General features: G+C 57.9%; 122 protein-coding genes (2 of these 122 only partly in view). 60 read left to right on the top strand and 62 right to left on the bottom strand.

All coding sequences use genetic code 11. The features are described 5' to 3' along the window. The 4 genes from GOW16_RS23060 to GOW16_RS11940 form a co-directional block, all read left to right on the top strand. A protein-coding gene (locus tag GOW16_RS23060; protein ID WP_170415170.1) for a glycerophosphodiester phosphodiesterase crosses the window boundary here: on the top strand, positions 1–1,137 show its 3' portion. Its footprint begins 702 nt before the window's first position; the window shows 1,137 of its 1,839 coding nt (coding positions 703–1,839); its start codon lies beyond the left edge, outside the window; its stop codon occupies positions 1,135–1,137. Beyond that, positions 1,124–1,684, top strand: a complete 561-nt coding sequence (locus GOW16_RS11950; protein WP_170415167.1) for a hypothetical protein — start codon at positions 1,124–1,126, stop codon at positions 1,682–1,684. The genes GOW16_RS23060 and GOW16_RS11950 overlap by 14 nt, the downstream gene beginning before the upstream one ends. A 68-nt stretch (positions 1,685–1,752) precedes the next feature. Continuing rightward, on the top strand, positions 1,753–1,887 hold the full coding sequence (locus GOW16_RS11945; RefSeq protein ID WP_170415165.1) for an aa3-type cytochrome c oxidase subunit IV: 135 nt from the start codon (positions 1,753–1,755) through the stop codon (positions 1,885–1,887). An 18-nt stretch (positions 1,888–1,905) separates the two neighbouring features. Then, positions 1,906–2,538, top strand: coding sequence for a hypothetical protein (locus GOW16_RS11940; RefSeq protein ID WP_170415162.1), 633 nt, complete (start codon positions 1,906–1,908; stop codon positions 2,536–2,538). Here GOW16_RS11940 and GOW16_RS11935 read toward each other — a convergent pair. Then, the gene (locus GOW16_RS11935) at positions 2,527–2,859 is read right to left on the bottom strand and encodes an AzlD domain-containing protein (RefSeq protein ID WP_170415159.1); all 333 of its coding nucleotides are present in this window, start codon (positions 2,857–2,859) and stop codon (positions 2,527–2,529) included. The two genes, GOW16_RS11940 and GOW16_RS11935, sit on opposite strands and share 12 nt — an antisense overlap. After that, complete coding sequence (locus tag GOW16_RS11930) at positions 2,856–3,572, bottom strand: AzlC family ABC transporter permease (RefSeq protein WP_170415156.1); 717 nt, start codon at positions 3,570–3,572, stop codon at positions 2,856–2,858. The genes GOW16_RS11935 and GOW16_RS11930 overlap by 4 nt, the downstream gene beginning before the upstream one ends. On the opposite strand from GOW16_RS11930, the gene GOW16_RS11925 reads away from it, so the two are divergent. From GOW16_RS11925 to GOW16_RS11905, 5 genes are read left to right on the top strand one after another with little or no spacing between them, the layout of a single operon-like run. Continuing rightward, entirely contained in the window at positions 3,571–4,509 is a 939-nt protein-coding gene (locus tag GOW16_RS11925) for a formate dehydrogenase accessory sulfurtransferase FdhD (RefSeq protein ID WP_254429749.1), read from the top strand. The two genes, GOW16_RS11930 and GOW16_RS11925, sit on opposite strands and share 2 nt — an antisense overlap. After that, positions 4,506–4,865 carry a hypothetical protein gene (locus GOW16_RS11920; RefSeq protein WP_170415153.1) on the top strand — a complete coding sequence of 120 codons (360 nt, stop codon included), beginning with the start codon at positions 4,506–4,508 and terminating at the stop codon, positions 4,863–4,865. Before GOW16_RS11925 ends, GOW16_RS11920 begins: the two co-directional genes overlap by 4 nt. Further along, a complete protein-coding gene (gene mobA / locus GOW16_RS11915; protein ID WP_170415150.1) occupies positions 4,862–5,506 on the top strand; it encodes a molybdenum cofactor guanylyltransferase MobA in 645 nt (214 codons plus the stop codon). Before GOW16_RS11920 ends, mobA begins: the two co-directional genes overlap by 4 nt. Then, complete coding sequence (gene mobB / locus GOW16_RS11910; protein WP_170415147.1) at positions 5,503–5,994, top strand: molybdopterin-guanine dinucleotide biosynthesis protein B; 492 nt, start codon at positions 5,503–5,505, stop codon at positions 5,992–5,994. The genes mobA and mobB overlap by 4 nt, the downstream gene beginning before the upstream one ends. After that, positions 5,991–7,256 carry a molybdenum cofactor synthesis domain-containing protein gene (locus GOW16_RS11905; RefSeq protein ID WP_170415144.1) on the top strand — a complete coding sequence of 422 codons (1,266 nt, stop codon included), beginning with the start codon at positions 5,991–5,993 and terminating at the stop codon, positions 7,254–7,256. Before mobB ends, GOW16_RS11905 begins: the two co-directional genes overlap by 4 nt. Here GOW16_RS11905 and GOW16_RS11900 read toward each other — a convergent pair whose 3' ends face one another. The 3 genes from GOW16_RS11900 to GOW16_RS11890 form a co-directional block, all read right to left on the bottom strand. After that, positions 7,257–8,249: a hypothetical protein gene (locus GOW16_RS11900; protein WP_170415140.1), complete on the bottom strand. Its 993-nt coding sequence runs from the start codon at positions 8,247–8,249 to the stop codon at positions 7,257–7,259. Between the two features lie 14 nt (positions 8,250–8,263). Beyond that, positions 8,264–8,734, bottom strand: coding sequence for a transcription elongation factor GreA (greA, locus tag GOW16_RS11895; protein WP_058278909.1), 471 nt, complete (start codon positions 8,732–8,734; stop codon positions 8,264–8,266). A gap of 242 nt (positions 8,735–8,976) precedes the next feature. Next, positions 8,977–9,357 carry a VOC family protein gene (locus GOW16_RS11890; protein WP_170415137.1) on the bottom strand — a complete coding sequence of 127 codons (381 nt, stop codon included), beginning with the start codon at positions 9,355–9,357 and terminating at the stop codon, positions 8,977–8,979. Between the two features lie 86 nt (positions 9,358–9,443). Between GOW16_RS11890 and soxR the strand changes: the two genes are divergently transcribed. The 4 genes from soxR to GOW16_RS11870 all read left to right on the top strand — a co-directional run bounded on the left by soxR (position 9,444) and on the right by GOW16_RS11870 (position 14,309). Then, positions 9,444–9,899 carry a redox-sensitive transcriptional activator SoxR gene (soxR, locus tag GOW16_RS11885; RefSeq protein WP_170415134.1) on the top strand — a complete coding sequence of 152 codons (456 nt, stop codon included), beginning with the start codon at positions 9,444–9,446 and terminating at the stop codon, positions 9,897–9,899. A 135-nt stretch (positions 9,900–10,034) separates the two neighbouring features. Beyond that, entirely contained in the window at positions 10,035–11,681 is a 1,647-nt protein-coding gene (locus GOW16_RS11880; protein ID WP_170415131.1) for an electron transfer flavoprotein-ubiquinone oxidoreductase, read from the top strand. Positions 11,682–11,785: 104 nt separating this feature from the next. After that, positions 11,786–13,498 (top strand): tetratricopeptide repeat protein, encoded by a 1,713-nt coding sequence (locus tag GOW16_RS11875; protein WP_170415128.1) that lies wholly within the window; start codon positions 11,786–11,788, stop codon positions 13,496–13,498. Continuing rightward, positions 13,488–14,309, top strand: a complete 822-nt coding sequence (locus GOW16_RS11870) for a 4-(cytidine 5'-diphospho)-2-C-methyl-D-erythritol kinase (RefSeq protein ID WP_170415125.1) — start codon at positions 13,488–13,490, stop codon at positions 14,307–14,309. The genes GOW16_RS11875 and GOW16_RS11870 overlap by 11 nt, the downstream gene beginning before the upstream one ends. Here GOW16_RS11870 and GOW16_RS11865 read toward each other — a convergent pair. Then, positions 14,302–15,300 carry a polyprenyl synthetase family protein gene (locus GOW16_RS11865; RefSeq protein WP_170415122.1) on the bottom strand — a complete coding sequence of 333 codons (999 nt, stop codon included), beginning with the start codon at positions 15,298–15,300 and terminating at the stop codon, positions 14,302–14,304. The genes GOW16_RS11870 and GOW16_RS11865 overlap by 8 nt on opposite strands. A 56-nt stretch (positions 15,301–15,356) precedes the next feature. Between GOW16_RS11865 and GOW16_RS11860 the strand changes: the two genes are divergently transcribed. From GOW16_RS11860 to GOW16_RS11850, 3 genes are all read left to right on the top strand, one after another. Then, positions 15,357–15,572, top strand: a complete 216-nt coding sequence (locus GOW16_RS11860; RefSeq protein WP_037316655.1) for a putative signal transducing protein — start codon at positions 15,357–15,359, stop codon at positions 15,570–15,572. Then, positions 15,569–16,342: a tRNA1(Val) (adenine(37)-N6)-methyltransferase gene (locus GOW16_RS11855; protein ID WP_170415119.1), complete on the top strand. Its 774-nt coding sequence runs from the start codon at positions 15,569–15,571 to the stop codon at positions 16,340–16,342. Before GOW16_RS11860 ends, GOW16_RS11855 begins: the two co-directional genes overlap by 4 nt. A 121-nt stretch (positions 16,343–16,463) precedes the next feature. Then, positions 16,464–16,628, top strand: a complete 165-nt coding sequence (locus GOW16_RS11850; RefSeq protein WP_170350663.1) for a YdcH family protein — start codon at positions 16,464–16,466, stop codon at positions 16,626–16,628. On the opposite strand, the gene yddG is transcribed toward GOW16_RS11850, so the two are convergent. From yddG to GOW16_RS11795, 11 genes are all read right to left on the bottom strand, one after another. Beyond that, complete coding sequence (gene yddG, locus GOW16_RS11845; protein ID WP_170415115.1) at positions 16,625–17,491, bottom strand: aromatic amino acid exporter YddG; 867 nt, start codon at positions 17,489–17,491, stop codon at positions 16,625–16,627. The two genes, GOW16_RS11850 and yddG, sit on opposite strands and share 4 nt — an antisense overlap. Beyond that, positions 17,488–18,435, bottom strand: a complete 948-nt coding sequence (locus tag GOW16_RS11840) for a transcriptional regulator GcvA (protein ID WP_170415112.1) — start codon at positions 18,433–18,435, stop codon at positions 17,488–17,490. Before GOW16_RS11840 ends, yddG begins: the two co-directional genes overlap by 4 nt. A 302-nt stretch (positions 18,436–18,737) precedes the next feature. Further along, the gene (gene phbB, locus GOW16_RS11835) at positions 18,738–19,460 is read right to left on the bottom strand and encodes an acetoacetyl-CoA reductase (protein WP_155149791.1); all 723 of its coding nucleotides are present in this window, start codon (positions 19,458–19,460) and stop codon (positions 18,738–18,740) included. A 187-nt stretch (positions 19,461–19,647) separates the two neighbouring features. After that, complete coding sequence (locus tag GOW16_RS11830; protein WP_170415109.1) at positions 19,648–20,823, bottom strand: acetyl-CoA C-acetyltransferase; 1,176 nt, start codon at positions 20,821–20,823, stop codon at positions 19,648–19,650. 184 nt (positions 20,824–21,007) lie between these two features. Next, a complete protein-coding gene (locus GOW16_RS11825) occupies positions 21,008–21,841 on the bottom strand; it encodes an EAL domain-containing protein (RefSeq protein ID WP_170415106.1) in 834 nt (277 codons plus the stop codon). Positions 21,842–21,943: 102 nt separating this feature from the next. Further along, positions 21,944–22,132 (bottom strand): hypothetical protein, encoded by a 189-nt coding sequence (locus GOW16_RS11820; protein ID WP_170415103.1) that lies wholly within the window; start codon positions 22,130–22,132, stop codon positions 21,944–21,946. 91 nt (positions 22,133–22,223) lie between these two features. Beyond that, positions 22,224–23,195: a sterol desaturase family protein gene (locus tag GOW16_RS11815; protein ID WP_170415101.1), complete on the bottom strand. Its 972-nt coding sequence runs from the start codon at positions 23,193–23,195 to the stop codon at positions 22,224–22,226. Next, complete coding sequence (locus GOW16_RS11810; RefSeq protein ID WP_170415098.1) at positions 23,192–23,578, bottom strand: hypothetical protein; 387 nt, start codon at positions 23,576–23,578, stop codon at positions 23,192–23,194. Before GOW16_RS11810 ends, GOW16_RS11815 begins: the two co-directional genes overlap by 4 nt. A gap of 60 nt (positions 23,579–23,638) precedes the next feature. Next, positions 23,639–23,968, bottom strand: coding sequence for a hypothetical protein (locus GOW16_RS11805; RefSeq protein WP_170415095.1), 330 nt, complete (start codon positions 23,966–23,968; stop codon positions 23,639–23,641). A gap of 86 nt (positions 23,969–24,054) precedes the next feature. Next, complete coding sequence (locus GOW16_RS11800; RefSeq protein WP_170415092.1) at positions 24,055–24,423, bottom strand: hypothetical protein; 369 nt, start codon at positions 24,421–24,423, stop codon at positions 24,055–24,057. 61 nt (positions 24,424–24,484) lie between these two features. Beyond that, complete coding sequence (locus GOW16_RS11795) at positions 24,485–25,051, bottom strand: TlpA disulfide reductase family protein (protein WP_170415089.1); 567 nt, start codon at positions 25,049–25,051, stop codon at positions 24,485–24,487. Between the two features lie 21 nt (positions 25,052–25,072). Here GOW16_RS11795 and argH point away from each other — a divergent pair, with 21 nt between their 5' ends. The 5 genes from argH to GOW16_RS11770 all read left to right on the top strand — a co-directional run bounded on the left by argH (position 25,073) and on the right by GOW16_RS11770 (position 30,776). Next, entirely contained in the window at positions 25,073–26,461 is a 1,389-nt protein-coding gene (gene argH / locus GOW16_RS11790; protein WP_170415086.1) for an argininosuccinate lyase, read from the top strand. Next, complete coding sequence (locus GOW16_RS11785; protein WP_170415083.1) at positions 26,461–26,643, top strand: argininosuccinate lyase; 183 nt, start codon at positions 26,461–26,463, stop codon at positions 26,641–26,643. The genes argH and GOW16_RS11785 overlap by 1 nt, the downstream gene beginning before the upstream one ends. A gap of 81 nt (positions 26,644–26,724) precedes the next feature. Beyond that, the gene (locus GOW16_RS11780; protein ID WP_170415080.1) at positions 26,725–26,874 is read left to right on the top strand and encodes a hypothetical protein; all 150 of its coding nucleotides are present in this window, start codon (positions 26,725–26,727) and stop codon (positions 26,872–26,874) included. A gap of 53 nt (positions 26,875–26,927) precedes the next feature. Next, positions 26,928–28,193: a diaminopimelate decarboxylase gene (gene lysA / locus GOW16_RS11775; protein ID WP_170415077.1), complete on the top strand. Its 1,266-nt coding sequence runs from the start codon at positions 26,928–26,930 to the stop codon at positions 28,191–28,193. A gap of 36 nt (positions 28,194–28,229) precedes the next feature. Beyond that, the gene (locus GOW16_RS11770) at positions 28,230–30,776 is read left to right on the top strand and encodes a TIGR02302 family protein (protein WP_368039888.1); all 2,547 of its coding nucleotides are present in this window, start codon (positions 28,230–28,232) and stop codon (positions 30,774–30,776) included. A 7-nt stretch (positions 30,777–30,783) separates the two neighbouring features. Here the strand turns inward: GOW16_RS11770 and GOW16_RS11765 are convergent, their stop codons facing one another. Continuing rightward, positions 30,784–31,521, bottom strand: a complete 738-nt coding sequence (locus GOW16_RS11765) for a zinc-ribbon domain-containing protein (RefSeq protein WP_170415075.1) — start codon at positions 31,519–31,521, stop codon at positions 30,784–30,786. A gap of 184 nt (positions 31,522–31,705) precedes the next feature. Between GOW16_RS11765 and GOW16_RS11760 the strand changes: the two genes are divergently transcribed. From GOW16_RS11760 to GOW16_RS11745, 4 genes are read left to right on the top strand one after another with little or no spacing between them, the layout of a single operon-like run. Beyond that, positions 31,706–32,383, top strand: a complete 678-nt coding sequence (locus GOW16_RS11760; RefSeq protein WP_170415071.1) for a cell division ATP-binding protein FtsE — start codon at positions 31,706–31,708, stop codon at positions 32,381–32,383. Beyond that, positions 32,380–33,279 (top strand): cell division protein FtsX, encoded by a 900-nt coding sequence (locus GOW16_RS11755; protein ID WP_170415068.1) that lies wholly within the window; start codon positions 32,380–32,382, stop codon positions 33,277–33,279. Before GOW16_RS11760 ends, GOW16_RS11755 begins: the two co-directional genes overlap by 4 nt. Beyond that, positions 33,279–34,019, top strand: a complete 741-nt coding sequence (locus GOW16_RS11750) for a lysophospholipid acyltransferase family protein (protein ID WP_170415065.1) — start codon at positions 33,279–33,281, stop codon at positions 34,017–34,019. The genes GOW16_RS11755 and GOW16_RS11750 overlap by 1 nt, the downstream gene beginning before the upstream one ends. Further along, positions 34,006–34,611, top strand: a complete 606-nt coding sequence (locus GOW16_RS11745) for a pyridoxamine 5'-phosphate oxidase family protein (RefSeq protein ID WP_170415062.1) — start codon at positions 34,006–34,008, stop codon at positions 34,609–34,611. Before GOW16_RS11750 ends, GOW16_RS11745 begins: the two co-directional genes overlap by 14 nt. On the opposite strand, the gene GOW16_RS11740 is transcribed toward GOW16_RS11745, so the two are convergent. Beyond that, positions 34,612–35,205 carry an NAD(P)H-dependent oxidoreductase gene (locus GOW16_RS11740; protein ID WP_170415059.1) on the bottom strand — a complete coding sequence of 198 codons (594 nt, stop codon included), beginning with the start codon at positions 35,203–35,205 and terminating at the stop codon, positions 34,612–34,614. A 103-nt stretch (positions 35,206–35,308) separates the two neighbouring features. On the opposite strand from GOW16_RS11740, the gene GOW16_RS11735 reads away from it, so the two are divergent. Then, on the top strand, positions 35,309–35,887 hold the full coding sequence (locus GOW16_RS11735) for a TetR/AcrR family transcriptional regulator (RefSeq protein ID WP_170415344.1): 579 nt from the start codon (positions 35,309–35,311) through the stop codon (positions 35,885–35,887). 20 nt (positions 35,888–35,907) lie between these two features. Here GOW16_RS11735 and lpdA read toward each other — a convergent pair whose 3' ends face one another. The 11 genes from lpdA to mdh form a co-directional block, all read right to left on the bottom strand. Next, positions 35,908–37,296, bottom strand: a complete 1,389-nt coding sequence (gene lpdA / locus GOW16_RS11730; RefSeq protein ID WP_170415056.1) for a dihydrolipoyl dehydrogenase — start codon at positions 37,294–37,296, stop codon at positions 35,908–35,910. Positions 37,297–37,385: 89 nt separating this feature from the next. Then, the gene (locus GOW16_RS11725) at positions 37,386–37,775 is read right to left on the bottom strand and encodes an MAPEG family protein (protein WP_170415053.1); all 390 of its coding nucleotides are present in this window, start codon (positions 37,773–37,775) and stop codon (positions 37,386–37,388) included. A gap of 84 nt (positions 37,776–37,859) precedes the next feature. Further along, on the bottom strand, positions 37,860–38,129 hold the full coding sequence (locus tag GOW16_RS11720; RefSeq protein WP_170415050.1) for a hypothetical protein: 270 nt from the start codon (positions 38,127–38,129) through the stop codon (positions 37,860–37,862). Between the two features lie 2 nt (positions 38,130–38,131). After that, complete coding sequence (odhB, locus tag GOW16_RS11715; RefSeq protein WP_170415047.1) at positions 38,132–39,640, bottom strand: 2-oxoglutarate dehydrogenase complex dihydrolipoyllysine-residue succinyltransferase; 1,509 nt, start codon at positions 39,638–39,640, stop codon at positions 38,132–38,134. A gap of 3 nt (positions 39,641–39,643) precedes the next feature. Further along, positions 39,644–42,601 (bottom strand): 2-oxoglutarate dehydrogenase E1 component, encoded by a 2,958-nt coding sequence (locus GOW16_RS11710; RefSeq protein ID WP_170415044.1) that lies wholly within the window; start codon positions 42,599–42,601, stop codon positions 39,644–39,646. After that, on the bottom strand, positions 42,598–43,140 hold the full coding sequence (locus GOW16_RS11705) for a DUF805 domain-containing protein (RefSeq protein WP_170415041.1): 543 nt from the start codon (positions 43,138–43,140) through the stop codon (positions 42,598–42,600). The genes GOW16_RS11710 and GOW16_RS11705 overlap by 4 nt, the downstream gene beginning before the upstream one ends. Further along, positions 43,137–43,859 (bottom strand): hypothetical protein, encoded by a 723-nt coding sequence (locus tag GOW16_RS11700; RefSeq protein ID WP_170415037.1) that lies wholly within the window; start codon positions 43,857–43,859, stop codon positions 43,137–43,139. The genes GOW16_RS11705 and GOW16_RS11700 overlap by 4 nt, the downstream gene beginning before the upstream one ends. Positions 43,860–43,868: 9 nt before the next feature. Next, entirely contained in the window at positions 43,869–44,750 is an 882-nt protein-coding gene (sucD, locus tag GOW16_RS11695; RefSeq protein ID WP_170415034.1) for a succinate--CoA ligase subunit alpha, read from the bottom strand. A gap of 77 nt (positions 44,751–44,827) precedes the next feature. Next, the gene (locus GOW16_RS11690) at positions 44,828–45,211 is read right to left on the bottom strand and encodes a hypothetical protein (protein WP_170415031.1); all 384 of its coding nucleotides are present in this window, start codon (positions 45,209–45,211) and stop codon (positions 44,828–44,830) included. Positions 45,212–45,243: 32 nt separating this feature from the next. Continuing rightward, positions 45,244–46,437 (bottom strand): ADP-forming succinate--CoA ligase subunit beta, encoded by a 1,194-nt coding sequence (gene sucC / locus GOW16_RS11685; protein ID WP_170415028.1) that lies wholly within the window; start codon positions 46,435–46,437, stop codon positions 45,244–45,246. A 361-nt stretch (positions 46,438–46,798) separates the two neighbouring features. Beyond that, the gene (gene mdh / locus GOW16_RS11680) at positions 46,799–47,761 is read right to left on the bottom strand and encodes a malate dehydrogenase (RefSeq protein ID WP_058273532.1); all 963 of its coding nucleotides are present in this window, start codon (positions 47,759–47,761) and stop codon (positions 46,799–46,801) included. Positions 47,762–47,921: 160 nt separating this feature from the next. Here mdh and GOW16_RS11675 point away from each other — a divergent pair, with 160 nt between their 5' ends. Further along, the gene (locus GOW16_RS11675; protein WP_170415025.1) at positions 47,922–48,677 is read left to right on the top strand and encodes a sulfite exporter TauE/SafE family protein; all 756 of its coding nucleotides are present in this window, start codon (positions 47,922–47,924) and stop codon (positions 48,675–48,677) included. On the opposite strand, the gene GOW16_RS11670 is transcribed toward GOW16_RS11675, so the two are convergent. After that, positions 48,678–48,977, bottom strand: a complete 300-nt coding sequence (locus GOW16_RS11670) for a hypothetical protein (protein ID WP_170415023.1) — start codon at positions 48,975–48,977, stop codon at positions 48,678–48,680. 170 nt (positions 48,978–49,147) lie between these two features. On the opposite strand from GOW16_RS11670, the gene GOW16_RS11665 reads away from it, so the two are divergent. The 12 genes from GOW16_RS11665 to GOW16_RS11610 all read left to right on the top strand — a co-directional run bounded on the left by GOW16_RS11665 (position 49,148) and on the right by GOW16_RS11610 (position 57,889). After that, a complete protein-coding gene (locus GOW16_RS11665) occupies positions 49,148–50,005 on the top strand; it encodes an HpcH/HpaI aldolase/citrate lyase family protein (RefSeq protein ID WP_170415021.1) in 858 nt (285 codons plus the stop codon). Between the two features lie 6 nt (positions 50,006–50,011). Further along, positions 50,012–50,566, top strand: coding sequence for an NnrU family protein (locus tag GOW16_RS11660; protein ID WP_170415019.1), 555 nt, complete (start codon positions 50,012–50,014; stop codon positions 50,564–50,566). A gap of 12 nt (positions 50,567–50,578) precedes the next feature. Further along, positions 50,579–50,785: a DUF1737 domain-containing protein gene (locus GOW16_RS11655; protein WP_170332370.1), complete on the top strand. Its 207-nt coding sequence runs from the start codon at positions 50,579–50,581 to the stop codon at positions 50,783–50,785. Beyond that, positions 50,785–51,813 carry a MaoC family dehydratase gene (locus GOW16_RS11650; protein WP_170415017.1) on the top strand — a complete coding sequence of 343 codons (1,029 nt, stop codon included), beginning with the start codon at positions 50,785–50,787 and terminating at the stop codon, positions 51,811–51,813. The genes GOW16_RS11655 and GOW16_RS11650 overlap by 1 nt, the downstream gene beginning before the upstream one ends. A 57-nt stretch (positions 51,814–51,870) precedes the next feature. Next, positions 51,871–52,533, top strand: coding sequence for a DUF1194 domain-containing protein (locus tag GOW16_RS11645; RefSeq protein ID WP_170415015.1), 663 nt, complete (start codon positions 51,871–51,873; stop codon positions 52,531–52,533). Positions 52,534–52,733: 200 nt separating this feature from the next. Next, entirely contained in the window at positions 52,734–53,117 is a 384-nt protein-coding gene (sdhC, locus tag GOW16_RS11640) for a succinate dehydrogenase, cytochrome b556 subunit (RefSeq protein WP_170415342.1), read from the top strand. A gap of 11 nt (positions 53,118–53,128) precedes the next feature. Further along, entirely contained in the window at positions 53,129–53,500 is a 372-nt protein-coding gene (gene sdhD / locus GOW16_RS11635) for a succinate dehydrogenase, hydrophobic membrane anchor protein (RefSeq protein WP_170415013.1), read from the top strand. 25 nt (positions 53,501–53,525) lie between these two features. Then, entirely contained in the window at positions 53,526–55,334 is a 1,809-nt protein-coding gene (gene sdhA, locus GOW16_RS11630) for a succinate dehydrogenase flavoprotein subunit (protein ID WP_170415011.1), read from the top strand. Positions 55,335–55,448: 114 nt separating this feature from the next. Next, a complete protein-coding gene (locus GOW16_RS11625; RefSeq protein ID WP_170415008.1) occupies positions 55,449–56,060 on the top strand; it encodes a class I SAM-dependent methyltransferase in 612 nt (203 codons plus the stop codon). Between the two features lie 7 nt (positions 56,061–56,067). Next, on the top strand, positions 56,068–56,751 hold the full coding sequence (locus GOW16_RS11620; RefSeq protein WP_170415005.1) for a hypothetical protein: 684 nt from the start codon (positions 56,068–56,070) through the stop codon (positions 56,749–56,751). A gap of 73 nt (positions 56,752–56,824) precedes the next feature. Further along, the gene (locus tag GOW16_RS11615; RefSeq protein ID WP_170415001.1) at positions 56,825–57,604 is read left to right on the top strand and encodes a succinate dehydrogenase iron-sulfur subunit; all 780 of its coding nucleotides are present in this window, start codon (positions 56,825–56,827) and stop codon (positions 57,602–57,604) included. Positions 57,605–57,742: 138 nt separating this feature from the next. Then, on the top strand, positions 57,743–57,889 hold the full coding sequence (locus GOW16_RS11610) for a hypothetical protein (protein ID WP_170414998.1): 147 nt from the start codon (positions 57,743–57,745) through the stop codon (positions 57,887–57,889). A 277-nt stretch (positions 57,890–58,166) separates the two neighbouring features. Here the strand turns inward: GOW16_RS11610 and deoD are convergent, their stop codons facing one another. The 3 genes from deoD to GOW16_RS11595 form a co-directional block, all read right to left on the bottom strand. Next, positions 58,167–58,877: a purine-nucleoside phosphorylase gene (gene deoD / locus GOW16_RS11605; protein WP_170414995.1), complete on the bottom strand. Its 711-nt coding sequence runs from the start codon at positions 58,875–58,877 to the stop codon at positions 58,167–58,169. 22 nt (positions 58,878–58,899) lie between these two features. After that, complete coding sequence (locus GOW16_RS11600) at positions 58,900–59,214, bottom strand: H-NS histone family protein (protein WP_170414992.1); 315 nt, start codon at positions 59,212–59,214, stop codon at positions 58,900–58,902. Positions 59,215–59,338: 124 nt separating this feature from the next. Further along, positions 59,339–61,306 (bottom strand): protein meaA, encoded by a 1,968-nt coding sequence (locus GOW16_RS11595; protein WP_170414989.1) that lies wholly within the window; start codon positions 61,304–61,306, stop codon positions 59,339–59,341. A gap of 144 nt (positions 61,307–61,450) precedes the next feature. Between GOW16_RS11595 and GOW16_RS11590 the strand changes: the two genes are divergently transcribed. From GOW16_RS11590 to GOW16_RS11560, 7 genes are all read left to right on the top strand, one after another. Then, positions 61,451–62,839, top strand: a complete 1,389-nt coding sequence (locus GOW16_RS11590; protein WP_170414986.1) for a 1-acyl-sn-glycerol-3-phosphate acyltransferase — start codon at positions 61,451–61,453, stop codon at positions 62,837–62,839. A gap of 112 nt (positions 62,840–62,951) precedes the next feature. Further along, complete coding sequence (ccrA, locus tag GOW16_RS11585) at positions 62,952–64,238, top strand: crotonyl-CoA carboxylase/reductase (protein ID WP_170414983.1); 1,287 nt, start codon at positions 62,952–62,954, stop codon at positions 64,236–64,238. Positions 64,239–64,445: 207 nt separating this feature from the next. Continuing rightward, positions 64,446–64,664 (top strand): hypothetical protein, encoded by a 219-nt coding sequence (locus tag GOW16_RS11580; protein ID WP_170414681.1) that lies wholly within the window; start codon positions 64,446–64,448, stop codon positions 64,662–64,664. After that, positions 64,603–65,322, top strand: a complete 720-nt coding sequence (locus tag GOW16_RS11575) for a helix-turn-helix transcriptional regulator (RefSeq protein ID WP_170414979.1) — start codon at positions 64,603–64,605, stop codon at positions 65,320–65,322. Before GOW16_RS11580 ends, GOW16_RS11575 begins: the two co-directional genes overlap by 62 nt. 84 nt (positions 65,323–65,406) lie before the next feature. Next, positions 65,407–66,045, top strand: coding sequence for an acyl-homoserine-lactone synthase (locus tag GOW16_RS11570; protein ID WP_170414976.1), 639 nt, complete (start codon positions 65,407–65,409; stop codon positions 66,043–66,045). Positions 66,046–66,105: 60 nt separating this feature from the next. After that, positions 66,106–67,638, top strand: a complete 1,533-nt coding sequence (locus GOW16_RS11565; protein ID WP_170414972.1) for an ATP-dependent DNA helicase — start codon at positions 66,106–66,108, stop codon at positions 67,636–67,638. After that, on the top strand, positions 67,635–68,363 hold the full coding sequence (locus GOW16_RS11560; protein ID WP_170414969.1) for an SDR family oxidoreductase: 729 nt from the start codon (positions 67,635–67,637) through the stop codon (positions 68,361–68,363). Before GOW16_RS11565 ends, GOW16_RS11560 begins: the two co-directional genes overlap by 4 nt. Positions 68,364–68,370: 7 nt before the next feature. Here GOW16_RS11560 and GOW16_RS11555 read toward each other — a convergent pair whose 3' ends face one another. The 13 genes from GOW16_RS11555 to trpS all read right to left on the bottom strand — a co-directional run bounded on the left by GOW16_RS11555 (position 68,371) and on the right by trpS (position 79,923). After that, positions 68,371–69,135, bottom strand: a complete 765-nt coding sequence (locus tag GOW16_RS11555) for a TIGR02186 family protein (protein WP_170414966.1) — start codon at positions 69,133–69,135, stop codon at positions 68,371–68,373. A 2-nt stretch (positions 69,136–69,137) separates the two neighbouring features. Then, the gene (locus GOW16_RS11550) at positions 69,138–70,058 is read right to left on the bottom strand and encodes a sulfite exporter TauE/SafE family protein (protein ID WP_170414962.1); all 921 of its coding nucleotides are present in this window, start codon (positions 70,056–70,058) and stop codon (positions 69,138–69,140) included. Between the two features lie 328 nt (positions 70,059–70,386). Beyond that, on the bottom strand, positions 70,387–71,355 hold the full coding sequence (locus GOW16_RS11545) for an ABC transporter permease (protein ID WP_170414959.1): 969 nt from the start codon (positions 71,353–71,355) through the stop codon (positions 70,387–70,389). Further along, the gene (locus tag GOW16_RS11540; RefSeq protein ID WP_170414956.1) at positions 71,355–72,449 is read right to left on the bottom strand and encodes an ABC transporter permease; all 1,095 of its coding nucleotides are present in this window, start codon (positions 72,447–72,449) and stop codon (positions 71,355–71,357) included. Before GOW16_RS11540 ends, GOW16_RS11545 begins: the two co-directional genes overlap by 1 nt. A gap of 1 nt (position 72,450) precedes the next feature. Continuing rightward, entirely contained in the window at positions 72,451–73,980 is a 1,530-nt protein-coding gene (locus GOW16_RS11535; protein WP_170414953.1) for an ABC transporter ATP-binding protein, read from the bottom strand. 88 nt (positions 73,981–74,068) lie between these two features. After that, positions 74,069–75,067 (bottom strand): BMP family lipoprotein, encoded by a 999-nt coding sequence (locus GOW16_RS11530; RefSeq protein WP_170414949.1) that lies wholly within the window; start codon positions 75,065–75,067, stop codon positions 74,069–74,071. A 160-nt stretch (positions 75,068–75,227) separates the two neighbouring features. Beyond that, positions 75,228–75,641: a GNAT family N-acetyltransferase gene (locus tag GOW16_RS11525; protein ID WP_170414946.1), complete on the bottom strand. Its 414-nt coding sequence runs from the start codon at positions 75,639–75,641 to the stop codon at positions 75,228–75,230. Then, positions 75,641–76,225: a tRNA (adenosine(37)-N6)-threonylcarbamoyltransferase complex dimerization subunit type 1 TsaB gene (tsaB, locus tag GOW16_RS11520; RefSeq protein WP_170414943.1), complete on the bottom strand. Its 585-nt coding sequence runs from the start codon at positions 76,223–76,225 to the stop codon at positions 75,641–75,643. Before tsaB ends, GOW16_RS11525 begins: the two co-directional genes overlap by 1 nt. After that, on the bottom strand, positions 76,215–76,778 hold the full coding sequence (locus tag GOW16_RS11515) for a NifU family protein (RefSeq protein ID WP_170414938.1): 564 nt from the start codon (positions 76,776–76,778) through the stop codon (positions 76,215–76,217). Before GOW16_RS11515 ends, tsaB begins: the two co-directional genes overlap by 11 nt. 69 nt (positions 76,779–76,847) lie before the next feature. After that, the gene (locus GOW16_RS11510; RefSeq protein ID WP_170414935.1) at positions 76,848–77,441 is read right to left on the bottom strand and encodes a 2-hydroxychromene-2-carboxylate isomerase; all 594 of its coding nucleotides are present in this window, start codon (positions 77,439–77,441) and stop codon (positions 76,848–76,850) included. Positions 77,442–77,450: 9 nt separating this feature from the next. Beyond that, a complete protein-coding gene (locus GOW16_RS11505) occupies positions 77,451–77,906 on the bottom strand; it encodes a universal stress protein (protein ID WP_170414931.1) in 456 nt (151 codons plus the stop codon). A 65-nt stretch (positions 77,907–77,971) separates the two neighbouring features. Then, on the bottom strand, positions 77,972–78,835 hold the full coding sequence (locus GOW16_RS11500) for a branched-chain amino acid aminotransferase (RefSeq protein ID WP_170414928.1): 864 nt from the start codon (positions 78,833–78,835) through the stop codon (positions 77,972–77,974). Between the two features lie 59 nt (positions 78,836–78,894). Further along, complete coding sequence (trpS, locus tag GOW16_RS11495; protein WP_170414925.1) at positions 78,895–79,923, bottom strand: tryptophan--tRNA ligase; 1,029 nt, start codon at positions 79,921–79,923, stop codon at positions 78,895–78,897. An 86-nt stretch (positions 79,924–80,009) separates the two neighbouring features. Between trpS and GOW16_RS11490 the strand changes: the two genes are divergently transcribed. Next, the gene (locus GOW16_RS11490) at positions 80,010–80,696 is read left to right on the top strand and encodes a rhomboid family intramembrane serine protease (RefSeq protein WP_170414922.1); all 687 of its coding nucleotides are present in this window, start codon (positions 80,010–80,012) and stop codon (positions 80,694–80,696) included. Here GOW16_RS11490 and murJ read toward each other — a convergent pair whose 3' ends face one another. The 3 genes from murJ to GOW16_RS11475 are packed head-to-tail and all read right to left on the bottom strand — an operon-like array spanning position 80,697 to position 86,186. Continuing rightward, positions 80,697–82,238, bottom strand: a complete 1,542-nt coding sequence (gene murJ, locus GOW16_RS11485; protein ID WP_170414919.1) for a murein biosynthesis integral membrane protein MurJ — start codon at positions 82,236–82,238, stop codon at positions 80,697–80,699. Then, the gene (locus GOW16_RS11480; RefSeq protein ID WP_170414916.1) at positions 82,235–85,054 is read right to left on the bottom strand and encodes a [protein-PII] uridylyltransferase; all 2,820 of its coding nucleotides are present in this window, start codon (positions 85,052–85,054) and stop codon (positions 82,235–82,237) included. The genes murJ and GOW16_RS11480 overlap by 4 nt, the downstream gene beginning before the upstream one ends. Next, positions 85,014–86,186, bottom strand: coding sequence for a penicillin-binding protein activator (locus GOW16_RS11475; protein ID WP_170414913.1), 1,173 nt, complete (start codon positions 86,184–86,186; stop codon positions 85,014–85,016). The genes GOW16_RS11480 and GOW16_RS11475 overlap by 41 nt, the downstream gene beginning before the upstream one ends. 88 nt (positions 86,187–86,274) lie before the next feature. Between GOW16_RS11475 and rsmI the strand changes: the two genes are divergently transcribed. The 3 genes from rsmI to gshB all read left to right on the top strand — a co-directional run bounded on the left by rsmI (position 86,275) and on the right by gshB (position 88,499). Next, entirely contained in the window at positions 86,275–87,132 is an 858-nt protein-coding gene (gene rsmI, locus GOW16_RS11470) for a 16S rRNA (cytidine(1402)-2'-O)-methyltransferase (protein WP_170414910.1), read from the top strand. Between the two features lies 1 nt (position 87,133). Beyond that, positions 87,134–87,505 carry a YraN family protein gene (locus GOW16_RS11465; protein ID WP_170414907.1) on the top strand — a complete coding sequence of 124 codons (372 nt, stop codon included), beginning with the start codon at positions 87,134–87,136 and terminating at the stop codon, positions 87,503–87,505. Positions 87,506–87,566: 61 nt separating this feature from the next. Then, positions 87,567–88,499, top strand: a complete 933-nt coding sequence (gene gshB, locus GOW16_RS11460) for a glutathione synthase (protein WP_170414904.1) — start codon at positions 87,567–87,569, stop codon at positions 88,497–88,499. Here gshB and GOW16_RS11455 read toward each other — a convergent pair. From GOW16_RS11455 to cobU, 4 genes are read right to left on the bottom strand one after another with little or no spacing between them, the layout of a single operon-like run. Continuing rightward, positions 88,496–90,010, bottom strand: a complete 1,515-nt coding sequence (locus GOW16_RS11455) for a YifB family Mg chelatase-like AAA ATPase (protein WP_170414901.1) — start codon at positions 90,008–90,010, stop codon at positions 88,496–88,498. The genes gshB and GOW16_RS11455 overlap by 4 nt on opposite strands. Before the next feature lie 45 nt (positions 90,011–90,055). Then, the gene (locus tag GOW16_RS11450) at positions 90,056–90,937 is read right to left on the bottom strand and encodes a glutathione S-transferase (RefSeq protein ID WP_170414898.1); all 882 of its coding nucleotides are present in this window, start codon (positions 90,935–90,937) and stop codon (positions 90,056–90,058) included. Positions 90,938–90,995: 58 nt separating this feature from the next. After that, a complete protein-coding gene (locus GOW16_RS11445; protein ID WP_170414892.1) occupies positions 90,996–91,574 on the bottom strand; it encodes a histidine phosphatase family protein in 579 nt (192 codons plus the stop codon). Next, positions 91,571–92,098 carry a bifunctional adenosylcobinamide kinase/adenosylcobinamide-phosphate guanylyltransferase gene (gene cobU, locus GOW16_RS11440; RefSeq protein ID WP_254429748.1) on the bottom strand — a complete coding sequence of 176 codons (528 nt, stop codon included), beginning with the start codon at positions 92,096–92,098 and terminating at the stop codon, positions 91,571–91,573. The genes GOW16_RS11445 and cobU overlap by 4 nt, the downstream gene beginning before the upstream one ends. 94 nt (positions 92,099–92,192) lie before the next feature. On the opposite strand from cobU, the gene GOW16_RS11435 reads away from it, so the two are divergent. The 6 genes from GOW16_RS11435 to GOW16_RS11410 all read left to right on the top strand — a co-directional run bounded on the left by GOW16_RS11435 (position 92,193) and on the right by GOW16_RS11410 (position 98,835). Next, positions 92,193–93,071 carry an RNA polymerase factor sigma-32 gene (locus GOW16_RS11435; RefSeq protein WP_170414884.1) on the top strand — a complete coding sequence of 293 codons (879 nt, stop codon included), beginning with the start codon at positions 92,193–92,195 and terminating at the stop codon, positions 93,069–93,071. Beyond that, on the top strand, positions 93,068–93,883 hold the full coding sequence (locus GOW16_RS11430; protein ID WP_170414882.1) for a ChaN family lipoprotein: 816 nt from the start codon (positions 93,068–93,070) through the stop codon (positions 93,881–93,883). Before GOW16_RS11435 ends, GOW16_RS11430 begins: the two co-directional genes overlap by 4 nt. A 62-nt stretch (positions 93,884–93,945) precedes the next feature. Beyond that, positions 93,946–95,142 (top strand): bifunctional phosphopantothenoylcysteine decarboxylase/phosphopantothenate--cysteine ligase CoaBC, encoded by a 1,197-nt coding sequence (coaBC, locus tag GOW16_RS11425; protein ID WP_170414879.1) that lies wholly within the window; start codon positions 93,946–93,948, stop codon positions 95,140–95,142. A gap of 15 nt (positions 95,143–95,157) precedes the next feature. Next, positions 95,158–95,613 carry a dUTP diphosphatase gene (gene dut / locus GOW16_RS11420; protein WP_170414877.1) on the top strand — a complete coding sequence of 152 codons (456 nt, stop codon included), beginning with the start codon at positions 95,158–95,160 and terminating at the stop codon, positions 95,611–95,613. Then, a complete protein-coding gene (locus GOW16_RS11415) occupies positions 95,613–96,662 on the top strand; it encodes a HesA/MoeB/ThiF family protein (protein WP_170414873.1) in 1,050 nt (349 codons plus the stop codon). Before dut ends, GOW16_RS11415 begins: the two co-directional genes overlap by 1 nt. Before the next feature lie 157 nt (positions 96,663–96,819). Next, on the top strand, positions 96,820–98,835 hold the full coding sequence (locus GOW16_RS11410) for a M3 family metallopeptidase (protein WP_170414870.1): 2,016 nt from the start codon (positions 96,820–96,822) through the stop codon (positions 98,833–98,835). Positions 98,836–98,839: 4 nt separating this feature from the next. Here GOW16_RS11410 and GOW16_RS11405 read toward each other — a convergent pair whose 3' ends face one another. The 6 genes from GOW16_RS11405 to GOW16_RS11380 are packed head-to-tail and all read right to left on the bottom strand — an operon-like array spanning position 98,840 to position 105,407. Beyond that, a complete protein-coding gene (locus GOW16_RS11405; protein WP_170414867.1) occupies positions 98,840–99,772 on the bottom strand; it encodes a 2-hydroxyacid dehydrogenase in 933 nt (310 codons plus the stop codon). Positions 99,773–99,787: 15 nt separating this feature from the next. Beyond that, a complete protein-coding gene (rodA, locus tag GOW16_RS11400) occupies positions 99,788–100,927 on the bottom strand; it encodes a rod shape-determining protein RodA (protein ID WP_170414864.1) in 1,140 nt (379 codons plus the stop codon). After that, entirely contained in the window at positions 100,924–102,873 is a 1,950-nt protein-coding gene (mrdA, locus tag GOW16_RS11395) for a penicillin-binding protein 2 (protein ID WP_170414861.1), read from the bottom strand. The genes rodA and mrdA overlap by 4 nt, the downstream gene beginning before the upstream one ends. Then, positions 102,870–103,406, bottom strand: coding sequence for a rod shape-determining protein MreD (locus tag GOW16_RS11390; protein ID WP_170414858.1), 537 nt, complete (start codon positions 103,404–103,406; stop codon positions 102,870–102,872). Before GOW16_RS11390 ends, mrdA begins: the two co-directional genes overlap by 4 nt. Then, positions 103,399–104,301, bottom strand: a complete 903-nt coding sequence (mreC, locus tag GOW16_RS11385) for a rod shape-determining protein MreC (protein WP_170414856.1) — start codon at positions 104,299–104,301, stop codon at positions 103,399–103,401. Before mreC ends, GOW16_RS11390 begins: the two co-directional genes overlap by 8 nt. A gap of 59 nt (positions 104,302–104,360) precedes the next feature. Continuing rightward, positions 104,361–105,407, bottom strand: a complete 1,047-nt coding sequence (locus tag GOW16_RS11380) for a rod shape-determining protein (protein WP_039523195.1) — start codon at positions 105,405–105,407, stop codon at positions 104,361–104,363. A gap of 156 nt (positions 105,408–105,563) precedes the next feature. Between GOW16_RS11380 and GOW16_RS11375 the strand changes: the two genes are divergently transcribed. The 3 genes from GOW16_RS11375 to GOW16_RS11365 all read left to right on the top strand — a co-directional run bounded on the left by GOW16_RS11375 (position 105,564) and on the right by GOW16_RS11365 (position 107,949). Then, positions 105,564–106,352 (top strand): 23S rRNA (adenine(2030)-N(6))-methyltransferase RlmJ, encoded by a 789-nt coding sequence (locus tag GOW16_RS11375; protein WP_170414854.1) that lies wholly within the window; start codon positions 105,564–105,566, stop codon positions 106,350–106,352. A 182-nt stretch (positions 106,353–106,534) separates the two neighbouring features. Beyond that, positions 106,535–107,434: a sterol desaturase family protein gene (locus GOW16_RS11370; RefSeq protein ID WP_170414852.1), complete on the top strand. Its 900-nt coding sequence runs from the start codon at positions 106,535–106,537 to the stop codon at positions 107,432–107,434. A 17-nt stretch (positions 107,435–107,451) separates the two neighbouring features. Beyond that, positions 107,452–107,949 carry a DUF2141 domain-containing protein gene (locus GOW16_RS11365; RefSeq protein ID WP_170414850.1) on the top strand — a complete coding sequence of 166 codons (498 nt, stop codon included), beginning with the start codon at positions 107,452–107,454 and terminating at the stop codon, positions 107,947–107,949. A 56-nt stretch (positions 107,950–108,005) separates the two neighbouring features. Here the strand turns inward: GOW16_RS11365 and GOW16_RS11360 are convergent, their stop codons facing one another. Beyond that, positions 108,006–109,580 carry a 2-isopropylmalate synthase gene (locus GOW16_RS11360; protein ID WP_170414848.1) on the bottom strand — a complete coding sequence of 525 codons (1,575 nt, stop codon included), beginning with the start codon at positions 109,578–109,580 and terminating at the stop codon, positions 108,006–108,008. 285 nt (positions 109,581–109,865) lie between these two features. Here GOW16_RS11360 and GOW16_RS11355 point away from each other — a divergent pair, with 285 nt between their 5' ends. Continuing rightward, the gene (locus GOW16_RS11355; protein ID WP_170415339.1) at positions 109,866–110,531 is read left to right on the top strand and encodes an SDR family NAD(P)-dependent oxidoreductase; all 666 of its coding nucleotides are present in this window, start codon (positions 109,866–109,868) and stop codon (positions 110,529–110,531) included. Between the two features lie 5 nt (positions 110,532–110,536). Here the strand turns inward: GOW16_RS11355 and GOW16_RS11350 are convergent, their stop codons facing one another. Then, positions 110,537–111,034, bottom strand: partial view of an MORN repeat-containing protein gene (locus GOW16_RS11350; protein ID WP_170414846.1) — the 3' end only. Its footprint extends 960 nt past the window's final position; 498 of the gene's 1,458 nt are visible here — the last part of the coding sequence; its start codon lies beyond the right edge, outside the window; its stop codon occupies positions 110,537–110,539.

The following is a 111,034-nucleotide window of genomic DNA, read 5'->3' as shown; positions in this document are numbered from 1 at the left end:
CGCATTGTTATCGCCGCATTGATTGCCTGGGTTGCTGGGCTTTTGTTCGCACTGGTGCCGCTGCAAGGTGTTACCGACCTGAGACTGGCCCTGATTTACAGCCTTGGCGTTGCCGGGATCTGGTCACTGGCCGGATTGGTTCTGGCCGCCACGGCGCTAGGTGCTTTGGCGATCTTGCTCGACGGGTTTTTTGATATCCAAACGTCTGAACCAGCGCGCCCTGAGCCGCGCAACCTGCGCACAGCATTGCTTGTGGCGGTCGGCGTGGCGGTCGTTTCCGTTCTGGCTGGGATATGGTTCGGGCAACATCTTTTGGAAAGGATACAATCTCCGGACCGTGCCGAGGTCATCGGCCATCGCGGTGCTGCGGCGCTACGGCCCGAAAACACGATGGCTTCGGTTCTCAAGGCGATCGAAGATGGTGCCGACTGGGTCGAAATAGACGTTCAGGAAACGGCGGATGACGTTGTCATCGTCGCCCATGACAGCGATTTCATGAAACTGGCAGGCGTGAACCTCAAGGTCTGGGATGCGACTATGGAGGATGTGGCGGAGATTGATATCGGCAGTTGGTTTGGTCCCGAATATGCGGATGAACGCACGCCGACACTGCGTGATGTTCTGGAGGCCACCAAAGGCAAGGCAAAAGTGATCATCGAGCTCAAATACTATGGTCACGACGTCGATCTGGAAAACCGCGTTGTCGCCATCGTTGAAGAGTTGGACATGCAGGATGACATTGCCACGATGTCCTTGAAATACCCCGCAGTGCAAAAGATGAAGGCGATCCGCCCCGACTGGCGGGCCGGGGTTCTGGCCGCAACGGCCGTGGGTGATCTGTCGGGGCTTGATGGCGATTTCGTTGCGGTGAATGCGGCGATGGCAACACCGGGATTGGTGAACTCAGTTCAGGCGGCAGGCAAGGATATCTATGTCTGGACTGTAAATGATCCGCTGCAAATGTCGGCTATGGCGTCGATGGGCGTAGATGGCCTGATCACCGACCGGCCAGCGATGGCGAACGAAGTGCTGCGTTTGCGCGCGGAAATGGGTCCGGCTGAGCGGTTGTTGCTGTGGCTGGCAACAACCTTCGGCATGTCCCTTGATACTCAGGCGATGCGCGATGAAAGCCCTTGATCTGGCGGCAATCCTTGCGCTGTGTGCCACGCCAGCCTTTGCGCAGGACGTCATGCGAAGTTTCGAATTGCCCGCCCATCGCGCCTTGATGGCAGGGCGCGCCAGCGCAGAGTTGACCCCGTTCGAATCCGATGGCTGTTCAGGCGGTCTGTCGGCCAGCTGGCGCTTTGTAGCGAATACGTTCCCCAGCTTTCGGGTTCTGTATGAGGCGCACCCCCCGTGGGAATATTGTTGTGTGACCCATGATCGCGCCTATCACCATGCGGGCGGGGCTTTGCGGGCCGAAGATAGCTATGAGGCGCGCCTTTCAGCAGACGACACCTTGCGTGCCTGCGTCAAACAGCATGGGGCAGATCATGCCGAGGAGTATGCCAAACGTTACGATATGACGGCCGAGCAGATTCGCACCGCCCATTCCGTCACAGCTGAGGCGATGTATGCGGCGGTCCGGTTCGGTGGTGGCCCTTGTTCTGGTCTGCCCTGGCGCTGGGGTTTTGGGTATCCGGCGTGTTCGGTGTTTCCACCTTTGGCCCCTGCGCGCGAATGACGTGGTGACAGGCCCTGGATTTTCGATTATCCAACCTTTCAAACACGCGAATTAGGATTCTGAGACTCATGGCTGAACACAAGCACGGCGAAATGGACATCACTGTTCAAACCAAAACCTTTGATGGTTTCATCAAGGCTACCACCTGGTGCGTGGTTGCTATCGCCTTCCTTTGCCTGTTCCTGGCAGTCTTCGCCGCTTAATCCAAAACGGGGTTGACCGTGATCCGGATTTTGATTGCCTGCCTGTTGGCAGCAACTGTTGCTGGCTGCACAGGCTCGCAGCGCCCGCAGGCTGATCAGGCCGAGGTCGTTGCCCGCTCCTATCGTGATCCGGGACCTTCGACCCTGACGCTTTATACGATGATCAACACGCGTACCGGTTCTGGTGCGCATACCTCGTTGATGATCAGCGGCAGCGAACGGGTGATCTTTGACCCCGCCGGATCGTTCCGCGCGGATGTTGTTCCGATCAAGGACGACGTGCTGTACGGCATCACCCCAAATGTTGAGCGTGCCTATCGCAGCTCGCACGCCCGCGAAACGCATTACGCGCGTATCCAGACCATTCAGGTGAGCCCGCAACAGGCCGAGATTGCCTTGCAATTGGCCAAGCAATCGGGGCCGGTCGCAAGCGCCTATTGTGCGAATTCCACCGCCTCTTTGTTGAAGCAGGTTCCGGGGTTCGAACAGATCGACGTGACCTTTTTTCCGGTCAAGCTGTCGGATCAGTTCGGTCAGCTTCCGGGTGTCGTGACCACCGAATACCGTGAAAACGATGATGCCGATCTGCAAAAAGGTCTGGCTGCCAACAATGCGCAATTGAACCAGTTGGAAGCGGTCTCAGCCCAATAGGTACAGCAACCCGTACAGGGTTCCGGCGCCGCTGAAGATGGCTGCCAGCACGTTCTTGGTGATCAGTCCAATTGTCAGCGCGACAGATGCGGCCGCCATGCGGGGAATGTCTGGCTGGCCCTCGGTTGCTGTCGGCCACACAACCAGCGGCGCGATCAGGGCGGGCAGGATGGCAACGGCGGTATACCGCAAATGGCGCAACAACCACGGTGGCATCGGGCGATCCCCAACCAGACCGATAAAGACAAAGCGCAAGGCATAACTGCCGATGGCCAGCCCGATGACTATGGCCCAGATCGTGACGGGATCGACCGGGGTCATACCGCAGCCTTTCTGCGCTCGACGAACAATTCCGCCTGCGCGCCAGCCATCATCCCGGCGCATCCGGCAATCAGCAGGCCCAGATTGTATGGGATTCCAACGGTCAGCAACGACACGACAATGGCGACCAATGCCGCGACCACATGGGGCAGGGTCCGCATCATCGGACCGATCATGGCCAGAAACGTGATCGGCAGCGCAAAATCCAGCGCCCAACTTTCGGGAATGCGCGTGCCAAGGACCGCACCCAGATAGGTCGCCAATATCCAAAGCGGAGTGATGGGCGTGACCGAGCCCACAAAATAGGCCATGCGCTGAGGCACGGTCATCTGCGGTTCTTTTTCGAACTGCACGATTGAGCAGGCATAGGATTGGTCGACAGTCACGTAGGCTGCGCAGGCGCGCTGCCACAGCGGGGCCGCGCCCAGATAGGGGGTCAGCGATGCCGAATACATCGCCATCCGCAAATTCACCGCCAGCGCAGAGACCAGAATAATGGCTGTCGGCGTCTGATCCTGCAGCAATTGCAGGGCGGCGAACTGAGCGGCACCCGCAAAAACGGTGGACGTAAACGCCATCGTTTGCACGATGTTCAGCCCGGCCTCGGTCGCGAATACGCCAAACAGGGTGCCAAATGGGATCGCCACAAAGATGAATGGGGTCCCGTCGCGAAAACCCTTCCAGAAGTATGACTTGGATGTGGTGTCTGCCATGGCTAAATCCTATGGTGATCCCCGCAGCAGTAGCGGTCTTGGGAAGGGGTTGCAATTGGCCACCGAACAGAAACTGTCAGGCTATATCATCGCCCCTGATCCCGGCGCGGAGAGGTTGACGCGAGCGGTTGAGGGCGTGGATCAGAATGGCGAGGTCAGCCAGATTTCGGTGGTCGAGGAACGCCCGTTGACAATTTTCCTGAACTCACAGGAAATCGTGACCGCTATGACCATCGGCGATTACCCCGAGTATCTGGCGCTGGGTTTTCTGCGCAATCAGGGGATGCTGCTGGCCGATGACGAGATAACGCGCGTCGACTACGATGACGATCTGGAAACCGTGATCGTGCGCACCGCGCGTGAAACCTCGTATGAGGACAAGCTGAAGAAAAAGACCCGTACCAGCGGCTGCGCTGTGGGCACCGTGTTCGGTGACATGATGGAAGGGCTGGAAGACGTGCGCCTGCCGCAGGTTCAGGTTCGCACCTCGTGGCTGTATGATCTGGCCGCCAAGATCAACCGCACCCCGTCGCTGTATCTTGAGGCCGGGGCGATTCACGGCACGATTCTATGCTGCAAGAACCGTCCGATGGTCTACATGGAGGACGTCGGTCGCCACAACGCGGTCGACAAGATCGCGGGTTGGATGCTGTCCGAGGGTGAGGGGGCAGAGGACAAGATCCTCTACACCACCGGTCGTTTGACCTCCGAGATGGTGATCAAGACGGCGATGATGGGAATCCCGGTGCTGGCCTCCCGCTCCGGATTCACCGCTTGGGGGGTTGAGATCGCCCGCGAGGTCGGCCTAACTCTGATCGGCCGCATGCGCGGCCAGCGTTTTGTGTGCCTGTCGGGCGAGGATCGCTTGGTGCGCGACGTGGACCCGGCGACCGTGGCGGTTGAAGACAAGAAACATCGCAGGAAGAGCGCGGGATGACGTTTTTTGATGTCCTCTTCTTTATTTTATTGCTCCTGATTCCATTGATTGTCATTGGAATGTCAGGCTTGTTTTTTGCCAAGCAGCTGTGGCGACCGCTTTTAGTCAGGCACAATCTCGAAGGCATCAATCGCGGCGCATCGCGCAATCTCTTGTTCGCCGGTTGCATGAACGGTTCGGCAGATTTCTCAGCGCAGTTAAACCGTTGTAGGCGCGCCTTTGCCTGTCTCATTGCCTTCTTTTTGATTTATGTGTTTTTCTTCATGGGCTTTGTGGCTTTAGCTTTCTTTTTGTGCGTTATTGTTCTGAATTTTGTTACGGCTCGCCCCTATGAAATAACGGAGGAGATTAAATGACCCTCCCCCTTGGCATCATCCTCGCAGGCGGCCTTGCCACCCGAATGGGCGGCGGAGACAAGGGCTTGCTGACGCTCGGCGGGCAGAGCCTGCTTTCTCATGTCATCGACCGGCTATCTCCCCAGGTTGACGGACTTGCGCTGAATGCGAATGGCGATCCCCAGCGGTTCGCCGACCTGAATCTGTCCGTCTTGCCGGATACGATAGACGGTTTTGCGGGTCCTCTGGCCGGAGTTCTGGCCGGGCTCGATTGGGCGGCCTCGCAAGGGGCCGATAGCATTGTAACAGCCGCCGCCGATACGCCGTTTTTCCCGCGCGATCTGGTGGCGCAGCTGTCCGAAGCCGCCCAAGGGCAAACCCACCCTCTGGTTCTGGCCACGACGCCGCGCACCGGGGATGAGGCATTGAAATCCGGTGGCGGCAAGCGGGTCAACAGGCACCCCACTTTTGGCCTCTGGCCTGTCGCGCTGCGAGATGACCTGCGGGATGCCCTGAACGACGGGCTGCGCAAAGTCGTGCTGTGGACGGACAAGCATGGCGGGCGTGAAGCGCTGTTCCCGGCGAAACCATTTGATCCCTTCTTCAATGTTAACACGCCCGACGATTTGGCACGGGCGCAAAAGCTGTTGGAACAGGCATGAGGGTTTATGGAGTCACCGGCCGGAAAAACGCGGGAAAGACCGGCTTGATGGAGCGTTTGGTGGCCGAGATCACCAGGCGCGGTTTCACGGTTTCCACGGTCAAACATGCCCATCACGCGGTCGATGTCGACCAGCCCGGGACCGACAGTTTCCGCCATCGAGACGCCGGTGCATCCGAGGTGCTGCTGGCATCGGGTAGGCGCATTGCGGTGATGCAGGAATTGCGCGAGGCACCCGAACCACCTCTGGCAGATCTTCTGGCGCGGCTTCTCCCGGTCGATCTTGTGTTGATCGAAGGATTCAAACGGGAAAACCATCCCAAGATCGAGGCGTTTCGGGCAGAAGCCGGGAACGCGCTGATGGCCGGGGAAAACACTACGATCCGCGCCGTCGCCAGCGATGCACCGCTGCAGGTGGAGGTTCCGGTGTTTGATCTGAACGACACTGCGGCAATCGCGAATTTCATCTTGAAAGAGGTCGGATTATGACGCCGCCGAACATCACTCCTCCGCCGCTGCGAAACGATTGTTTTGCTTTGCCGGCGGGAGTCAACTGGACACCTGTGGACGACGCGCTGGCCCTGTTGAGGGATCGACTGACGGTTGTCACCTCGACCGAAACCGTTCCGATCAGCCGGGTTGCAGGACGGATACTGGCAGAAGACGTCATTGCGAAACGTTCAAACCCGCCGCAGCCAAATACGGCCGTGGACGGCTATGGGTTTTCCGGGGCTGCACCAGAAGGTCCTCAGGTGATGCCACTGCAGGATGGGCGCGCGGCGGCGGGTATTCCGTTTGATGGCGTGGTGGCACATGGCAAAGCGCTGCGCGTGCTGACTGGTGCGGCGCTGCCCGACGGCGTGGACACAGTGATACTAGAGGAAGATGTGACCGTTCAGGACGGTCACATCGCCTTTCATGGCCCATTGAAACTGGGCGCAAACACCCGAAAGGCTGGCGAGGATGTGGCCGAAGGCGACATGGTCCTGCCTGCGGGGCGCAGGCTGACCCCTGCTGATGTGGCGCTTCTATCAGCGACCGGGATTGCCGGGGTTTCTGTGCGTAAAACGCTGCGCGTTGCGGTGCTGTCGACTGGCGACGAACTGGTCGAACCCGGGAACCCCGCCGGACCCGGCCAGATATTCGACGCCAACCGTCCGATGCTGTTGTCGATCATTGAAAGGCTGGGGTTTCAGCCAGTCGACATGGGGCGCGTGTCTGACGACAGGGAAGATTTGCGCGACAGGTTGGACAAGGCGGCAGAACAGGCGGACGTCATTCTGACCAGCGGTGGCGCGTCCGCGGGGGATGAGGATCACGTCTCGGCCCTGTTGCAAGAGGCCGGAGCGCTGCAACAGTGGCGCATCGCGCTGAAACCGGGCCGCCCGTTGGCCCTGGGATTGTGGAATGCAACGCCCGTGTTTGGCCTGCCGGGGAATCCTGTTGCCGCCAAGGTCTGTACATTGATCTTTGCATGCCCTGCGCTTGGTCTGATGGCGGGCGCAGGCTGGTCAGAGCCGCAGGGCTTTGAGCTGCCTGCCAATTTCGAAAAACGCAAAAAACCGGGGCGGCGCGAGTATCTGCGCGCCCGTGTCCGCGATGGGCGGGTCGAGGTTTTTGCGTCAGAAGGATCGGGTCGTATCAGCGGCCTTAGTTGGGCCGAGGGGTTGGTCGAAATTCAGGATGGTGCCTGTCATATCAAACCGGGCGATCCGGTGCGGTTCATACCGTATGGCAGCTTTGGCCTGTGATCAGTCGAAGGTACCGGCAACACGCCCCAACAGCATAAATGCACGGGCTGTCCGTGTGTCACCCAAAGCCGTCAGATCTGCGTCGCTGGCATTCGGTTCAAACTCAACGATCATGTGATCAAAGCGACGCAGGAAATGATGTACGGCGTCCCTGAATATCGGGTCTTGTTTCATGCGGGCTGCGGTCAGTGCCAGCGACGACCGGTCCCTGATCCCGCCCAGGGCTGCAACGGCACGGCCGCGCGCGCCTTGTGCGAACTGCCGCCAGACTTCAGGTCTGGCCATGTCCGGACGCAGGTCATCCATATAGATGCCTTCCTGACTGAGCAGAGTCAGAACATCCTGCGAAGCCTGTACCAACTGAGCGGTTTTGCGATCCTGCAGCGCGAGCCTGAGGGCGTCGAACCCTTCGGTATCATCCTGCGTTTCCGGAAAATTGAGCGCGCGGATGAAAATATCGGTCGTCAGTGGCGGGGCGATATCCTCGGCTGGGGTGCCCAGTTCCAAAGACGTCTGGTCTCCTGTTTCGACAGAGGCCTCGTCCCGAACCGGCTCGGTCCGTTTCGATGAAAACGTCGCCAGCGCGGTTTCCGCTTTTTTGGCGGCCTCAGCGATTTCGTCCAGCTTTTTGCTGACACCCGGCTCTTGTAGGCTGGCGGCGCGCTGTTGCTGAATCACATAGGCCTGACGGATCGCGTCGATCGCGGTCTGCAGCCGCGCGCTTTCCTCGCGCATGACGCGGCTGGCGCGCATGGCCGTAGCGGCGACCCAGATCATGGCAACCGGCATGAAAACGGCCAGTAGGGTCACGACAAAGCCGCCGCCATCGACCTTGTCGGGAAGCACCAGAAACACAATCGACACGATCAGCCAGACCACGCTAAGCGCAATGGCGACGATCTCGATCTCGGTCACCGAAGGATGCGAAGGCTTGTCATAGATACCCAATGGGGTTGGCCGTTCTGGATCCTGTTCGGGGTTGGGCTCTGACATGGTCAAGGCTCCGGTCAGGCGTACTCGATACTCAGAACTTCATAGGACCGCACACCGCCGGGCGTGCGTACCTCGACACTGTCGCCTTCTTCCTTGCCAATCAACGCCCGCGCGATGGGCGATTTGATGTTTAGAAGACCGTTTTCGATGTTGGCCTCGTACTCGCCCACAATCTGCCAGGTCTTCTCCTCGTCGGTGTCTTCATCCACCAGCGTGACCTTGGCGCCAAACTTGATCGCACCGTTCAGTTTGGCTGGGTCGATCACATCGGCCAGCGACAGGATGCCTTCCAGCTCTTTGATACGACCTTCGATGAAGCCCTGCTTTTCGCGCGCCGAGTGATACTCGGCGTTTTCCTTCAGGTCGCCCAGCTCGCGCGCTGTAGCGATGGCTTCGATGATCGCCGGGCGCTCGACGGACTTGAGGTTTTTGAGCTCCGCCCCAAGCGCGGCATTACCCGCAGGCGTCATTGGAATTTTTTCCATGTTCTTGTCGTCCACGCATAAATTGGTTCGCCCCGCCGCATGAGACACGCGTCGGGGCGATTGGATGGGTCGTCAATTAACTGACCCAAATGAGGCGTGAATTGCAAGGGGGCTTGGTCGCGCAACGCGCGGATTACGGCCTATGGTGTTCGGGAGAAAGTCTGAATCGCCAATACCCTGCCGCGCTTCGCGCCCTCGGGACATTGGCGATAAAGAATCTGTCGGGTGTTTCCCGGAACACCTTATTCGTAGCTAATCACTTCAAATTCGATGTCATTGTCGTCATTAAAATAGAACCGTCGGCCCGGTTCGTAGTCAGCGTGGGATTTGGGGGTAAACCCGGCGTCGATTACTTTTTTCTCAGTCGCGTCGATGTCTTCGACCAGAACGCCCACGTGATTCAGCCCGCCGACGATGTCATAGCTGCTTTCCCCGGAGGGCTGTGGATCGCTGGGCGCGTAAAGTGCCAGGTAGGTGTGCTTGGTGCCCACGTGAACCGTGTAGCCGCCCGCAATTGCCGGACCTTCCCACCGTGTTTTCCAACCGAACACCTTGTGCATCCATGCAGCCGAAGCCTGCGGATCACGGACAGTGAAATTGGTGTGTTCAAGCGTCGCCATCATGAGATCTCCTTTGTGTTTTTTGCTTGTTCCGACTCACTGTAATTTCTAAACCTAACTTTAGATCAAGGTATTTTTTGGAGAGTGACATGGCGGTTTCGGAAGGGTTGGCAATCGGCGCATTGGCCCGGCGCACAGGATTGGCTGTTTCGGCCATTAGGTATTACGAGGCGCAGGGGCTGATCTCGCCCTGGCGCAATGCGGGCGGGCAGCGGCGGTATCAGCGTGCAGACATCCGGCGTCTGAGTTTTGTGATGATCGCCCAGCAATTCGGTCTGACCCTGCCCGAGATTCGAGAGGTCCTGTCCGGTCTGCCCGGAAACCGCACGCCAACACCGCAGGATTGGCAGGACATCAGCAAAGGGCTGAGGGCACATCTGGATCAGCGAATCGATACCCTTACGCGTTTGCGCGACAATCTGGACGGTTGCATCGGGTGCGGGTGCCTTAGCCTGCCGAAGTGCGCTCTCTACAACCCGGATGACCGTGCAAAATCCAATGGTAGCGGTCCCAGATACCTGATGGGGGACTCTCCCGAGGCATAACTGCCGCATTGCAGCAAAGTTACGCCGTGTTTTAATTGACCAAGGTGTTTACGACCATGTAATCAGCCGTGAAACAATATTGCGCAGACCACGCAGTGAAAGCGCCAATTCGGAAAGTTAGCTAAGGAGCCCGCGATGGCCGAGATTGAACGCGAAGCGATGGAATACGATGTGGTAATCGTGGGTGCAGGCCCCGCGGGCCTGTCGGCGGCCATCCGTCTGAAACAGCTGGATGCCGACCTGAATGTCGTGGTTCTGGAAAAGGGCTCGGAAGTGGGCGCGCATATTCTGTCGGGCGCTGTTCTGGACCCCTGCGGGCTGGACGCTCTGATCCCGGATTGGAAGGAAAAGGGCGCACCGCTGAACGTGCCGGTGCATGAAGATAACTTCTACATGCTGGGTGAGGCGGGCAAGATCCGCATTCCCAACTTCCCGATGCCGCCGCTGATGAACAACCACGGCAATTACATCGTGTCGATGGGCAATGTCTGCCGCTGGATGGCCGAGCAAGCCGAAGAGCTGGGTGTGGAAATCTTCCCCGGCATGGCGTGTTCCGAGCTGGTTTATGGCGACAATGGCGAAGTCAAAGGCGTCGTCGCCGGTGTCTTCGGACTGGAGCCTGATGGGTCCTATGGTCCGGGCACCGAGCCGGGCATGGAGCTGCACGGTAAGTACGTGTTCCTGTCGGAAGGTGTCCGTGGCTCGCTGTCCAAGGAAGTCATCGCCAAATACGACCTGTCTGCGGGTAAAGAGCCGCAGAAATACGGCGTTGGCATGAAAGAGATCTGGGAGATCGACCCGGCCAAGCACAAGGAAGGCTCGGTCACGCACACCATGGGGTGGCCGCTTGGCAGCAACGCAGGTGGCGGGTCGTTCATCTATCACCTTGAAAACAATCAGGTCTATGTTGGTTTCGTGGTTCACCTGAATTACAAGAACCCGCACCTGTACCCCTACATGGAATTCCAGCGCTTCAAGCATCACCCGGTGGTTGCCGATCTTTTGAAAGGCGGCAAGCGCGTGGCCTATGGCGCACGTGCAATCACCGAAGGCGGCTGGCAGTCGATGCCGAAACTGGTGGCTCCGGGTGTGGCGCTGCTGGGTTGTTCGGCGGGCATGGTCAACGTTCCGCGCATCAAGGGCAACCACAATGCAATGTTGTCGGGCAAGGCTGCGGCCGAAGCGGCATTCGACGCGATCAAGGCCGAACGTTCGGGCGACGAACTGACCGCTTATGAGACCGACGTGCGCGAAGGCGCAATCGGTGCGGACTTGAAGAAAGTGCGTAACGTCAAACCGCTGTGGTCGAAATACGGCCTGACCGCCAGCCTGATGCTGGGTGGTATGGACATGTGGACCAACACGCTGGGCTTTTCGCTGCTGGGCACGCTGGGTCACGGCAAGAACGATGCCGAGGCGACTGAAGAGGCCAGCAAGCACAAGCCTATCGATTATCCGAAGCCTGATGGCACGCTGTCCTTTGATCGCCTGACCAACGTGTCCTTCGCAGCCACTAACCACGAAGAGGCCCAGCCCTGCCACCTGAAGCTGGCCGACCCGGAAATCCCGGTAAAGGTCAACCTGCCCAAGTTCGATGAACCGGCGCAGCGCTATTGCCCGGCGGGCGTGTACGAGATGGTCGAGGATGAAGATGGCCCGCGATTCGTCATCAACTTCCAGAACTGCGTCCACTGCAAAACCTGCGACATCAAGGATCCCAGCCAGAACATCACCTGGACCACGCCGCAGGGCGGGGATGGACCGAACTATCCCAACATGTAAGCGAAAACATGGGCAATGGCAGGGTCGTGAAGGCTCTGCCATTGCCTCTTCCTGACCAAAGCCCTAGCTTGTTGCGCAGTCAACGATAGCAAGGCAGGATTTTGGTGGCTTCCCTCGTTCGTCGCACGGCATTGGCTGTGCTGTTAACTTCGACATTTGCATTCCCGGCGCTGTCGGACTCTGGCTCTGGGTCGTATCTGGCCGGACGTCAGGCGATTTATCAAAGCGACTATACCTCTGCCGAGAAATATTATGCGCAGGCCCTGCGCGCTGACCCTGAAAACGGCAAACTTCTGGAAAACGTTGTCGTAGCACGCCTTGCATTGGGCGAGGTTGAGCGCGCGCTTCCAATCGCCCAGTCCATCGAGGCGCTCGACCTTCCAAGCCAGGCGGCAAAGATGGTCATCATGGCAAATCTGATCGCTGACAAAAAACTGGATGAGCTGCTCGCGCGCGATCCTGAAACCCAAGGTGTCGGACCCCTGGTGGATGGTCTGGTTCTGGGCTGGGTCTATGTGGCACAGGGTGCCATGACCAAAGCGATGGAGCAGTTCGAAAAAGTTGGCACCCAGGAAGGGCTTCGGGAATTCGCCCGATACCACGAAGCATTAGCGCTGGCTTCGATCGGTGATTTCGAACGTGCCGAAGAGATCTTTGCGGAAAACAACGGGGCGGTTTCGCGGTTCTCACGTCGTGCAGCATTGGCCCGGACTGAAGTTCTGTCGCAACTGGACCGCAACGAAGACGCTGTTCAGTACCTGGGTGAAGTGTTTGCGGCAGGAAGCGACCCGTCCATCGAAGGGTACGTGGCGCGCCTTACGGCTGGCGAAACGCTTCCTTTTACTCATGTGCAATCCGCCCAGGATGGTATGGCAGAAGTCTTCTTCTCCGTAGGTGCCGCGCTCAGCGCTGAGGCGTCGCAGGATTACGTGCTTCTTTACGCCCGGATTGCGGCGTTTCTGCGTCCGGACCACGTGGATGCAATCCTTCTGAGTGCTGAATTACTGGACGCACTGGAACAATACGATCTGGCCGTCGAAGCCTATCGCATGGTCCCTTCAACCAGCAGCGATTACCACGCCGCCGAATTGGGCCGGGCCGAAGTTCTGGGTCGGTCGGGGAAAACAGATGCAGCTGCCGAAGTTCTCCAAAATCTAGCGGCACAAAGCCCCGGTTTGCCCAGTGTTCACGTGGCCTTGGCAGATCTGCAAAGGCGGCAGGAAAACTATGCTGACGCGGTTGGGACCTATGACACAGCAATCGAATTGACCGAGCAGGGTGTCAGCGGCAACTGGTTTCTGTATTACGCGCGCGGTATCTCGCATGAGCGCCTCAAGAACTGGGAACTGGCCGAGGCCGACTTCCGTCGTGCGCTGGAACTGAACCCAGATCAGCCGCAGGTTCTGAACTATTTGGGCTACTCGCTGGTCGAACGGCAGGAAAAGCTGGACGAAGCGCTGGACATGATCGAGCGCGCTGTCGCGGCGCGTCCCGACAGCGGCTATATTGTCGACAGTCTTGGGTGGGTTTTGTTCCGTCTTGGTCGCTATGATGAAGCCGTGGCGCATATGGAGCGCGCGGTTGAGCTGATGCCCGTCGACCCTGTAGTGAATGATCATCTGGGTGACGTCTATTGGGCCGTCGGCCGGGCGCGCGAGGCTGAATTTCAGTGGAAACGCGCCCTGTCCTTTATCGATCCAGAAGATACGGACGGAGAGGCCGATCCGGAACGCATCCGCCGCAAGATCGAAGTCGGCCTGGATGCGGTTTTGGTAGAAGAGGGTGCCGATCCCCTTAAGGTGGCCAATGAAGGTTGAGGCCTTCGCGCCCGCCAAGATCAACCTGACTCTGCATGTGACCGGATGCCGCGCGGATGGCTATCATCTTCTCGATTCGCTGGTGGTTTTTGCAGATGTCGGCGATACGCTGGAATTCACGCCGGGACCCGAGCTGTCGATGTCCGTCACGGGTGAACACGCTGAGGGGGTGCCAGCGGATGATCGAAATCTGGTCTGGAAAGCGGCTGCCGCCGCTGGATGGACTGGCCATATCAACCTGAACAAAGTGCTGCCGCATGGCGGGGGGATTGGTGGCGGGTCGTCTGATGCGGCGGCAACGCTGCGCATGGTTGCGGATCAGGATCTGGCGATACCTGACGAAACCGCCCTGACACTTGGCGCAGATGTGCCGGTTTGCGTGGCGGCCTCGGCCACTCGGATGCGAGGTGTCGGCGAACGGTTACAGCCGGTTATTTTACCGCCAATGCCGGCCCTTTTGGTCAATCCCGGTGTTGAAGTCCCGACTGGCTCCGTGTTTTCTGCCCTGCAGAGCCGAGACAACCTGCCAATGCCCGGTGACATTCCGGTCTTTGAAACACCTGAGACATGTGCAGACTGGCTGCAGCGTCAGCGCAATGACCTGGAACTACCGACAAAAAGCCTCGCACCCGAGGTTGCCCGGGTCCTGGATGATCTGTCGGGTACGAAAGATGCTCTGTTGTCGCGGATGTCGGGCTCAGGTTCGACCTGTTTCGCCCTTTATCCAACGATGAAGGCCGCTCATTTTGCCGCCTATGAGATCGGCGCGGCGCATCCCGATTGGTGGTGCCGCGCAACCCAGCTTAATTGAGGCGCGAGACCACGTAGTCGGCCAAATCACGCAGCAGGGTGCGAATCTCGTGATCGGGTAGGGCGTCCAATGCGGTCTTGGCTTTGGTGGCCCACCCAAACGCGTCAGAACGCGTGGCGTCCAGCGTGCCGTACTTGCTCATCAGGCTCAGCGCATGGTCCAGATCGCCGTCTTCCTGACGGCCGCGACCAATTGTTCGCTCCCAAAATGCGTGCTCTTCCTCTGTGGCCTGCGCGATGGCCTTGATGACGGGAAGGGTGAGTTTACGCTCGCGGAAGTCGTCCCCGACATTCTTGCCGGTGGCCTTGCTGTCACCCTGATAATCCAACAGGTCATCGGCAATCTGGAACGCGATACCAAGCGCATCGCCGTATTCGTACAGCGCCTTGACCTGATCCTCGGCCGCGTCGGCGATCACACCGCCCACCTCTGTTGCAGCCGAAAACAGAGCGGCGGTCTTACCGCGCACGACCTGCAGGTAAATGGCCTCGGTGGTGCCCAGATCGGTGGCTGCTGTCATCTGCAGCACTTCGCCCTCGGCGATCGTGGCCGAGGCATTGGCCAGAATATCCAGCACCCGTAGCGACCCGGTTTCAACCATCAGCTGGAAGCTGCGGGAAAACAGGTAATCGCCCACCAGAACGCTGGATTTGTTGTCCCACAAAAGGTTCGCCGTGGGTCGACCACGCCGCTGTGCGCTTTCGTCAACGACATCGTCATGTAGCAGGGTCGCTGTGTGAATGAACTCGACCGTCGCGGCCAGACGCACGTGGTGATCCCCTGCGTAATCAAACAACCGGGCGGCCGCCAGCGTCAACATAGGGCGCAGGCGCTTGCCACCAGCTTCGACAAGATGTGCCGTCACTTCCGGGATACGGGGTGCGTGTTCCGATGCCATGCGCGTGCGGATCAACTGGTTCACGGCATTCATTTCGCTGTCCAGAATCTCGGCCAGTCGCTCATGCGGTTTCGAGATCGTGTCGATGTTCATCACTCTCCTGATACAAGGCTCGACTTCCGCCTTGCCTTGCCCTTACATCAATCCCCATGAAAGAACTACTGCGCAGCACCGATCCAACGATTCTGGCTTTTGCTTCCGCCCTTCTTGAGGGCGAGGATATAGACTGCTTTCAGATGGACGTAAATATGAGCATCCTCGAAGGCGGCATAGGAATCTTCCCACGCCGCCTGATGGTACGAGCCGATGACCTGACCCGCGCAGAACGGGTCATGCGTGACAATGAAATTCCGTTGGGCAGATGAGCCTGTTTTCCGATAGCGAACTGACCCGAAATGACTTTTTGGGCGGGCGAGTGCGCCTGTTACAGCCGCGTTCGGGATATCGCGCTGGTGTGGATCCGGTTCTGTTGGCGGCGGTGGTCCCGGCGACACGTGGTCACACCGTGCTGGAACTGGGATGCGGTGCGGGTGCGGCGATCCTGTGTCTGATGGCACGCGTATCAGGATTGCAGGCTGTTGGGGTTGAGTTGCAGGCTAGCTATGCCGGTCTGGCGCGTCGAAATGCTGCCGAAAACAATGCACCGCTAGAGATGGTCGAGGCCGATCTCAACGACTTGCCGGCCGCGCTTAAGCAGCGGCAATTTGACCATGTGATCGCCAACCCGCCCTATTATCGCACCGGGGCTCATAGCCCGGCAGAGGACGCGGGGCGCAGTATCGCATTGGGCGAGCAAACGCCCCTGGAACGTTGGTTCGACTGTGCAGCCAAGCGTCTCGCGCCCCGGGGCTATTTGCACATGATTCAGAAAGCCAACCGCCTTCCGGATATGCTTGTTGCATGTGAGGGGCGGCTGGGATCGGTTGAAGTCCTGCCTCTGGCTGCCAGAACCGGTCGCAAGGCTGAATTGGTGATATTACGGGCCAGAAAGGGTGGTCGCGCTGATTTTCAGCTGCGTGCTCCGGTGATTTTGCATGACGGCAATCGGCACGAACGTGACGGTGAGAGCTATAACCAGCAGATCTCTGACGTGTTGCGCAAAGGGTCTTCGCTGCCTGGATTTTCTGGCCAATAGGCATTAACCAGCCGAATTTGTCGGATTTATTACAGATTCTGTGCGTCTGCGGCGTGACAGGCTGGAAACGATGTGGTCAACTTCTTACGTGAACCTGAGACACCAACGAAGGAGTATCGCCATGAGCGTGAGCGCACATCTGACCGAACTGAAGAAAAAGCACGAAACTCTCGGTCTTGAAGTCGAACAAGCCCAACGCTCGCCAGGCATCGATGATCTCCATATCGCTCAACTCAAAAAACAAAAACTGAAGCTAAAGGAAGAGATCGAGCGCCTGTCAGCCTAGCGTTTAACACTCGCCCGTGCGGCAATGCCCGCGCCGCCAGTTATTAACAGGGCCGCGATCGCCAAACCCCAGGACAGGGCGGCGATCCCGGCCACAACCAAAGCAAGTGTCGACAATAAGGGGGCTGCGTAAGATGCGGTGCCCAAAACCTGAATGTCACCTTGTTTGACCCCAATATCCCAGACATAGAACGCCAATCCCACAGGCCCAAGACCCAGGGCGATGACGGACGCCCAGCCAAAAGTGGTGGCTGGCCAAACGGTTTCTTCCACGGCGAGGTGCAGTGCGCCGGACGCAATGGCCGTGGCAATGCAGAAAACGGCAACGGAACTGGTTGGGGTATCGCCCAATCGACGGGACAAGACCGAGTAGCCGGACCATGTCAGCGCGCATAATAAAGCCAGCGCATAGCCGGGCAGGTGGTCGCTCTGAAACCCCATGCTGCCGCCCCCGGCGATGATCACGGCGGCCCCAGCGAAGCCCAGGCATGCGCCGATCAAATGCCCGATACGCAGATGCTCACCCGGTAGAAGCCCGGAAAACAAAACGATGAGCAATGGCCAGAGATAGGCGATCAGCCCGGCTTCGGCCGCAGGGGCTATGCGTAGTGCCGAGAAATACAGCGCGTGATAGCCAAAAAGTCCAATTGTACCAAATAGATAAGTGGTCCATGGAATGTTGCGCAGTTGCCCGAGTTGGCCGTTGCGCCAAGTCCAGATCAGGCCCAGAGTTCCCCCGATTGAAAAGCAAATGGTATTCAGCAACAGCGGCGGTGTAGGCGAAGACCCGACTGTGAACAGGGCCAGCAAGGACCACAACAGAACTGCAATAAACCCGATTGCCGTCGCGCGCGTTCTTTTCATTGGGCGGGGGCCTCTTCTATCGGGATGATGTCGAACTCATCCGAGATATGTGCGGTTTTTTCGATCTCAGCAATGAACCAGTCACGAAAGGCCGCGATCTGGGGTCTGCTTTCCGCACCAGGCAGGCACAGGAACCGAAAGCGGCCCCGCGTTTCGATAGCTGTCTTGAACGGCGCGACAAGCCGGCCTTCGGTCAAATCCTTGATGATCATTGCGCGGCGACCCAGGGCCACGCCGACGCCTGCGACCGCGGCATCAATCGCGTGGTCCGCATTTGAAAAATGCGCGCCATGTGAAGGCACGAAATCCACGCCCACAACCCGGAACCATGTTGGCCAATCGCTGGGCGGCTGCAGAAACGCAATCGAGTCGTCAAAGATCAGAGGCGCATCCCGCAGGCTGTCGGGTGTGGGGAATTGCCCGGCCAGTTCCGGAGTCATTACCGGTGTTAACCACTCTTTGCGCACCGGAAGCGAATACAACCCCTCATCTCCGCCATAGCCGAACCGAATGGCGACATCTACGTCATCGCGTTCAAGATCCATGATCCGCAATGTTGCCGAGAATTTCAGGTCAATCTCGGGATGGGCGCGGGCAAATTCATACAGGCGTGGTGCCAACCATTTGGCTGTCAGCGCCGGTCCCGCGGTGACCGTCAAACTAGTGTCGTTACCCTGCCGCCGGGCGGCTTGCCAGGCCGTCTGCAGAGCAGCGAACCCCTCGGCCGCACCCGGGGCCAGGGCGCGCCCGGCTTCAGTCAGTTCCACAGCGCGATTCAGGCGGTGAAACAAGGGGCGGCCCAGATGCGCCTCCAGCGATTTGATCTGAAAAGACAAGGCCGCCGGCGTGACGTGCAGCTCTGCTGCGGCTTTGGCAAATGACATGTGGCGCGCGGCAGCGTCGAATGCGCGCAAGGCGGTAAGGGGGGGAAGGTTATCGCTCATACGTACACAAGAAATTCTTAACCGAAATCCAAAGAAAGCTCGTTTGTCACCTAGATTGATAAGGTGCATATTGAACACAAGTCAAACAAAGCTGAACTGAAAGGATGACGGTCATGATCGAAATGACGACCAACCCCGCAGCTGCCCGCGCCTTTCAGCGGGCGCACGCCGAACGCGGCAAGATGATCAAACACATCATTAACTGGCTATTCGGTTCCCGCTGAGCGCAGCGCGCGCGTTCTTACGGGATAAAAAAGGGCCGGTCCGCAAGGACCGGCCCGTTGTCTTTTTTGCGCCTTGGATCAGACGAAGAACTGTGCGCCGTTGGCCGAGATTGTCGAGCCGTTGATGAACTGAGAATCGTCTGAGGCCAGAAATGCCACACAGCGGGCGATTTCTTCGGGCTCACCCAGACGGCCTGCCGGGATCTGACCGATGATGGATTCGCGGACTTTTTCCGGAACCGCCATCACCATCTCGGTCGCGATGTAGCCGGGGCAGATCGCGTTTGCGGTGATGCCTGCGCGCGCGCCTTCCTGTGCCAGCGATTTCACGATGCCCAAGTCGCCCGCTTTGGTTGCGGCATAGTTCACTTGCGCGAACTGGCCTTTTTGACCGTTGATCGAGCTGATGACGATGACGCGGCCGAACTTACGCTCGCGCATACCATTCCAGACGGGGTGTACGGTATTGAACACGCCGGTCAAGTTGGTGTCGATTACCTGATGCCACTGCTCGGGCGTCATCTTGTGGAACGGAGCGTCGCGGGTGATACCTGCGTTGGCGACAACGATGTCGATAGGGCCAACCTCGGCCTCAACTTTTTCGATGCCCGCTTTGGATTCGTCGTAATCGGCGACGTTCCACTTGTAAGTGGCGATGCCTGTCTCTTCGGTGAACTTCGCTGCGGCTTCGTCATTCCCCGCATAGGTGGCCGCAACGTTATACCCTTCGGCCTTAAGCGCCTTGGAAATTGCTGCGCCGATGCCGCGGGAGCCGCCGGTAACGAGTGCTGTACGTGCCATTTAGGAATCCTCCAATTTAAGTCGTCTTGGTAATGCTGTTACTTTGAGAGGTGATCGTGCGCAATATTGTTTCGTCATGAATTTCAAAATTCCGGGTGGCAATATCGTCGCATCTAAGGGGTAAGACCCCAATGTAACAAAAAAGGGCGCCCAGCGGACGCCCTTTTCTATTTGGTTATCAACGCAATTAATCGCGCTCCACGCACAGGGCAACGCCCATGCCGCCACCGATGCAGAGGGTCGCGAGACCTTTCTTCGCATCGCGGCGCTTCATTTCGAACAGAAGCGTGTTCAGAACGCGGCAGCCGGACGCACCGATCGGGTGACCGATGGCAATGGCGCCACCGTTAACGTTCACGATCGCCGGATCCCAGCCCATGTCCTTGTTCACGGCGCAGGCCTGCGCGGCAAAGGCTTCGTTGGCTTCAACCAGATCCAGGTCGTCTACCGACCAGCCTGCTTTCTCCAGCGCTTTGCGCGAGGCGTAGATCGGGCCAACACCCATGATCGACGGGTCCAGACCGGCAGTAGCGTAGGAAGCGATGCGCGCCAGAGGTTCAATCCCGCGCTTTTCGGCATTCTCGGCCGACATCAGAAGGGTTGCCGCTGCGCCGTCGTTCAGACCGGAGGCGTTGGCGGCGGTTACGGAGCCGTCCTTGGTGAAAGCGGGGCGCAGTTTGCCCATGGCTTCCATTGTCGCGCCGTGGCGGATGTATTCGTCGCTGTCCATCACGATGTCGCCCTTGCGGGTTTTGATGGTGAATGGCGTGATTTCGTCGGCGAACTTACCAGCCTTCTGCGCGGCCTCAGCCTTGTTCTGCGAGGCGACAGCAAATTCGTCCTGCATGTCACGGCTGATCTGCCACTTTTCGGCGACGTTCTCAGCGGTCTGACCCATGTGATAGCCGTTGAACGCATCCCACAGACCGTCGCGGATCATCGTGTCGATGTACTTCATGTCGCCCATCTTTTGACCAGCCCGCAGAGCGGCGGCATGGGGCGACAGTGTCATGTTTTCCTGACCACCGGCGGCAACGATCTCGGCGTCACCCAATTGGATGTGCTGTGCACCCAGCGCCACTGCCCGCAGACCCGAGCCGCAAACCTGGTTGATGCCCCAGGCTGCGCTTTCCTGCGGTAGGCCGGCGTTGATATGCGCCTGACGGGCGGGGTTCTGACCCTGAGCGGCCGTCAGCACCTGTCCCAGAATGGTTTCGCTGACTTCGCCCTTTTCCACGCCCGCACGTTCTACTACGGCCTCCAGCACGGCCGCCCCAAGATCATGCGCGGGGGTGTTTGCAAACGAGCCACCAAAGCTGCCCACTCCGGTACGCGCGGCAGATGCGATTACTACGTTGGTCATTTAGACAATCCTTTACCGTCAAGGTCCTGCGGGATATTCGACGGCGCGGATCGCACAGAGAGAACCCTGTGGTAGTCAAGAGCGCCTCATGTTCCCCGCTCCAACTCCTCATGGCATAGCGCAACGCTGCAGTTGCAGCAACGGTCAGCTTGCCTCAGGCGTGTTGTGGACAGGGCAATTCACGCTAACTGGCTGTACGGGCGCGCTTTTCCATCTTCCATGGGGCGGAAACGGTCGGGGCACCGAACAGGAACCCCTGCAGGCAATCCACACCGTTGGCGATAAGGAATTCGGCGTCCTTTTGCGTTTCGACTGATTCGGCGGTCACCAGAATCTCGAATTCCCGTGCCACTGCGATCAAGGCCCGCACCAGCGCCTGATTGTCCCGATTTTCGCTGATGCCATGGATGAACTGGCCGTCAATCTTGGCGGCATCAAAGAAAAACTCGCGGAAATTGCGAAAGCTGAAATTGCTGGCTCCAAAATCATCAAGCGCAAAGGCGACGCCGCGCGGCTGCAACCTGTCCATGAAATCAATCACGAGCTCAGGCACTGTCATTGCTGAGCTTTCCGAGATTTCCAAAATCAGCCGTTCACCGATACTGGTGTCCTTTTTTAGGAACCGCTCCAGCACTCGTGACCATCGTGCATAGCCGATCGAACGGGCGGACATATTGATAGAGAGGCGAATTTCGGGGTTTTTGGTCAATGTCCGCAGACCCATTTCCAGCGCGACACAGTCCAATTCCCGCCCGATTGGGGTGTTTTCCAATTGTGGCATGAATTCGCGCGCGGGGATGACCCGCCCGGTTTCGTCCAGAACCCTGATGAACCCTTCGTAAAAGGCGACGCCGCCAGGCTCATTCGCTTGCATCACGGGTTGAAAAGCCAGCTTGCACTGTTTGTGTTTCACCGCCTCAGTGGCCATTTCAATTGTGGAGGCATCGCGGGATTTCACGGCCGCGTTCAGGGGGCTGTCCCCGCCTTCGGGCAAATCTGCCAGTTCCTTTTTCCGCATGTGCAACCCGTTTCCCTTTGCGTCGCCGGTCTGGTGACGATTTCAGGGGAAAGGTATGAATCCGCGGTTAAGAAGAACGCGATTGATCGAGATCAGGCTGGGTCAGCGCGTCGTTTCCCAGATGCGTCCCAGTGCGGCAAAGCCGCCGACCACCGCACCCATGAAGCCCAAAAGCATCATGCCAAAGCCCAACGCGACGAATTCAACCGCACCACCAGCAAGGGCGGTTAGCATTGCCAAAATTACACCGGAAAGACCCATTACGGTGGACAGGGTTGTCAGTCTGCTCATGGTGGCCTCCGGTTACTCGCACTGCGCACATCGGTTGGATATGGGACGCGAGGACCGGATTTCAAGAATCAGGTCGAATGGGTCGGCGGGTTCAGGCCTGTTTTGCCTGCGTATTGGGCTGTTTGGCGTCGAACTGCTCGAATCCAGGCGTTCCGCGATCTTCCGGGTGACGGGCCAGATGCTTGGCTTTGATCTGCTCGGAATTGTCCCGGCTGCCATCATGACTGTAGCCCGGGGGCGCAAAGCAATAGGCCAGACGCTGACGCAGTGTCAGTCCCGGTTGCGTCGCGTCGCGCCAAATTCCAACCCATTCGTGAAAGGCCACGCGCAGCGGGTTGAACGTACCGATATTGTGCACCAGCCCATAATCGACGCGGTCGTCTTCCTGTTCCGGCACAAAGGTCCCAAAAAGCTTGTCCCAGATGATGAACACACCGGCATAGTTGCAATCCAGATAGCGCGCATTGCGACCGTGATGCGCGCGGTGGTGGCTGGGGGTGTTCATGACGGCCTCGAACCAGCGGGGCATTTTGCCAATAGCTTCGGTGTGGATCCAGAACTGATAGATCAGGTTCAGCCCACCCACGAACAGCACCATTGCGGGATGGAAACCCAGCAGGATCAGCGGCGCACGCACCACCATCATGAAGGTAAACGTATAGGTCCAGGTCTGACGCAGCGCGGTGGTCAGGTTGTAGTGTTGCGAGCTGTGATGGTTCACGTGGCTGGCCCAGACCCAGCGGATGCGGTGACCAAAACGGTGCACCCAGTAATAGCGGAAATCATCCAGCACAAAACACAGGATAATAACGGGGATGGACGTACCCAAGTTCAGCGGCGTGATCTGCCACAGCCACATGAAGAACGCATAGGCAATGAACCCCAAAAGAAAGCCGGACGCGATATTGCCTGCCCCCATGATCAGCGATGTGACGGCGTCGCGCGTTTCATAGCGCCCGCCGCGCCCTTTGACGGCGATCCATAGGAACTCGGCCAGAATTGCGGCTATGAAAAAGGGGACAGCCCACTGCACGGCGTCCGGGAAAGTCACGTGGTCGGTCATGCGGGCTCCATCAGGTGCTGCCAGTGGTGGCGTTCTGTTTCGTCAAGGTGGAGGATGGCCCTGGGTGTTCCGAAGTCGTGGAACTGAACCTCGAACCCTTGCGGGTGATCCAGCAGATCAAAGTCCAGCAAATGCCGGGCCACGGTGTCTGCGCCGAATGACCACAGCAGGCCATTGCCTGCCTCGGTTCGGATCAAGGCTGAGTGCCCGTCATGTGCAACAGTGACATCTACGATCGCATCATCCGGCGCATGGCGCAGCCACTCTGACCGCGCCAACTCGGGCGATAGCACGCGCAAACGGGATTTACCTGTCAGGTGCAGCAACAGGGTTATCCCGGCGATGCCTCCGACCACCAGAACCAGTAGAATTTCAAGCGGCATTCCGTCCTCCCGCCCGGCAGAGTGCAAAGCGACAGGCGGGCTGTCAAAGGTGGCGTGGCGTCAGCTATGTTCCAGACTGTCCAGAATTTCATACTGAACGACCCTTTGCACAAAAGGCACCAACCCTTCGGGGCCGGACGCGCGATCCTTGAGGTGGATGCAGATATCCGGCCGACGCGCCGCAATGATGCCCACCATCTCGCCGCGTATCCTGTCATCAAGACCCGCCCCCATGATCGCACAAGTGATGCGCGGTTCTTCGTCCAGCTGCCGTTTGACTTCTTCCTGATCATGCGCGCCAAGCCATTGGATCGGAAGGTGATCAAGTTGCCGCGCAACATCTCCGATCACATTTGGCAAGCGTCCAATCAGTAACACCACTGGTCTCATCGTCGCCTCCATTCCAAGCGTACAGATTGTCCTGCCCAAAGTAGGGCAGGAATAGTGTATCACGAGATAGAGTGTATGGGGGGAAGCTAGTTTGAAACCTTGTAAACGGTTGTTTTGCCCTTGCCCTTTTCCCGGGTCATACGCGCCGAGTTTCCGTCAATTTCCCAAACCTGGCAGTCGGTTCCAAGCGCCTTGCCGTCCAGCACGCCGTTGCGGCACCAGAATTTCTTGTTCCAAACCCAACTGCCGCTGAATTTCTTGCCGCTTGTCAACTTAGCTGAAACCGTGCCGTCGGCGTTGGCAATAAATACGTTTCCTTGCTCATCGGTCAGTTTTTTGCCGACCAACTGAGTGTTGAACTGATCTGCATTTTTGATGCGCTTATAATCTGCCTGAGCGACTCCCGCAGCTGTAATAGAAACAGCAATGATAGAAAACAAAATTAGATGATTCATAACTAGTCTCCCTGATTAAACACCAGAGAGACTACCACGATTCGGTATTACTCTTGTTCGGTTAACTTTCCGCCCCGACCAGAGTTGAAACGATCGCCTTGGCGCTATCGGAATTCCACTCGGCATCTCCGATCAGGCGGGCGATTTCATTGCCGTCAGGGTCCAGAATGACGGTGATCGGCAAAGCGATTACGCCCATTTTGCGGGCAACTGCCGATTGGGGGTCCTGATGACGGGGCAGGTTATCGATGCCGTTTTCCTCGAAGAACTTCTTGATCCCGGCCGGTGAATTGCGCCCGGTGGCCAGCGTCAGGACCTCGAACTTGTCGCCTCCGAACTCTTCTTGAAGCTCGGCAATCTGAGGCATTTCCTTGCGGCAGGGGGCACACCAGGTGGCCCAGAAGTTTAGCAGAACGTATTTGCCCTTGTAGTCCTCAAGCGTTGCTACGCCACCGTCATCCTCAAGCTGAAATTCAACGGCCTCTACGGGCTTTGGCTCTTTGTGCAGGATCAACCGTTTAAGGGTGTCTTCCCGCAGCGGCGCCAGAGTTTCGGCATCCGTGGCCAAAGCCGCGTTTGCACCCAGGGCAAGGGCCATATAAAGGGGGATCAGACGAAATAGGCGCATATCAACTCCGGGTTTTCTTACATGACCGATCAATCTTCGAACCAGATGTGGGGCGGCCGCTTTGCCGCCGGTCCAGACGCGATCATGGAGGCGATCAATGCCTCGATCGGGTTCGATCAGCGGATGGCAGCCCAGGACATCGCAGGCTCGCGCGCCCATGCCGCCATGTTGGCTGCCACAGGCGTTATAAGTGATAGTGATGCCGAAGCTATTCGGGAAGGGCTGCTCACCGTTTTGTCAGAAATCCAGAACGGCGAGTTTCAATTCTCGACCGCGCTGGAAGACATCCACATGAACGTCGAGGCCCGCCTGAAAGAGATCATTGGTGAGCCCGCGGGCCGTTTGCATACAGGCCGTAGCCGTAATGACCAAGTCGCGACCGATTTTAAGCTCTGGGTCCGCGATCAATTTGATGCGGCTGAATCGGGCCTTTTGGCCCTGATCCGCGCCCTTTTGGCGCAGGCCGAGGCCGGGGCCGATTGGGTCATGCCCGGCTTTACCCACCTGCAAACCGCTCAGCCCGTCACTTGGGGCCACCACATGATGGCCTATGTCGAGATGTTTGGCCGCGACCTGTCTCGCGTTCGCGATGCCCGCGCTCGGATGAACGAATCCCCCTTGGGTGCCGCCGCGCTGGCTGGAACGTCCTTCCCCATCGATCGTCAGATGACGGCTGAGGCGCTGGGCTTTGACCGCCCCGCCGCGAACTCGCTGGATGCCGTCAGCGACCGCGATTTCGCGCTGGAATTCCTGTCGGCCGCCTCGATCTGTGCGGTCCACCTGTCGCGCTTTGCCGAGGAGTTGGTGATCTGGTCTTCGGCCCAGTTCCGGTTTGTTACGCTGTCTGACCGGTTCTCGACCGGATCGTCAATCATGCCGCAGAAAAAGAACCCTGATGCCGCGGAACTGATCCGTGCCAAGGTGGGGCGGATTTACGGCGCGAATACTGCGCTGATGATGGTTATGAAGGGATTGCCGCTGGCGTATTCCAAGGACATGCAGGAAGACAAGGAGCAGGTCTTTGATGCCGCCGACAACTGGATGCTGGCATTGGCGGCGATGGAAGGCATGGTCAAGGATATGACCGCCAACCGGGACAGTCTTGCCGCCGCTGCCGGATCCGGTTTCTCGACCGCGACCGATCTGGCCGATTGGCTGGTCCGAGTGCTGGGACTGCCGTTCCGCGATGCGCATCACGTCACCGGTTCGCTGGTTGCAATGGCTGAAAGCAAGGGCTGTGATCTGCCTGATCTGACACTGGAAGACATGCAGTCTGTCCACGCAGATATCACCGATGATGTCTATTCTGTCCTTACAGTCGAAAATTCAGTAAACTCGCGCCAATCCTATGGCGGCACGGCGCCTGACCAGGTCCGCGCCCAGATCAAGCGATGGAAGGCGCTGGTGTGATGCAGATACTACGTGTGGTCATTCTGATCACGGCCGGGTTTGCCCTGGCCGGGTGCGGAGCGGATGGTGAACCCATCCAACCGTCAATGAGCGCCAATATTGGCGTCGGCAGCAGCGGCACCTATGGCGGTGTCGGTGTTGGCTTGCAACGCGGTGGGCTCGGCGTCTTTTTGGGGCTGTAATCGCGTATAGAAAACTAGCAAAACCATGCCTATCTGTATGGCAGAATAGCCCTGCGCCAAATCCAAAAAGAAGCTGAGACAATGAAAACCATCGGCCTGATCTTGTCCTTCGTTGTTCTGGCGGCATGTGATCCCTCGTACAAACCTCGGCCCAAAGCCGAGGCGAATTCGGGTGGTTCCGGGGTCTCGATTTCGGGCTATGGCCAGGTCGGCATTTCCACATCGAACTGATCTTGCGCGGAATCCATTGATCCGCGAGGCCGTTTCGGTCTAAGCGCGCAGGTATGGATCACTTTCTCTACCGCGACGGCGCGCTTTACGCCGAGGATGTCCCTATCTCCGAAATCGCTGCTGCGGTCGGAACCCCGTTCTACGTCTATTCCACCGCGACTCTGCTACGGCATTTCCAACTGTTCGATGACGCGTTGGACGGAACGGATCATCTGGTCTGCTATGCGATGAAAGCCGCCAGTAATCAGGCGATTCTAAAGACGTTGGCGCAGGCGGGGGCCGGGATGGATGTGGTCTCGGGCGGAGAATATCTGCGCGCCAAGGCCGCCGGAGTGCCCGGTGACAAGATCGTGTTCTCAGGAGTTGGCAAAACCGCGGATGAGATACGGACTGCGCTGAGTGGCGGCATCCGCCAGTTCAACGTGGAATCCGAGCCCGAGATGGAAGTGATCAACACCATCGCGTTGGAGCTGGGAGTGGTCGCGCCAATCACCGTTCGGGTGAACCCGGATGTGGACGCCAAAACCCACGCCAAGATCGCGACTGGCAAGTCCGAGAACAAGTTTGGGATCCCAATCGCGCGCGCCTCCGAGGTCTATGCACATGCGGCCAGCCTTCCGGGGCTGGAGGTGATCGGTATCGACGTCCATATCGGCTCGCAACTGACTGAGTTAGAGCCGTTCGAGATGGCCTACACTAAGGTCGCCGAACTCACGGAAAAGCTGCGGTCTGAAGGTCACAATATCCGCCGTCTGGATTTGGGCGGGGGCTTGGGCATTCCATACACCCGCGCGAATGACGCACCACCGTTGCCAGTGGAATATGGTGCGTTGATCAAGAAAACGCTGGGCCATCTGGGCTGTGAGATCGAGATCGAACCCGGCCGGCTGATTGCCGGAAACGCCGGTCTGATGGTCAGCAAGGTAATTTACGTGAAATCTGGCGAAGGTCGTGACTTCCTGATCCTCGACGGCGCGATGAACGACCTGATCCGTCCGGCGATGTACGAGGCACATCATGACATCGTGGCCGTAAATGAACCTGCTCCAGGCGTCGAACAGCAGCCCTATGATATCGTTGGTCCGGTCTGCGAAACCGGTGATACATTCGCCAAACAGCGCAACATGCCACCGCTGGCACCGGGTGATCTGGTCGTCTTCCGCAGTGCCGGTGCCTATGGTGCGGTGATGTCCAGCGAATATAACACCCGGCCCCTGATCCCAGAGGTTCTTGTGCATGGGGATCAATTTGCAGTTATTCGTGAACGCCCAAGCTTTGACGAAATCATAAACCGCGATACCATACCTGAGTGGCTTTGACGCGATAGGCGCGCGGGCCCGATCAGGAGGCCCGCTTTGCGCGCAAAACACAACCTGCCGATCCCAAGACTGTCCCTGTGGCTGACGCACGCAGGAATGCTGGCCGAGCAGTTTTTGCGCGCGTTTTGGCCATTTTTCTCGGTTTTGATGGCCATTCTGGCGGCTTTGATGCTGGGCTTGCATGACGAGGTCCGCGTCGAAATTGTCTGGGGCGTTGGCGCGGTGGCGCTGTTGGGTTTGGCCGCGACGCTGTTTATTGGCGCAAGGCGATTCCATTTCCCGATGCGGGCCGAGGCGTTGATGCGGCTGGATGAGGCGCTGCCGGGGCGGCCAATTCAAGCTTTGATAGATGATCAGGCAATTGGTTCCCAGGATGCGGATTCGGTTGCCCTGTGGCGCGCGCACCAGAATCGGATGGCACGACGCGTCGCGCAGGCAGAGCCCGTCAAACCCGATCTTCGGCTGGCCGACCGTGACCCTTTTGCGTTGCGCTATTCAGCGCTGTTGGCGCTAGTGATTGCGGCGCTGTTCGGTTCGTTCTGGCGGATCGGCTCTGTGGCCGAGATGACGCCGGGTGCTGCAGTGGCCGGGCAGGGGCCCAGCTGGGAAGGCTGGGTCGAGCCGCCGCGTTATACAGGGCTTCCGACACTCTATTTGGCCGATCAATCCGATCCGACATTATCTGTCCCGCAGGGCAGCCGCATCACTCTGCGCTTTTACGGAGAAGTTGGCGCGCACAGCCTGACCGAAAACACCACGCCCTTGGGTACCGAGGCGGCAACCGAACCGGAACAGGATTTTGTTGTCGACCGCTCGGGGCAGTTGAAGATCGACGGCCCATCGGGCCGGGACTGGACGCTGAACGTCATCGCAGATGCTCCCCCTCAAGTGGCCGTAGCCGGTTCAGCCGAGTCAGAGGCTGGTGGTCAGATGAAACTGCCATTTGCTGCAAGCGACGATTATGGGGTCATTTCCGGCTCGGCGGTGATCGAACTGGATCTAACCTCTGTCGACCGCCGGTATGGCCTGTCCGCCGCGCCTGAGCCGCGCGAAGTCATATCGGTTGAGCTGCCCATGCCAATCACCGGCGACCGGGCGGATTTCACCGAGGACCTGATTGAGGATTTCTCGCAGCACCCTTGGGCGCATTTGCCAGTAAAAATTACTCTGATGGCCCGTGATGCGGCCGAGCAGGAAACGCAATCCGAGCCACACCTGACTGCGCTGCCCGCACGCCGGTTCTTTGACCCGTTGGCGGCAGCAGTGATCGAACAGCGCCGCGACCTGCTGTGGACACGTGAAAACGCAACCCGGGTTTCGCAGATGTTGCGGGCAGTATCGCACCTGCCCGAAGAACTTTTCCGTTCCGACACCGCCTATCTGCGCCTGCGCGTGATTCTGCGCCGGTTAGAGATGTTCAACGAGTACGGGCTGAAGCCGGAACAGCAGGCAGAAATTGCTGAAGCGCTTTGGGAGCTTGGGGTGCTAATCGAAGAGGGCACCCTTGCTGATGCGCTGGAACGGATGCGCCGTGCGCAGGAACGCCTGACCGAGGCAATGAAAAACGGGGCCACCGACGAAGAGATCGCCGAACTTATGCAGGAACTGCGTGAAGCGACGCAGGACTATCTGCGCCAGTTGCAGCGGCTGGCACAGGAGAACGGCGAGTTCGACGAAAACCAGCAAGGCCAGAACGGCGAGACCATGCAGATGACGCAGGACGACCTGCAGCGCATGATGGACCGCATTCAGGAACTGATGGAGCAAGGCCGCATGGCCGAGGCGCAACAGGCCTTGGAAGAGTTCCAGCAGATGATGGAGAATATGCGCGTCACCCAGGGCCAGGGACAGGGGCAGCAGTCCGAAGGCCAGCAGGCGATGGAAGGGCTGGCAGAAACTCTGCGCGAACAGCAGGGTCTAAGTGATCAGGCCTTCCGAGATCTGCAGGAACAGTTCAACCCCGGCGCGCAATCTGGTGAAAGCCAGGGCAACGAAGGCCGCTCGGGCGGGCAGGGACGCGGTCAGAGTCACGAAGGACAGGGTGGCCAAGGACGGGGGACCGATGAGCAGGGCGGCGGCGGCCAGCAAAGCCAAGGGTCACTTGCGGATCGTCAACAGGCTTTGCGCGATGAACTGAACCGCCAGCAGCAGGGATTGCCCGGTGCTGGAACCCCCGAGGGCGATGCTGCCCGCGATGCGCTGGACCGTGCCGGGCGTGCGATGGAAGGTGCCGAAGAAGCTCTGCGTGGCGACGATCTGGCCGAAGCCATCGACCAGCAGTCTGAGGCGATGGAGGCCCTTCGCGAAGGTATGCGCTCTTTAGGCGAAGCTTTGGCGCAAAATCAGCAGAACCAACCGGGACAGGGTTCGCAGGAAGGCGACATGCAAGCCAACAACCGTGACCCATTGGGTCGCAGCCCCGGGGCCAACGGCACAATCTCGACCGACGAAAACTTGCTGCAGGGTGAAGACGTCTATCGCCGCGCGCGCGAGTTGCTGGACGAAATCCGCCGCCGGACTGGGGAATCGGATCGCCCCCAGATCGAACTGGAATATCTCAAACGTTTGTTAGAGAGATTCTGATGTGAGGTCAGTTCTGAGACGTGCCTGAGCCGGCCTGTGTCTCAATCCACAAACGTGCCTGATCGACCAGCGAGACATAGCTGCTGAGAACCGGATCGGCCTGCGGGACCGCTTCGGAAATCTTCTGCGAGTTGCTGTAAATCAGCAGCAGGATCACCCCGATGATCAGAATCAGCAGAAACCCGCGCCGGAATCCGCCGGATTTTCGTGGCGGGGGCACATCCTCGTCCAACTTTGGCAGGGGATCGTCACTGCGCAGGCTGGAATTGATTGCCTCGACATCGGGCAGTGCGTCTTTCTGACCGGAATCCTTCGCGGTTTCCGTTGCGATCAGGTCCTTGGCGGCCTTTTCCACTTCGGGAGGTGCGTCTAGCGCCAAATCGGTCTGCGTCTCAAGGCTGCCGCCTTCCTGCGCGCGTAGGTCCGCTTCCCGTTCTGCCTCTTCCTTGAGGATATTGGCAACAGCCGGATCGACATTCCCGGTTGAGGATGCCTCGGCGGGCTCTGGCGCTGATTTGGGCTCTTCGACAGGCTTCGCGACAATCTCTGTGCTTGCTGCCTTTGCCGCAGGTTCGACCACGGGCGTAGCGGGTTCCGGCTTTACCGGTTCAGCCGCGGTTTCGGGGTGCTTGGCCTGAAACCATGTCTTTTCGCAGTTGGAACACTGCACATCGCGGCCTTCCTCAGGGATGACCTCGTCTGGTACTTCGTACTGAGCACCACAATTCGGACAAGTAAGACGCATGCTGCCTCCCGGTCGGGGCGCCGACCTGATAATAGTTTTTTCAGGAATGATATTCCGTTAAGACCTGACAGCAAAGGGTGTTTTCGGTTTCCAACGTCAAGTGTCACCAAATCGACCCGGTGCAGGCATTGAAACCACAACCGCGCTCGGGCAAGAAGAGCGGCAACAATAAACGGGGGCCCTTGTGATCGAGCTGGAAAACGTCAGCTACACCTATGGCGATGGTGAATTGCTGAGCGATGTTTCGCTTCAGTTGCAGCCGGGGTCGTTCCATTTTCTGACAGGTCCGTCGGGTGCGGGCAAGACGACATTGCTCAAGCTGTGTTATGGCGCGTTGCTGCCCACGTCGGGCCGGCTGAACGCTTTTGAGCAGGACATAGCACGTCTGGACCGGGATCAGATGGCACTGTTGCGTCGCCGGGTCGGAGTCGTGCATCAGGATTGCCGGTTTCTGGACCATATGACCTTGGCTGAAAACGTCGCGTTACCATTGATGGTGTCTGGCAAGGGCGAGAACGCTCAGAAAGAAGACCTGTTGGAATTGCTGAACTGGGTCGGGCTGGGCACACGTCTTGATGCGCTTCCGCCCGAGCTTTCGGGGGGTGAACGTCAGCGTGCAGCGTTGGCGAGGGCGGTGATCCTGTCGCCAGACGTTGTGTTGGCCGATGAACCGACCGGCAACGTGGATTGGGAAATGTCCCAACGGTTGCTGCGCCTGTTGGTCGAGTTGAACAAGATGGGCAAAACCGTGCTGATCGCGACCCATGACCTGAGCCTGATACGCGCCGCCAAAAGCCAGGTTCAGGCCCGCGTCTTGCGCATTTCCCAGCGTCAGATTCAACTGGCCGGAGCGGATCTATGAGCAAAGATACCATCCGCAGCCTTTTGGCGCGCGACAAACGCGCGGACCGGGTTGTTCCTCCGTCCGGCTACACGGCGCAGCTGACCCTGTTCGTTTCCGGCGCGATGGCCTTTTTGGCCGTATTCGCACTTGCATTATCGCTGGCCTCGGGCCGACTGGCCGACCGTTGGGCATCGGAACTTGCCGGAGCCGCCACCTTGCGCATCAACGCGCCTGCCGAGCAGCTTGCCGCCCAGACCGAAGCTGCGCTGACCGTGCTGTCGCAAACCCCCGGCGTTGCGTCTGCCCGTGCCTTGAGCGCGGAGGAACAGGTTGCACTGTTGTCCCCGTGGTTCGGTCCGGATTTGCCGCTGGACACGCTGCCGGTGCCACAACTGATCGAAATCATCGAGGGCGAACCGGGGCTTGATGCGGCGGGATTGCGCTTGCGGCTTGGTGCCGAAGTGCCCGGAGCCGTGCTGGACGACCACTCGCGATGGCGCGAGCCGCTGGTCGAGGCGGCACGCTCGTTGCGGCGGTTGGGCTGGGTGTCTATCCTGCTGATTGGCGGTGCAACGGCGGCGATGATTACGCTGGCAGCCAATGCCTCGCTGGCGGCCAACGCACAGATCATCGAAGTGCTGCGCCTGATTGGTGCCCGTGATCGTTTCATCGCAAGAGCATTTGTACGGCGGTTCACTTATCGCGCATTCTTTGGCGCGCTGGTCGGTATGCTGGTTGGCATGACGGGCGTTCTACTGTTGCCCGAAGCCTCGCAAGAGGGCGGTTTTCTAACTGGATTGGGTTTTCAGGGGGTTGGCTGGCTGTTGCCTGCGCTGATACCTCTGCTGGGGGCTGCGGTGGCGTTCTTGGCCACCTGGACAGCCGCCGTACGTAAATTGAAGGAGCTTTCCTGATGGCCACAGCGATTCAATGGGTGCGCTCTTTGATCTTCATGATCGTGATTTATGTGTGGATGCTGATCCTTGGCATTGTATTCGCGCCCTACGCGCTGTTTGCCAAACGCGGCGCTTTGCAAGCTTGCAAAACCTATGCGCGTTCGACGATGTGGTTGGCCGGTTGGATGGTGGGTATTCGCTGTGAGGTTCGCGGAGACGTTCCCGTGGACGAGGTCGTGATCGGTGCCAAGCACCAGTCCTTCCTCGATATCATCATGATCTTCGCCGCCATTCCGCATGGTAAGTTCATCATGAAGAGGGAACTGCTGTATACCCCGGTTATCGGCCTTTACGCCCGTCGCCTTGGGTGCATTCCAGTCGATCGGGGCAAAAAGGGCGCGGCGGTTGCCAAGATGGTCAAGGACGTGTCCAAAGAGTTTTCCGAGCCCGGCCAGCTTGTGATTTATCCGCAGGGCACGCGGGTCGCACCGGGGGTTCAGAAACCCTACAAGGTCGGCACGGCAGTTCTGTATGAAGGGCTGGGTTTTCCTTGTGTGCCTGTCGCAACAAATGCGGGCGTATTCTGGCCGCGTACCGGAGTCATGCGAAAACCCGGTCTGGCGATCGTCGATTTTCTTGATCCGATTGAACCGGGCGTCGCACGGGATGTCTTTCTGGGACGCCTCGAAGACGTTATTGAGACGCGATCCAACGCGTTGATGCGAGAAGTGGGGTTTGATCCGGATGGAGTACGTTAACGACATCGAAGCGCTCGAAGCGCTGTACGGCAAGGCTGGTGCGGCGTCACTGCGCAAAGTCGCGCGGCATCTGACGCCGCTGTACCGCAAATGGATCATGGCTTCGCGCTTGTGTATCCTCAGCACTGTCGGCCCCGATGGCGTCGACGGCAGCCCGCGTGGTGACGACGGCCCGGTCGTGTTGGAGCTTGACCCGCACACGCTGGCGATGCCGGATTGGCGCGGCAACAACCGTCTGGACAGTTTGCGAAACATTGTGCGCGATCCGCGTGTGTCTTTGATGTTCATGGTTCCGGGATCTGACAATGTGGTCCGGCTGAACGGAACGGCCAAAGTGACCTCGGATGAGTCGTTGAGGGACCGTTTCGAAAAACAGGGTAAGCGTCCTGCTACAGTTATCGTCATCGAAATTGCCGAGGTTTACACGCAATGCGCCCGTGCCCTGATGCGCGCGCGCACATGGCGCAGTGGTGACGAGGCGGTCCATTTGCCTACAGTCGGCGAAATTCTGGCTGAAGCATCCGATGGTGAGGAATGGGGCGCGCGCTATGATAGGGAATGGGGCGCGCGCGCCGAGAAAACCATGTGGTGATTATGCCGCCGCGGCACCAATTCTGGCGACCTTGTTTATCCAGCGGTCCACGCTGCCGGGTTTGGGATAGCTGGCACCAGCGAAATAGGTAAATCGGGTCGGTTTGAACCCGACAAATCCCAGAATCTGTGCACGGACCTGACGGATCAAGGCCTGGCGATAGATCAGGCGCATGAACCAGCCGGGGGTGTCTGACGTCAGGATGACACGTGCCGTCCGTCCGGTCAGCATAGGGGCCGGAAATCCGATTCTGGTCGTATTGCGTGTATCGAACGTGCGTCCGGGGATAAAAGTCCGGTCAATCAGACCTTTCAGTTTTGCAGGCAATCCACCCCACCACATTGGCGTTGTCAAAACCAGATGCTCGCTCCACTCGAAGTCCTGCAGGACCTTTTCAAGTACCGGCTCTAACGGTTTGAAGTCTTCATAATTGCCCTGACCAAAATCGTGGTCGAACTGCAATTCACTAAGGTGAATCATTCGAACGTCGTGCCCCTGTTTCCGGGCCGCATCGGCATAGGTTTCGGCAAAGGTGCGCGACAGGCTGGTGTCGCCTGGGTGTCCGTCGAGGATGAGAATTTTCTTGGGTTTCATTGGGAATCTCCAAAAAATGACCATGGTCAGTTTTTAGAATTATAAAGTGACCATGGTCAATATTAAAATTTGACCGCGGTCAAAAAACATGCAAACAGGGCTTATGCAGAAGACAGTTCAAAAAAGAACACTCAAAACCCGCGCACGATTAATCGTGGCCGCCGAGGACGTTATCGAGCGAAACGGCTATCAGGCTTTGCGAGTAGAGGATGTTGTTCAGGCCGCCGGCGTCGCCAAGGGGACCTTTTTCGCGCATTTCCGGGACAAAGACGCACTAATGGAAATGCTTATCGGTGAAAGGCTGGTTGCCTGTTTCGATCAGGTCGAACAGGGTTCGGTTCCCCGCACGGCCCCCGAAATCGCCGATGCCCTGCAACCGATCCACGCGTTCATGACGTCCGAGCGTTATGTGTTTGATCTGATCATTCGATATTCAGGCGCTACGGCGATCACCGAAATTGGGCCCATCGCGCGCTGCTTTGAACGCTATGTCCGGCTGGTTGCTGGCTGGTTGGAAACCGCAAAAGTACGCCATGACATTTCCCCCGATCTGCTGGCCGAAGGTGTTCAGGCTTTTGCTATTCAGTCGATGTCGCTGAAGTTTTGCGCTCTGCACGAGGCGCAGAGCTTTTCAGACAGGTTGGAAATCTATCTGGATGCGTGGTTGACCCCGGCCACCTGAGGGCCGCCGGGGTCGTTGTATCAGCTGTGGATTGGTCCGTCGCCGCAAGCCAAGGCAGCTTCACGGACGGCTTCGGAATATGTCGGGTGGGCGTGGCAAGTCAGGGCCAGATCCTCGGCCGAGGCACCGAATTCCATTGCGACACAGACCTCGTGGATCAGGTCGCCAGCGCCCGGACCGATGATATGGCATCCCAGAATGCGATCAGTCTCTTTGTCAGCGAGAATTTTGACGAAACCGTCTGTCATCAAGTTCGCCTTGGCGCGGCCGTTGCCCATGAACATGAATTTTCCGACCTTATAAGCGCGGCCCTGTTCTTTCAGAGTCTCTTCGGTTTCGCCCACATTGGCAACCTCGGGCCATGTGTAGATCACACCGGGGATAACGCCGTAGTTCACGTGGCCATGCTTGCCCGCAACCTGCTCGGCGGCGGCCATACCTTCGTCTTCAGCCTTATGAGCCAGCATCGGGCCTTCGGTCACGTCACCGATGGCGTAAACACCCGGCACATTTGTCTGCCAGTCGGCACCCACCTTGATCTGACCGCGCGGTGTCATTTCAACGCCCAAAGCTTCAAGACCCAATCCATCTGAGTACGGTTTGCGGCCGGTTGCGACCAGCACGGTATCCGCCTCGATCACATGCTCGCTGTCATCCTTGCGCAGCTTGTAGGTCACCTTGGCTTTGGTCTTGGTGGCTTCGGTTTTTTGGACCGCAGCGCCCATGACAAATTTCAGGCCCTGTTTCTTGAGGATGCGCTGGAATGTTTTCTGAACTTCAGGGTCCATGCCGGGGGTGATCGCGTCTAGGAATTCGATCACAGTCACCTCAGCGCCCAGACGCTGATAGACCGAGCCCAGCTCAAGCCCGATTACACCTGCGCCGATCACAACCATCTTTTTCGGAACCTTGCCCAGCGATAGCGCACCGGTTGAGGTCACGACAACCTTTTCGTCCACCTCGACACCAGGCAGCGAGGACGGCTCGGACCCCGATGCGATGATGATGTTCTTGGCGGTGTGGAGCTCGTCACCCACTTTGACCTGACCGGCTGCAGGGATCGAGCCCCAGCCTTTCAGCCAGTCGATCTTATTCTTTTTGAACAGGAACTCGATGCCCTTGGTGTTACCGTCGATGGTTTCCTGCTTGTAGCTTTGCATTTGTTTCCAATCGACCGAGGGGCTTTTGCCCTTCAGACCCATCTTGGCAAAGTTGTGCTCGGCCTCGTGAAGCTGATGACTGGCATGCAGCAGCGCCTTCGAGGGGATGCATCCCACGTTCAGGCACGTGCCACCCAGAGTATCGCGCCCTTCGACACATGCGGTTTTCAGGCCCAGCTGAGCGCAGCGGATGGCGCAAACATAGCCGCCGGGGCCCGATCCGATTACGATAACGTCATAATTTGCCATGTGTCATGTCCTTGTCGTTTACGGGGATGGCGGCAATTGTCTGCACACCGGGACGTCTCCCCATTACTTTATCCACGCCGGCGTCTGAATCAAAAGACAGCAGCCAGCAACATTACAGTGTTGGCCGACAGGCCAACGAGCCAGATCACGGTTCGCCAAGGCGTCCAACCCAAAGCGTAGGCCGGGACATAGAGGATACGGGCGACCAGATAGATCCAGCTACAGGCGGCTGTGAAACCGTTCGATTGGCCCGAAACCGTCACAACAAGCGCTGCGATTGCGAACAAGACCAACCCTTCGGTGTGGTTGCTGAGCGCGCGATGCAGGCGTCCCGAAACGCCAGGCTTGTCAAATGGGGTATCACGTGGACCAACTGCATGGCCAAGGTCAATCTTACCGTGTCCCGCAGCCAGATAGGCCACGAATTGTACGACCCACAGTAGCGCGGCAAGGGTCAGGACGGTTAGTTCAGTGGTCATCCGTTGGTTCTCTTTGATCCGTCGAAAGTCATCGCCTTACCCATTCGTGCTGCGCCCCCGACGCGGAGGCGCAGTCGCATGCCTTCAGACAGGTTCCAGAACCTTGACCTGAATATGTGCCACACCACCGCGTTCGTGATGCATCGCCAGTTCTTCAGAGTCGAAGAAGTTCTGCGCTTTTTCCAGATCGGTCACTTCGAACATGGCAACCGCATGATCTTTCTGATCCGGGTCTTTCCAGATATGGAGGTCGCGGATGCCCGCGGCCTCCCTCATCGGTTTGTCTTCCTGAAACACCTTTAGCCAGGCATCGAAATCGGCCACGTCAGCTTGCCAGAGTACATGTGTTGCCATGATTACAGATCCATCAGCAGGCGGCGCGGATCTTCCAGCGCCTCTTTCACACGTACAAGGAACGTCACTGCGCCCTTGCCGTCGACAATCCGGTGGTCATAAGACAGAGCCAGATACATCATCGGGCGGATCTTGATCTCACCATTTATGACCATCGGACGGTCCTGGATCTTGTGCATGCCCAGAATGCCCGATTGCGGCGGGTTCAGGATCGGAGAAGACATGAGCGAGCCATAGACGCCGCCGTTCGAGATGGTGAAGGTTCCGCCCTGCATCTCGGCCATCGAAAGTTTGCCGTCGCGTGCGCGCTTGCCTTTTTCGGCAATGGCTTTTTCGATGGCGGCAAAGGACATGCTGTCTGCATCACGGATGACCGGAACAACCAGGCCCTGCGGCGTGCCGGCGGCAACGCCCATGTGGACGAAGTTTTTGTAGACGATGTCGGTGCCATCAATTTCGGCGTTGACTTCGGGAACTTCTTTCAGCGCGTGGCAGCAAGCCTTGGTGAAGAAGGACATGAAGCCCAGTTTCACGCCGTGCTTCTTTTGGAACAGCTCTTTGTACTCATTGCGCAGGGCCATCACCTCGGTCATGTCCACCTCGTTGAAGGTGGTCAGGATTGCCGCGGTGTTTTGCGCATCTTTCAAACGCTTGGCGATGGTCTGGCGAAGGCGGGTCATGCGCACGCGCTCTTCACGGGCGGCGTCCTGCGCCGCAACCGGCGCCCGAGGCGCTTGTGCCGGGGCAGGAGCGGCCGCTGTAGGAGCCGGGGCTGCAGCTGTTGCTGCCGCGCGGGCGACATCCTCTTTCATGATCCGGCCATCGCGACCGGTGCCGGTGACTTGATCTGTGGACAGGCCAGCTTCGGCCATCGCCTTTTCAGCCGACGGCGCATTGGCCACATCTTTGCCGGTACTTGTGGTTGTAGCCGGGGCTGCCGCCGCTTGTGCCGGAGCCGCTGCTGCACCTCCTGCCGCGCCTGAGATAACCGCCAGTTTGGCTGTCGCGTCTACAGTTGCGCCTTCGGGTGCTACGATTTCAGCAAGAACACCCGCAGCCGGGGCCGGAACCTCGACCGAGACTTTGTCGGTTTCCAACTCGCACAGCATTTCGTCCTGCGCGACGCTGTCGCCGACCTGCTTGAACCAGGTCGAAACAGTTGCTTCGGTCACGGATTCACCCAAGGTCGGCACCATGACGTCAACACTGCCGCTGGACGCCGCCGGAGCTGCCGCTGCCGCAGGGGCTGGTGCAGCGGCCGGGGCTGCGCCTTCACCGGCGGCGATGGTGGCCAGCAGAGCGTCAACACCAACGGTTTCGCCTTCGGCGGCGACAATTTCGCCCATCACGCCAGCGACAGGAGAGGGGACTTCGACCGTGACCTTGTCGGTCTCCAACTCACACAGCATTTCATCAACGGCTACAGCGTCACCGGGTTTCTTGAACCATGTCGCAACCGTGGCTTCGGTAACCGACTCGCCAAGCGTGGGAACACGAACTTCAATCGTCATCGTTTACTTTCCTTCAATGCTCAGCGCTTCGTTCACCAGCGCTTCTTGTTGGGCTTTGTGTTGGCTGGCCAGACCCGTTGCGGGCGAAGCCGATGTGGCGCGGCCGACGTAACGCGGCCTTGTGTGCTTGGCGCCGATGCGGGTCAGAACCCACTCAATATTCGGTTCGATAAAGGTCCAGGCACCCTGGTTCTTGGGTTCTTCCTGGCACCAGATCATTTCGGCCCCCTTAAAGCGCTCAAGCTCGTTAATCAGCGAATGCGCCGGGAAGGGATAGAACTGTTCGATCCGCATGAGGTACACGTCGTCGATGCCGCGCGCGTCGCGTTCTTCCAGCAGGTCGTAGTAGACCTTGCCGGAACACATCACCACGCGTTTGACCTTGTCGTCCTTGACCAATTTGGTGTCTGAGTTGCCATGTTGCGCATCATCCCACAACACGCGGTGGAAGCTTGAACCGGTGGTGAATTCTTCGGCCTTGCTGACCGCCAGCTTGTGACGCAGCAGCGATTTGGGTGTCACCAGAATTAGCGGCTTGCGGAAGGTGCGGTGTAACTGACGGCGTAGGATGTGGAAATAGTTCGCCGGTGTCGTGCAGTTGGCCACGATCCAGTTGTCCTGGCCACACATCTGCAGGAACCGTTCCAGGCGCGCCGATGAGTGTTCGGGCCCTTGACCCTCGAAGCCATGAGGCAACAGGCAAACCAGACCGGACATGCGCAGCCACTTGCTTTCGCCCGAGCTGATGAACTGGTCGAACATGATCTGTGCGCCGTTGGCGAAGTCACCAAACTGCGCTTCCCAAAGGGTTAGCGCATTCGGTTCTGCCAGCGAAAACCCGTATTCGAAACCCAGAACCGCATATTCGCTGAGCATCGAGTCGATCACTTCATACTTCGACTGCCCTTCGCGAATGTTGTTCAGCGGATAAAACCGTTCTTCGGTTTCCTGATGCACGAACCCCGAGTGGCGTTGGCTGAACGTCCCGCGCGTTGCGTCCTGACCAGACAAACGTACCGGATAGCCTTCGGTCAGCAACGAGCCAAATGCCAGAGCCTCACCCGTCGCCCAGTCGAAACCTTTGCCGCTTTCGAACATCTGTTTTTTGTGGTCCAGCAGACGCGCGACTGTCTTATGTACCGCAATATCGTCGGGCGCGTGGGTTAACGCGTTGCCAATCTCAGCTAAAGTTTCCGGCTTTATCGCAGTGTCGCCGCGGACATATTCATCTTTGTTCTTGTCCAGATGCGACCAGCGCCCGTCCAGCCAGTCGGCCTTGTTGGGCTTATAGTCCTTCCCGGCCTCAAACTCATCATTCAGATGTGCCTGGAAGGCGGCTTTCATGTCCTCGATTTCGCCTTCGGGGATCAGACCGTCTTTGACCAGACGTTCCGTGTACAGCGACAAAGTGGTCTTATGCGTCTTGATCTTCTTGTACATGATCGGATTGGTGAACATGGGCTCATCGCCCTCGTTGTGACCAAACCGGCGATAGCAAAAGATGTCGATAACCACGTCCTTGTGGAACTTCTGACGAAATTCGGTCGCTACCTTGGCGGCATGTGTCACAGCTTCGGGATCGTCTCCATTCACGTGGAAGATCGGTGCCTCAACCATCAGGGCGATATCCGTGGGGTAGGGGCTCGAGCGGCTGAAATGCGGCGCAGTTGTAAAACCGATCTGGTTGTTCACCACGATATGCATTGTGCCGCCGGTTTTATGACCCTTTAGGCCCGACAGGCCGAACCCTTCGGCCACAACACCCTGACCCGCAAAGGCCGCATCGCCGTGCAACAGGATGCCCATCACCTTGGTGCGGTCTTCGTCACCCAACTGATCCTGTTTGGCGCGGACCTTGCCCAAAACAACCGGGTTCACCGCCTCAAGGTGCGAGGGGTTGGCAGTCAGCGACAGATGGACGCTGTTGCCGTCAAACTCTCGGTCGCTGGACGCGCCGAGGTGGTATTTCACGTCGCCGGAACCGTCGACATCTTCGGGTTTGAAGCTGCCGCCCTGGAACTCGTTGAAGATGGCGCGATAGGGTTTGCGCATCACATTCGCCAGAATGTTCAGACGGCCCCGGTGCGGCATACCGATGACGATATCGCTGACACCCAGCGCGCCGCCGCGCTTGATGATCTGCTCCATCGCGGGGATCAGCGCCTCACCGCCGTCCAAACCAAAGCGCTTGGTGCCCATGTATTTCACATGCAGGAACTTCTCGAACCCTTCGGCCTCGACCATCTTGTTCAGGATTGCCTTGCGGCCTTCCTTGGTGAACTGGATTTCCTTGCCGTACCCTTCGATCCGCTCTTTCAGCCACGCGGCTTCTTCCGGATTTGAGATATGCATGTACTGCAGCGCGAACGTGCCGCAATAGGTGCGTTTCACGATTTCGACGATCTGGCGCATGCTGGCCATCTGCAGCCCAAGCACGTTGTCGATAAAGATCGGGCGATCCATGTCGCCCTCGGTGAAGCCGTAAGTCTTGGGGTCCAACTCAGGGTGGGTGCTGGCCGCGCGCATGCCCAGCGGGTCCAGATCGGCGGCCAGATGGCCCCGGATGCGATAGGCCCGGATCAGCATCAGCGCCCGCAAACTGTCCAGCACCGCACGCTTTATCTGATCTTCACTGACCTGAACGCCCTTGGCTTCGGCCTTGTCCTTGATCTTGTCGCCCGCTGCCTTAGCATCGATTTCGGCCCATTCGCCCGTCAATGCACCGGTCAGATCATCCGTCGGCATCGGCGGCCAGTCGGTCCGTGCCCAGGACGGCCCTTCGGCCTCGCGCTGGACGTCCGGGGTGGCGTCGCCCATCTGCCGGAAGAACTCGACCCAGGCAGCATCCACCGCGTTCGGGTCCTTGGTGTACTGGGCATAAAGCTGCTCCAGATATTCGGCATTATGCCCCTGCATAAAGCTAGAGGCATGAAAGGCAGAGTTGGGCGTATGTTCGGTCATTGGGCTACCTCATGTGGGTTGGGACCGTATTGATTGGTGCCTGGCTGGCTGGGGCGGGTCAGCCACCACAGAACCAGGAGGGGCGACACAAACAAAACAAGCAGTGTCGGGATAACGACCAGCAACGTGGCGCGGGTGAACAGGATGTCCAGATTGCCGCCATGCTGGAAACTGGAGGCAAGGCCGATGCCGAAGAACAGAACCGCCCCGGCACCGAGGATCAGCAGGATCGGTAGCAAGGCAAAAAGCCCGCTGCGCCCGGTGTCATGCATCCGTCGCCACGCGACGGCCAGATGCGGGACAAACACGATCAGGCCGACGATGCTTTGCACCGGCGCAGAGGACGTCGCAGTTACGGCTTTGACCTCGTCAGTCTGGCTGACCGAGACCTGAGTGAAGAACTGCCAGTCGATGATGCCAGCGATGAAGTTCCAGATCACGATGAACAGGAAAAAGAACCAGTATTCGGGCCGCGAGGCACGACCCGAGAAGGTGAAGAACTTGGAGAAACAGGTGCGGATGGCGTCAGAGAAGGTCATGAATCCCCCGCTTGGTACGTGTAGGAGTATCCGGTTCCAAAACCTGTTACATAGTTAAGCCATTCCAAGTCCTTGACCTCAAGTATGTGTGGATAAGGTGCATGAATGGAAGTGCGGTACGTGACTCGGGGGTCGGGCCAATCAAGTTTCGGATTTCTGGTGCGTTCCGAGATCACCTGCGATGTGCCGGAAGGGTTTCTTTTCAATTCCGGTCGGCTGAAGGCGTTTCCGAGTTCACGAGAGGCTTTGCCTTGCCCAAATATTGCTGTGCAAGAGCTTTTGTACTCTACAAAGTCTTTTTCAGATTTTTGATCCGAACCCCCGAAGTCAACGAATATCAGAAGCGCGGAATTGTGTGCGGAAAAAGCCACGTAGTGAGCTTGATCGTTCAAGCGTGCTTGGCCAATCTCAGGGCGGCTGCAATCCATTGGGAGTTGGCCAAGGCAAAATGTTCCATTTGTATTTTCGGGGTCAATCTCGTCCGACTTGAGAGAGGGCAATGCGATCCAAACGGTTCGGTCAACAACTTCTTCAGCCTCCGCGCCTTTGACTTGCTGCCAACCCAAACCTTCTGCTCGCTCTACGAGGTCTGTAATGGAAGAGTAGCGAGCCTCGCACATATCAATAGTCGCAATGGCGGATACTTCTTCTTCTGCCGCAATTGGTGCTGCCAAAAGAAAAGACGCTAGTGCGAGAATTGAAACTCTAGCGAGGCTCATCAACGTCACTTACCCAATCGCTTCCAGCACAGCCTCACCCAGCTGCGCCGGGCTTTCGGCCACGACGATGCCGGCCGAGCGCATGGCTTCGATCTTGTCCTCGGCACCGCCCTTGCCGCCGGCGACGATAGCGCCCGCGTGACCCATGCGGCGGCCCGGAGGGGCTGTGCGGCCTGCGATGAAACCGGCGGTCGGTTTCCTGCGGCCTTTCTTGGCCTCATCCGCCAGGAACTGCGCGGCTTCTTCTTCGGCTGAACCACCGATCTCACCGATCATGATGATCGACTCAGTTTCATCGTCGGCCAGGAACCATTCCAGCACGTCGATATGCTCGGTGCCTTTGATCGGGTCGCCGCCGATGCCCACGCAGGTGGATTGGCCCAGACCCACATCGGTGGTCTGCTTGACGGCCTCATAAGTCAGAGTGCCCGAACGCGACACAACGCCGACCGAGCCGCGCTTGTGGATGTGGCCGGGCATGATGCCGATCTTGCAGGCGTCGGGCGTGATGACACCGGGGCAGTTCGGGCCGATCAGGCGAGATTTCGAACCTTCCAGCGCGCGCTTCACCTTCATCATGTCCAGAACCGGGATGCCTTCGGTGATGCAAACGATCACTTCCATCTCGGCATCAATCGCCTCAAGGATCGAGTCCGCCGCGAACGGCGGCGGAACATAAATCACCGAGGCGTTCGCTTCGGTCACCGCCTTGGCCTCGTGGACCGAGTTGAATACGGGCAGGTCGAGATGGGTCATCCCACCTTTGCCAGGGGTCACGCCGCCGACCATCTTGGTGCCATATGCGATGGCCTGTTCAGAGTGGAATGTGCCCTGCGAGCCGGTAAAGCCCTGACAGATCACTTTGGTATTTTCGTCGATGAGGACTGCCATTTTGTGGCTCCTTTAGAAAATTGTCTGTTCGGCGACTGTGTCGCGCGGGTAGAGATGAGAACGGACAGAGCGCATAATCACGAAGTCACTCCGATCTGGAATGTCCCTTCTCCTGCACCGTTACCAATTCCGGGGATGTAGATTAGGGGCCCGTTCGGATAGCCCGTAAACTGCTGCAAAATACTGCCCGGAATGCGAGTGGCATTTCCGTAGCGTTGTTGCAGCACCGTATAGGCGTCAGTTCCGGGTGCTGGACGTGCACGCATCGAGCAAAGCATTTTGCCGTTGCTCAGCGTCTGACGTTCGAATGAAACGGCTCCACCGGTTGGGTCGCCGCCGCCATTCTCGCAGACCTGCTTAAATGCATTCAGTGCTGTATCCATTGTAACTGCCGGAAGAGCACGTACCTGGTCGGCCCTGGAGGGCGGCGCGTCGCAACCCGCCAGACCGATCAGAGCCATTACTGCTCCGACTATCGCGAAACGTGACGCCATTAACCCTTAACCGCCTTCACGATCTTCTCGGCACCGTCTTTCAGGTTGTCCGCCGCGATCACGTCCAGGCCAGAGGTGTTGATGATCTCTTTGCCTTTCTCAACGTTCGTGCCTTCCAGACGCACGACCAGCGGAACCTTAAGGCCGACCTCTTTCACTGCCGCCACAACGCCCTCAGCGATCACATCACAGCGCATGATGCCGCCGAAGATGTTGACCAGAATGCCTTTGACCTGCGGGTCTGAGGTGATGATCTTGAACGCCTCGGTCACTTTCTCTTTGGTGGCACCGCCGCCCACGTCGAGGAAGTTGGCAGGCTCAGCCCCGTAAAGCTTGATGATATCCATCGTCGCCATTGCAAGCCCCGCACCGTTCACCATGCAGCCGATTTCACCGTCCAGCGCGATGTAGTTCAGGTCGTATTTCGACGCTTCCAGTTCCTTGGGGTCCTCCTCGGTCGTATCACGCAGTTCGGCGATATCAGGGTGGCGGTAAACCGCGTTGCCGTCAAAGCCGACCTTGGCGTCCAGAACTTTCAGGTCGCCGCTGTCCGACACGATCAGCGGGTTGATCTCCAGCATCTCCATGTCTTTCTCAACGAAGGCGGAATACAGCTGGCTCATCAGCTTGACGCATTGCTTGACTTGCGCACCTTCCAGGCCCAGCGAGAACGCGATGCGGCGTCCGTGGTAGGGCTGATAGCCGGTTGCCGGGTCGACCGAGAAGGACAGGATTTTCTCGGGCGTCGCTGCGGCCACCTCTTCAATGTCCATGCCACCTTCGGTCGAGCAAACGAACGAGATGCGGCTGGTCTGGCGATCCACAAGCAGCGCCAGGTACAGCTCACGCTCGATACCGGAACCAGCTTCGATATAGATGCGGTTAACCTGCTTGCCTGCGGGGCCGGTTTGATGTGTGACCAGTGTGCGGCCCAGCATCTTTTTGGCCTCTTCAGCGGCTTCTTCAACGGATTTGGTCAGACGGACACCGCCCTTTTCGCCGGCGTCGGACTCTTTGAAACTGCCCTTGCCGCGGCCACCCGCGTGGATTTGCGCCTTAACGACCCAAAGGGGGCCATCCAGTTCACCGGCTGCGGTTTTGGCTTCCTCGGCGCGCAGAACCGCGCGACCTTCGGAGACCGGAGCGCCATAGCTGCGAAGAAGCGCCTTGGCCTGATATTCGTGAATGTTCATCGAAACTGTCCTGTCTGACTACGATTAAACCGTTATAGGGGTGTCTAGGGCACAAGGTTAAAGGGTTTTTTGACAGGAAAGCGGTTTTTCACGAAGATTTTCATTATTTGTGATCACAGTATTTTTGCGTGTGATCACAAAAGGTGGAAAAGGCCGTCCTATTGATTCGTCGACGACGACGGCCTTTAGAATAAAGAGAGAATTCAGCTAGCGCTAAACCTAGCCGTCAGGCCGTAGTGGCGGTTTCAAACGATTGAGCACCACCGGCCGTGATGCATCAATTCGGTGGCGAGACTACTTTTAAAAACAAAACCCGGCTCGCCAAAGACGAACCGGGTTCCAGTTTATCGTTCTGGACGGATCAGGCCAGCGAGCTGTCAATGCCCTTGCAAGCTTCGATCAGGCCTTTGACTGCGTTGACCGAGTTGTCGAAACCGGCCTGCTCGTCTTCGTTCAGCTTGATGTCCACGATCCGTTCGACGCCACCGGCACCGATCACGGTAGGTACGCCAACATACAGGCCGTCTACGCCCAGCTCACCGCTGCAATAGGCGGCGCAGGGAAGAACGCGCTTCTGGTCTTTCAGGTACGCTTCTGCCATTTCGATCGCCGAGGTGGCGGGCGCGTAGTAGGCCGAACCGGTTTTCAGCAGGCCAACGATCTCGGCGCCGCCATCACGGGTGCGCTGAACGATCGCGTCCAGCTTGTCCTGTGTGGTCCAGCCCATCTCGACCAGATCGGGCAGCGGGATACCGGCAACGGTCGAGTAACGCACCGACGGCACCATGGTGTCGCCGTGGCCGCCCAGAACGAATGCGGTGACGTCGCGCATCGAGACGTTGAACTCTTCCGACAGGAAGTGTGCGAAACGAGCCGAGTCCAGAACGCCTGCCATGCCACAGACCTTGTTGTGGGGCAGGCCCGAGAACTCACGCAGAGCCCAGACCATCGCATCCAGCGGGTTGGTGATGCAGATCACGAACGCGTCGGGTGCGTGGGCTGCGATGCCTTCGCCAACCGACTTCATGACTTTCAGGTTGATGCCCAGCAGGTCATCGCGGCTCATACCGGGTTTGCGGGCAACGCCAGCGGTGACGATGCAGACGTCCGCGCCTGCGATGTCGGCATAGTCGCTGGTGCCGGACATCGCTGCGTCGAACCCTTCCGAAGGGCCGGATTCAGCGATGTCGAGCGCTTTGCCCTGCGGCAACCCGTCTGCGATGTCGAACAGGACAACGTCACCCAGTTCTTTGACAGCTGCAAGGTGTGCAAGCGTGCCGCCGATGTTCCCCGCGCCGATCAGCGCAATCTTGGGTCTGGCCATTTGGAAAATCTCCGGTCGGAATTGAAATCGCGGCTGTGCTAGTCGCTAAATGGCTTTCGCGCAAGTGTTCAGCGGCGCGGCATGCAACCGCATACAGTTTGCGCTGCCCTGTCTGATTGCGCTAAAGGGCCAGTGACACAAGCCTAAACCGGGACGCGACATGTTCGAATTGAACCTGATGTTTTTTGTTGTGGCGATCCCGGCTGTGATCTTTGCGGGTATTTCCAAGGGTGGCTTTGGCTCGGGTGTGGCCTTTGCATCTTCGTCGATTCTGGCGCTGATATTGGAACCGGGGCAGGCTCTGGCCCTGATGCTGCCGATCCTGATGGTGATCGATGTCGCGACTTTAGGACCCTATTGGAAACGCTGGAACTGGCCGGATTCACGCTTGTTGATCCTGGGCGCCGTGCCGGGCGTGGCTTTGGGGGCATGGCTGTTTCGTGCCACCGACGATGATCTGTTGCGTCTGTTGATCGGGGCAATCTCAATTGGATTTGTCGTCTGGCACCTCAGCCAGGCCAAAGGCTGGGTGCGCGGGTTTATCAATCGCCTGCCACCACCTGCCGGTTTGCTTGCAGGGCTGGTCGCCGGGTTTACCAGTTTTGTCAGTCATGCAGGCGGTCCGCCCGCCGCTGTGTACCTGCTGTCGCAACGTTTGACGAAAACCGAGTTTCAGGCCAGCACGGTTCTGGTCTTTTGGGTCATAAATATCACGAAATTCGTGCCCTACGCCTATCTGGGTATGTTCACATGGAACACCGCATGGGCCGATCTGCTATTGACCCCTTTTGCAATTCTTGGGGCATGGCTGGGCGTCCGGGCGCATTTCATGCTGTCCGAACGCCTTTTTTTTGGCATTGCCTACGTGCTGCTTACGCTCACCGGCAGCAAACTGATCTGGGACGCACTGACCTGATCAGACATTCGGCGGCAGGGCTTCGGCCGTCATTTCATAAGCCTGCCCCGAGGCGACAAGGCAGGTTATACCGTCTGGCAGCGTCACCGTGATGGTCCAGCTGCCGCTTTGTTCCGACGCATAAAGCTCCATCACGGCGCCTTGGCGCGCGATGCCGAGCCCTTGGCGCGTTTCCCCATAGGATTCGGTCAGTCGTTTGATCACCTCGTCACGGGGCGCACAGTTGCGAGCGTGCACCTGCTGTGCCGCAAGAACCATCATCCCAAGGCCCATTGTCATATTCAGAAGTGTCTTTTGCATGTCCGACCCTTTTCAATTTCATTTGCCGGTCAGGGTGCCGTTGCGGGACCGAAATTCGGTAAAGGGAACGCGCGTTGCGTCGCAAATGCTGCGATGCGGCGATTTTGCGCTTGAACTTTCCGGCAAAAAATGCCCCATTCCGCGCAACTTTATTTCTTCGGGAGAAGCCAATGGATCCGCGCCAGCGCCCCTATCGCTCTGTTCTTTACATCCCCGGTTCAAAAGACCGGGCGCTGGACAAGGCGCGCACCCTACCTGTGGATGCGATCATTTTTGACCTCGAAGATGCGGTGGCTGCGGATGAAAAGGAAAATGCGCGCGCAACGCTCAAGACGGCTCTGGCTGCGGGCGGGTATGGCGAGCGGGTCAAGATCGTGCGCATCAACGGGCTGGACACAGAATGGGGCCGGGCTGACGCCGAAGCGGTGCGCGAGATGGATGCAGACGTTGTACTGTTGCCCAAGGTGAACTCTGCTGCGGATGTGGATACGCTGGCCGCAATCACAGGCGATTTGCCGATCTGGGCGATGATGGAGACACCGCGCGGAATGCTGAACGCAGCCGAGATCGCCGCCCATCCGCTGATGGCGGGCTTCGTCATGGGTACCAATGATCTGGCGAAAGAACTGCAAACCCGCTTCCGCCCGGACCGCCTGCCGCTGATGACTTCGCTGGGTCTGTGTCTGCTGGCCGCCAAGGCCGAGGGCCTGATCATCGTCGATGGTGTCTATAACGCATTCAAAGACGCCGAAGGTCTGGCTGCCGAATGTGCGCAGGGCCGCGACATGGGCTTTGACGGCAAGACATTGATCCATCCTGCGCAGGTCGACGTGACCAACGCAGCCTATGCGCCATCAGAGACCGAGATTGATTTGGCCCGCCGACAGATCTCCGCGTTTGAAGAGGTCGAGGCACAAGGTCAGGGCGTTGCCGTAGTTGACGGCAAGATCGTGGAAAACCTGCACGTTGTAACTGCCCGCGAAATTCTGGCAAAAGCGGAGGCAATTACGGCTTTGCAAGCGGGGTAAGCCAGCATGGGCTTTGTTCTTCTGATTCTCGGCGTGGCACTATGGTGGGCCGCGCACCTTTTCAAACGTGTGATGCCGGCGCAGCGAGCCGCGATGGGCAATGCGGGCAAAGGCGTGGTCGCGCTGGCGCTGGTGGCGTCGATCCTGCTGATGATCTTCGGCTATCGCATGACCGACTTCATCTATGTCTGGGCGCCGCCGTCCTTCATGATCCACATCAACAACCTGCTGGTGCTGATCGCCATATACATGATGAGCCCCGCCGGAACCAAAGGACGTTTGCTGAACAAGTTCCGCCATCCGATGCTGGGCGGATTCAAGCTGTGGGCTTTTGCGCATTTGTTGGTGAACGGCGATCTGGCTTCGGTCATCTTGTTCGGTGGATTGTTGGGCTGGGCCGTGGTCGAAGTGATCGTGATCAACAAATCCGAACCTGACTGGACCCCCGGCGAACCCGGAACCTATGGCAAGGATGCGATGTTCTTTGTGGCCTCGATCGTGCTGCTGGGCATTATCGGCTATATTCACGGGCTGGTTGGCCCGTCACCGTTCCCCTCGTAAGGATTCGACATCATGGCAAAACTTTATCGTCTGCTGACCGAGGAAGACACATCCGCTTTCTGCCACAAAGTGTCAGATGCGCTGGCAAAAGGGTGGGAGCTGTATGGCGACCCGTCCTATGCCTATGACGAAAACAGCCGCATGATGCGCTGCGCGCAGGCCGTGACCAAAGAGGTCGAGGCCGACTATTCACCTGACATGAAACTGGGACAGCAATAATGGCAAAAACCAATCCGGGCCGCTTTTTCGAGGACTATTCCATTGGTCAGGTGTTGCACCACGCTGTGCCGCGCACAGTGACCAACGGTGAGCGGGCGCTGTACCATGCTCTCTATCCTGCGCGGCATGCGCTGTATTCCTCGGACGAATTCGCCCGGAATTGCGGCTTGCCGCAAAGCCCGATTGACGACTTGGGAGCATTCCATGTGGTGTTCGGCAAGACCGTCCCGGATGTTTCACTGAACGCAGTTGCCAATCTGGGCTATGCCGAGGGGCGCTGGCTTAAGCCGGTCTATCCCGGTGACACGCTGCGTTCGGAATCCGAGGTGATCGGCCTCAAACAGAACTCGAACGGCAAAACAGGCGTTGTCTGGGTGCGTACGCGGGGTCTGAACCAGCGCGACGAAGTTGTCATTGAATATGTGCGCTGGGTCATGGTGCGGAAATCGGATCTGGATGCGCCCGCGCCCGAGACTGTGGTGCCCAAGCTTAAAAAAGCGCTGGAGCCACAGGACTTGGTGGTGCCCGCAGGGCTTGATTTTTCCCGCTACGATTTTGCCCAAGCTGGTGAAGCACATCGCTGGGGCGACTATGAAGTGGGCGAAATCATTGACCACGTCGATGGCGTTACGGTTGAAGAGGCTGAACACATGCTGGCCACCCGCCTGTGGCAGAACACGGCCAAGGTGCATTTCGACCTGACCTTCCGTCCTGACGGGCGGCTAATCTATGGCGGACACGTGATTTCCATGGCACGGACCCTGTCGTTCAATGGGCTGGCAAATGCGCAAATGATCGTCGGCCTGAACGGTGGCGCGCATGCCAACCCCTGCTTTGCAGGTGACACGATCAAGGCGTGGTCCGAGGTTCTGGACAAAGCAGAAACCGCCGTTCCGGGCGTCGGTGCCGTGCGCCTGCGGTTGGTCGCCACCAAAGGCGGCGCGCCGTTTGAGTTGAAAAATGAAGAAGGCCGGTATTTGCCAAATGTTCTTCTGGACCTCGACTATTGGGCGTTGATGCCGATCTGACACAAGTAGTGACATTCATTTGATCGCAGCCAGCGCCAATCGTGTTAGGCTGTGGTCATGACCTTGCTTCGCACGATAGCTGCCTGCGTCTGTTTGGCGCCCCCTGCTTATGCTTGCGATCTGGCATTGGCGCTTGCCGTGGACGTCTCGGGATCGGTCGATTCGACCGAATATCGTATCCAGATGGATGGTCTTGCTGCCGGCCTGCGTGACCCTATCGTGTCCGAGGCGTTGGTGCGCGGGAAAGCTAGGGTAATGCTGGTACAGTGGACAGGATCCTCTCGTCAGATGGTCACTGTTCCTTGGACACATATCGACAGTTTTGAGGCAATTGATCAATTTGCGCTCAGGGTTGCCGATGATCCGAGGGTCTGGCGCAACTTTTCCACCGCAATTGGCGAAGCGCTGGAAACGACGATGTCCTATTTCGATGAGGTGTCGGATTGCAAACGCCACCTGATCGATATCTCTGGCGATGGCGTGTCCAACGAAGGAGTTGAACCTTCGGAAGTGCATCGAATTCTGCGGACCCGAGGCGTGACTGTGAATGCAATCGCAATCGAGGAAAGCGAACCGGACCTGACCGCCTATTTCTTCGAAAACGTCATCGTCGGCGAGGGCGCATTTGTCGTCTCAGCCTCTGGGTTTGCTGATTACCCCGAGCGTATTCGAAAGAAACTGCTGCGCGAAGTGACCCAGCAAACGGCTGAATTGAAGTAGTCGCGCAACAGATTCGGGCTTGCAGGCGCTAACATCTCGAATGATGGAAAACATTTTGTGATCACGAGCTTATTTTGTGTGATCACATAGTGCAAATATCCGTCATTTTGCGTCAATTATCAGCTTTTTTGCATCTGCAGCACGTGACAGAACCGCAAAAAACGGTAAAACCTTCGGAAGCCAATCGTAAAGGAGCCAACATGGCCGATGTAAATCGGGGCAATCGCCCTCTTTCACCTCACCTCACGATCTACCGTCCCCAGTTGACTTCAATGACATCGATCCTTGTGCGCATCACGGGTATTGCGTCGCTGTTGATCGCATTCTTTGTCGTCTGGTGGTTTTTGGCAGCGGCAACATCTGAATCGTCGTTCAATGTCATCGACGGGCTGATGAGAAGCTGGCTGGGTGATCTGGTGATGTTTGGGGCGACCTGGGCGATTTTCTATCACATGCTCGGCCGCCTGCGTCACGTGATCTGGGATCTGGGCTATTGTGTGGATGTCGGTATCTCCGAAAAGCTGGGGATCGGCATGCTGGTGCTGGCCACCATCCTCGCATTCATCACAGCAATTGCGGTTTAAGGAGTCTGGCCATGAATTACCTCACTGACCGCAAACGCGCGCAGGGTACCGGTGCTGGCGGCGAAGGCACACATCATCACTGGCAGATGATGGTCAGCTCGGCCGCTCTTGTCATTCTGGTGCCGCTTTTCGTTTTCGTCTTCGCAAGCGGCTTGGGCAGATCCTACGAAGAGGTTCTGGCCTATTACAGCCGCCCATTCCCGGCGATTGTAACCGGGCTTACTTTGGTCGTCGTCATCATCCATCTGGTACGTGAGACGCAGGTTGCGATCGAAGACTACGTCCATGGTGTCGCAGAAAAGCTGAGCCTCATGGCCGTCGCGGCGTTTGGCTACACATTGATAGCTGCCGGGCTGTTTGCCCTGATCAAGCTGGCTCTGTGAAACGCGCGGTAAGGAAAAAAATCAAATGACAGCTGCATACGAATACGAAACACACGAATATGACGTGGTTGTTGTCGGCGCTGGCGGCGCTGGTCTGCGCGCCACGCTGGGCATGGCTGAACAGGGTCTGCGCACGGCTTGTGTGACCAAGGTGTTCCCGACACGCTCACACACGGTTGCCGCACAGGGCGGTATCGCCGCGTCGCTGTCCAACATGGGCCCCGACCACTGGCAGTGGCACATGTATGACACCGTCAAGGGCTCGGACTGGCTGGGTGACACCGACGCGATGGAATACCTTGCGCGTGAAGCGCCTAAGGCCGTGTACGAGCTGGAACACTACGGTGTGCCGTTCAGCCGCACTGAAGAAGGCAAGATCTATCAACGCCCGTTCGGTGGTCACACCACCGAATTCGGCGAAGGTCCTGCCGTGCAGCGGACCTGTGCTGCTGCGGACCGGACCGGTCACGCGATTCTGCACACTCTCTATGGTCAAAGCCTCAAGAACAACGCCGAGTTCTATATCGAATACTTCGCCATCGACCTGATCATGTCCGAAGACGGGCAGTGTCAGGGTGTCGTCTGCTGGAAGCTGGACGACGGTACGATGCATGTCTTCAACGCTAAGATGGTGGTGCTGGCAACCGGCGGTTATGGCCGCGCCTATTTCAGCGCAACATCGGCCCATACCTGCACCGGTGATGGTGGCGGTATGGTGGCCCGCGCGGGTCTGGCCCTGCAGGATATGGAGTTCGTGCAGTTCCACCCGACCGGCATTTACGGCTCGGGTTGCCTGATTACCGAGGGCGCGCGCGGCGAGGGTGGCTACCTGACCAACTCGGAAGGCGAACGGTTCATGGAGCGCTATGCGCCCCAGTACAAGGACCTCGCGCCCCGCGATTATGTCTCGCGTTCGATGACAATGGAGATCCGCGAAGGCCGCGGCCATGGTGATGGTGGTGACCACATTCACCTGAACCTCAGCCACTTGCCTGCAGAGGCACTGGCCGAGCGCCTGCCGGGCATTTCGGAATCGGCGCGCGTCTTCGCGGGCGTCGACGTCACCAAGGAGCCGATCCCGGTTCTGCCAACCGTTCACTATAACATGGGCGGTATACCGACGAACTACTGGGGTGAGGTTCTGAACCCGACAGCCGACAACCCGACCGCGGTTGTACCCGGCCTGATGGCCGTAGGCGAAGCGGGCTGTGCCTCGGTTCATGGCGCGAATCGTCTAGGCTCAAACTCACTGATCGATCTGGTGGTCTTTGGCCGGGCAGCTGCGATCAAAGCAGGCAAGGTTGTTAATCCCGAGGCACCGAACCCGGTTTTGAATCAGGCATCGGTCGATAAGGCGTTTGACCGCTTCGACGCGGTGCGCAACGCCAGTGGTGAGATCGCGACCGCAGATCTGCGTCTTGAGATGCAGAAAACCATGCAAGAAGATGCCGCCGTCTTCCGTACAGCTAAAACCATGGCCGAAGGCGTCGAAAAGATGACGGCGATCGCCGCCAAGATGGATGACCTGAAAGTCAGCGACCGTTCGCTGGTCTGGAATAGCGATCTGATGGAGACGTTGGAGCTGACCAACCTGATGCCAAGCGCTCTGGCCACGATTGTCGGAGCCGAGGCCCGCAAAGAGTCCCGCGGTGCGCACGCGCATGAGGATTTCACCGAGCGTGACGATGAAAACTGGCGCGTTCACACAGTGTCCCGGGTGGATGGCAACAAGGTCGAACTCAGCTATCGTCCGGTCATTGTCGATCCGCTGACAACCGAAGATGAAGGCGGCATCAGCCTCAAGAAAATCGCGCCCAAGGCGCGGACTTTCTAAGGGAGGATATCCGAAAGGCGCTGCAATGATTCAATTCGCTGAGGAAATAGGACAAGACACTTTCGGGGACGACAGACATTGTATCTGTGGTTCCAGAAAGGTTGTTGTGCACAAATGAGCCGATTTTCCTCAACTGAATATTGGATCGACCGATACGCGCAGGGAAAAAACTCTGGCGCAGGGTCTTATGGCCGTCTGTCTGTGTACAAAGCCAACTTCATAAACACCTTTGTCGAAGCCGAAGGCATCCATTCGGTTGTCGAACTTGGTAGTGGCGACGGAAATCAGGCCAGTCTTTTTGATATCGCACAATTCACAGGCCTGGATGTATCGGAAGACTGTGTGCGCAATTGCAGTGCTCGGTTTGCAAACCGCCCGGGCTGGACTTTTTTGAAAGCAGATGCGGAAGTCGAAGCGCATGATGCAGCTTTGTCCCTGGATGTCGTTTATCACTTGGTAGAAGACGATGTATTCGAAGCGTACATGCACCGACTGTTTTCTCTGGCAAAGCGGTATGTGGTGATTTACGCGTCTGATTTCGATCTCACGCCGTCAGCCCGGCATGTGCGTCACCGTGCCTTTTCCAAGTGGATCGCGGATCGGATGCCGAATTGGAAATTGTATTGCGAAGAAACCAACCCGTTCAATCGGGATGGCCACGGAAATTCGCGAAGACATAGCTTCGCGTCGTTCAAGGTTTTCGAAAAGGTGAAAGATGGTGATTAGAGCGCATATGGCATCGTACCCGTTGCGGGAAAAAATGCTGCCGTTGGCGGTGGAGTCAATCGTTGATCAGGTGGATGCGCTCTACCTGTGTCTGAACGAATGGCGGGACGTTCCGGCTGAGTATCGTGACCACCCGAAAATTCATGCCTTTGTGCCGGAAACCGACCAAAAAGACGTGGGTAAGTTTTTTACGACACCCGAAAAGGACGACATCGTTTTCTTCGTTGATGATGATCTGATTTACAGCGATGCTTTTGTGGGCCACATGATCCGGCGTCTCGAAGAAAAGGGACCTGATAAAGTTGTTTTTGGTACCCACGCGTCCACTTACACCGAAAAATCCCCGACAAGTCACCGGCAAAGAGATGTGGTAAAGGTTGGCCAACGGCTGCGTCAAATTCAGCGGGTCGATCAGCTTGCAACCTGCGGCATGGTTTCGTTGGGCAAGAACGTTGCCCCCTATGAATACATGAAAGACAGTCAGAAATTCGTTGATGTACGCTATGCGCGTTGGCTTTACGAAAACGGCGTCGAAAGCTGGGCAATTGATCGGCGACGGGGATTTGTGAGCCGTATCCCTGCAGAACGAGATCACGAGACGATCTTCAAAACGTTCACCAAACGAACACCTCCAGCCGTGCTTGAAGAAATATCTGTTTTTGCATCACGTGCCAATGAAGCGGCGGAATGACTATGCGCTTACCTTCTCTTGGAACGTCAAAGCACACAGTGTTGTCTAAGCTACACGCCAAAGGACTTGATTGATGGTACAATTGACCCTCCCTAAAAACTCCCGGATTACCACTGGGAAAACATGGCCAAAGCCCGAAGGTGTGAAGAACGTTCGCAAGTTCCAGATCTATCGATGGAACCCGGACGATGGGCAGAACCCGCGCGTCGACACGTATTTCGTCGATATGGACAGCTGTGGCCCAATGGTTCTGGACGCGCTGATCAAGATCAAGAATGAAATCGACCCGACCCTTACCTTCCGCCGGTCCTGCCGCGAAGGCATCTGCGGGTCCTGCGCGATGAACATCGACGGGATTAACACGCTGGCCTGTATCTATGGCATGGATGAAATTAAGGGCGACGTGAAGATCTATCCGCTGCCGCATATGCCGGTTGTCAAGGATCTGATTCCTGATCTGACTCATTTCTACGCGCAGCATGCCAGTATCATGCCGTGGCTGGAAACCAAAACCAATCGCCCCGCGAAAGAGTGGAAGCAATCCATTGAGGATCGCAAGAAGCTGGACGGTCTTTATGAATGCGTCATGTGCGCCAGTTGCTCGACGTCGTGCCCCAGCTATTGGTGGAACGGCGACCGCTACCTTGGACCCGCCGCGCTTTTGCACGCGTATCGCTGGATCATCGACAGCCGTGATGAAGCTACCGGTGAGCGTCTGGATGAGTTGGAAGATCCTTTCAAGCTGTATCGCTGTCACACAATCATGAATTGCGCCAAGACCTGCCCGAAGGGGCTGAACCCGGCCAAGGCGATCGCTGAAATCAAAAAGATGATGGTTGATCGCGCAGTTTAAAGCGTATGAAAATCATGCACTTGCCGCTTTGCGGCAGGTGCATGTCGAGATTGCAGATTTGTGCAATGTGTCGACTCTTGTTCCAGACTATCTTTGTGAACAGGGAGGAGTGATGTAACCGAAAACGGGATCGCTCCGATGCAAAACCAATTACTGCAATCCAAGACAAGCGCCGTCGAAGCCTTGGAGCTTCTGGATCAAGCTTGGGCCTACTATTCGCCCAAGCCAGCAAAGGTGGACGCTAAGCGAGAGCCGGAACTTTTCGAATACGCAAACGCGGCTTGAGTCGACATCAGGCTTGCAGCAGACGTTCAAAATGGGTCATGCATGAGCATGCCTATTTTGCTTCTCATCCTGGCGGGCGGAGTTTTCGCCTATTTCCTGTGGCGCTCGCGCACCTCGTCGCTGAGCCGCGACTGCCGCTGGAGGCAGCACCGCAAAGAAGGCGTGTGGGTGTGTGCGTTCTGTGGCGCGCAGCAGAAAGGCAGCGACGCGCCAATTCAATGCCTTAAGGGTCAGTAGCGCCATAGGCAGGGCGGTTTCCCACCCTGCTTGTCAGCATTTATGCCGTCGGAAATGCCGCCTTCAGTGCGATTTCAACCATATCGCCAAAGCTACGCTCGCGATCGGCCGAGGGCAGAGCCTCACCAGTCAGCAAGTGGTCGGAAACGGTTAAAACTGCCAATGCGCGGCACTTGTGGCGGGCCGCGAGAATGTACAATTCCGCAGCTTCCATCTCGACCCCAAGGATGCCGTGCCGAACCATCTGTTCGTTCAGATCGGGACGTTCATCATAGAACACATCCGACGAGTAGATGCTGCCGACATGGGTTGGTGTGCCTTTGTCAGCTGCCGCCCGAGCCGCCGACTGAAGCAGGCCCCAGTCGGCGCATGGCGCGAAATTCAGCTCTTTCATGATGCCGCGCGACGGTGTGCTCAGCGTGGTCGACGTCATCGCAAGAATCACATCGCGGACATTCACGCTGTCCTGCATCCCCCCGCAAGAACCGATGCGGATTAACGTTTTGGCGCCGTAGTCCCGGATCAGTTCGTTGACGTAAATCGACAAGGACGGCATGCCCATACCGCTGCCCTGGATTGTGACAGGATTGCCTTTCCAGCTTCCGGTGAACCCCAGCATGCCGCGCACGTTGTTGACTTGCTTTACATCGTCCAAAAACGTTTCCGCCGCCCATTTTGCACGATAAGGATCGCCGGGCAAAAGAACAGTTTCTGCGATGTCGCCTTTTTCGGCTCCGATATGAATTGTCATTTGGATCAGTTCCAATCAGATATTAGATTTCGAGATCCGAGATATCTGCTCCGGATTTCAATGCGTCATGAATCCATTGAGGTTTTCGGCCGCGACCCGACCAGGTTTGTTTTGGATCTGCAGGGTTTCTATATTTTGCTTTTGTAGTTTTTCCGGATGAAGAATTGTCTTTTGCCAATTCTGACAAAGAAAACCCAAATTCCGCTGCTGCTTTTTCCGCGGCTTTTAGCGCCTCTTTTCGTTCACGCTTTTCAGCGTCGATTAGCGCTTTTTCGACTTTATCGCGCAATTCAAGTAGTTCTTTACGCGACATCTTTTCAAGATTTGCTCCCGCCATTCACCCTCTCCCTGGATTTGGCTATTACCGGTATCCCCGATGGCACACCGTAATTCCAAAGAAAAGGATTATCTATCCCCTTTCATTGAGGGGATATAATAAGGACCGTCGATAACGCTCAGTATTACTCGGCGGCGAGGTTTTGCGGATCTACCAGTGTGACAATATCGCCCATGATTGCATTCAGTTCAAAATTCTTGGGCGTATAGATTTTTGCGACACCCATTGCAGTGAGCTTTGCGGCATCGTCATCAGGGATGATACCACCGACAATCACCGGAATATGATCCAGCCCGGCTTCCCGCAGCCGGTTCATGACATCCTGCACAAGTGGAATGTGGCTGCCGGACAGAATTGACAGACCGATCACATGCGCGTCGTCTTCACCAGCGGCGGTTACGATTTCCTCGGGCGTCAGGCGAATACCTTCGTAACTGATGTCCATACCGCAATCACGCGCGCGGAACGCGATCTGCTCGGCCCCGTTCGAATGGCCGTCAAGACCCGGTTTGCCAACCAGGAATTTCAGGCGACGGCCCAACTTGTCGCTGACCGCATCCACCGCCGCCCGTAGATCTTCCAGGCCTTCGGTCTTGTTCGAAACTGAGCCCGAAACACCGGTTGGCCCGCGGTACGTGCCGTAGACCTTACGCATTTCTTCGGCCCATTCGCCCGTAGTCACGCCCGCCTTCGCAGCAGCGATTGACGGCTCCATAACGTTGGTTCCGTTTTGCGCCGCCGCGCGTAGCGCCGCCAAGGCGGATGCAACAGCGGCGTCATCGCGCTCTTGCCGCCATTCATTCAGGCGCGCGATCTGTTCTTGTTCGACAGCGGGGTCAACGACCATGATGCCGCCATCTTCGGTCTGCAGGGGCGACGGTTCGCCTTCGATCCACTTATTCACACCGACAACGACAGTTTCGTTCCGTTCGATGCGGTTCAGGCGCTCAGCGTTTGAATCAACAAGTCGTGATTTCATGTATTCGATCGATGCAACCGCGCCACCCATCGAATCCAGATTGGCCAGTTCGGCGCGTGCGCCCTCTTTCAACTCTTCGACTTTTGCGTCTACGGCGGGGTTACCGTCGAACAGGTCGCCATATTCCAGAAGATCAGTCTCATAGGCTAGAATCTGTTGCATCCGCATGGACCATTGCTGATCCCAGGGGCGGGGCAGGCCCAGTGCTTCGTTCCATGCAGGCAATTGCACAGCGCGTGCGCGTGCTTTTTTCGACAGTGTCACGGCCAGCATCTCGATCAGGATGCGGTAGACGTTGTTTTCTGGCTGCTGCTCGGTCAGCCCCAACGAGTTGACCTGAACGCCATAGCGGAACCGGCGGAATTTCGGGTTTTCTACGCCGTAGCGTTCGAGCAGGATTTCGTCCCAAAGATCGACGAATGCGCGCATTTTGCACATTTCGGTGACAAACCGGATACCAGCATTCACAAAAAACGAAATCCGTCCACAAAGGGCTGGAAAATCCTCGGTGGGAACACGAGGGCGCAGTTCGTCCAGAACGGCGATGGCTGTGGCCAGTGCATAGGCCAGCTCTTGTTCCGGTGTCGCGCCGGCCTCTTGCAGGTGATAGGAACACACGTTCATCGGGTTCCATTTTGGCACGTTGGTATAGCAATACTCTGCCACGTCCGCGATCATCTTGAGCGACGGTTTGGGTGGGCAAACATAGGTACCGCGGCTCAGGTATTCCTTGATCAGATCGTTCTGTACCGTGCCTTGCAGCTGCGAGACATCTGCCCCCTGTTCTTCGGCCACGGCGATGTAAAGTGCAAGCAGCCATGGTGCTGTCGCATTGATTGTCATTGAGGTGTTCATCTGTTCCAACGGAATCTGGTCGAACAGAACCCGCATGTCGCCCAGATGGCAGACAGGCACGCCAACTTTGCCGACTTCGCCGCGCGCAAGAGTGTGGTCGCTGTCATATCCGGTCTGAGTTGGCAGATCGAAGGCAACTGACAGACCCGTCTGGCCTTTTGCCAGGTTCCCGCGATACAACGCGTTCGACGCTTTGGCGGTGGAATGACCGGCATAGGTTCGGATGAGCCAGGGGCGATCTTTCTGCGTCTGCGTCATTGCTGGACCTCGTGTCTCGGTTGGGCAAGAAAATTACGTTCCCGGCTTCTAAAGCGCAATTTTCGGGATATGTCAATTCGCTGCGTCGCGGCATATCAGGTTCTTCAGATTGTAGGACGCAGCGTTTGGTGGCAGGGTGCGCGCATGACTCAGACCGTGGAACTTCCGCTTTGGCTATTTTTGCTGATCCTGCTGTTTGCCGCGGTCACATTGGCGTCGCATTTTTTGTTCCCATCAGTGCGGTGGTTTTTCAGACGCCGCCTTGAACGAGCTGTGAAACGGTTGAACACGCGCCTGAAGCGGCCGATCCAACCGTTCAAACTGGCACACCGTCACGACATGATTCAGCGCCTGATCTATGACCCGCAGGTTGGTCAGGCCGTTCAGAATCATGCGCGCGAAACTGGTGTGCCAGAGGCCGTGGCGTTCGAACAAGCGCGGCGCTACGCGCGCGAGATCGTTCCCTCGTTTTCTGCTGTTGCCTACTTCAGCATTGCAATCCGTCTGACCCGTTTGCTGAGCAATGCGTTTTATCATGTGCGCCTCAGCTATCAGGACGAAGATGCTGTCGAGAACATTGATCCCGACGCCACGGTGGTATTCGTTATGAACCATCGCAGCAATATGGACTATGTGTTGGTTACCTACCTCGCGTCACAGCATTCAGCGCTTTCCTATGCTGTCGGCGAGTGGGCCCGTGTCTGGCCGCTCAGCCGCTTGATCCGCGCAATGGGGGCATATTTTATCCGGCGAAAATCCGGAAACGATCTCTACCGTCAGGTACTGTCCTGTTACGTGCGGCATGCGACCGAGGCAGGAGTGACACAGGCGATGTTCCCCGAGGGCGGACTAAGCCTGAGCGGTGCTTTGGGACGCCCAAAGCTGGGTTTGCTCAAGTACATTATCGACGGGACCTCGGAAGACGGGCGCGATGTCGTATTTGTCCCGGTGGCGCTGAACTATGATCGTGTGCTCGAAGATACGGTTCTGACGCGGGCTGCACTGGGCAACGAACGACGGTTTCGCGCGCGAATCGGGGTGATCACCAGATGGATCCTCAAACAGCTCTGGCGGCGCGTGATCGGGCGTTACAAACGATTTGGGTTGGCTTCGGTCAGGTATGGCCAGCCTGTTTCCCTGCAGGCGTTTCGGGCAAATCATCGGCGTGATCTCATAACCGATTTGGCGCGTGAACTGATGGCGCGGCTGCGCGACGCTATTCCGCTGGTCCCTGTTCCTGCTGCGTGTTGGCTGCTGCAAAAGCAAAAAGAGATGCCCGAGGCGGATGCCGTACAGGTGCTTGTTGAGCTCATGCACCGCAATGGCGTGACTGACCAGGAAAACCGGACTTCGGTTGAGGCCGCGATTGATCAGTTGGTCGAACGCCGGATTCTCAAGCGAAGTGATGGAAAAATATGCCTGTCTGGTCAAAGGGTTGATCTGCTGGATTACTACGCAGCCTCGGTTCCGATGCGTTCGAGTCAGGAAGATGCTGCGAATGCAAAGGAAGTTTCTGCGCCCGCTGGGTCATAAAATTACAAAATAGAACTGAATTCGGTTGCATTATTGCCCGAAGGCCAATATTCCATCGGTTAATGCACGCGATTCTGCATCGCGGCAAAGGTTTAGAACAAAGGAGGCCAACATGGCTCTGGACACCGATAGCGGCATCGCGTCGTACGAGGCACCGGAAAAAGACCTCTATGAGATGGGTGAAATCCCTCCGATGGGTTTTGTGCCCAAGAAAATGTATGCATGGGCAATCCGTAAGGAACGTCACGGCGAGCCGGATACCGCGATGATCCAGGAAGTTGTGGACGTCCCCGAGCTGGACAGTCACGAAGTGCTGGTTTTGGTCATGGCAGCCGGCGTCAACTACAATGGCGTCTGGGCGTCGCTGGGCAAGCCGATCTCGCCTTTTGATGGCCACAAGGCCCCTTACCACATTGCCGGTTCTGATGCGTCGGGCATCGTTTGGGCCGTTGGTTCAAAAGTGACCCGCTGGAAAGTTGGTGACGAGGTCGTCATCCACTGCAACCAGGATGATGGCGACGACGAGCATTGCAACGGTGGCGATCCGATGTATTCGGACAGCCAGCGGATCTGGGGTTATGAAACGCCTGATGGGTCGTTCGCGCAATTCACCAATGTACAAGCTCAACAGCTGATGCCGCGCCCCAAGCACCTGACTTGGGAGGAAAGCGCCTGCTACACGCTGACACTGGCGACAGCGTATCGCATGCTGTTTGGCCACGAGCCTCATGATCTGAAACCGGGCCAGAACGTTCTGGTTTGGGGTGCATCTGGTGGCCTGGGTTCTTACGCGATCCAGCTGATTAACACCGCAGGTGCAAACGCGATTGGTGTGATCTCGGATGAAAGCAAACGTGAATTTGTCATGGGTCTGGGTGCCAAGGGCGTTCTGAACCGCAAGGACTTCAATTGCTGGGGTCAGTTGCCGACGGTTAACACACCCGAGTATGCCGAGTGGTTCAAAGAGGCCCGCAAATTCGGCAAGGCCATTTGGGACATCACCGGCAAAGGCAACAACGTCGACATGGTGTTCGAACATCCCGGCGAAAGCACGTTCCCTGTTTCGACCTTTGTCGTAAAAAAAGGCGGTATGGTTGTAATCTGCGCCGGTACCACCGGCTACAACCTGACCTTCGACGTGCGCTACATGTGGATGCACCAGAAGCGTTTGCAGGGATCGCACTTTGCCCACTTGAAACAGGCTGCTGCGGCAAACCAGCTGATGGTTGAGCGTCGCCTGGATCCGTGCATGTCCGAAGTCTTTACCTGGGCCGATCTGCCCGAGGCGCATATGAAAATGATGCGCAACGAACATAAGCCCGGCAACATGTCGGTTCTGGTTCAGGCACCGCAGACCGGAATGCGTACTCTGGAAGAGGTTCTGGCCGCGCGCGACTAAACTCGTATCAGAAAAACCTGAGACACCCGCGAATCGGTTTTCCGGCTCGCGGGTGCTTCATTTTTGAAGGGTGACAGAAATCTTTTCAAAGGCTTAGCGGAAAGTGACCCGCTGTTTTTGGGGAGTAGAATTCAGTGAATAGGCCAAAAAAACCGCTTCATGCTATGGTTGTGTTAACCCTTCGTTAACCGTTTCGGAGAGACCCTTATGGCGCAAAATGAGTGGATACTGGACGTACTGTCGGACCTCAGCGCCTTTGCTGTTGAAAACGGTTTGACCGCGCTTGCGGAGCAGTTGGATGACACCAAACTAATCGCCGCAGCCGAAATCTCGTCCAGAAAGAATGAGGTTCGGGCGCCTGCCGATGGCAACAAAACTCGATATGAGCCGGGTTCTGGAGGACTTGGAAAACACCAACACGCTTGATGAATTAGGCGATGTTGCCGTTCGATTGCGGGACAGGCTGCAAATCGAACATCTTATTTATCATTGGGTCGACGGGGCCGGCGATCAATACGGTTACACCACCTATCCCGATGCCTGGGCCGAACAATACCGAGAGCGCAATTATCACAGGATAGATCCAGTTATTCTGGGTTGCTTCCAACGGTTTCACCCGGTCGACTGGAAGACGCTGGATTGGTCGAGCAAGGTTGCCAAGACGTTTCTGAAAGATGCACAAGATCACGGAGTCGGAAACCAAGGCTATTCTATTCCGATCCGCGGACCGAACGGGCAATTCGCCTTGTTTACCGTCAACCATACTTGCGACGATGATACTTGGCACAGGTTCATCGAAACGCATGGGCGTGAACTGATCCTGATCGCACATTACTTCAACCGAAAGGCGCTTGAGTTTGAAAGTGACCGTCAACCCGACTCTGCGCGCGGATTGTCGCCGCGTGAGGTGGACGCCATGACTTTACTCGCCCTAGGCTACAGCCGGGCACAAGTCGCACATTCCTTATCGATCTCGGAACATACGCTGAGGGTCTATATCGAAAGTGCCCGCGCCAAGTTGGGCGCGCAGAATACCACTCATGCCATCGCAACGGCATTGAGCCGAGGGTTAATAGTGGTTTAAGGCGCGCACGCCCTCAAAACCGGAAATTAACCATGCCTTTGTACCCCCTTCGTTCTTGCACAGGACGACAAGGGGAAAAGAGTCATGTTGCGCTATGTCTATGCTGACGAATTGCATAAATATCCAAAATTGGCCGAAGGAATGTTCCGGGATCGTGCCGATCAGTTCAAAACTCGGCTGGGTTGGGATGTTCACGTAAATGACAAAGGGGAAGAGCGGGATCAGTACGACAATCTGAACCCGATCTATGTCATTTGGGAAGAACCGGATGGCAGCCATGGCGGGTCCATGCGGGTCTTGCCGACCACTGGCCCGGTTATGGTGAATGAGGTGTTCGGCCATCTGACGGGTGGCAAACCGATCAACAGCCCCATGATTTGGGAGGTGACGCGCTTTTGTCTGTCGCGCACCGCAAGCGCGCATACGGCCGGAGCCATCATGCTCAGCGGTGGAGAAATGATGGAAGGGTTTGGTTTGACCCACATAGCAGGTGTTTTCGATGCACGCATGATCCGGATCTATCGCCTGATCGGATCGTCTCCGATCGTGCTGGGCACAGAGGGCGAAGGGCGCGACCAAATCTCGGTCGGGCTTTGGCCCTATTCGGCTGATGATTGCAATCGCGTTGCCGAGCGCGCAGGCATCCCGCGCGAGCTGTCGCGGCTGTGGTTCAAGACGGCCTTTGGTGTCGGCAGGCAGCACCGGTTCGCGTTGTCGGCCTGATGGGGTGAAAACCGAATTCCACATCTGGTGATAGCTGGCGCGGCCTTGTAGGGTCGCGCCATGTCTTTGCCCCCCGTAACTTTCTCTGACGACCAGGCCGCCGCGTATGACAGCATCTCTGAGATGCTGAAATCGGCAGGCGTTGACCTTGACGATGATGCGCTGCTGAAACTTCCGGGAACGGGCAAATCCGGTGTGATGGCCGTTATTGGAAAAGCGGGATCTGGGAAAACCCTGCTATTGGCCGAGCTTTACAAGGCTCTTGCCGAGACCGGCGTTCAGATTGTGTCCGGTGACTTCGAAAGCCGCAAAGCGCGCGAAAAACGCAGCTTGGCCATTCTTGCCCCGACGAACAAGGCTGCCAGTGTGTTGCGCCTGCGCGGGGTGCCGGCCACCACGATCCACCGTATTCTTTATACACCGGTCTACGACCCTGAATACGAGCGCATCGCCGAATGGTTGGCTGGCAATGACGAACGCCCCGCAATTGAAGGCCTGACCGATGAGGCCTTGGATCGTGCGGCAGCTTTTTATCAGAACAACAAGTCCATTCCCGGCGCTTTGGCCGCAGCAGGCCTAAGGGGTTCTGATTTCATCACCGGCTGGAAACGCCGGGACGAACCGTTGGACATCGGGTTTGTCGACGAAGCCTCGATGCTGGACGACCGGCAGTTCGAAGACTTGCAAGAAATCTTCCCAACACTTCTGCTGTTTGGTGACCCTGCACAGCTGGCCCCGGTCAATCAGTCGGGCAGCATGGTGTTCGAAGCCTTGCCGGAACCGCGCAAGCAAATCCTGCACCGGGTGCACCGACAAGATGCGGATAACCCGATTTTGGACCTTGCCCATGCGCTGTCTGACCCACAGATGGGGTTCGAGGACTTTGAGCGCATGGTTGAGCAGACCGCCCGTCAGGATGACCGCGTGGTCTGGGGCCAGCGGGTTGAGGTTGACCTGATGGCTCGCAGTCCCGTTCTGGTCTGGCGCAACGCAACGCGCATTCGGCTGATTCAGGCCTTCCGGCATGTTCACGGCGCGCCGGATACCGAGTTGTTGGAGGGGGAACCACTTATCTGCGACGGTATCGAACTGCCGCTGAAACACCGCAAGAAACGGCTGGACCTTGAGGCGCGTGGCCTGATCAAGGGTGCACAGGTCATCTATCTGGGTCCGGGCCGGAAACCGGGCTTTTCCAGATTACACGTAATGGGCGCCGAAGACCCGCAAGTCAGTGCCGCATCCATCGTCAAGATCGAAAAGCCGGACGAGGAAGAACCTTTCATTCCCTATGCCGCGCGCATGGGAGCAACCTTTCTTCATGGGGCAGCCGTCACCATTCACAAGGCGCAAGGGTCGCAGTGGGACACGGTTCAGGTGTTTGCACCGGATATCTACGCCGCCGCCCGTATGGGCCGCACCGAGGCCGGACAGCCGCTGTGGAAACGATTGGCCTATGTGGCCATCACACGCGCGCAGGAGCGGCTGATCTGGGTTGTGCGCAACCGGTTGGCCAAGCCGACCTATCCGCTGCGTGTGGACGACCTGCGCGCTGTACCGGCGGCCTCGCTGACATTGGAGGCAGAAGAGACATGACGTCCATTATCATCACCGGCGCAAGCTCGGGTATCGGGCGGGCCACGGCCGAGTTATTCCTGGCTGAGGGTTGGACGGTTGGTCTGTTGGCGCGCAGCGCTGACACGCTGAACCGAATGGCCTCAGATCATACAAATGCAGTCCCCTTGATTGCGGATGTTACCGATGCACACGCGATAAAGACGGCATTCAACGCTTTTCAGGACAAGGCTGGGAACATTGATGTTTTATTCAACAACGCCGGAATTTTCGCGCCGGGCGGCACGATTGATGAGATCGCGTTGGACGACTGGTATCAAAGCGTCAACGTCAATCTGAACGGAATGTTTCTATGCGCCCGCGAGGCATTTCGGATCATGCGACACCAGTCGCCGCAGGGCGGGCGCATCATCAATAACGGCTCTATTGCAGCACACGTGCCGCGCCCCAACTCGGTGCATTATTCTGCTACGAAACACGCCATAACGGGCCTGACGCGTAGCCTGTCTCTGGATGGGCGGGCGTTCAATATCGCTTGCGGTCAGATCGATATCGGCAATGCGCGCACACAGATGGTGCAGGGCTTGGTTGACGCGGCCATTGCCGACGGGCAGCAGCCCGACCCAACAATGGCCGTCGAGGATGCGGCACGGTCCGTCCTGCACATGGCGAACCTGCCGCTGGAGGCAAACGTTCAGTTCATGACCGTGATGGCCACGATGATGCCCTACATCGGTCGCGGCTAACGATAAGTTACTCGCGTAACAGCCGGAACGCGGTTGACGCTCCCCAGCCTGCCGCAATGGCAATGACCAGAGACATCAAACCGTACCAGACCGGTTGCTGCCGGGACATATTGAACAAGAACCGTTCAAGCCCCACTTTGCGCACGTCGATGGTGGTTTCGAATTGTGAAACGACTGAACCGCCACGCGTCAGAAAGATGCGCGCCACATAATCGCCTTCGGTCAAGTCCGCCGGCATTTCGATTGAGGTTCGGAACAGGGTTTGTTCATCAACGGCCACAGTGTCTTCGCGAATGGAATACAGGCCTTCATTCTCGCGGATCCGGACAACCGCGTCCGCGAACTCCTGTGCACCGCGGATATTCATCGCAGCTCCTACGGACCGGATCGCACGTGCGATTGACACGCTGTACCGCAGGTCTTCGGTATCCGACAGAATCTCATTCAAGGGCGCACTGGTTGCAACCGCGTAGAAGCTGGGTGCCCGGTCCACAAGAACACTGTCGGTATTGACCCAAATTCCAAGCTTCCGCTCTTTTCTGCGAACGGTGACGGGGCCGGATGGACCCGACACTGCGACGATCACTTCAAGAGGTGGCCCCGGTGGAATGGGCGCCTCGCGTTTCACCGCGCCAAAGACCAGAATCTCGGACCCGTCGAAATTGGCGGTGATTGCCACACGATCCTGGCTGAGGCCCAGAACGACCTCTTCATCGACTGCCAGGGCGGGGCTGGCGCAAAGGGCAAGCGTTATGAGCAAGCGTTTCAGCATGATCAGTGTCCTCCGCCGGCGCCAAGCGAGAAGAGTTCGGATGGCTCAAGCAACAGATCCAAAGCCAGTTTTCCGCAGACCGCAAGAACCAGAGCAGCAAGCAAGACGCGCAACTGTTCAGCGGGCATGCGTGCGCCGATCACCGTGCCGATCTGCGCCCCGATGACGCCGCCAACCAGAAGCAATACCGCAAGAACGACATCAACCGTATAGTTGGTGGTGGCGTGCAGCATGGTCGTAAAAGCGGTAACAAAGATGATCTGGAACAGGGATGTTCCGACCACGACCTTGGTCGGCATTCCCAACAAATAGATCATGGCAGGAACCATGATGAACCCGCCGCCGACGCCCATAATGGCCGACAGAACGCCAACAAACAGGCCAACCAGCGCAGGCGGAATAACCGAGATATACAGGCCCGAGGTCCGGAACCGCATCTTGAACGGCATCGCATGCACCCAACCGCGCTGACGACGTTTGGGCGGGGCGGACACGCCCTTCTTGGACTTGCGCAGCGCGTTCAGGCTTTCGATGAACATCAAGCCGCCAACGACGCCAAGGAATACGACGTAGCACAAGGTCACAAGCAGATCGACCTGCCCGAGGCTCTTGAGGTAGTTAAAGATTACGACCCCGACGGCGGCGCCCGTTAAACCCCCTAGTAAAAGGACGGTCCCCATTTTTAGATCGACGGTTTTTCGTCGAAAATGCGCCAGAACCCCAGAAAACGAAGACGCGACAATCTGGTTGGCTTCGGTCGCAACCGCAACGGCTGGCGGAATGCCGATAAAAAACAGCAGCGGCGTCATCAGGAAGCCGCCGCCGACACCGAACATGCCCGAAAGAATGCCAACCATCCCCCCAAGTCCCAAGAGAAGGAAGGCGTTGACTGAGACTTCGGCGATAGGAAGGTAAATTTGCATATCGAGCTACTGGATGAGGGTGACCGGGGTCGCCTCAGGGTGAGGTGGTGTAGGTTTAATGCAGCGCGTGGCGGCAATGCCCCGTGACCACATGGCGAATGTCGGTTCGCTGGGCGTCATGCCAGCTGCCTGGTAAGGCTGAAGTTCTGATTTTCCCCGGTATTGAGGTTTTCAAGCGTTCCCAAATTCACGATCCGGACCGGTTCCGAGTCGCAGAGTATGTTTGGAGACACTTGCATACCCCTTTAGAACGGTTGCGGCATGCAAAATCAACTCTGCATGCCGCTCTGCAGCGAACAGGACTGAACTGAGTCCGAAACTGGACTTATCAGCGTTCTTTTACATAGGGTTCGCCGCCGGCGCGCGGCGGGATAGCCTTGCCGACGAAACCGGCCAAAATGACGACTGTCAGGATGTAGGGCAGGGCATCCATGACCTGTACTGGGATGACCACGCCGCCCAGATCGATGTTCTGGAACCGCAGGGCAATGGCTTGCAGCAATCCGAACAACAGGCATGCTCCCATGGCATGCCAAGGCCGCCATTTCGCAAAGATCAGGGCCGCCAGTGCGATGAATCCACGGCCTGCGGTCATGTCCTTGACGAAGCCTGCCTGCAAGGCAGTGGCCAGATAGGCTCCGGCGATACCGCACAGCACACCGCAGATGGCGACAGCTGCGTAGCGCAGCCCGACGACCGAGACACCAGCCGTGTCCACCGCGGCGGGGTTTTCACCCACGGCGCGCAGGCGCAATCCGAACCGGGTGCGATACAGAATCCACCATGTTGCTGGAACCATCAGGAACGCGACGTAGACCAAGATCGAATGGCCCGACAGCAGTTCTGAGTAAATTGGCCCAATGATCGGTACCCCGCTCAACGACTCGGCAAAGGGGAAGTTGATTGGTGTGAAACGACCACCGCCAAACAGCGAAGGCGTGCGCCCACCCTGTTGAAACCAGCTCTGCGCGACCAGGACTGTCATGCCTGCCGCAAGAAAGTTGATCGCGACCCCAGATATCAATTGATTGCCCCGGAAGGTGATCGAGGCCAGACCGTGAAGTCCGGAAAGAACAAGAGAGGAGGCGATACCCGCCAACAAACCCAGCCAGACTGACCCGGTTACAGCTGCGACGGCTGCCGAGAAGAAGGCAGCCATCAGCATCTTGCCTTCAAGACCGATGTCGAAAATACCTGCGCGCTCTGAATAGAGGCCGGCCAGACAAGCCAGCAACAGCGGCGTGGCCAGGCGGATGGTCGAGTCCAAGACTTGTATGAGTGTTACGAAAAACTCCATCACTCAGCTCCCTTCCGCAGGCTCAGGAACAGCTTTTCAAGCGGCATCCGGACCATATTGTCCAGTGCCCCTGTGAACAGGATCACCAGCGCCTGAATGACAACGATCAACTCGCGCGGGATCGACGTCCAAAGGGCCAGTTCTGCACCGCCCTGGTACAGGAACCCAAACAGCAGGGCTGCCAGAAACACACCGAACGGATGTGAGCGGCCCATAAGCGCCACGGCGATACCAATGAACCCCGCGCCTTCGGTTGCGTTAAGCACCAGCCGTTCGGCTTCACCCATCACGTTATTGATGGCCATCAAGCCCGCAAGTGCGCCCGAGATCAGCATGGCAATGATCGTAATCCGCACTGGTGAAATACCAGCATAAACCGCGCCGGTTTCCGAATGGCCATAAGCCCGGATTTCATACCCCAGCCGCGTGCGCCAGATCAGAGCCCAGACGACAACGCAGGCCAGAATGGCCACAAAGAACGAGATGTTTACCGGGGCGCCCCGGAACACAACGTTTTCGGCGGTTGAGAACATCGACTGGAATGTCGGCAGGTGCACGGCTTCGGGGAAACGCGCAGTTGCCGGGTCCTGCGACCCCTGCGGGCGCATCACATTGACCAGCATGTAGTTCAGAAACGCTGCAGCGATGAAGTTGAACATGATCGTTGTGATGACAATGTGGCTGCCGCGCTTGGCCTGCAGATAAGCTGGTATCGCCGCCCATGCTGCACCAAACAGCATCGCACCCGCGCAGGCCGCCAACAGAGCAATGCTCCAATGCGGCCAGGGTATGTAAAGACAGATCATGGCAACACCAAGCCCGCCCAACATCGCCTGACCTTCACCCCCGATGTTGAACAGCCGGGCATGGAACGCAACGGCCACAGCCAGCCCGGTGAACATGAAATTGGTGGCATAATATAGCGTGTAACCCCAGCCATAGGTCGACCCCAGCGCACCCGTGACCATCAGGTTCACTGCCTCGACAGGGTTTTCGCCGATGGCGAGGATCACCAACGCAGAAAGAATAGCGGCCAACAGAAGGCTGATCAGAGGGATCAGAACAACGTCGGCCCATTTGGGCATTTTTTCCATGTTACGCGGCCTCTCCCGCAACACCGGCCATTAGCAGGCCCAGTTCTTTTTCATCTGTCTCATGGGGCAGACGCTCGCCCATGATATGTCCGTCAAACATCACTGCGATCCGGTCCGATAGCGAGAATATCTCTTCCAGCTCGACCGAAACCAGCAGGATCGCCTTGCCCTGATCGCGCAAGGCGACAATTTGTTTGTGAATGAACTCGATCGCGCCAATGTCCACGCCACGTGTCGGTTGACCGACCAGCAGCAGATCAGGGTTCCGTTCGATCTCGCGCGCCACGACGATTTTCTGCTGATTGCCGCCCGAAAAGCTCTTGGCTGAAAGCCAGGCGTTCGGCGGACGCACGTCGAACTTCTCGATCTTGGCTTCGGTATCAGCCCGCAGGGCAGCGTTGTCCATGAAGATCCCGCGCTTGTAGGCCGGGTCGCGATGATAGCCGAACGCCACGTTTTCCCAGGCGTGGAAATCCATGATCAGACCTTCGCGCTGGCGGTCTTCGGGCACATGCGCGATATGCTGGGCGCGGCGCGCCTGACCGTCAGAACCATGACCGCTGAGGGCCAGCGATTCACCATTCAGTTTGATTGAACCTTGGCCAGGGCGCATGCCGCCCAGAACTTCCATCAACTCGGACTGACCGTTGCCTGCAACACCGGCGATGCCCACGATCTCGCCGGCCCGGACGGTCAGGTCGATGCCTTTGACCCGCTCGACACCGGCTGAATCGAATACGCTGAGTTTTTCGATTTCCAGAACAGGTTTACCGGGTTGCGCAGGAACTTTGTCGACCTGAAGCAGTACCTTGCGGCCCACCATCAGCTCGGCCAGTTCCTCGGGGCTGGTTTCGGCTGTTTTCACCGTCGCGGTCATCTGGCCGCGCCGCATGACCGAAACGGTGTCTGTGTTTTCCATGATCTCGCGCAGCTTGTGCGTAATGACGATGATCGTCTTCCCTTCCGCGCGCAGGCGGTCAAGGATGCGGAACAGCTGGTCGGCCTCGGATGGAGTCAGAACCCCGGTGGGTTCGTCCAGAATCAGAATCTCGGCCTTGCGATACAGAGCCTTCAGGATCTCGACCCGTTGCTGCATACCGACGCCGATCTCATCGATGCGTTTGTCGGGATCAACGAACAGTTCGTATTCCTCTTCCAGCGCTTTCAGTTCCTTGCGGGCCTTGGACAGAGATGGGGCCAGCAGCCCACCATCTTCGGCACCAAGCACGATGTTTTCCAGAACCGTGAAATTTTCAACCAGTTTGAAATGCTGGAACACCATCCCGATCCCGGCAGCAATGGCTGCCTGACTGTCGGGGATGTCGGTCTTGTTGCCGTTGATCCAAATCTCACCTTTGTCGGCTTTGTAAAAGCCGTAGAGGATGCTCATCAGCGTGGATTTGCCCGCACCGTTTTCACCGATGATCCCATGGATCGTACCGGGGGCGACGCTGATGGAAATGTCTTTGTTGGCCTGTACCGGCCCAAAGGCTTTTGAAATCCCTTTGAGCTCAATGGCGGGGACGGTCATGTCTTGTCCTCAATTGCCGAAAGGGCCGCGTTGTCATCCGCAGCAGAGTGAAGACGAGGCGGAGGTTTCACCCCCGCCTCGTGCGATATCAGAACTGCAGTGCCGGGCAGCTGTCGTTCTCGTAATAGCTGACAACAGAGACGTTACCGTCGATGATGTCCTGCCGCGCCTTGTCTACCGCGCCCTTCATCTCGTCCGAGACCAGCGGCGCATTGTTGTCATCCATCGCGACGCCAACACCGTCTTCGGCCAGACCCATCTGGAACACACCGGTTTCCAGGTCTTCGCCAGCGCTCATCGCGTCATAAACCGCAACGTCAACGCGTTTCAGCATCGAGGTCAGAACTTTGCCCGGGTGCAGGTGGTTCTGGTTGCTGTCCACGCCGATCGACAGGATGCCTTCGTCGGCGGCTGTTTGCAGAACCCCAACACCGGTGCCGCCTGCGGCCGCATAAATCACATCAGCGCCCTGGCTGATCTGTGCCTTGGTCAGTTCGGACCCCTTCACCGGGTCGTTCCATGCCGCCGGAGTGGTGCCGGTCATGTTGGCAACAACATTGATGTCCGGGTTCACGGCCTTGGCACCCTGAGCGTAACCGCAACCAAAGTGACGGATCAGCGGGATATCCATGCCGCCGATAAAGCCGACAGTGCCGGATTCCGAAGCCATCGCGGCCATCATGCCAACCAGGTATGACCCTTCATGCTCGGCGAATCCGATTTGACGGATGTTGGGGATGTCCAGCCAGTTGACGTCAACCGCGACAAATTTAGTGTCCGGGTAATCGGCGGCAACGGCCGAAAGCGGATCAGCCATACCGAAACCCATCGTAATGATCGGGTTCGAACCGGATTCAGCGAAGCGGCGCAGGGCCTGCTCGCGCTGTGCTTCGGACTGGATCTCGATCTCGTTATAGCTGCCGCCTGTTTCTTCGGCCCAACGCGACGCGCCATTATGGGCGGCTTCGTTGAACGACTTGTCGAACTTGCCACCAAGATCGAAGATCAGGGCAGGATCTGCCAGCGCAGCGCCAGCGGTAAGTGCGACTGCAGCGGTGGCACCCATCAAGGATTTCATCAGGGTCATTTCATACTCCCGTTTTGTTATTGTCGGTCGAGGCAAAGATAGCCCCGTTCACCCACTGTGAGCGAGCATAACTGTTGTGATGGCGGGAATTAAGGCCGTTTGCAACCGCCGTGGTCAACAGATTTTTGACCAAATGGTCGAAAAAATACACCGCGGACGTTCAATCCAACAAGATTTCCATCACGATTGCGTCGATTTTCTGATTGTTTTCGCGAAGGTAATAGCCCTTGCGCAAACCACAGGTGCGATATCCGCTTTGATCATACAGTGCGATGGCGGACAAGTTGTCTGCAGCGACATCCAGAAAGGCGCGCGTTGCTCCCAACGATATTGCGTTCGCATGCCATTCCAGCATTCGTGCTCGGGCCAGGCCCTGCCGCTGAACGTCTGGATGTGTGGCGATGGTTAGCAGTTCAGCCTCATCGCCGATCACCTGAAACAGCGCGAAAGATTCAGCGTTTCCAACAGCATGGATGAATCGGTTGTTCAGAAGATCTTCGAATTCAACCGCGGCCCATGATCGTGACTGGGTAAATGCAGCTGCGTGTGTCTTGGCAAGATCCTCGGGTGTCATCAGTCCAGCAAAACCGGAGGTGTGTCTTTGGAAGGTGCTGCATCCGCAGGCCGAACATAGAGTGGGGCTGGCTGTGTGGTATTGGTCTGCCACCCTTGTCCGGCAATCCGCGCAATTGCGCGGATCTGTGCGTCCGGGTCGTCATTCAGGATCAGGGGGCCAAGTGATTCTGCCTCAGTTAGCGGCATAAGCGCTGGTTCCCGGTCCGGCAACGCCACGTAAACCTGATCACGCGGGGCGCGGATCGCGGGCAGGGCGTCCGAGGACAATTCGGCCAAAGCGTCGAACCCCGTTACGCCTATGGCTGGAACGCCAAGTCCCAAGGCCAAGCCTCGCGCCGCAGAAACAGAGATTCGGATACCCGTAAAGTTCCCGGGTCCGACGCCAACTCCGATTGCAGACAGGTCTTTCCACTCGTAACCTGTATCGGCCAGAACTTCTTCCAGCAGCGGCATCAAGCGTTCGGCCTGACCGCGCGACATGGTTTCGACGCGTGACGTGACAATCTGGTCACCGCACAGCAAAGCGGCCGCGCAATGCGCGGCCGATGTGTCAAATGCCAGAATGATGGGGTCAGACGGCAACAGGGCGAACCTCGGTCACTTCTGGGATGTAGTGGCGCAGCAGGTTTTCGATACCCATTTTCAGCGTCAGGGTCGAAGACGGGCAGCCCGCACAGGCCCCTTGCATGTGCAGGTAAACAACGCCGCGATCAAAGCCGTGGAATGTGATATCGCCACCGTCCTGAGCAACTGCAGGGCGGACGCGGCTATCCAGCAAATCTTTGATTTGGTTTACGACTTCGGCATCTTCGCCGGTGTGCTCTGCATGACCTGACGCTGGCGTTGCGTCAGCGCCGATGACGGGCTGACCGGATTGGTAATGCTCCATTACCGCACCCAGAATCGCGGGTTTGATGTGATCCCACTGGACGTCGTCAGATTTGGTGACGGTCACGAAGTCATTGCCGAGAAACACGCCGGTCACGCCACTCACCGCGAAAATCCGTTTTGCCAAAGGTGATTTTTCACCGGCTTCAGCCGATGGGAAATCCGCAGTTCCCGCTTCCAGCACCGTCTGGCCGGGCAGAAACTTAAGGGTTGCGGGGTTCGGCGTGGATTCGGTCTGGATGAACATGTCACGGCTCCGTTTCAGTTGTTTCTGATATGCGGGTCCGGGCCGGATAAGTCAAGATTTGGAACGATTCTAAATTTTGGCCGCCAACTGGATCGCATCATCCAACCGGTCGTCACCCCAAAACAGCTCATCGCCGACAAGAAAGCTCGGCGCACCGAAAAGCCCATTGGCCTGAGCGGTCTTGGTCTGCTCGATCAGAGCAGTTTTGATTTCGGGGTCTTGGATTCTGTCCATCAGACTTTCGGACAATCCCGCCACTTTCAGGCAATCGATCAGGACGGCATCGTCCGACACATTCTGACCATGTGCGAATTCAGCCGTATAGACTGCGCGCGCAAAGCGGCCCTTTTGGTCCTGATCCTCGATAGCCGATGTCAAACGTGCAGCTTTAAGCCCGTTTTGCGGAAATAGTTCGGGCCGGAGAAAGGGCAGGCCGCGCTGTGCCGTCAACCGCTCCATGTCGCGCCACATATAGCGTCCCTTGGCCGGATAGATGTTAAACGGGGAATTGTCCCACCCCTGCGCGGCGAAAATGGGGCCCAGAAGAAAGGGATGCCACTCCACGGCGATGTTGTGCTGTGCCGCAGCCCGTTCGATTCGCATGGCGCTTAGATAAGAATAGGTCGATGCGAATTCGAACCAGAACTGGATGCGGCGCTGCATGGGATAGCCTCAGGTGATGGCTTCCAGCTTTTCCTTGCTCAGGTCGCCGGGCACGATTGTGATCGGAATCGGCAGGCTGCCCGAGTTTTTGGTCAGCTGCGTCACCAGTGGACCAGGTCCCTTCTTTTCGATGCCGGCACCCAAAACCAGAACACCGATTTCGGAATCAGACTGAACGTGTTCGATGATCTGCGGGACAGGCTCGCCTTCGCGAATTGACAATTCGGGGTCGATCCCCTGCTTATCGCGCATCCATTTGGCGAAAACTTCGTAATGCGCATGTATACGTTCGCGTGCCTCTTCGCGCATGGTCTCGGCGACACCGATCCAGTGATTGAACTCATCCGGCGGGATCACGGACAGGATCGTCACCCCCCCACCGGTATGGGCTGCACGCATTGCCGCGAAACGCATCGCGTTCAGGCATTCGCGGCTGTCATCCAGAATGACTAGAAACTTACGCATTAGGGTCCTCATGTATTTCGGTGGATCATGCCCGACCAGATGCGGGCTGGCAACACGGCGCGTGCCTACCGGGTGCTTGCCGCCCAGTCCCAGTAAAGCTCGCGCGCACGGCGGGCAATCGGTCCGACCTGATATTGTGTGTCTTCCAACGCTGTGACCGGCGTTATCTTGTTCATGTTGCCGGTCATAAATACTTCGTCAGCCTCGTGAAAATCTTCAAAGCTAAGGACCGATTCGTGGACCGTCACGCCGTCGGCCCTTAGGTTCCTGATGTGTCGCGCCCGGGTGATTCCCGCCAGGAACGTCCCGTTCGGAGTTGGGGTGAAAACCTCTCCGTCGCGGACCATGAAGATGTTTGCAGTGGCGGTTTCTGCCACATGACCCAGGGCGTCTGCAACCAGCGCGTTCGAGAACCCCTTGGAGCGGGCTTCCTGCAGCATGCGCGCATTATTGGGGTACAGGCACCCGGCCTTGGCATTCACGACGGCTGATTCCAGCACCGGACGGCGGAACCGCGTGGTGGATAGGGTGACCGAGGATGTTTCCGCCGCCATCGGTATTTCTTCCAGACAAATGGCAAAGCCCGTGCTGTTCTGCTGAGGCACGATGGCCGTGGCGTCGCCGTCGATCCCCCAATACATCGGTCGAATGTAGACGGCAGAGCCTTTAGCGTAGCTTTCCAGCCCTTCCCGGACGATCTCGATCATCTGTTCCGTTGAGACGCTGGGTGTCAGCATCAGCGCCTCAGCCGAGCGGTTCACCCGCTGGCAATGGGCCTCCAGATCTGGGGCCAAACCGTCAAAGAAACGCGCGCCGTCAAAGACCGAAGATCCTAGCCACGCGCCATGATCAGCAGCTCGCATGATCGGGGCGTCCCCGTTGTGCCACTGACCATCGAAATAGGTGCGGATGTTTTTACCAACTGCCATAACGCCCTCCTTTGCCCTTGGGGCAACCTAGGAAGGCGTCACAGGAAGGTCCAGCGCAATCAGCCTTGTTTGGCGCCAACCATGCCCACGATTTCGTAGGTCTGTTGCAGGATCGGGGCAGCAATAGTGCGTGCCTTTTCTGCGCCTTTGGCGAGAATCCGGTCAATCTCGGCCTCTTCACCCATCAGGCGCGCCATTTCGGTCGAGATCGGCGCCAGCTTGGATACCGCCAGTTCAGCCAGCATCGGTTTGAATTCACCGAACTGCTTGCCTCCAACTTCGGTCAGCACCTGCTCTGCCGTCAGATCGCTGAGCGCAGCATAGATGTTGACCAGATTGCGCGCCTCGGGGCGTTCGGACAGGCCATTGGTTTCCGAAGGCAGCGCGTCCGGATCCGTTTTGGCTTTGCGGATCTTCTTGGCGATAGCGTCGGCATCGTCGGTCATGTTGATCCGGGTCATGTCGGACGGGTCAGAGGATGACATTTTCCGCGAGCCATCGCGCAGGTTCATCACACGCGGTGCAGGCCCGCCGATGACGGGTTCGGTCACGGGGAAGAAATCCACGCCATAGTCATGGTTGAACTTGATCGCGATGTCGCGGGTCAGTTCAAGATGCTGTTTCTGGTCCTCACCCACTGGCACATGCGTTGCGTGATACGTGAGAATATCCGCCGCCATCAGCGCCGGATAGGCAAACAGACCCAGCGAGGCGTTTTGCGCGTTCTTACCAGCCTTGTCCTTGAACTGCGTCATCCGCTGCATCCAGCCCATGCGGGCAATACAGTTGAAGATCCAGGCCAGTTGCGTGTGCTCGGCCACCTGGCTTTGGTTGAACAGGATGGATTGTTCCGGGTCCAGACCGGCGGCGATGAAACCGGCGCAAACCTCGCGGGTTTTCTCGCGCAGACGGGCCGGGTCTTGCCAGACAGTGATCGCGTGCAGGTCGACCATGCAATAGATGGTCTCGTAATCTTCGCCCTGCATATCCACAAAACGCTTGAGCGCACCAAGGTAATTACCAAGGTGCAGGTTTCCCGAAGGCTGGATGCCGGAAAACACGCGTGGCGTGAATTGGGTTTCGGTCATCGAAGGGAACTCCCGTCTGGAAAAATCAGCCCCCGTCGCTTACCCATGAGGTCAAGGGACGTCAACAGCCGCGAAAGGCAAGCCCAATGAGCAGTGAGCATTATACACCCGCCGTGAACCCTTTGCCGCCCGTGGTGGTGGCGTTGGTCTTGTTCATCATGGGGATCGAATTGGCGTTTACGCTGGGCTCACGCGGCCTTGTCGGAGGGCCCGCCGCCGTGGGTTGGCGGTTGGATGCCCTGCAGAGCTATTCTTTTTCCCCGGGCATCTTCCATTGGATGATCGAGAACGGCCGCTGGCCGTTCGAACATGTAATCCGATTTGTGACCTACCCGTTCGTGTCGGGCAGTTTTACGCAGGCGGTGTTTGTCAGCGTCTTTGTGCTGGCCATGGGCAAAATGGTGGCCGAGGTGTTTGGCGGCTTTCAGATGCTGGTCATTTTTGTTCTGTCCGGTGTAGGCGGCGCGTTGGCCTATGCGCTGCTTCTGAACCCCAATTTCCCGCTGGTCGGAGGGTTCCCCCCGGTCTACGGCCTGATTGGCGCGTTTACATGGTTGCTGTGGCGTAAGCTTTCTCTGGTCGGCGAGAACCAGTCCCGTGCCTTCAGCCTGATCGCAGTTCTGATGGGTATCCAACTGGTGTTCGGACTATTGTTCGGAGGCACATCCGATTGGGTTGCCGATCTTGGCGGTTTTGCCATCGGGTTTGGCTTGTCGTTTCTTCTGGCTCCCGGCGGGTGGGCGCGGATCGTCGGGCGCATTCGCCGCGACTGATCAGGATCGGCGCAGTGCTTTTCGGAACTCCGAAACCTGGAAAGCTCTGAAGAGGTGGCCCAGCATGAAATAGGATGCAGCGGCCAGGATGATCAGGGCAATCAGTGCAAAATAGCGCCATCCGGGCAGTTGGAGGGTCCAGCCAAAGAAGTAAATGGTTCCATAGAGAACGACGCCCATGCCGGCCGAGGCAGCTACGATACGCCAGGACCGACGTTTGAGCCGATCATCAAATCGGGCCTCATCGCCGAAACGTCGTGCTCCGATTGCCAACAGGGCAACCATGGCCCAGCCCGCCGCCGAAGCCGCAATCGCTGGGGCGATCCATCCGACCAATGGGAAAAGGCCAAAGGCCAGCACGGCATTCACGATCATTGCAACCAAAGCGTAGCGAAAAGGGGATCGCGTGTCTTCGCGCGCAAAGAACAGCGGCTGCAGTAGTTTCTGCAGCATGAAGGCGGGTAAGCCGACTCCATAAACGGCGACTGCCAAAGCCGTGGCTGCCGTATCCCCGGCGGTGAACTGGCCCCGCTCGAACAGGACCGAAACCAGCGGAATCGGAATGACCAGAAAGGCAACGGTAGAAGGGAGCGTCAGCAGCAGCGTGAACTCTCCGGCACGGGAAAAGGCGTTGCGGGCACCGTCCTTGTCACCTGCCCGCAGTCGGCGCGACAGATCGGGCAGCAGCACTATCCCCACGGCGATGCCGACCACGCCTAAAGGCAGTTGATACAACCGGTCCGCCGTATAGAGCCAACTCGATGCTTTCACGGTTTGCGAAGCAACCAGTTGCCCAACAACGAGGTTGACCTGGGTCACACCCATGGCCAGCGCAGCAGGGATAGCAATGCGCACCATATGACCCATTTCTGGGTTGAGTTTGGGCCTGCCCGGTCGAATTCGGATCCCTGCCCGTTCGGTCGCGACCCAAACCAGCGTCAATTGGGCGACACCAGCCGCAGGGATTACGGCAATCAGCCAGTGAATAGCCTCACCACCGAAGTGCGCTCCTAAAATGAGTGCAGCACATGCGAAAACATTCAACAGAACCGGGGCTGCGGCGGCTGCAGCGAAACGCCCGGTGGCATTCAGTACGCCAGAGAACAGCGCGGCCAGCGACATGAATAGGATATATGGGAACACAACATACCCGTAGCCCACGGCCAGATCGAAGCGCTCATCGCCGTAAGCGCCTTCAGCGGTGAGCCAGATCAGAGCGGGCATGAATACCATGCCCAGCCCGACAAGTGCCAAAACGGCCGCAGCCAACAAGTTGAATGCGTCTTGCGCAAATCCCTGGGCGTTTTCACCACCTTCCAGCCGCTTTGAAAACATCGGCACAAAGGCGGCGTTGAATGCCCCTTCGGCAAAGAAGCGGCGGAACATGTTGGGCAGGCGGAATGCAAAAATAAACGCGTCCATTACAGGCCCCGGCCCGATATAGGCGTTCAGCAGGATTTCCCGCAGGAAACCCAAAATCCGGCTGGCCAGCGTCCAGAATCCGACCGTGAACAGGCCTGAAATCAATCGGATCTGCTTCATGATATCGCGCGCTCCGCACCCTCAGCAATGGCTTTGCGCAGCTTGGTCTCTAAACCGCGCTGCTTGCTTTCGGAATGGTACTTCAGGCCGAACATGTCTTTGACGTAGAAGGTGTCGACAACCTGCTCGCCATAGGTCGCGATTACTGCGTTGGCGATATAGACGTTGGCGGCGGCCAGCGTTCTGGTCAGGTCGTACAGCAGGCCCGGACGGTCACGGGTGTCGACCTCGATAATCGTGTAGATCTCTGACCCGTCATTGTCGAAGATGATATGTGTCGGCACCTTGAAAGCGCGCTCGCGTTTCTTGATCTTGTCGCGCGATTTCAGGGCGTCGCGCGCAACGACTTCACCTTTAAGCGTTTTGTGGATCATCTGTGTCAGCCGCGGCAACCGGCTGGCTTCGAAGGGATGGCCCTCGGCATCCTGAATCCAAAATGCGTCGGTGACGTATCCATCCTTGGTGGTATAGCTGCGGGCGTCAACCACGTTGGCTCCGACCAGTGCCAGCGCCCCAGCAATGCGGGCGAAAATCCCCGGATGGTCTGCCATGGCAAAACAAGCGCGCGTGGCGTCGCGGTCTTCGTCCGGATGCAGGCGGATTTCCATCGCACCGGGATCGCCACTGTGTTCCAATGCGCGCAACATCTCGGCAAACTCCACGTGCGTAGACAGATTCAGACCCTGCCAGTAAGGCGCATAATGCCGTCCGGTTTCGGCCTTTAGGTCAGCTTTCGACCAGTCGCCAAGCGCCGAGCGCAGCGCCTTTTTGGCTTCCGCGCCACGGTTGGCCCGGTTCAGGTCCTCCATGCCGGTTTCCAGCGCCCGCTTGGTTTCGGCGTGTAGGGCACGCAGCAAAGTGGCTTTCCAGTTGTTCCACGTGTTCGGGCCAACACCGCGGATGTCACAGACTGTCAGAACCGTCAGCAGGTCCAGCCGTTTGACCGTCTTCACCGCTTTGCCAAAATCGCGCACCGTGCGCGGGTCCGAGATATCGCGTTTCTGCGCCATGTCCGACATCAGCAGGTGATACCGTACCAGCCATTCCACTGTTTCCGAGTCGGATTTGTTCAGGCCCAGACGCGGCGCCACCTTGCGTGCGATCTGAGCGCCCAGAATGGAGTGATCCTCGGGCCGCCCCTTGGCGATATCGTGTAGCAACAATGCGACGTATAGAACCTTGCGATTGACCCCCCGTTTTAGAATCGAAGAGGCTAGCGGCAGCGATTCGACCAGTTCACCACGTTCGATCTGAGCCAGATTGACGATGGTCTGGATTGTATGTTCGTCGACTGTGTAGCTGTGATACATGTTGAACTGCATCATCGCCACGATGTGCTCGAACTCAGGCAGAAACGCAGACAATACACCCAACTCGTTCATGCGACGCAGGGCGCGTTCCGGATTGCCATGTTTCAGCATCAGGTCCAGAAAAATACGCTGGGCTTCTTTGTCATTACGCATGTCGTCGTCGATGAGTTGCAAATTGGCGGTCACCAGCCGCATTGCGTCCGGATGGATCAGCATGCCCGTGCGCAAACCCTCATCGAACAGACGCAGCAAGTTCAGTTTGTCGGCAAGAAATTTCTTGGGGTCCGCTACGTCCAGGCGGCCGTGAACCACCTTGTATCCTGATTTTACTCGCGGTCTGCGCCGGAAGATTCGTTCCAGCAGCGCTTCGCCTTTTACGTGCGATGCTTCGAGTTTTGTCAAAAAGATCCGGGTCAGCTCACCGACCTTTGTGGCCTCGCGGAAATAGCGCTGCATGAACACTTCGACGGCCCGGCGACCGGCCCTGTCTTCGTATCCCATCCGGTCGGCCACCTCGACTTGCAGGTCGAATGTCAGTTGCTCGGTGGCACGTCCGGTCACCAGATGCAGATGCGAGCGGACCGCCCACAGAAACTCTTCGGCCTGAACAAAGGTGTCGAATTCTTCGGGTTCAAACAGGCCCAGAGGGACCAGCTCGGCCACGTCCTGAACGCCATAGATGTATTTTGCGATCCAGTAGAGCGATTGAAGATCGCGCAACCCGCCCTTGCCCTCTTTCACATTGGGTTCGACCATATAGCGTTCACCCTGTTTGTGGTGACGCTCGTCGCGTTCTTGTAGCTTGGCCTCGATGAACTGGCGTTCGCTGCCTTTGAACAATTCGGATTTCAGGCGGTTATCCAACTCATCGGCGAGGGCTTCGTCCCCAGCCAGATAGCGCTGTTCCAACATGGCAGTTCGGATGGTGAAATCCTCGGCGCCCAGACGCAGGCAATCCTTGATCGTACGGGAAGAATGGCCAACTTTCAGGCGCAGGTCCCAAAGGACGTAGAGCATGGATTCGATGACGCTCTCGGCCCAGGCGGTGATTTTGTAAGGCGTCAGAAACAGCAGATCCACGTCCGAGGCCGGGGCCATTTCGCCGCGCCCATACCCGCCAACGGCCAGAACGGCGATCCTTTCGCCCTGCGTTGGCGTTGCCAGAGGATGCAAATACACGCTGGCCACCTGCATGGCAGTGCAGACCAGCCCGTCTGTCAGATAGGTGTAAGACCGGGTCAGCGGCCTTGCGTCAAATGGGCGTTTGGCGAAAGCATCCGCAATCGCCCTGCGCCCGGCCTTCTGGGCGTCACGCAAAACACGCACGGTTTCATTGCGCCGCGCGGCATTGTCCTGAATGTCATCAAAGGCTCCCGACAGCTTTGCCATGACGGCGGAACTGTCAAAAATTTCATCGGCCGGGCAGATCAGCTCACCCTTTGGAGTGAGCGTCAGCACAGGCTGATCAGAAACCGGCGCCGGAGAAGCTTTGAGGGGCGGAGTCAATCACTACTACCTGTTTGTTCTGGATCGTGGCAACGGCCAGACCGCGTTCGTTCGTGCCGTCGGACCGCAGGCGGAAGATGCCGCCGACGCCCTGGAACCCAGCGTTCTGAGTCAAGGCCGAGGTGGTCAGCGCATCGGATTTGCCCTGACTGACCAGCGCGGCAATCGCTGCAATGCCGTCATAGGCCAGCCCGCTGATCGGGTGCGGAGCCTCGCCATAGGTGTTGTTGTACCGCTGACGATATGCTTGTGCCTTTGCTGGATCAGGCAGGGCGAACCAGCCCCCCTGTACGCCGGGCAATTCCAGCGTCTGAGCTGGGATGTCCCAGCGCGTCAGGCCAACGAACTGGGTGCTGGCCGGTGACACTCCGGCTTCGGGCAACAATTGCGAATACAACGGCAACGCGCCAGCCGTCGTCGCCGTCAGAAACACCGAATCCGCCCCGGCAGCATCCACGGTCGCCTTGATCGTTGGAACCGAGTTGATGACGCCTTGCTGAGACCGGTCATAGCCAACCGTACCGGCGTTCGCTACGCGGCTGCTGGCAAGTGCAGTTGCGATAGCCGACTGTCCCAGCTGCCCGGCCGCGTCGTTGCTGTGGACAATGACCATGCTGTTCTTACCCTGCGATCCGGCAAAGTTGACCAACCGGTTTGCCGTGTTCTGAAAGGTCGGCCCCAGAACAAAGACATTTCCACCTGCGATGCTGGTATTGTTCGAGAAGGACAGCACATTGACCTTGTTATTCAGTACGGCCAGCCCTGCAGAATTTGCCGCCTGTGCATAAACCGGGCCAATAATGATCTTGGCTCCATCCGCGACCGCCTGTTGCGCTACCGTCGCTGCGGTGTTCGAGCTACCCCGCGTGTCGTAAACGCGAAGATCAATCTTAACATTCTGCAGATCAGCCATTGCCAGACGAGCTGCGTTTTCAAGGCTCCGCGCCAATTGGGCGTCGCCAGAATTTCCCGATCCCGCCGGAACCAAGAGGGCGACCGGAACGGGTTTGGACGTATTGATCGAGGGGCCTCCGCCCAGGCCGCCAGGCTCACATGCAGCGAGGAAAGCTGCAGTTGCCAGGATCGCGGCGGATTTCGCCAGCTTGCGAACGGGCTTGCAAACGGTAAACATCTAAATGAAAACTCCCTGTCCCGGCGGCTTGGGGTACCACCAATCTGTTAAGCCGCGATAATAAACGTCACGCTGTGAGGGTCCAGCTTTGAATTTCCAAAAAGTAAGATTGGGCGCGGGCCTGTATTTTGTTGCCACTCCGATCGGAACGGCGCGCGATATCACGCTCAGAGCGTTGGACGTGCTGGCCTCGGCTGACGTCATTGCCGCCGAAGACACGCGCAGCTTGCGTCGGCTGATGGAGATTCATGGCGTCCCGCTGGATGGACGCCGAATCCTAGCCTATCACGATCACAGCGGGGTAGGCGCGCGAGGGAAAATCCTTGATGCGTTGCAGGACGGTAAGTCAGTTGCTTATGCATCCGAGGCCGGAATGCCCTTGATTGCTGATCCCGGCTACGATCTGGGCAAGCAGGCGGCAGAGGTTGGTCATTTGGTGACATGTGCGCCGGGACCATCCGCAGCGCTAATGGCGCTGACACTGGCCGGGCTGCCGACGGATGCGTTCTTTTTCGCGGGTTTCCTACCTAACGCGACCGGTGCGCGTCGGACGCGGATTGAAGCACTGCGTGAGATACCGGGAACACTGATCTTCTATGAGTCTCCGAAGCGCGTGGCAGCGTGTTTGGCGGATCTTGCTACTGTGCTGGGCAATGACCGTCAGGCAGCAATGTGTCGGGAACTTACCAAGAAATTTGAGGAGGTTCGTCGTGGGTCGCTGGAAGAACTGGCCGCCGACCTACAGGGGCAGACCGTCAAAGGTGAAGTCGTTCTGCTCGTGGACCGCGGGCATTCGGAAACTGTTAACGAATCCGACATAGAAGAGGCGTTGAAGCGAGCCTTGGAAACCCATTCGGTTCGGGATGCAGCTGATCTGGTGTCTGAGATGTACAAGCTGCCACGCCGCCCGATCTATCAGAAGGCTCTGAAACTGGGAAAGGGATGACATGGCCGCACGATGCGTTCGAAGCTCGGTATCCTATCATGCCGGGCAGGCGGCAGAGCAGCAGGTCGCAGCCGAGTACGAACGGCGTGGCTTTTCCATTGCTCACCGTCGCTGGCGCGGGGCAGGCGGAGAGATCGACCTGATTGCGCGTCATGCGGACGGCGTCATTTTCGTCGAGGTGAAAAAAAGCAGCAGCTTTCACGTCGCGGCAAGCCGGATCAATCGGCGCCAGATGGATAGGATTTGCGCCTCAGCGGCCCAATTCCTCGAGGCGGAACCAAGCGGGCAACTGACTAATGTGCGGTTTGACGCGGCTTTGGTGGATGCCTCGGGCGCAGTTCAAATTATCGAAAACGCCTTTGGTTTGGCCTGATCCCCATTGAACCCCCGACGTTGCTGGGCCATGTATCTGGCGTGAAACTGAGGGACACGCCATGAAAATCGCCTTTCAGATGGACCCGATCGGGGCCGTGGATATCAACGCCGACAGCTCATTCCGTCTGGCCGAAGAGGCGCAGGCGCGCGGGCATACCCTGTTCTTCTACAGCCCGGATCAACTGGCGTATCAGGAAGGGCGGATCACCGCGCGCGGTCAGGACATGAAAGTTCAGCGCGTGGCGGGCAATCCGGCAGAACTTGGACCCGAGCGCGAAGTGGATCTGGCCGATTTCAACGTGATCTGGCTGCGTCAGGACCCGCCGTTCGACATGCACTACATCACATCGACCCACCTGTTGGACCGTCTAAAAGGGCAAGCATTGGTGGTGAACGATCCGTTCTGGGTACGGAATTATCCTGAAAAGCTGCTCGTTCTGGATTTCCCTGACCTGACGCCACCAACAACGATTGCGCGGGACCTCACGACCATCAAGGCGTTCAAGGAAAAGCACGGCGACGTCATCCTGAAACCGCTTTACGGAAATGGTGGTGCTGGCGTGTTCCGGCTGGATGCCAATGACCGCAACCTGACATCACTGCACGAGCTGTTCACCGGGTTCTCCCGCGAGCCGCTGATCGTTCAGAAGTTCCTGCCGGATGTCAGCAATGGCGACAAACGCGTGATTCTGGTCGATGGTGAGGCCGTAGGTGCAATCAACCGTGTTCCGGCTGCGGGTGAAACACGCTCCAACATGCATGTGGGCGGTCGCCCTGAGAAAATTGGCCTGTCCGAGCGCGATCTAGAAATCTGTGCCGCGATTGGTCCGCTGCTGAAAGAAAAAGGCCAGATCTTCGTTGGCATCGACGTGATCGGCGATTACCTGACTGAGATTAACGTGACCTCGCCAACCGGCATTCAAGAGCTGGAGCGGTTCAACGGCGTCAACATCGCAGAAAAGATCTGGCAGGCGATCGAGGCGAAACTCTAAAGTGCCGCCTTGGCGCTAATGCGAAAGCTCAGTGCTTCGGCCACGTGGGGGCGTCGGACATCCGGTGCCCCGTCCAGATCAGCGATCGTGCGCGCGACGCGCAGGATGCGGTGAAAGGCACGGGCCGACAGACCAAATCGTTCGGCCGCCTTCAGCAACAGGTCTTTGCCCTCGGCATCCGGGGCCGCGATTTCGTCCAGCAACTTGCCTTCCACATCCGCGTTCTGGTGCGTGGACGGCATATCGCAAAACCGCTCGGCCTGAATGGCGCGGGCTTCTTCGACGCGTGCGGCAACGGTGACCGAGCTGTCGCCTGAAGGTGGCAGGTCCAGATCGGTGAACCCGACCGGTGGAACCTCGATCCGCAGGTCGAACCGATCCATCAGAGGACCCGAGATTCGGCTCAGATAATCCTCCCCGCATACAGGTGCACGGGAACAGGCGCGTCCAGGATCGGTCAGGTATCCGCATTTGCAAGGATTGGCCGCCGCGACCAGCATGAACCGGCAGGGGTACTTCACATGGGCATTGGCGCGGGCGACCATGACTTCGCCGGTTTCGATGGGTTGCCGAAGGGTTTCCAAAACCGAACGGGGAAACTCGGGAAACTCGTCCATGAACAGAACGCCGTTGTGGGCCAATGAAATCTCGCCCGGTTTGGCACCCCTGCCGCCGCCGACAATAGCGGCCATGGATGCCGTGTGATGCGGTTCGCGAAAGGGGCGGCTGCGACTGATCCCACCTTCGTCCAATAGCCCACACAGGGACTGCACCATTGAGGTCTCCAATGCCTCAGCTGGCGTGAGTGGCGGCAAAATTCCGGGCAGTCTTGCGGCTAACATGGATTTCCCAGACCCGGGCGTACCCGTCATGATCAGGTGATGTCGGCCTGCTGCGGCGATTTCCAACGCGCGCTTGGCGCGCTCTTGCCCCTTCACGTCACGTAGATCCCGCGCGTTTGGCTCAAGGCTGACTTCGCCCGGCAGCGCGGCGGACAAAGGAGACTGGCCTGAAAAATGGCGCACCACGTCGCCAAGTGAACCAGCCCCAATCACTTGCGTTGCGTCAACCCAAGCGGCCTCAGCACTGGAGGCACGGGGGCAGAGCAAGGCCCGATCCTCAGAAGCGGCGGTCATGGCGGCGGGTAGCGCGCCGACCACAGGAACCAGCGATCCGTCCAGTGACAACTCGCCCAGTGAAACCGAACCTTCCGCCGCATCCCGAGGAATGATTTCCAACGCGGACAACAACGCGACCGCAATCGGCAGGTCGAAATGGCTTCCTTCCTTGGGCAAATCGGCAGGCGACAGGTTTATCGTGATCCGCTTCGATGGCAACGCAATCGCCATCGAGCTCAGCGCGCTGCGAACGCGGTCCCGTGCTTCGGACACGGCTTTGTCGGGCAGGCCGACGATGGAAAAGGCGGGCAGGCCCGGCGAGACTGCGCATTGCACCTCAACCGGGCGGGCATCGATCCCTTGAAAAGCGACTGTGTGGGCACGGGCAACCATGAACGACCTTTTTGGTTAACAGGTCGTTGCTGCCACGTTCACGGTTTAAGAATCGTTAACAGAGCTGACCATGGCCGTGAATTTTGGCCAGGCATCTGGATCGGCGGCGGTTTTGTCGCGGCAGAACCGATTGCAGAACCCCCAGCGTTGGCCATCCAGTTCAAGGACGGCGGTGACCGGCTTTCCTGAATAAGGGCAGGTGTCGTTGATTGTCGGGCCGTTTTGGACGATTTTTGCGGTGGTTACACTGATCGGCCAAGGGTTCGTAGGCAGGTTCTGTGGATATGGGAATGGACCATATCGAATGGTCAAACCCATCGCGCGCCATTGGCGGACCGAAAGATCTGACAGCAACTCCAGGCAATAATCCCGGCTGACGTCGGACACAGGCAAGCCATAGCCAATAATCCGCGCCGCGACGGGCGTATAGAATACGTCGGCCAAAGAATAGCTACCGAACAAAGGGCCGGAATCCGCTCCAGACACATCACGAGCATGGTCCCACAAGGTTTCGATTCTTGCCAGATCAGCGCGGGTCTCTGCCGATGGAATGAACCCTTGCCAACAGTGTTTAAGCTGCATCGGGCACTGACCGCGCAACGCACCAAACCCGGCCACCATTTCCGTGCAAAGCCATCGCGCGGTGGCGCGTGCGGCAGGGTCCTCAGGCCAAAGTCCGGCTTCGGGGTGCAGCTCGGCCAGTGTTTCCGCCATCGCCAGGCTTTCACCCACAATCGTGCCATCCGACAATCGCAAGGCTGGCACAAGGCGGGCCGGGGCAAGGGGTTTCATATCCTCGGCCATGGTGCCGGAATAGAGGCCGATCATGTGAGATCGAAAAGGCAGGCCGAACTTCTCCAGCATCAGCCACCCGCGCATGGACCAACTGGAAAACAGCCGGTCTCCGATAAACAAATCATAAGTCATGAGAATATGATTGCGTGCTGCGGTCGTTCAGTAAATCAGTGATTTGTGCGCGGTTGCATCACGGGAGGTGATTGATCCGCCCTACAGACCAGCGATCTTGGTGACGGGTAACTTCGGTGACAGACAGATTGTCGATGCGGTGGCTGAAGGCCTCTTGCGCGTCGACGTCCAGCGCCCTTTGAACCTGAGTCAGGATCACGCCAAAATGCGCCACGATCACGAGATCGCACCCTGTGTATTGCGTGATCAACTGATCAACGGTTGCGTCGACACGTTCACGAACTTCGTTCCAGCTTTCCCCTTTTGGCGGGCGCACGTCGCCGGGGTTGTCCCAATACGCAAAGGCAAGCTCAGGGTCCTCTGCTTCAATCTCTTTGAAGGCGCGCAGTTCCCATGTGCCGAAATTGATTTCACGCAGCGCGGGCTGATGCCGCAGCCGCCGCCGCGACCCTTGAATGGCCGATGCAGTATCGGCGGCGCGGCTCAGGTCAGAAGACACGACAATTGCGTTCGCAGGCAGGTGATCATGCAATCGGGCAACGGCCGCCCGATCACTTAGATCAGCAGGCAGGTCAGACCAACCAACCATCGTTTTGGCGTGGGTCGGGCCGTGACGCACAAGATGCAAACGTGTCAATCCAGTTGTCCCTTTAATACCAACGGCAAGCCAGCCGTGACTTTTACCACCAGATCCGCCTCGGCGGCCAAAGCGATGTTCAACCTCCCCTGTGCCTCGCGAAAGCGGCGGGACAGCGCATTTTCCGGGACGATCCCGTGCCCAACCTCGTTCGAGACGATGACGACCTGCGCAGGACACAAACGCAGCGATTGCAGCAGCGCACTTTGTGCCTGTTCCAGATCGTTTTCCGCCAGCAGGTGATTGGTTAGCCACATAGTGGCGCAGTCGATCAGGCAGGCAGAGTTCGGAGCCAGATCCGCCAGCGTCGGGCCTAGGTCGAAAGGGGCCTCAATCGTCTCCCAACCCGGTCCCCGTTGGGAAATGTGACGCTGAACCTTATCCCGCATCTCATCATCAAACACTTGTGATGTAGCAAGGTAAACTTTCTTTTTTCCTGAGGAAACAATAAGTTCCTCGGCAAAAGCCGACTTGCCCGAGGCTGCGCCGCCCAACACAAAGGTTAAATCCGGACTCACTATCATTACCTTCCATGTGATCCACCCGGTTTTGTTTTGCGTATCGATCATAGGTCGGCAAAGCAACCCCGGCCCGCGCCTGTGAAAAGGGGAGGTTTCAATGGCACTGGACAATGCGAACGACTTCTCGATGTCCCGGAGGGCAATGAAAGCCGAACTTCTGGACGCGGAAACCGAGCTTAAACTGGCATATGCGTGGCGGGATAACCGCGATGAGCAAGCCCTTCATCGGTTGATTACGGCCTATATGCGGTTAGCTATTTCGATGGCGGCCAAGTTCAAACGTTACGGCGCGCCGATGAATGATCTGATCCAGGAGGCCGGTCTGGGGTTGATGAAAGCTGCCGACAAATTCGACCCGGACCGGGGCGTGCGGTTTTCGACTTATGCAGTCTGGTGGATCAAGGCGAGTATACAGGACTACGTGATGCGCAACTGGTCGATGGTTCGGACCGGATCGACATCATCGCAAAAGTCGCTGTTTTTCAACATGCGTCGTGTCCAAGCCCGGCTGGAGCGGGAGGCTGCGACCGAAGGAATGGAACTGGACCGACATCAGCTGCATCAGATGATCGCCGCGGAAATCGGCGTGCCGTTGCGGGATGTGGAGATGATGGAGGGCCGCTTGTCGGGCTCCGACTTCTCTTTGAATGCTATTCAATCGGCGGATGAAGACGGTCGGGAGTGGATTGACGCGCTTGAAGATGAGCGAGAGCAAGCTGCCGAAGCCGTCGAAAACAGCCACGATACCGAGCAATTGCGCGAATGGCTTTTGACGGCCATGCAGGCACTGAACGATCGCGAAAGGTTCATTGTACGGGAACGCAAATTGCGCGAGCCCTCTCGAACACTGGAAAGCCTTGGACAGGAACTTGGCCTGTCAAAGGAACGCGTGCGTCAGCTTGAGGCCGCCGCCTTTGTAAAAATGCGCAAGAACCTTGAAGCTCAATCGCGTGAGGTGCAACACTTCATCGCATGAAACATCTTGCGATTCTGCTTTGTGCACTGATGGTTATGCCCTCGACGGGCCATGCCGATGAATTGATCCCCGAAGACGTCTTGTCCGCAATGACGACAGCAGATGTCGTGATCTTAGGTGAAATTCACGATAACCCCCAGCACCATATCGTGCAGGCCGAAGCATTGAGGGCAATTGACCCTTCAGCCGTGGTCTGGGAAATGGTGACGGAAGAGGGTGCCCAGCGGCTGGCGGATAAGGCCGTTTCCGATCCGGAAGAGCTTGCCAGAATTTTGAAATGGCTGGAATCCGGATGGCCTCCGCTCAGTATGTATTACCCGGTTTTTCAGGCTTCAGACGCGCCGGTCTACGGTGCCATGGTTCCGCGAGCGGCAGCACGTGCAGCCATGGAACGTGGCGCCGCCACGGCGCTGGGTGCTGATGCCGCACGCTATGGGCTGACAGTGCCACTGCCGAAGGATGAGCAGGCCGCGCGTGAGGCTGATCAACTCTCCGCCCACTGCAATGCGATACCAGAGTCGGCGCTACCGCAACTGGTCGCTATCCAAAGGTTGCGTGACGCGGTTCTGACAAGGGCTATCCTGCGCGCGGCGGATGATACCGGCGGACCCGTAGCGGTGATCACTGGCAACGGGCATGCTCGCAAGGACAGGGGGATTCCAACCTTTCTGTCCCGTCTGCGCCCCGGATTGAAAGTTTTTGTGCTGGGCCAGTCCGAGGATGGCGCAATAGACGGTGAGTTCGATGGAGTGATCGACAGCCCCGGCATCGAGCGTGAAGACCCCTGTTTGGCATTCCAGACACGGAATTAACTGCTGGAACTGTCTGTTGGCCTTGCCTAATGTCGGGCCGACCGGGACGGGAAGGGCACAATATGCTGGCATCGAAACGCATTCTTCTAATCATCGGCGCTGGGATCGCGGCCTACAAGTCGCTGGATCTGATCCGGCGGCTGAAAGAGCGCGGTGCCTCGGTGACACCGGTTCTGACTGGCGCGGCAGAAGAGTTCGTAACCCCGCTGTCGGTCTCGGCACTCGCCGGAGAGAAGGTCTATCGCGATCTGTTTGACCTGACCGATGAGGCAGAGATGGGCCATATCCAACTGTCGCGATCCGCCGATCTGGTTGTGGTCGCCCCGGCAACAGCGGACATGATGGGAAAGATGGCGGCTGGATTGGCCAATGATCTGGCCTCAACTTTGCTGATGGCGACAGATACTCCGGTTTTGTGCGCACCGGCCATGAATGTCCGCATGTGGGATCATCCGTCGACACAGCGCAACCTCAAGCAGTTGCAGGCAGATGGTATCCGGTTCGTTGGCCCAAATGAGGGTGACATGGCCTGCGGAGAATACGGCCCAGGCCGGATGTCGGAACCGTTGGAGATCGTGGCCGCGGTCGAGGCACAACTTGGCAATGGTCCCCTGAAGGGCAAGCGTATTCTGGTCACATCCGGCCCGACACATGAACCGATCGACCCTGTGCGCTACATCGCCAACCGGTCCTCGGGTGCGCAGGGCGCCGCGGTGGCACGGGCGTTGTCCGCGTTGGGTGCTGATGTGGTTTTTGTTACCGGCCCTGCCGATGTTCCGCCACCCGAAGGTGTGCAAGTGATCCGCGTGGAAACCGCGCAGCAGATGTCTGACGCGGTTGATGCTGCACTTCCGGCGGACGCAGGTGTCTTTGCTGCTGCGGTCGCGGATTGGCGTATGGCAGCGGCATCGGACAAGAAACTGAAGAAAAGCCGCGATGGCCTGCCAGTGCTGGAATTTGCCGAGAACCCGGACATCCTGAAACGCGTGTCCAGGTTGGAGTCAGGTCGGCCGCCGTTGGTCGTTGGCTTTGCCGCAGAAACCGACAACGTGATCGAACACGCTACGGCGAAACGTGCGCGCAAGGGCTGTGACTGGATCGTCGCCAATGATGTCAGCCCTTCGACGGGCATCATGGGAGGATCGGAAAACGCGGTCACCCTGATCTCGGACGATGGGGCCGAAGAATGGCCGCGTATGGGCAAGGATGCCGTGGCCCAACGTCTGGCGCAAAAGATCGCCGACGCTCTGATAAGCTGAACAAGAGGTGCAGTGATGGTAGCAATTCGTGTGATCCGCGAAGACGGGGCCGATCCGGCCATCGCCTTGCCGTCTTATGAAACGAGTGGCGCGGCTGGCGCAGATGTCCGGGCGAACCTGCCGAATGGCGCGTCGATCACGCTGGCGCCGGGGCAGCGAGCTTTGATTCCCACTGGGCTACGGATCGAAATTCCCAATGGATACGAGGTGCAAGTCCGTCCCCGGTCTGGTCTGGCGTTGAAACACGGGATCACCCTTCCCAATACGCCTGGCACGATTGACAGCGACTATCGCGGCTCTTTAGGTGTAATATTGCTGAATGCCGGCCAGGAAAGCTTTGAGATTGCGCACGGAGAACGCATTGCGCAATTAGTCGTCGCGCCTGTCGTGCAGGCCGCGTTTGAACCGGTTGAGGCGCTCAGCGATACGGATCGTGGAGCCGGTGGTTTTGGCTCGACTGGACGCGGCTGATGCTATTGGTATTCATCCTTGCCGCTGCTTTGTGGGGCATTGGGTATATGGCCGGCGTGTCCCGAAACGCGCGGTACCTGTCGGTCGGCGTATTGCTGGCCGGTGTGCTTGTTATCCAACTGACATTGCCGGATGGGCACCCGCTGCGCGAGGCAACCGGTGGGTCTGCGGCCTTGTGGCTGATCCTGGGTGGCGTGGCGGTGCTGGTGCTGATCTATGGCAAGGTGCTCAAAGCGTTGCGCAATCGCGCCGCGCCACGGCAACCTGAGGTATCCGTTATGCAGCCTGACAAGTTCTCTGAGACCGAGTTGGAGCGGTATGCCCGCCATATCGTCCTGCGTGAACTTGGCGGGCCGGGGCAGAAAAAGATGAAACAGGCCCGCGTTCTGGTGATTGGCGCGGGCGGGCTTGGAGCGCCCGCGCTGCAGTATCTTGCGGCCGCTGGCGTGGGAACAATCGGGGTGATCGACGACGACGTTGTTGAAAACGCCAACCTGCAGCGGCAAGTGATCCATCGCGACGCCGATATCGGCATGCCCAAGGTATTCTCGGCTCAGCAAGCCATGCAGGCGCAAAATCCGAACGTGACTGTTTTACCCTACCATCGCCGCCTGACGGATGAGATTGCAGCGGACCTGTTTGCTGATTTTGACCTGATCCTCGACGGCACTGACAATTTCGATACCCGCTATCTGGCCAATCGCACTGCGGTCGCGCAGGGCAAGCCGCTGATTTCAGGCGCCCTGTCGCAATGGGAAGGTCAGCTGAGCGTCTTTGATCCAGCCAGCGAAACCCCCTGCTATCAGTGTATCTTCCCCGAGGCACCGGCCCCTGGCTTAGCCCCGTCTTGTGCCGAGGCGGGGGTCATTGGCCCTCTGCCTGGCGTGGTGGGGTCAATGATGGCGGTTGAGACGATCAAGGTCATCACGGAGGCCGGGCAGGCGCTGCGTGGCGAAATGCTGATCTATGACGCGCTTTATGGCGAAAGCCGCAAGATCACTCTGGCCAGACGTTCAGATTGCCCCATATGCGGTGCACTAGACGCGTAAGTCAATCTAGGTGCCACCTCTGTCGTTTATCTGACTGGCTGGCGTACCGGCCCCGTACGGGGCGGCTGGTTTTTGCATGAGAATATGGGTGTATCACGGGCACCCCTCTGGACCATTCCTATCGGCCTCCCTAGCTTGATTGGCAAAGGAGATCCGCATGACCAATCCGATCCTGTCCGACTGGACGACACCGTTCGAAATTGCCCCGTTTGCTGATATTTCGGATGATGATTTTGCGCCCGCCTTGGACAAGGCGATGGCGACCCACAACGCGCAGATCGATGCGATTGCCAGCAGTTCCGAACCCGCCAGTTTCGCCAATACAATAGAGGCGCTTGAAGCCGCCGGAGAGCAGATGGACAAGGTTTTGTCAGTCTTTTTCACAGTCGCGGGCGCAGACAGCAATCCGGCGCGGGAAGAACTGCAACGCGCGTTCTCACCGAAGCTCTCGGCGCATTTTTCAGGTATTTCGTCTAACAAGGCGCTGTTCCAGCGCGTGGCGGATCTGTGGGCGCGCAAGGACGAACTGAGCCTGACCGATGAGCAGGCCCGCGTGTTGATGCTGACCCATCGCGGTTTCGTACGTGCTGGCGCTGCATTGGAAGGCGATGAATACACCCGCATGCAAGAGATCAAGTCGCGCCTTGCCTCGCTGGGAACCTCGTTCACGCAGAACCTTCTAGCCGACGAACGGGACTGGTTCATGAACCTGTCCGAGGATGACCTGCAAGGATTGCCGGATTTCGTTGTGGATACGGCTCGTGCTGCCGGGGATGAGAAGGGGGCTGATGGGCCGGTCGTCACTCTGTCGCGGTCGTTGATCGTTCCTTTTTTGCAATTCTCACCACGCCGCGATCTGCGCGAGAAGGCGTATCGCGCCTGGACCGCGCGCGGGGCCAATGGCGGCGAGACGGACAACCGCGAGATTGCGGCCGAGATCCTGAGCCTACGCGAAGAGCGGGCCAAGCTTTTGGGTTATTCCAGTTTCGCGGACTACAAGCTGGAAACCGAAATGGCCCGAACGCCAGACCGTGTTCGCGATCTGTTGATGCAGGTTTGGGAACCAGCAAAAAAGCGGGCGGATGCGGATGCAGAAATCCTGACCGCGATGATGCAGGAGGATGGCGTGAATGGCCCGCTCGAGGCTTGGGACTGGCGCTACTACGCCGAAAAACGCCGCAAGGCCGAACATGATTTGGATGAGGCAGCGCTGAAACCTTACCTGCAACTTGATCGCATGATCCAGGCGGCCTTTTCCTGCGCCAACCGCTTGTTCGGGCTTGAGTTTACCCCACTGGACGTGCCGCTTTATCATCCCGATTGCCGGTCATGGGAGGTGACGCGTGACGGGCAGCATATTGCGGTGTTCATTGGTGACTATTTTGCACGTGGCTCCAAACGTTCGGGCGCATGGTGCAGCGCGATGCGGGGCCAGGCAAAGTTCCCCAAGGTTCAGGCCCCCATCGTGATCAATGTTTGCAACTTCGCCAAAGGCGACCCCGCGCTGTTGTCCTATGACGATGCGCGGACGCTGTTTCACGAGTTCGGCCACGCGCTGCATCAGATGTTGTCCAACGTGACCTATGAAAGCATCTCGGGCACCAGCGTTGCGCGCGATTTCGTAGAATTGCCCAGCCAGCTTTATGAGCACTGGTTGGAAGTGCCTGAGGTTCTGGCCGAATTCGCCACGCACGCTGAAACCGGCGAGCCGATGCCTCAAGAGATGCTGGACAAGGTTCTGAAGGCTGCGAATTTTGATCAGGGGTTCCAGACTGTGGAATACGTGGCTTCGGCGCTGGTTGATCTGGCATTCCATGAGGGCGCAGCGCCAGCTGATCCGATGGCGAAACAGAGCGAAGTTCTGGCCGACATCGGGATGCCCCAGGCCATTGGTATGCGCCATGCAACACCGCATTTCGCGCATGTCTTTGCGGGCGACGGTTATAGCTCGGGCTACTATAGCTACATGTGGTCAGAGGTCATGGACGCAGACGCCTTCGCCTCCTTTGAAGAAGCTGGCGGAGCTTTTGATCCTGACCGCGCCAAGGCGCTGGAGGATAACATCCTGTCCACTGGCGGCTCGCGCGAAGCCGAAGATCTGTATCTGGCGTTCCGTGGGCGGTTACCCGGTGTCGAAGCGCTGTTGAAAGGGCGTGGGCTTATCGCGGCCTGACGCGTCAGTAACCCAGGCTTCGGTCAACGAGGTGCAGGAAGGGTTTACCTTCCTCACCTCGGATAATGTTCTGGCAGATCACCTGAGCTGCGGTTACCGGGCGGGTTTCCGACGCAATATGCGGCGTGACGGTTACATTGGGATGAGCCCAGTACGGGTGCTCTGGCGGCAGAGGTTCCACGCGAAACACGTCCAGCGTAGCGTGGCCGACTTGTCCCGACTCCAGCGCGGCGAGCAGTGCGTCGTCGTCGATCAACGGACCACGTCCTGGGTTGATAATCCGCGCGCCTTTGGGCAGCAAAGCCAGCGTGTCCGCATTCAACGCGTTCACCGTCGCAGGGGTATCTGGCAGCAGAAGAACGACGATCTCGGCCTTGGACAACGCTGCGCGAAGACCATCTGCGCCGTGCAAACAGGTCACTTCGGGAATGTCTTTTGCCGTTCTGCTCCAACCGGTCACTTTGAAGTTCAGAGCGGCCAGTGCGGTTGCCGCGGCTTCTCCCAACGCACCAAGGCCCAGCACGCACACATTCCGCTCGGTTGCCAGCGGCGGGGCTTCGGGCGTCCAAACCCCGTCCTGTACGGTGATGTAGCGGTCCATGCCCAGATGATAGCGCAGCACCTGCCCAACGACCCATTCCGTCATGCCGTGCATCAGCCCGTGATCCACCATCCGCGCCAATGGAACGGTCAGTGTTTCGTTTCCGGCAATCTTCTCAACACCGGCCCACAGGCTTAGGACCGCCTTCAGGCGCGTGTAGGGCGTAAAATCCAGCAGCCCGCTTGTAGGCGCGTAAACGACGTAGTCGACCTGATCCGGCTCAAACTCGATTGCCAGCCGAAAATCCAGACCTGCCCGAGTTAACCCTTCTGACAGCAGGGGTTCATACACAGGCCATTGTTCAGGGCGCGCAGAAAACAGGACGTTGACGGGCATGAAGGGCCTTTCAGATTAACGGGGGCGATGGATATGCGCGCTTTGGACGATGCCGAAGGCGGCCATCAGAACCAGCATGGCCGACCCGCCATAGCTGACCATCGGCAGGGGCACGCCCACAACTGGCGCAAGACCCATGACCATGGACATGTTGACGGCGAAAAACAGGAAGAAGTTCAGGGCAATGCCCAGCGTGACCAGTGAGGAAAACCGGTCTTTGGTGGACAAAGCGGTGACCAGACAGAAGATAAGGATCAGGCCGTATAAAACCAGCAGAGTGATACCGCCAACGAAGCCGAACTCCTCAGCCAGTGTGGTGAAAATGAAATCAGTGTGTTTTTCAGGCAGAAAGTTCAGGCGCGATTGTGTGCCTTGCATGAACCCACGCCCATTCCAGCCACCCGATCCTAGCGCAATTTTGGATTGCGTGATGTGATAGCCCGCCCCCAGTGGGTCGGTTGAAGGGTCCAGAAACGTGTCGATACGGCGGAACTGATAGTCCTTAAGCAGTTGCCAATCCGTGCCACGGCTGTTGAAAACGGTGGCGATCAAGCCGACCACCGCGGCTATGACCGCAGCGAAGTACGCCCAATGAACACCGGCCAGAAACATCAGCCCACCGCCCGCGGCCAATAGCAGGATCGAGGTGCCGAGGTCGGGCTGTTTCAGAACCATGGCCGTTGGGATCAGGATCAGGACGACTGGAATCAGAACCCACAAAGGGCGTGACGTCTTATGTGAGGGCAGCCAGTCGTAATAGGCCGCCAGCACCATGACGAGCGCGACCTTCATGACTTCGGACGGTTGGAGCCTCATGAACCCAAGGTCGATCCAACGCTGCGCGCCCATGCCGATGGTGCCAAAAAGCTCCACAAACACCAGAAGAACGATCGCGCCAAGATAAGCCAATACCGACATGTTGCGCCAGAACCAGATCGGCACCAACGCGATGATGAACATCACGGTCAGCCCTAGCCCGAAACGCTCCATCTGAGGCTCGGCCCATGGCATCCATGAGCCACCCGCAACGGAATACAGCATCAGGAACCCGGCGCTGGCTACACTGATCAGTAACAGCGTAAGCGGCCAGTTCATGTAGAGAAACTTGCGAAACCCCGTTGGCGTTGATTTGACGGCGTACTCAAGATAGCTCATGCGCGGTCCTTTTCATCAGGTCGCGCTTTGGGGCGGCGGTCGCCCTCAAGCCGTTTCTGCTGTTCCTTGATACGTTCGCGATCGGCAACAGGGTAGGCTTCAAGCGGTGGAGTGCCGTTGTATAACGCCTGCAACATGATGTCTCGCGCGACCGGGGCCGCAGCTTTCGAGCCGCCGCCGCCATGTTCCACCACTACCGCGACGGCGTATTTCGGGTTGTCATAGGGCGCAAAGCTTACGAACAATGCATGGTCGCGGCGTTCCCATGGCAGGTCTTCGTTGCGTATCACACCGGCGGCGCGTTCCGCCTTGGTGATGTTGCGTACTTGGCTGGTGCCGGTTTTTCCGGCCATTCGGAATTCATCGGCGATGATACGGCTGCGGTAGGCGGTGCCGCGTCGGTTGTTCGAAACCGAGAACATAGCCTGACGCACCTGTTCCAGATTGTAGCGGTTGACGGCCAGCGGCTCACCCGCACCCGAGGGCTGTTCAACGCCGTTCACCGAGCGCACCAGCCGCGGTGTCACCGACCTGCCGGTTGCAATCCGCGCTGTCATGACCGCCAGTTGCAATGGAGAGGCTAGCATAAAGCCCTGACCGATCGAGGCATTTGCCGTGTCGCCCACCAACCAGTCCTGCCCATGCACCCGCTGTTTCCACGCTTGATTGGGCGCCAGTCCGGCAGCCACGGCAGACATCGGAATGTCATGCTTGACGCCCAGCCCGAAAGTGCGCGCCATTTCAGAAATTTTGTCGATACCGGTGCGCAAGGCCACATCATAATAATACACGTCGCAGCTGCGCTTCAGTGACGTTTCCAGGTCTACCGTGCCATGCCCGCCGCGCTTCCAGCAGTGGAAGCGGCGGCTGCCGACTTTCAGGTGGCCGGGGCAATAAACGGTGTTTCCAGGGCCAACCACCCCGGCCTCTAGCGCGGCAAGCGCAGTGATCATTTTGAAGGTCGAGCCTGGAGGATAAGTCCCCTGAACCGTCTTGTTGGCGAGCGGCCGATATTTGTCTTCCGTCAGTGTCCGGTAATCCGCGACCGATATCCCGCGGACAAACAGGTTCGGGTCGAAACTGGGGGCAGAACTGATAGCCCGGATATCCCCGGTTTCACAGTCGATGACGACGGCAGCGGCGCTTTCGCCAGCCAGGCGCGCCTGGGCGTATTGCTGAAGGTCCGCATCTACGGACAATTGCAGATCGGCCCCGGCCTCACCCTCTTGCCGGTCAAGCTCGCGCATGACACGGCCTGTGGCGTTGACCTCGACACGTTTTGCGCCAGCTTTACCGCGCAAGGTGATTTCCTGCTTGGACTCCAGCCCGACCTTGCCGATCTGGAACCGGGGGATGCGCAGTACCGGTTCGGGGTCTGTAATCTGGCTGAGGTCATAGTCACTGACTGGCCCCACATAGCCGACGACATGGGCGAAATCCTCGTATCGGGGATACTGACGGGCCATGCCCACTTCGGGTGTAACGCCGGGCAGGGCAGGCGCATTGACGGCGACTTTGGAAATATCCTCCCACGTGACCTGATCGGCCAGTGTAACAGGTAGGAACGGGGCCGACCGACGCATCTCGGCCTTGGCGCGGGAAATCTCTTCCTGCGTCAGTGGGATAAGCTCTGACAGCTTGGCGATGACTTTGTCGACATCGCCCGCGTCCTCTCGGACCATAACGATACGGTACGCCTGCGTATTCTGACCGATGATCTGGCCGTTGCGGTCATAAATGCGTCCGCGCGTTGGGGGGATCAAACGGATGTTGATCCGGTTTTCTTCGGCCAGCAGGCGATACTCGTCCGCCTGTTCCACTTGCATGAAGCGCATTCGAGCTGCCAGGCCACCAATAAACGCAGCCTGTAATCCGCCCACGATCAACGCGCGGCGGGGCAGGCGTTTATAGGCCAGTCCTTGTGTTTTGGGATTGCGCTGATTCATGCCTGCGCCCTCCTTGTACCAGGATCAGACACTGACACGCGTCGAACACCCAGCACATTTTGGCTGAGAAGAACGATAAGGGGATACACCGCGATTGTCAGAACAACTTGTATCACCACAGGACCCAAGGCTGCTTGCTGTACCGATAGAATAGCAAGAACGACCCGGTTCAAAGCGAAAACTCCTGCAATCACCACGGCAACTGTTGTCCATTCCGCCATAAACCCGGCATCGCGCATTCCGGGCGCAGCCGAGCGTAGATACGCGGTCCCCAGAACCACCAGCGCGGCCAGCAGGCCCGGAGGTCGTTGCAACAGTAAATCGGCCATCAGCATCACCGCAGCAATCAGGAAAATGGGAACGTATTCCGGTCGGCGAAGAACCCAAGCAAAAGTTAAGGCGATCAAAAGGTCTGGAAACGGCCAACGATCCGGCTGTGTATCCAGAGGCAGGAGATGCAGGAACACGATCAAAACCGCCAGAAACACGAACAAACTGCGTTTGATCCAAAGATGCGAGGCTTGCCTATCCATCGCCGACCTCCGGCGGGGTCAGGGCGGCTTCGGGTTGCCGCGGGCCCACAATGCCTCCGGGATCAGAGATTGCGGGGGCAGAGTGGAAGCGCAGAACCCGAAGGAACTCAAGCCGTTCGAAATCCGCCGATAGACGCACCCGCAAACGCCCGCCAGGGTCTTCTGTAATCTGCCCGATCAACAGGCCGCCGGGGAACACACCGCCATCGCCCGAGGTCACCACCCGATCGCCAGGGCGGACCAGTTCGCGGTTCTCGAGAAACTCCACCGATGGGGATTGGGTGTTGTCGCCGGTGATCAGGGCGGTTTGGCCTGACGGCTGAATTGTGGCTGGTATTGCGCTGGACGCGTCGGTCATCAGAATAACGCGCGCAGTGTCCGGGCCAACGCCCGAGATGCGCCCGACAACGCCGATCCCGTCCATGGTGGCCCAACCGTCTCTGATCCCATCTCTCTCACCCACGTTCAACAGGACTGACTGGCGGAAAGGTGAGCCGCTATCGGCCATGACCACCCCGGTGATATAGGTGAGGCGCGGGTCCAGCCGGACATTGTTCAGGTCCAGAAGCCGGGCATTTTCCTGCTCCAGCTGCAACGCGGCCTCTTTCCAGGCACGCATGATGCGCAACTCGCTGCGCAGTTCCTGATTCTGGTCGCTCAGCCGTTGGTAGCTTTGGAAGTCGCGCACCAGATTGACAGCGGCGGTGACCGGAACCATGGCCCATTCCATCGACGGCACAACTCTGTCAACGACCTGCGCGCGAAACCGCTCCACGCGCGGGCTGTCGATCCGCCAGATCAGAAAGATACCCAACAGGCACAGCACTACGATCCCCAGCAGCAAGCGGCGCAAGGGGGTCGTGTATTCATCGCGCTGTGATCGGTCTTTTGCCACAGGTTACCTTCCCGTGCTGCTCGTGCCGAATTTACCCTACGTGGTAAAGGGTGCGCGCCTTAGCTTTCGTAGTCAATCGCGTGGCGCAGTTGTTTTTCGTATTCCAGCGCCTTGCCGGTGCCCAAAGCCACACAATTCAGGCTTTCATCGGCAATCGACACGGCCAGGCCAGTTTGTTCGCGCAGTGCCAGATCCAGATCGCCCAGCAGCGCACCACCACCAGTCAGCATCACGCCACGGTCAACGATATCTGCCGCCAGATCAGGCGGAGTGGTTTCCAACGCGGTCATCACCGCTTCGCAAATCTGCTGGACGGGTTCTGACAAAGCTTCTGCCACTTGGGCCTGGCTGATCTCAATTTCCTTCGGGACGCCGTTCAGCAGGTCGCGGCCACGGATGTGCATCGACTGGCCGCGGCCGTCGTCGGGCATGCGGGCGGTGCCGATGGTGGTCTTGATGCGCTCGGCCGTGGATTCACCGACCAGCAGGTTCTGCTGGCGACGCAGGTACGAGATGATGGCTTCGTCCATACGGTCGCCGCCAACGCGGACCGAGCGGGCATAGACGATGTCGCCCAGTGAAAGAACCGCAACCTCGGTGGTGCCGCCGCCGATATCGACGACCATGTTGCCGGTCGGGTCGGTGATCGGCATGCCCGCACCAATCGCGGCTGCAATCGGTTCTGCAATCAGACCGGCGCGGCGGGCGCCGGCGGACAGAACCGACTGACGGATCGCACGCTTTTCAACAGGTGTAGCGCCATGGGGGACGCAGACGATAATCTTGGGTTTCGAGAATGTTGAACGCTTATGCACTTTGCGAATGAAGTGCTTGATCATTTCCTCGGCGGTATCAAAGTCCGCGATCACACCTTCACGCATGGGGCGGATGGCTTCGATCGAACCGGGCGTCCGGCCCAGCATCAGTTTTGCGTCTTCGCCAACGGCAAGAACTTTCTTTACACCGTCTTTGACGTGGTACGCCACGACCGAGGGTTCAGACAGGATCACACCGCGGCCTTTGACGTAAACCAGCGTATTTGCCGTTCCAAGGTCGATAGCCATGTCCGCTGTGAACAGGCCGCCCAGATTGCCAAAGATCCCCATGTTTCCCCTGATCCTGTATGTCGGTTTTTCTACTGCCCGCGACTCGACGGTTCCGGGACGGATGACTTATAGGGTGCCAACTCGCCCGGTAAAAGGGCTGATTCCGCGATAATCAGCACCTTTCCGCCTTATTTGCTAGGGACTTTAGAAGGCAACATGCTCTCATATCAACATATTTACCACGCAGGTAACCTTGCGGACGTCCATAAGCACGCAATTTTGGCGGAAACGCTGGCCTATCTGACCCAGAAGGACAAACCGCTGAGCTACATCGAAACCCATTCAGGGCGCGGGCTGTATCAGTTGGACTCGGATCAGGCCGTTCAGACCGGCGAAGCAGCAGCGGGAATAGAGCGTGCGTTGACCGAAGGCTGGTTTGACGCCGGTCATCCCCTAAGCCAGGCCATTGCCGCCGTGCACGATCGATATGGCAAATCCGCATATCCCGGGTCGCCATTGATTGCAGCGAACCTGTTGCGTCCACAGGACAAGATGCACCTAGCTGAATTGCACCCGCAGGAATACCGGGCGCTGTCTGACGCTTTGATCACGACAGGGGCCAAGACCTATCAGCAGGATGGCTTTGAACTGGCCCAATCCCTTGTTCCGCCAACACCGCGCCGTGGCGTTTTGCTGATTGACCCAAGTTATGAGATCAAATCCGATTATGACCGGTTGCCGGGCCTTATTGCTTCGCTGAACCGCAAATGGAACGTGGGTGTGATTGCGCTGTGGTATCCGATACTGGCCAATGGGCGGCAACAGGCCATGCGTGACGCATTGAAGAAACGGGATTTTCCAAAGGTCCTGCATCACGAGGTGCGCTTTCCAGTCGCGCGCGAAGGGCATGGCATGATCGGATCGGCAATGTTTGTTGTGAACGCACCGTATGGTTTGAAAGAGTCTGCGAATACGCTGGATAGCCTGTTCGGGAAGCTTCACTGAAATACTGTCAGTGATCACAATAAATTTTTGTCTGAAGGCAAGGCTTTCAGGCATATTATCCCCTGTGACAGTATTAGGTTTGCGGGAATACGCCTTTTTTCGGCATCAGGTCCTTGAATTTTGACTGTGGCTTCGTAAATAAGCTGTCACATATGACAACAAACGGGAATCGGAACACTTCGATGGACTTCCTAAGCCGCCATATCAGTGATTTTCATTTGAATTACTGGGAAACCTTGATCGACGACTGGTTCTTCGTCTTCGCTATGGCCTTCCTGGCCTTTGAGCTGATCCGCTATGCCGTGGTCAAAAAACTGAACTGGCAGATGATGGGCGACACCGTCACCAACTTCATCACGCTCGTTTTCTTCATCGGTATCAGCTTTGTTCTGTTGGCCGGTTTCTACATCGGTGCCTATGTTTGGGCGTCGCAATTTGCCGTGTTTGATATCCCGACCACCTGGGCGTCGTTCATCATCGTTCTGATCCTTGCCGATCTGGCATACTATTGGGAACACCGTATCCTGCACCGGATAAACTTCCTCTGGGCCACGCATTCGGTTCACCACAGCTCGCCTTTCTTCAATATTTCGGTGGCCTATCGCCATGGTCCGCTGGATGGGTTTTGGCCGCTGTTCTTTCACATTCCGCTGGTTCTTTTGGGCTTTAACCCGTTCATGGTCCTGGTTGCCGAGCTTTTGGTGCAGTTGTACCAGACGGCGCTTCATACCGAGGTTATCAAAAAGCTTTGGCGCCCGATTGAGTACATCTTCAACACGCCTTCGCATCACCGGGTTCACCATGGGTCAAACCCGAAATACCTGGACAAGAACTATGCCGGTATCCTGATCATCTGGGACCGCATGTTCGGTACGTTCGAGGAAGAAAAAGAAGAAGTTGTCTATGGCCTCGTCAAGCCAATCGACTCGATCAACCCATTCGTCGCCTTCCTCCACGGCTTTGCCCGCTTGTTCAAGGATGTCTGGAACATGCCGGGGTTCGGTAACAAGATGGGCGTTTTCTTCGGGCCACCGGGCTGGCAGCCGAAGAACGGTCGCAAACAGAGTAAACCTGCTGAGTAACGCGTAGGAGCACAAAGATGCCAAGCAACACACAACGCATCGTGGCGGCCATCGTGACGGCAGGTCTGTTTGTCGGAGGTGCCTGGGTTGCCTCGGGGTTCACCACAGAAATTGACCAAGCCGCGGCTTCGACCACTGCGACGTCGCAAGACAAGGGCTTGACTGTCAATCTGCACGGAGCGCGCAGTACCAAGGGCAACGTGATCGTTATGGCCTTTGATCAGGCGGCGGCCTTCGACAACTTGGAATATTCCAAGGCCGCTGGCTATCTTGAGGCACCTGCCTCCGAAAAGCCGGTCCGGTTCGACTTCCCCGATCTCGACAACGGGTATTTCGCTGTGATCGCGTTTCACGACGAAAACGAAGACTATGATCTGAACTTTGATGTGAACTACATGCCAACGGAAGGGTATGCGGTATCGGGGTTGAACGACCTCAACGACACGCCGGTCTTTGACTACTCGCTGATCGGGACAGAAAAGCCAGTGGATCTGACCTTGTTCTACTGGCCGTAATTCGGCCGGAAGCAAATAAGTTGGGGCGGTCGACAATCGACCGCCCCTTTTTTTGTTTAAGTCAGGTCTTTGTAAGAGATCTCGCGCGTGTCAGCGCCGGGACCCGCCTTTTGACGGCGCACGATCAGGCGGTTCAGCGCGTGGATATAAGCCTTGGCCGAAGCCACAACCGTATCAGTGTTCGCTGATTGGCCGGTCGCGATCATGCCGTCCTCCTCCAGACGCACCGAAACTGTGGCTTGCGCGTCGGTTCCTGCGGTCACGGCATGCACCTGATAAAGTTGCAGATGCGCAGTGTTCGGGTGCACGACGCGAATGGCGCGGAATGCGGCGTCAACGGGGCCGTCGCCGGTTTCCGTGGCGATGATCTCTTTGCCGTCCACTTCCATTTCGATGGTGGCTTCGGCCTTGCCGACTGTACCGCAAGTGACTTTCATCGACACCAACTGCAGGTGATCGTCGCCGTCGTCATCGTCCAGGGTCATCAGGGCGATGATATCGTCGTCGAACACCTCTTTCTTACGGTCGGCCAGTTCCTTGAACCGCACGAAGATGTCCTTGAGCTGGTTGTCGCCAACTTCGTAGCCCAGCGTATTCAGCTTATCACGCAATGCCGCGCGGCCCGAGTGTTTGCCCAGCGGCAAAGATGTTCCGGACAGGCCGATATCCTCGGGGCGCATGATCTCAAAGTTCTCGCGGTTCTTCAGCATGCCGTCCTGATGGATGCCGCTTTCATGCGCAAAGGCGTTCTTGCCGACGATGGCTTTGTTGAACTGCACATTGAACCCCGACACCGTCGCAACGCGGCGTGAGATATGCATGATCTTTGTGGTGTCGACACCCGTTTTCCACGGCATGATGTCATTGCGGGTACGCAGCGCCATCACAACCTCCTCCAGAGCTGTGTTGCCCGCGCGTTCACCCAGCCCATTGATCGTACATTCGATCTGACGCGCGCCGCCAGCAACCGCCGCCAGCGAGTTTGCGGTCGCCATGCCAAGGTCGTTGTGGCAGTGGGTGGCAAAGACCACTTCATCCGCACCCGGCACTGTTTCGATCAGACGCTTGATCAGGTCTGCGGATTCCATCGGGGCCGTGTAGCCGACCGTGTCGGGGATATTGATCGTGGTCGCACCCGCCTTGATTGCGATCTCGATCACGCGGCACAGGTAGTCCCACTCGGTCCGCGTCGCGTCCATCGGTGACCACTGCACGTTTTCACACAGATTGCGCGCGTGGCTGACCGTTTCGTGGATTTTCTCGGCCATCTCGTCCTGCGTGAGGTTTGGAATGGCACGGTGCAAGGGTGAGGTGCCGATGAAGGTATGGATGCGGCTTTTGCCTGCGTGTTTCACAGCCTCCCAGCAGCGGTCGATGTCTGCGAAATTGGCGCGCGCCAGGCCGCAGATGCGGCTGTTCTTAGACCGCTGCGCGATCTCGGACACGGCTTTGAAATCGCCTTCGGATGCAATGGGGAAACCGGCTTCGATGATGTCGACGCCCATGTCGTCCAGCAGTTCGGCAATCTCAAGCTTTTCGGCATGGGTCATGGTTGCGCCGGGGCTTTGCTCGCCATCGCGCAGGGTGGTGTCAAAGATCAAGACGCGGTCTTGGTCGGTCACGTTGGTCATGGGAATCTCTTTCTTGTCTGTCCTAAAGCCATTTGGCGCGCGGGCGTCCTCCTCTGAGCGGGCGCGCCGGATGGCACGCTCAGAGGCGGATTAGGATCAGTAGGCCACGCAGAGACGCACCGCGAAGGGCGGTGTCGACAAACAGGATATCTGCGCGGTTGATCATGGGGTTGAGGTTATACATCGCGCGGCAGGAATGAAAAGAACGAATTTACGTCATTTGCGCAGCGAGGATTCTTTTGCCAGGGTGTTGATTGGGACATGCTGACAGCTAGTTCGTTCTGCATGGAAAAGGCACTCGTCATCGGCGCATCGGGTGGGATCGGAGGTGCAATCACCAACAGGTTGCGGCATCAGTCCGTCCACGTCACCCCATTGACCCGATCGCAAGATGGGTTTGATCTGACCAACCCCGAGATCGTAGATCGGACATTGGCAGGCATTGCAGGACCGTTCGACCTGATTCTGGTCGCGGCTGGCGCTCTTGAAATAAATGGTGCGGCTCCGGAAAAAACCATCCGGTCTCTTTCGGCGCAGGCGATGATGGATCAGTTTGCGCTGAATGCGGTCGGACCTGCGTTGGTGCTTGCGCATGCCGCGCGCCTGTTGCCGCGCGACCGACGTGCCGTTTTTGCGGTGTTGTCCGCGCGGGTCGGGTCGATTGGTGACAACCGGCTGGGTGGTTGGGTCAGTTACCGCGCTTCCAAGGCGGCGGTGAACCAGATTGTTCGAACAACAGCGATCGAACTTGCTCGGACCCACAAACATGCGATCTGTGTTGCCTTGCATCCCGGCACGGTCAAGACAGCATTCACCCAGAAATATGTCGGTCGACACCCCGCGGTAGTGCCTGATGAGGCCGCCCGGAATCTGTTATCCGTCATGGCCGCCTTGGACCCTGCAGATACAGGCGGGTTCTTTGATTGGGCTGGAAAGCCAGTGCCCTGGTAGTTTGATCACCCGTCAGAGGCGGACGTATCAGGCTCGGCTTCCGTGTCTGTCGCGTCCGGCGCGCTTACGTTTTCAGGGGGCAATTCACCGTTTTCCCAAACACCGGTTTCTTCCTGACCATTAGCGTATCGCATGGTGCCGTTGCCGTGACGCTTGTTGTCCAGAAAGTTGCCTTCGTATACGTCACCGGTTGCATAAGTCGCGACACCCTTGCCGCTGATTTTGCCTTCGGCCCACCCACCGGTATAGCTGAAGCCCCGTGGGGTTTTTATGGTTCCTTCACCGTGACGCTGACCGTCTTTGAAATCGCCCTCATAGGCGGTTCCGTCGGGAAATGTCGCTTTGCCTTTGCCTTGGCGCGCGCCGGCTACCCATTCGCCTTCGTACCGATATCCGTTCGCGAAAGTCAGAACGCCGTTACCATGGCTCAGGCCATTCTGGAACTGTCCCTGGTAAACAACGCCGTTGGGATAGGTGGCCTTGCCATTGCCTTCGAAGATACC

Source organism: Ruegeria atlantica (assembly GCF_013033965.1).
In the GTDB taxonomy this organism is placed as follows: Bacteria; Pseudomonadota; Alphaproteobacteria; order Rhodobacterales; family Rhodobacteraceae; genus Ruegeria; species Ruegeria atlantica_D.
The sequence above is the reverse complement of the archived record's forward strand: the minus strand, read 5'-3'. Positions and strand labels throughout refer to the sequence as shown.

Bases quoted from the DNA above. Each gene is read 5' to 3' on its own strand.
- GOW16_RS11550 (WP_170414962.1), bottom strand. From the start codon at position 70,058: ATGCAAATTTACCTTCCTATCGCCGAAGTCTCAGTCAACGCCTTCCTT.
- GOW16_RS11435 (WP_170414884.1), top strand. From the start codon at position 92,193: ATGGCACTGGACAATGCGAACGACTTCTCGATGTCCCGGAGGGCAATG.
- GOW16_RS11700 (WP_170415037.1), bottom strand. From the start codon at position 43,859: ATGAGCCTCGCTAGAGTTTCAATTCTCGCACTAGCGTCTTTTCTTTTG.
- GOW16_RS11890 (WP_170415137.1), bottom strand. From the start codon at position 9,357: ATGATGGCGACGCTTGAACACACCAATTTCACTGTCCGTGATCCGCAG.
- GOW16_RS11575 (WP_170414979.1), top strand. From the start codon at position 64,603: ATGGCAACAAAACTCGATATGAGCCGGGTTCTGGAGGACTTGGAAAAC.
- sdhC (WP_170415342.1), top strand. From the start codon at position 52,734: ATGGCCGATGTAAATCGGGGCAATCGCCCTCTTTCACCTCACCTCACG.
- GOW16_RS11490 (WP_170414922.1), top strand. From the start codon at position 80,010: ATGAGCAGTGAGCATTATACACCCGCCGTGAACCCTTTGCCGCCCGTG.
- GOW16_RS11800 (WP_170415092.1), bottom strand. From the start codon at position 24,423: ATGAATCATCTAATTTTGTTTTCTATCATTGCTGTTTCTATTACAGCT.
- GOW16_RS11560 (WP_170414969.1), top strand. From the start codon at position 67,635: ATGACGTCCATTATCATCACCGGCGCAAGCTCGGGTATCGGGCGGGCC.
- GOW16_RS11675 (WP_170415025.1), top strand. From the start codon at position 47,922: ATGTTCGAATTGAACCTGATGTTTTTTGTTGTGGCGATCCCGGCTGTG.
- murJ (WP_170414919.1), bottom strand. From the start codon at position 82,238: ATGAAGCAGATCCGATTGATTTCAGGCCTGTTCACGGTCGGATTCTGG.
- GOW16_RS11855 (WP_170415119.1), top strand. From the start codon at position 15,569: ATGAGCCTGTTTTCCGATAGCGAACTGACCCGAAATGACTTTTTGGGC.
- GOW16_RS11805 (WP_170415095.1), bottom strand. From the start codon at position 23,968: ATGAGACCAGTGGTGTTACTGATTGGACGCTTGCCAAATGTGATCGGA.
- phbB (WP_155149791.1), bottom strand. From the start codon at position 19,460: ATGGCACGTACAGCACTCGTTACCGGCGGCTCCCGCGGCATCGGCGCA.
- GOW16_RS11540 (WP_170414956.1), bottom strand. From the start codon at position 72,449: ATGGAAAAAATGCCCAAATGGGCCGACGTTGTTCTGATCCCTCTGATC.
- GOW16_RS11840 (WP_170415112.1), bottom strand. From the start codon at position 18,435: ATGAGCGATAACCTTCCCCCCCTTACCGCCTTGCGCGCATTCGACGCT.
- GOW16_RS11565 (WP_170414972.1), top strand. From the start codon at position 66,106: ATGTCTTTGCCCCCCGTAACTTTCTCTGACGACCAGGCCGCCGCGTAT.
- GOW16_RS11740 (WP_170415059.1), bottom strand. From the start codon at position 35,205: ATGAAACCCAAGAAAATTCTCATCCTCGACGGACACCCAGGCGACACC.
- GOW16_RS11360 (WP_170414848.1), bottom strand. From the start codon at position 109,580: ATGACCAACGTGACCGACCAAGACCGCGTCTTGATCTTTGACACCACC.
- ccrA (WP_170414983.1), top strand. From the start codon at position 62,952: ATGGCTCTGGACACCGATAGCGGCATCGCGTCGTACGAGGCACCGGAA.
- GOW16_RS11925 (WP_254429749.1), top strand. From the start codon at position 3,571: ATGGCTAAATCCTATGGTGATCCCCGCAGCAGTAGCGGTCTTGGGAAG.
- coaBC (WP_170414879.1), top strand. From the start codon at position 93,946: ATGCTGGCATCGAAACGCATTCTTCTAATCATCGGCGCTGGGATCGCG.
- GOW16_RS11750 (WP_170415065.1), top strand. From the start codon at position 33,279: ATGGCCACAGCGATTCAATGGGTGCGCTCTTTGATCTTCATGATCGTG.
- GOW16_RS11595 (WP_170414989.1), bottom strand. From the start codon at position 61,306: ATGACGCAGACGCAGAAAGATCGCCCCTGGCTCATCCGAACCTATGCC.
- cobU (WP_254429748.1), bottom strand. From the start codon at position 92,098: ATGATAGTGAGTCCGGATTTAACCTTTGTGTTGGGCGGCGCAGCCTCG.
- GOW16_RS11815 (WP_170415101.1), bottom strand. From the start codon at position 23,195: ATGACCGACCACGTGACTTTCCCGGACGCCGTGCAGTGGGCTGTCCCC.
- GOW16_RS11785 (WP_170415083.1), top strand. From the start codon at position 26,461: ATGCAGATACTACGTGTGGTCATTCTGATCACGGCCGGGTTTGCCCTG.
- GOW16_RS11905 (WP_170415144.1), top strand. From the start codon at position 5,991: ATGACGCCGCCGAACATCACTCCTCCGCCGCTGCGAAACGATTGTTTT.
- GOW16_RS11510 (WP_170414935.1), bottom strand. From the start codon at position 77,441: ATGCAGCGCCGCATCCAGTTCTGGTTCGAATTCGCATCGACCTATTCT.
- GOW16_RS11600 (WP_170414992.1), bottom strand. From the start codon at position 59,214: ATGGCGGGAGCAAATCTTGAAAAGATGTCGCGTAAAGAACTACTTGAA.
- GOW16_RS11745 (WP_170415062.1), top strand. From the start codon at position 34,006: ATGGAGTACGTTAACGACATCGAAGCGCTCGAAGCGCTGTACGGCAAG.
- mdh (WP_058273532.1), bottom strand. From the start codon at position 47,761: ATGGCCAGACCCAAGATTGCGCTGATCGGCGCGGGGAACATCGGCGGC.
- GOW16_RS11900 (WP_170415140.1), bottom strand. From the start codon at position 8,249: ATGTCAGAGCCCAACCCCGAACAGGATCCAGAACGGCCAACCCCATTG.
- GOW16_RS11545 (WP_170414959.1), bottom strand. From the start codon at position 71,355: ATGGAGTTTTTCGTAACACTCATACAAGTCTTGGACTCGACCATCCGC.
- GOW16_RS11710 (WP_170415044.1), bottom strand. From the start codon at position 42,601: ATGACCGAACATACGCCCAACTCTGCCTTTCATGCCTCTAGCTTTATG.
- GOW16_RS11725 (WP_170415053.1), bottom strand. From the start codon at position 37,775: ATGACCACTGAACTAACCGTCCTGACCCTTGCCGCGCTACTGTGGGTC.
- lpdA (WP_170415056.1), bottom strand. From the start codon at position 37,296: ATGGCAAATTATGACGTTATCGTAATCGGATCGGGCCCCGGCGGCTAT.
- sdhD (WP_170415013.1), top strand. From the start codon at position 53,129: ATGAATTACCTCACTGACCGCAAACGCGCGCAGGGTACCGGTGCTGGC.
- GOW16_RS11645 (WP_170415015.1), top strand. From the start codon at position 51,871: ATGACCTTGCTTCGCACGATAGCTGCCTGCGTCTGTTTGGCGCCCCCT.
- GOW16_RS11935 (WP_170415159.1), bottom strand. From the start codon at position 2,859: ATGACCCCGGTCGATCCCGTCACGATCTGGGCCATAGTCATCGGGCTG.
- GOW16_RS11610 (WP_170414998.1), top strand. From the start codon at position 57,743: ATGCAAAACCAATTACTGCAATCCAAGACAAGCGCCGTCGAAGCCTTG.
- GOW16_RS11865 (WP_170415122.1), bottom strand. From the start codon at position 15,300: ATGAACATCGACACGATCTCGAAACCGCATGAGCGACTGGCCGAGATT.
- sucC (WP_170415028.1), bottom strand. From the start codon at position 46,437: ATGAACATTCACGAATATCAGGCCAAGGCGCTTCTTCGCAGCTATGGC.
- GOW16_RS11665 (WP_170415021.1), top strand. From the start codon at position 49,148: ATGGATCCGCGCCAGCGCCCCTATCGCTCTGTTCTTTACATCCCCGGT.
- GOW16_RS11705 (WP_170415041.1), bottom strand. From the start codon at position 43,140: ATGACCTTCTCTGACGCCATCCGCACCTGTTTCTCCAAGTTCTTCACC.
- GOW16_RS11380 (WP_039523195.1), bottom strand. From the start codon at position 105,407: ATGGGGATCTTTGGCAATCTGGGCGGCCTGTTCACAGCGGACATGGCT.
- GOW16_RS11525 (WP_170414946.1), bottom strand. From the start codon at position 75,641: ATGACACCCGAGGATCTTGCCAAGACACACGCAGCTGCATTTACCCAG.
- GOW16_RS11825 (WP_170415106.1), bottom strand. From the start codon at position 21,841: ATGCGGAAAAAGGAACTGGCAGATTTGCCCGAAGGCGGGGACAGCCCC.
- GOW16_RS11930 (WP_170415156.1), bottom strand. From the start codon at position 3,572: ATGGCAGACACCACATCCAAGTCATACTTCTGGAAGGGTTTTCGCGAC.
- argH (WP_170415086.1), top strand. From the start codon at position 25,073: ATGACCGATCAATCTTCGAACCAGATGTGGGGCGGCCGCTTTGCCGCC.
- GOW16_RS11530 (WP_170414949.1), bottom strand. From the start codon at position 75,067: ATGACCCTGATGAAATCCTTGATGGGTGCCACCGCTGCAGTCGCACTT.
- mrdA (WP_170414861.1), bottom strand. From the start codon at position 102,873: ATGAATCAGCGCAATCCCAAAACACAAGGACTGGCCTATAAACGCCTG.
- sucD (WP_170415034.1), bottom strand. From the start codon at position 44,750: ATGGCAGTCCTCATCGACGAAAATACCAAAGTGATCTGTCAGGGCTTT.
- GOW16_RS11830 (WP_170415109.1), bottom strand. From the start codon at position 20,823: ATGACCAACGTAGTAATCGCATCTGCCGCGCGTACCGGAGTGGGCAGC.
- GOW16_RS11570 (WP_170414976.1), top strand. From the start codon at position 65,407: ATGTTGCGCTATGTCTATGCTGACGAATTGCATAAATATCCAAAATTG.
- GOW16_RS11820 (WP_170415103.1), bottom strand. From the start codon at position 22,132: ATGAGCAGACTGACAACCCTGTCCACCGTAATGGGTCTTTCCGGTGTA.
- GOW16_RS11735 (WP_170415344.1), top strand. From the start codon at position 35,309: ATGCAGAAGACAGTTCAAAAAAGAACACTCAAAACCCGCGCACGATTA.
- trpS (WP_170414925.1), bottom strand. From the start codon at position 79,923: ATGACCGAAACCCAATTCACGCCACGCGTGTTTTCCGGCATCCAGCCT.
- GOW16_RS11355 (WP_170415339.1), top strand. From the start codon at position 109,866: ATGGAAAAGGCACTCGTCATCGGCGCATCGGGTGGGATCGGAGGTGCA.
- GOW16_RS11410 (WP_170414870.1), top strand. From the start codon at position 96,820: ATGACCAATCCGATCCTGTCCGACTGGACGACACCGTTCGAAATTGCC.
- mobA (WP_170415150.1), top strand. From the start codon at position 4,862: ATGACCCTCCCCCTTGGCATCATCCTCGCAGGCGGCCTTGCCACCCGA.
- GOW16_RS11880 (WP_170415131.1), top strand. From the start codon at position 10,035: ATGGCCGAGATTGAACGCGAAGCGATGGAATACGATGTGGTAATCGTG.
- dut (WP_170414877.1), top strand. From the start codon at position 95,158: ATGGTAGCAATTCGTGTGATCCGCGAAGACGGGGCCGATCCGGCCATC.
- sdhA (WP_170415011.1), top strand. From the start codon at position 53,526: ATGACAGCTGCATACGAATACGAAACACACGAATATGACGTGGTTGTT.
- rodA (WP_170414864.1), bottom strand. From the start codon at position 100,927: ATGAGCTATCTTGAGTACGCCGTCAAATCAACGCCAACGGGGTTTCGC.
- deoD (WP_170414995.1), bottom strand. From the start codon at position 58,877: ATGACAATTCATATCGGAGCCGAAAAAGGCGACATCGCAGAAACTGTT.
- GOW16_RS11870 (WP_170415125.1), top strand. From the start codon at position 13,488: ATGAAGGTTGAGGCCTTCGCGCCCGCCAAGATCAACCTGACTCTGCAT.
- GOW16_RS11415 (WP_170414873.1), top strand. From the start codon at position 95,613: ATGCTATTGGTATTCATCCTTGCCGCTGCTTTGTGGGGCATTGGGTAT.
- GOW16_RS11620 (WP_170415005.1), top strand. From the start codon at position 56,068: ATGGCATCGTACCCGTTGCGGGAAAAAATGCTGCCGTTGGCGGTGGAG.
- GOW16_RS11625 (WP_170415008.1), top strand. From the start codon at position 55,449: ATGAGCCGATTTTCCTCAACTGAATATTGGATCGACCGATACGCGCAG.
- GOW16_RS11950 (WP_170415167.1), top strand. From the start codon at position 1,124: ATGAAAGCCCTTGATCTGGCGGCAATCCTTGCGCTGTGTGCCACGCCA.
- yddG (WP_170415115.1), bottom strand. From the start codon at position 17,491: ATGAAAAGAACGCGCGCGACGGCAATCGGGTTTATTGCAGTTCTGTTG.
- GOW16_RS11430 (WP_170414882.1), top strand. From the start codon at position 93,068: ATGAAACATCTTGCGATTCTGCTTTGTGCACTGATGGTTATGCCCTCG.
- odhB (WP_170415047.1), bottom strand. From the start codon at position 39,640: ATGACGATTGAAGTTCGTGTTCCCACGCTTGGCGAGTCGGTTACCGAA.
- GOW16_RS11370 (WP_170414852.1), top strand. From the start codon at position 106,535: ATGGACTTCCTAAGCCGCCATATCAGTGATTTTCATTTGAATTACTGG.
- GOW16_RS11365 (WP_170414850.1), top strand. From the start codon at position 107,452: ATGCCAAGCAACACACAACGCATCGTGGCGGCCATCGTGACGGCAGGT.
- GOW16_RS11920 (WP_170415153.1), top strand. From the start codon at position 4,506: ATGACGTTTTTTGATGTCCTCTTCTTTATTTTATTGCTCCTGATTCCA.
- GOW16_RS11515 (WP_170414938.1), bottom strand. From the start codon at position 76,778: ATGTTCATCCAGACCGAATCCACGCCGAACCCCGCAACCCTTAAGTTT.
- GOW16_RS11670 (WP_170415023.1), bottom strand. From the start codon at position 48,977: ATGCAAAAGACACTTCTGAATATGACAATGGGCCTTGGGATGATGGTT.
- lysA (WP_170415077.1), top strand. From the start codon at position 26,928: ATGGATCACTTTCTCTACCGCGACGGCGCGCTTTACGCCGAGGATGTC.
- GOW16_RS11860 (WP_037316655.1), top strand. From the start codon at position 15,357: ATGAAAGAACTACTGCGCAGCACCGATCCAACGATTCTGGCTTTTGCT.
- GOW16_RS11475 (WP_170414913.1), bottom strand. From the start codon at position 86,186: ATGTTTACCGTTTGCAAGCCCGTTCGCAAGCTGGCGAAATCCGCCGCG.
- GOW16_RS11795 (WP_170415089.1), bottom strand. From the start codon at position 25,051: ATGCGCCTATTTCGTCTGATCCCCCTTTATATGGCCCTTGCCCTGGGT.
- GOW16_RS11580 (WP_170414681.1), top strand. From the start codon at position 64,446: ATGGCGCAAAATGAGTGGATACTGGACGTACTGTCGGACCTCAGCGCC.
- GOW16_RS11945 (WP_170415165.1), top strand. From the start codon at position 1,753: ATGGCTGAACACAAGCACGGCGAAATGGACATCACTGTTCAAACCAAA.
- GOW16_RS11455 (WP_170414901.1), bottom strand. From the start codon at position 90,010: ATGGTTGCCCGTGCCCACACAGTCGCTTTTCAAGGGATCGATGCCCGC.
- GOW16_RS11505 (WP_170414931.1), bottom strand. From the start codon at position 77,906: ATGCGTAAGTTTCTAGTCATTCTGGATGACAGCCGCGAATGCCTGAAC.
- GOW16_RS11375 (WP_170414854.1), top strand. From the start codon at position 105,564: ATGCTCTCATATCAACATATTTACCACGCAGGTAACCTTGCGGACGTC.
- soxR (WP_170415134.1), top strand. From the start codon at position 9,444: ATGGCGGTTTCGGAAGGGTTGGCAATCGGCGCATTGGCCCGGCGCACA.
- GOW16_RS11650 (WP_170415017.1), top strand. From the start codon at position 50,785: ATGGCAAAAACCAATCCGGGCCGCTTTTTCGAGGACTATTCCATTGGT.
- mobB (WP_170415147.1), top strand. From the start codon at position 5,503: ATGAGGGTTTATGGAGTCACCGGCCGGAAAAACGCGGGAAAGACCGGC.
- GOW16_RS11690 (WP_170415031.1), bottom strand. From the start codon at position 45,211: ATGGCTCTGATCGGTCTGGCGGGTTGCGACGCGCCGCCCTCCAGGGCC.
- GOW16_RS11780 (WP_170415080.1), top strand. From the start codon at position 26,725: ATGAAAACCATCGGCCTGATCTTGTCCTTCGTTGTTCTGGCGGCATGT.
- GOW16_RS11500 (WP_170414928.1), bottom strand. From the start codon at position 78,835: ATGGCAGTTGGTAAAAACATCCGCACCTATTTCGATGGTCAGTGGCAC.
- GOW16_RS11390 (WP_170414858.1), bottom strand. From the start codon at position 103,406: ATGGATAGGCAAGCCTCGCATCTTTGGATCAAACGCAGTTTGTTCGTG.
- GOW16_RS11720 (WP_170415050.1), bottom strand. From the start codon at position 38,129: ATGGCAACACATGTACTCTGGCAAGCTGACGTGGCCGATTTCGATGCC.
- greA (WP_058278909.1), bottom strand. From the start codon at position 8,734: ATGGAAAAAATTCCAATGACGCCTGCGGGTAATGCCGCGCTTGGGGCG.
- gshB (WP_170414904.1), top strand. From the start codon at position 87,567: ATGAAAATCGCCTTTCAGATGGACCCGATCGGGGCCGTGGATATCAAC.
- GOW16_RS11450 (WP_170414898.1), bottom strand. From the start codon at position 90,937: ATGACTTATGATTTGTTTATCGGAGACCGGCTGTTTTCCAGTTGGTCC.
- GOW16_RS11405 (WP_170414867.1), bottom strand. From the start codon at position 99,772: ATGCCCGTCAACGTCCTGTTTTCTGCGCGCCCTGAACAATGGCCTGTG.
- GOW16_RS11660 (WP_170415019.1), top strand. From the start codon at position 50,012: ATGGGCTTTGTTCTTCTGATTCTCGGCGTGGCACTATGGTGGGCCGCG.
- GOW16_RS11655 (WP_170332370.1), top strand. From the start codon at position 50,579: ATGGCAAAACTTTATCGTCTGCTGACCGAGGAAGACACATCCGCTTTC.
- GOW16_RS11755 (WP_170415068.1), top strand. From the start codon at position 32,380: ATGAGCAAAGATACCATCCGCAGCCTTTTGGCGCGCGACAAACGCGCG.
- GOW16_RS11535 (WP_170414953.1), bottom strand. From the start codon at position 73,980: ATGACCGTCCCCGCCATTGAGCTCAAAGGGATTTCAAAAGCCTTTGGG.
- GOW16_RS11615 (WP_170415001.1), top strand. From the start codon at position 56,825: ATGGTACAATTGACCCTCCCTAAAAACTCCCGGATTACCACTGGGAAA.
- GOW16_RS11850 (WP_170350663.1), top strand. From the start codon at position 16,464: ATGAGCGTGAGCGCACATCTGACCGAACTGAAGAAAAAGCACGAAACT.
- GOW16_RS11465 (WP_170414907.1), top strand. From the start codon at position 87,134: ATGGCCGCACGATGCGTTCGAAGCTCGGTATCCTATCATGCCGGGCAG.
- GOW16_RS11765 (WP_170415075.1), bottom strand. From the start codon at position 31,521: ATGCGTCTTACTTGTCCGAATTGTGGTGCTCAGTACGAAGTACCAGAC.
- GOW16_RS11590 (WP_170414986.1), top strand. From the start codon at position 61,451: ATGACTCAGACCGTGGAACTTCCGCTTTGGCTATTTTTGCTGATCCTG.
- GOW16_RS11555 (WP_170414966.1), bottom strand. From the start codon at position 69,135: ATGCTGAAACGCTTGCTCATAACGCTTGCCCTTTGCGCCAGCCCCGCC.
- GOW16_RS11810 (WP_170415098.1), bottom strand. From the start codon at position 23,578: ATGCCGCTTGAAATTCTACTGGTTCTGGTGGTCGGAGGCATCGCCGGG.